This is a genomic window from Bacillus sp. 5RYD7K, from assembly GCF_059831465.1.
This window is the reverse complement of sequence record NZ_CP191200.1, coordinates 3,057,291-3,172,633: the sequence shown is the minus strand read 5'-3', so window position 1 is coordinate 3,172,633 and position 115,343 is coordinate 3,057,291. Positions and strand designations below refer to the sequence as shown.

Annotated in this window: 69 protein-coding genes and 1 pseudogene (2 of these 70 cut by a window edge); 69 read left to right on the top strand and 1 reads right to left on the bottom strand. The window is 47.4% G+C overall.

What is annotated here, in order from left to right; translation table 11 throughout:
- The 57 genes and pseudogenes from tsf to ACQE26_RS15235 form a co-directional block, all read left to right on the top strand.
- Positions 1-779 carry the 3' portion of a translation elongation factor Ts gene (gene tsf, locus ACQE26_RS15515; RefSeq protein WP_003154214.1) on the top strand. It extends 103 nt beyond the left edge of the window, so only the last 779 of its 882 coding nucleotides appear in the window; the start codon falls outside the window, past its left edge; it ends in the stop codon at positions 777-779.
- A gap of 145 nt (positions 780-924) precedes the next feature.
- Positions 925-1,647, top strand: coding sequence for a UMP kinase (gene pyrH / locus ACQE26_RS15510; protein ID WP_003154213.1), 723 nt, complete (start codon positions 925-927; stop codon positions 1,645-1,647).
- 2 nt (positions 1,648-1,649) lie between these two features.
- Positions 1,650-2,207 (top strand): ribosome recycling factor, encoded by a 558-nt coding sequence (gene frr, locus ACQE26_RS15505; protein ID WP_016936097.1) that lies wholly within the window; start codon positions 1,650-1,652, stop codon positions 2,205-2,207.
- Positions 2,208-2,332: 125 nt separating this feature from the next.
- The gene (gene uppS / locus ACQE26_RS15500) at positions 2,333-3,115 is read left to right on the top strand and encodes an undecaprenyl pyrophosphate synthase (protein WP_060962778.1); all 783 of its coding nucleotides are present in this window, start codon (positions 2,333-2,335) and stop codon (positions 3,113-3,115) included.
- A gap of 3 nt (positions 3,116-3,118) precedes the next feature.
- Positions 3,119-3,916 carry a phosphatidate cytidylyltransferase gene (locus tag ACQE26_RS15495; protein ID WP_016936095.1) on the top strand — a complete coding sequence of 266 codons (798 nt, stop codon included), beginning with the start codon at positions 3,119-3,121 and terminating at the stop codon, positions 3,914-3,916.
- Between the two features lie 54 nt (positions 3,917-3,970).
- A complete protein-coding gene (gene dxr / locus ACQE26_RS15490) occupies positions 3,971-5,122 on the top strand; it encodes a 1-deoxy-D-xylulose-5-phosphate reductoisomerase (RefSeq protein ID WP_438421938.1) in 1,152 nt (383 codons plus the stop codon).
- Positions 5,123-5,128: 6 nt separating this feature from the next.
- Positions 5,129-6,397, top strand: a complete 1,269-nt coding sequence (rseP, locus tag ACQE26_RS15485; RefSeq protein ID WP_500470011.1) for an RIP metalloprotease RseP — start codon at positions 5,129-5,131, stop codon at positions 6,395-6,397.
- Positions 6,398-6,428: 31 nt separating this feature from the next.
- Positions 6,429-8,123 carry a proline--tRNA ligase gene (locus tag ACQE26_RS15480; protein WP_366969387.1) on the top strand — a complete coding sequence of 565 codons (1,695 nt, stop codon included), beginning with the start codon at positions 6,429-6,431 and terminating at the stop codon, positions 8,121-8,123.
- Between the two features lie 111 nt (positions 8,124-8,234).
- Positions 8,235-12,548 (top strand): PolC-type DNA polymerase III, encoded by a 4,314-nt coding sequence (locus ACQE26_RS15475; RefSeq protein WP_500470010.1) that lies wholly within the window; start codon positions 8,235-8,237, stop codon positions 12,546-12,548.
- Positions 12,549-12,788: 240 nt separating this feature from the next.
- A complete protein-coding gene (gene rimP / locus ACQE26_RS15470; RefSeq protein ID WP_016936090.1) occupies positions 12,789-13,259 on the top strand; it encodes a ribosome maturation factor RimP in 471 nt (156 codons plus the stop codon).
- A gap of 39 nt (positions 13,260-13,298) precedes the next feature.
- A complete protein-coding gene (nusA, locus tag ACQE26_RS15465) occupies positions 13,299-14,420 on the top strand; it encodes a transcription termination factor NusA (RefSeq protein WP_047474959.1) in 1,122 nt (373 codons plus the stop codon).
- A 13-nt stretch (positions 14,421-14,433) separates the two neighbouring features.
- On the top strand, positions 14,434-14,709 hold the full coding sequence (rnpM, locus tag ACQE26_RS15460) for an RNase P modulator RnpM (RefSeq protein WP_003154193.1): 276 nt from the start codon (positions 14,434-14,436) through the stop codon (positions 14,707-14,709).
- Between the two features lies 1 nt (position 14,710).
- Complete coding sequence (locus ACQE26_RS15455; protein ID WP_003154192.1) at positions 14,711-15,013, top strand: YlxQ family RNA-binding protein; 303 nt, start codon at positions 14,711-14,713, stop codon at positions 15,011-15,013.
- 19 nt (positions 15,014-15,032) lie between these two features.
- Positions 15,033-17,186 carry a translation initiation factor IF-2 gene (infB, locus tag ACQE26_RS15450; RefSeq protein WP_047474957.1) on the top strand — a complete coding sequence of 718 codons (2,154 nt, stop codon included), beginning with the start codon at positions 15,033-15,035 and terminating at the stop codon, positions 17,184-17,186.
- The gene (locus ACQE26_RS15445) at positions 17,183-17,461 is read left to right on the top strand and encodes a DUF503 domain-containing protein (protein ID WP_016936087.1); all 279 of its coding nucleotides are present in this window, start codon (positions 17,183-17,185) and stop codon (positions 17,459-17,461) included. Before infB ends, ACQE26_RS15445 begins: the two co-directional genes overlap by 4 nt.
- Before the next feature lie 16 nt (positions 17,462-17,477).
- Complete coding sequence (rbfA, locus tag ACQE26_RS15440) at positions 17,478-17,831, top strand: 30S ribosome-binding factor RbfA (RefSeq protein ID WP_003154185.1); 354 nt, start codon at positions 17,478-17,480, stop codon at positions 17,829-17,831.
- 83 nt (positions 17,832-17,914) lie between these two features.
- Complete coding sequence (gene truB, locus ACQE26_RS15435; protein WP_438421942.1) at positions 17,915-18,844, top strand: tRNA pseudouridine(55) synthase TruB; 930 nt, start codon at positions 17,915-17,917, stop codon at positions 18,842-18,844.
- Between the two features lie 19 nt (positions 18,845-18,863).
- Positions 18,864-19,805 (top strand): bifunctional riboflavin kinase/FAD synthetase, encoded by a 942-nt coding sequence (gene ribF / locus ACQE26_RS15430; protein ID WP_500470009.1) that lies wholly within the window; start codon positions 18,864-18,866, stop codon positions 19,803-19,805.
- A 165-nt stretch (positions 19,806-19,970) separates the two neighbouring features.
- A complete protein-coding gene (gene rpsO, locus ACQE26_RS15425) occupies positions 19,971-20,240 on the top strand; it encodes a 30S ribosomal protein S15 (protein WP_003154182.1) in 270 nt (89 codons plus the stop codon).
- 174 nt (positions 20,241-20,414) lie between these two features.
- Positions 20,415-22,538, top strand: coding sequence for a polyribonucleotide nucleotidyltransferase (gene pnp / locus ACQE26_RS15420; protein WP_500470008.1), 2,124 nt, complete (start codon positions 20,415-20,417; stop codon positions 22,536-22,538).
- 111 nt (positions 22,539-22,649) lie between these two features.
- Positions 22,650-23,609 carry a polysaccharide deacetylase family protein gene (locus ACQE26_RS15415; RefSeq protein WP_500470007.1) on the top strand — a complete coding sequence of 320 codons (960 nt, stop codon included), beginning with the start codon at positions 22,650-22,652 and terminating at the stop codon, positions 23,607-23,609.
- 40 nt (positions 23,610-23,649) lie between these two features.
- Positions 23,650-24,885, top strand: coding sequence for a M16 family metallopeptidase (locus ACQE26_RS15410; protein ID WP_016936082.1), 1,236 nt, complete (start codon positions 23,650-23,652; stop codon positions 24,883-24,885).
- 74 nt (positions 24,886-24,959) lie between these two features.
- Positions 24,960-25,217 carry a YlmC/YmxH family sporulation protein gene (locus ACQE26_RS15405; protein WP_003154176.1) on the top strand — a complete coding sequence of 86 codons (258 nt, stop codon included), beginning with the start codon at positions 24,960-24,962 and terminating at the stop codon, positions 25,215-25,217.
- Between the two features lie 154 nt (positions 25,218-25,371).
- Entirely contained in the window at positions 25,372-26,262 is an 891-nt protein-coding gene (gene dpaA / locus ACQE26_RS15400) for a dipicolinic acid synthetase subunit A (RefSeq protein ID WP_016936081.1), read from the top strand.
- 2 nt (positions 26,263-26,264) lie between these two features.
- On the top strand, positions 26,265-26,852 hold the full coding sequence (gene dpaB, locus ACQE26_RS15395) for a dipicolinate synthase subunit B (RefSeq protein WP_060962771.1): 588 nt from the start codon (positions 26,265-26,267) through the stop codon (positions 26,850-26,852).
- Positions 26,853-26,988: 136 nt separating this feature from the next.
- On the top strand, positions 26,989-28,029 hold the full coding sequence (asd, locus tag ACQE26_RS15390) for an aspartate-semialdehyde dehydrogenase (RefSeq protein ID WP_207579515.1): 1,041 nt from the start codon (positions 26,989-26,991) through the stop codon (positions 28,027-28,029).
- Between the two features lie 88 nt (positions 28,030-28,117).
- The gene (dapG, locus tag ACQE26_RS15385) at positions 28,118-29,332 is read left to right on the top strand and encodes an aspartate kinase (RefSeq protein WP_060962769.1); all 1,215 of its coding nucleotides are present in this window, start codon (positions 28,118-28,120) and stop codon (positions 29,330-29,332) included.
- Between the two features lie 30 nt (positions 29,333-29,362).
- A complete protein-coding gene (gene dapA / locus ACQE26_RS15380) occupies positions 29,363-30,232 on the top strand; it encodes a 4-hydroxy-tetrahydrodipicolinate synthase (protein WP_500470006.1) in 870 nt (289 codons plus the stop codon).
- Positions 30,233-30,411: 179 nt separating this feature from the next.
- On the top strand, positions 30,412-32,079 hold the full coding sequence (gene rnjB / locus ACQE26_RS15375) for a ribonuclease J2 (RefSeq protein WP_016936077.1): 1,668 nt from the start codon (positions 30,412-30,414) through the stop codon (positions 32,077-32,079).
- Between the two features lie 115 nt (positions 32,080-32,194).
- Entirely contained in the window at positions 32,195-32,932 is a 738-nt protein-coding gene (locus ACQE26_RS15370; RefSeq protein WP_047474942.1) for a ClpP family protease, read from the top strand.
- Entirely contained in the window at positions 32,929-33,138 is a 210-nt protein-coding gene (locus ACQE26_RS15365) for a YlzJ-like family protein (protein WP_016936075.1), read from the top strand. Before ACQE26_RS15370 ends, ACQE26_RS15365 begins: the two co-directional genes overlap by 4 nt.
- A 134-nt stretch (positions 33,139-33,272) precedes the next feature.
- Positions 33,273-35,636 carry an FtsK/SpoIIIE family DNA translocase gene (locus ACQE26_RS15360; RefSeq protein ID WP_500470005.1) on the top strand — a complete coding sequence of 788 codons (2,364 nt, stop codon included), beginning with the start codon at positions 33,273-33,275 and terminating at the stop codon, positions 35,634-35,636.
- A gap of 124 nt (positions 35,637-35,760) precedes the next feature.
- Positions 35,761-36,486 carry a GntR family transcriptional regulator gene (locus ACQE26_RS15355; protein WP_060962767.1) on the top strand — a complete coding sequence of 242 codons (726 nt, stop codon included), beginning with the start codon at positions 35,761-35,763 and terminating at the stop codon, positions 36,484-36,486.
- Between the two features lie 111 nt (positions 36,487-36,597).
- The gene (gene bcbE / locus ACQE26_RS15350) at positions 36,598-37,827 is read left to right on the top strand and encodes a bacillibactin exporter BcbE (RefSeq protein ID WP_500470004.1); all 1,230 of its coding nucleotides are present in this window, start codon (positions 36,598-36,600) and stop codon (positions 37,825-37,827) included.
- Positions 37,828-37,933: 106 nt separating this feature from the next.
- A complete protein-coding gene (locus ACQE26_RS15345; RefSeq protein WP_500470003.1) occupies positions 37,934-38,389 on the top strand; it encodes a MarR family winged helix-turn-helix transcriptional regulator in 456 nt (151 codons plus the stop codon).
- A complete protein-coding gene (locus tag ACQE26_RS15340) occupies positions 38,389-41,508 on the top strand; it encodes an MMPL family transporter (RefSeq protein ID WP_500470002.1) in 3,120 nt (1,039 codons plus the stop codon). The genes ACQE26_RS15345 and ACQE26_RS15340 overlap by 1 nt, the downstream gene beginning before the upstream one ends.
- Before the next feature lie 151 nt (positions 41,509-41,659).
- Entirely contained in the window at positions 41,660-42,940 is a 1,281-nt protein-coding gene (gene yfmF / locus ACQE26_RS15335; protein ID WP_060962763.1) for an EF-P 5-aminopentanol modification-associated protein YfmF, read from the top strand.
- On the top strand, positions 42,937-44,223 hold the full coding sequence (yfmH, locus tag ACQE26_RS15330) for an EF-P 5-aminopentanol modification-associated protein YfmH (RefSeq protein WP_500470001.1): 1,287 nt from the start codon (positions 42,937-42,939) through the stop codon (positions 44,221-44,223). Before yfmF ends, yfmH begins: the two co-directional genes overlap by 4 nt.
- A 58-nt stretch (positions 44,224-44,281) precedes the next feature.
- Positions 44,282-45,010 carry an elongation factor P 5-aminopentanone reductase gene (gene ymfI / locus ACQE26_RS15325; RefSeq protein ID WP_438422127.1) on the top strand — a complete coding sequence of 243 codons (729 nt, stop codon included), beginning with the start codon at positions 44,282-44,284 and terminating at the stop codon, positions 45,008-45,010.
- A 75-nt stretch (positions 45,011-45,085) separates the two neighbouring features.
- Complete coding sequence (locus ACQE26_RS15320; protein ID WP_060962762.1) at positions 45,086-45,343, top strand: DUF3243 domain-containing protein; 258 nt, start codon at positions 45,086-45,088, stop codon at positions 45,341-45,343.
- A 129-nt stretch (positions 45,344-45,472) separates the two neighbouring features.
- Entirely contained in the window at positions 45,473-46,264 is a 792-nt protein-coding gene (locus ACQE26_RS15315; protein ID WP_007409819.1) for a DUF3388 domain-containing protein, read from the top strand.
- Between the two features lie 18 nt (positions 46,265-46,282).
- Entirely contained in the window at positions 46,283-47,170 is an 888-nt protein-coding gene (locus ACQE26_RS15310; RefSeq protein WP_500470000.1) for a helix-turn-helix domain-containing protein, read from the top strand.
- Between the two features lie 74 nt (positions 47,171-47,244).
- Positions 47,245-47,826: a CDP-diacylglycerol--glycerol-3-phosphate 3-phosphatidyltransferase gene (gene pgsA / locus ACQE26_RS15305; protein WP_016936065.1), complete on the top strand. Its 582-nt coding sequence runs from the start codon at positions 47,245-47,247 to the stop codon at positions 47,824-47,826.
- A 17-nt stretch (positions 47,827-47,843) separates the two neighbouring features.
- Positions 47,844-49,094, top strand: coding sequence for a competence/damage-inducible protein A (locus ACQE26_RS15300; protein ID WP_500469999.1), 1,251 nt, complete (start codon positions 47,844-47,846; stop codon positions 49,092-49,094).
- A 171-nt stretch (positions 49,095-49,265) separates the two neighbouring features.
- Positions 49,266-50,309: a recombinase RecA gene (gene recA / locus ACQE26_RS15295; RefSeq protein ID WP_015417498.1), complete on the top strand. Its 1,044-nt coding sequence runs from the start codon at positions 49,266-49,268 to the stop codon at positions 50,307-50,309.
- Between the two features lie 165 nt (positions 50,310-50,474).
- On the top strand, positions 50,475-51,656 hold the full coding sequence (locus tag ACQE26_RS15290; RefSeq protein ID WP_060962760.1) for a serine hydrolase domain-containing protein: 1,182 nt from the start codon (positions 50,475-50,477) through the stop codon (positions 51,654-51,656).
- Positions 51,657-51,948: 292 nt separating this feature from the next.
- Positions 51,949-53,508 (top strand): ribonuclease Y, encoded by a 1,560-nt coding sequence (gene rny, locus ACQE26_RS15285; protein ID WP_016936061.1) that lies wholly within the window; start codon positions 51,949-51,951, stop codon positions 53,506-53,508.
- Between the two features lie 60 nt (positions 53,509-53,568).
- Positions 53,569-54,363: a 2',3'-cyclic-nucleotide 2'-phosphodiesterase gene (ymdB, locus tag ACQE26_RS15280; protein ID WP_060962759.1), complete on the top strand. Its 795-nt coding sequence runs from the start codon at positions 53,569-53,571 to the stop codon at positions 54,361-54,363.
- A gap of 199 nt (positions 54,364-54,562) precedes the next feature.
- Positions 54,563-54,823, top strand: coding sequence for a stage V sporulation protein SpoVS (gene spoVS / locus ACQE26_RS15275; RefSeq protein ID WP_003154135.1), 261 nt, complete (start codon positions 54,563-54,565; stop codon positions 54,821-54,823).
- Positions 54,824-55,079: 256 nt separating this feature from the next.
- Complete coding sequence (gene tdh, locus ACQE26_RS15270; protein ID WP_500469998.1) at positions 55,080-56,126, top strand: L-threonine 3-dehydrogenase; 1,047 nt, start codon at positions 55,080-55,082, stop codon at positions 56,124-56,126.
- Positions 56,127-56,138: 12 nt separating this feature from the next.
- The gene (locus tag ACQE26_RS15265) at positions 56,139-57,317 is read left to right on the top strand and encodes a glycine C-acetyltransferase (RefSeq protein WP_500471496.1); all 1,179 of its coding nucleotides are present in this window, start codon (positions 56,139-56,141) and stop codon (positions 57,315-57,317) included.
- A 141-nt stretch (positions 57,318-57,458) separates the two neighbouring features.
- The gene (miaB, locus tag ACQE26_RS15260; protein WP_003154116.1) at positions 57,459-58,988 is read left to right on the top strand and encodes a tRNA (N6-isopentenyl adenosine(37)-C2)-methylthiotransferase MiaB; all 1,530 of its coding nucleotides are present in this window, start codon (positions 57,459-57,461) and stop codon (positions 58,986-58,988) included.
- 2 nt (positions 58,989-58,990) lie between these two features.
- Positions 58,991-59,422: a regulatory iron-sulfur-containing complex subunit RicA gene (ricA, locus tag ACQE26_RS15255; RefSeq protein WP_060962756.1), complete on the top strand. Its 432-nt coding sequence runs from the start codon at positions 58,991-58,993 to the stop codon at positions 59,420-59,422.
- A 254-nt stretch (positions 59,423-59,676) separates the two neighbouring features.
- Positions 59,677-60,222, top strand: a complete 546-nt coding sequence (gene cotE, locus ACQE26_RS15250) for an outer spore coat protein CotE (protein WP_016936056.1) — start codon at positions 59,677-59,679, stop codon at positions 60,220-60,222.
- Between the two features lie 117 nt (positions 60,223-60,339).
- Positions 60,340-62,925, top strand: a complete 2,586-nt coding sequence (gene mutS, locus ACQE26_RS15245; protein ID WP_500469997.1) for a DNA mismatch repair protein MutS — start codon at positions 60,340-60,342, stop codon at positions 62,923-62,925.
- Positions 62,926-62,940: 15 nt separating this feature from the next.
- Positions 62,941-64,818 (top strand): DNA mismatch repair endonuclease MutL, encoded by a 1,878-nt coding sequence (mutL, locus tag ACQE26_RS15240; RefSeq protein WP_500469996.1) that lies wholly within the window; start codon positions 62,941-62,943, stop codon positions 64,816-64,818.
- 88 nt (positions 64,819-64,906) lie between these two features.
- A pseudogene (locus ACQE26_RS15235) lies at positions 64,907-65,179 on the top strand (tyrosine-type recombinase/integrase); the annotation flags it as partial.
- 339 nt (positions 65,180-65,518) lie between these two features.
- Here ACQE26_RS15235 and ACQE26_RS15230 read toward each other — a convergent pair.
- Positions 65,519-65,728 carry a hypothetical protein gene (locus ACQE26_RS15230; RefSeq protein WP_500469995.1) on the bottom strand — a complete coding sequence of 70 codons (210 nt, stop codon included), beginning with the start codon at positions 65,726-65,728 and terminating at the stop codon, positions 65,519-65,521.
- 722 nt (positions 65,729-66,450) lie between these two features.
- Here ACQE26_RS15230 and ACQE26_RS15225 point away from each other — a divergent pair.
- The 12 genes from ACQE26_RS15225 to ACQE26_RS15170 form a co-directional block, all read left to right on the top strand.
- A complete protein-coding gene (locus tag ACQE26_RS15225; RefSeq protein WP_060962747.1) occupies positions 66,451-67,128 on the top strand; it encodes an MBL fold metallo-hydrolase in 678 nt (225 codons plus the stop codon).
- A 314-nt stretch (positions 67,129-67,442) separates the two neighbouring features.
- Positions 67,443-68,312, top strand: a complete 870-nt coding sequence (fabD, locus tag ACQE26_RS15220; protein WP_500469994.1) for an ACP S-malonyltransferase — start codon at positions 67,443-67,445, stop codon at positions 68,310-68,312.
- A gap of 134 nt (positions 68,313-68,446) precedes the next feature.
- Complete coding sequence (locus ACQE26_RS15215; protein WP_500469993.1) at positions 68,447-69,421, top strand: acyltransferase domain-containing protein; 975 nt, start codon at positions 68,447-68,449, stop codon at positions 69,419-69,421.
- 1 nt (position 69,422) lies between these two features.
- Positions 69,423-71,663, top strand: coding sequence for an ACP S-malonyltransferase (fabD, locus tag ACQE26_RS15210; RefSeq protein ID WP_500469992.1), 2,241 nt, complete (start codon positions 69,423-69,425; stop codon positions 71,661-71,663).
- Positions 71,664-71,730: 67 nt separating this feature from the next.
- The gene (locus tag ACQE26_RS15205; RefSeq protein ID WP_016936047.1) at positions 71,731-71,979 is read left to right on the top strand and encodes an acyl carrier protein; all 249 of its coding nucleotides are present in this window, start codon (positions 71,731-71,733) and stop codon (positions 71,977-71,979) included.
- A gap of 51 nt (positions 71,980-72,030) precedes the next feature.
- A complete protein-coding gene (locus ACQE26_RS15200) occupies positions 72,031-73,293 on the top strand; it encodes a hydroxymethylglutaryl-CoA synthase family protein (protein WP_500469991.1) in 1,263 nt (420 codons plus the stop codon).
- Positions 73,290-74,063: an enoyl-CoA hydratase/isomerase gene (locus ACQE26_RS15195; protein WP_438421971.1), complete on the top strand. Its 774-nt coding sequence runs from the start codon at positions 73,290-73,292 to the stop codon at positions 74,061-74,063. The genes ACQE26_RS15200 and ACQE26_RS15195 overlap by 4 nt, the downstream gene beginning before the upstream one ends.
- A 9-nt stretch (positions 74,064-74,072) precedes the next feature.
- Positions 74,073-74,822, top strand: a complete 750-nt coding sequence (locus tag ACQE26_RS15190) for a polyketide synthase (protein ID WP_500469990.1) — start codon at positions 74,073-74,075, stop codon at positions 74,820-74,822.
- 28 nt (positions 74,823-74,850) lie between these two features.
- On the top strand, positions 74,851-89,784 hold the full coding sequence (locus ACQE26_RS15185) for an amino acid adenylation domain-containing protein (RefSeq protein WP_500469989.1): 14,934 nt from the start codon (positions 74,851-74,853) through the stop codon (positions 89,782-89,784).
- 1 nt (position 89,785) lies between these two features.
- Entirely contained in the window at positions 89,786-103,183 is a 13,398-nt protein-coding gene (locus ACQE26_RS15180) for an SDR family NAD(P)-dependent oxidoreductase (RefSeq protein WP_500469988.1), read from the top strand.
- 16 nt (positions 103,184-103,199) lie between these two features.
- On the top strand, positions 103,200-113,705 hold the full coding sequence (locus tag ACQE26_RS15175) for a type I polyketide synthase (RefSeq protein WP_500469987.1): 10,506 nt from the start codon (positions 103,200-103,202) through the stop codon (positions 113,703-113,705).
- Positions 113,695-115,343 carry the 5' end (the start) of a non-ribosomal peptide synthetase gene (locus tag ACQE26_RS15170; protein WP_500469986.1) on the top strand. The gene runs 14,656 nt beyond the window's last position, so 1,649 of the gene's 16,305 nt are visible here — the first part of the coding sequence; the start codon lies at positions 113,695-113,697; its stop codon lies off the right edge, out of view. The genes ACQE26_RS15175 and ACQE26_RS15170 overlap by 11 nt, the downstream gene beginning before the upstream one ends.

Sequence of the window (115,343 nt, the reverse complement as noted above, 5' to 3'; positions counted from 1 at the left end):
AAGCAATCGACCTTCTGAGAGAAAAAGGAATTGCGAAAGCAGCTAAAAAAGCTGACCGTATCGCTGCTGAAGGTTCTACTCTTATTAAAACTGACGGCAACAAAGGCGTTATCTTAGAAGTAAACTCTGAAACTGACTTCGTTGCGAAAAACGAAGGCTTCAAAGAGCTTCTGAACACGCTTGCTGACCATCTTCTTGCGAACGCTCCTGCTGACCTTGAAGAAGCAATGGGACAAAAGATGGAAAACGGTTCTACTGTTGAAGAATACATCACAAGCAACGTTGCTAAAATCGGAGAGAAAATCACTCTTCGCCGTTTTGCTGTTCTTACAAAAGAAGACAGCGAAGCGTTCGGTGCTTACCTTCACATGGGTGGCCGCATCGGCGTATTATCTGTTCTTAGCGGAACAACTGACGAAGATCTTGCAAAAGACATCGCAATGCATGTTGCAGCGGTAAACCCTCGTTACATTTCACGCGACCAAGTGTCTGAAGAAGAAGCTAACCACGAGCGTCAGATCCTGACTCAGCAAGCTCTTCAAGAAGGCAAACCGGAAAACATCGTAGCTAAAATGGTTGAAGGCCGTCTGAACAAATTCTTCGAAGAAATTTGCTTATTAGACCAAGCTTTCGTTAAAAACCCAGACGAAAAAGTGAAACAAGTTGTCGCTGCGAAAAACGCATCTGTTAAAACTTACGTCCGCTACGAAGTTGGAGAAGGTATTGAAAAACGCCAAGAAAACTTTGCTGAAGAAGTTATGAACCAAGTGAAAAAATAATGGCGGAAAGCCTCGGCGAATCTTTCGCGGCTTTTCAGGCAGTATAGGGGACACTACTTGTGTTCCCTATTTTTAAAACTATATTTACAAACTTTTTTTTCTCTTGCATAATAGGAAACGGCAATGTTTACACTTGGAGGTTATTATGGAAAAACCAAAATACAATCGTATCGTTTTAAAGCTTAGCGGAGAAGCGTTGGCAGGAGAACAGGGAAACGGGATTAATCCGACTGTCATCCAATCCATCGCTAAACAGGTAAAAGAAATCGCTGAGCTTGACGTCGAAGTGGCCGTAGTCGTAGGCGGCGGCAACTTATGGCGCGGAAAAACAGGCAGTGACTTAGGAATGGACCGTGCGACTGCCGATTATATGGGTATGCTTGCCACTGTCATGAACTCACTTGCCCTGCAGGACAGTCTTGAAACTCTCGGAATCCAGTCCAGAGTGCAGACATCAATTGAAATGCGTCAGGTCGCTGAACCTTACATCAGAAGAAAAGCCATCCGCCACCTGGAGAAAAAACGCGTTGTGATTTTTGCGGCGGGAACAGGAAACCCTTATTTCTCTACGGACACAACCGCAGCGCTGCGTGCCGCTGAAATCGAAGCGGATGTGATCTTAATGGCGAAAAATAATGTCGATGGTGTGTATAATGCTGATCCGAGAAAAGATGAGTCAGCCGTTAAATACGAAAAATTATCTTATCTCGATGTGTTAAAAGACGGGCTGGAAGTCATGGATTCTACGGCTTCTTCACTATGTATGGATAATGATATTCCGCTGATCGTCTTTTCTATTATGGAAGAAGGAAATATTAAGCGTGCCGTAATCGGCGAATCAATCGGAACGATCGTAAGGGGGAAATAACGTTGTCAAACGAAGTATTAACACAAACAAAAGAACGCATGGAAAAAGCGGTTGCCGCTTATTCACGGGAGTTGGCGTCAGTCCGCGCGGGACGTGCCAATCCGTCTCTATTGGATAAAGTGACAGTAGAATACTATGGTGCCCAAACACCTTTAAACCAGCTGTCTTCCATCAATGTGCCTGAAGCGCGTATGCTTGTTGTCACACCGTATGACAAAACAGCAATCGGCGATATTGAAAAAGCGATCCTGAAAGCTGATCTTGGCGTAACTCCGACAAGTGACGGCACAATTATCCGCATCGCGATCCCGGCTCTGACGGAAGAAAGACGTAAAGAACTTGTCAAAGTCGTGAAAAAATACGCGGAAGAAGCGAAAGTAGCAGTCCGTAATGTCCGCCGTGACAGCAATGATGAACTCAAGAAGCTTGAGAAAAACGGAGACATTACAGAAGACGAGCTTCGTGCTTCCAGTGAAGACGTTCAAAAGCTGACAGATGAATATGTGTCAAAAATTGACAGCGTCACAAAGGACAAAGAAAAAGAAATCATGGAAGTTTAATGAAAAACTATGTACAATAGATAATGTGAAAAGACCCTCTCATGTTTACAGGGGGTTTTTTTGTTAATACTGTTGATTACATTGATCATCAGCAATGCAACCTTTTTGGGTGACGGAGGAATCTCATGCTCAACATACTCAAAAATTGGAAGAATCAGCAGAATGCGGCTTCCAACTTAGAACGGTATACAAAAGAAGACATACTGAAGGGTGAAATTCCCGCACACATCGCCATTATCATGGACGGAAACGGGCGCTGGGCTAAGAAACGCTCACTTCCGCGGATTGCCGGACATCATGAAGGAATGAAAGTGGTAAAAAGGGTGACAAAGCTCGCAAATCAGCTCGGCGTCAAAGTTCTGACGCTTTATGCGTTTTCCACGGAGAACTGGAAGCGCCCGAAGATGGAAGTCGACTTTTTAATGAAGCTTCCGGAAGAGTTTCTGAATACGTACCTTCCTGAATTGATAGAGGAAAATGTACAGGTGAAAATTATCGGAGACGAATCTGCGCTCCCTTCTCATACGTACAGGGCGATTGAGAAGGCCGTAAAAGATACAGAACAAAATGACGGGCTGATTCTCAATTTCGCTTTGAACTACGGCGGGCGCACGGAAATCGTCAATGCGGCAAAAGCATTGGCCGAACAGGTGAAAAGCGGCACGCTGAATATCGAAGACATTGATGAAACGCTCTTTTCCGGGCATTTAATGACAGAATCACTTCAGGACCCGGAGCTCCTTATCAGAACGAGCGGAGAAATCAGACTGAGCAATTTTATGCTTTGGCAGGTGGCTTACAGTGAATTTGTTTTTACAGATGTCCTGTGGCCCGATTTTAAAGAAGATCACTTTCTGCAGGCAGTGGGAGAATTTCAGCAGCGGGGCCGGAGGTTTGGCGGAATTTAGAGGATGGTGGAAATGAAACAAAGATTGTTAACGGGTGTTCTGGCAGCGGCACTATTTTTATTTTTGGTTATTTTCGGAGGATTGCCGTTCACCGTATTTGTTTACGTGATGGGAAGTATAGCGCTTTTTGAGCTTTTGCGGATGAAAAAGCTCAGATTTTTTTCTTTTCCGGGGCTGATCAGCCTCTTGCTGTTATGGCTGTATATGATGCCGGATGAGTATCATTTTTTTGACGCGAAAATGGAAGTGACGATTTTCGCCGTACTGATACTGCTCAGCTATACGGTGCTTGTGAAAAACACCTTTACGTTTGACGAAGTCGGGTTCATCGTCCTCGCGACGGTATATATCGGACTGTGTTTTCATTATTTTATTGAAATCAGAAACATTGAAACAAACGGGCTTTTGTATATCTTTTATGCCTGCGTTGTCATATGGTCAACAGACTCGGGCGCATACTTCGTCGGAAAGTCGCTCGGGAAGCGGAAGCTGTGGCCTGAAATCAGTCCCAACAAAACGGTGGAAGGGTTTCTTGGCGGTATTGCGATCGCTCTTATTTTTACGGCTGTTTTCCAGCTGTTTGCGCACCTTCCGATTTCATACCCGATTCTTTTGGTCATCACACTTGTTCTGTCTGTTTTCGGACAGATCGGGGATTTGGTTGAATCAGCGCTTAAGCGGCACTATGATGTGAAGGATTCGGGAAAAATCCTTCCCGGGCACGGCGGCATTTTAGATCGATTTGACAGCTTTTTGTTTGTCATGCCGTTCTTATACTTTCTGCTTGCGCTTTTTTCATGAGAAAGGCTAATATAAAACAAGACCGATCTGGACGCATAGAATGGGAGTGGCATTTTGAAGAATATTTGTCTTTTAGGAGCAACAGGATCAATAGGAGAGCAGACGTTAGACGTATTGCGCATGCATCAAGATCAATTCCGTCTCGTCTCGATGACTTTCGGTAAAAATGCCGAGAAAGCGATACCGTTGATCAGAACGTTTCAGCCGAAATATGTAGCAGTCGGCGACATGGATACATATCAAAAAGTGAAAGAAGCGTCTTTTTCTCATGAATGTCAAATCGGCATCGGAGAAGAAGGCCTGATTGAAGCGGCAGTCATGGATGAAGTGGATATCGTGGTCAATGCGCTGCTCGGAAGCGTCGGTTTAATTCCGACTTTGAAAGCAATTGAACAGAAAAAAACAATTGCGCTTGCAAATAAGGAAACTCTCGTCACTGCCGGGCATATAGTGAAAGGACACGCAAAACAATACGGCGTTCCTCTTCTTCCGGTCGACAGCGAACATTCCGCTATTTTTCAGGCGCTGCAAGGCGAACAGAGCAAAAATATCGAGCGTCTGATCATTACAGCATCCGGCGGCAGTTTCAGAGATAAAACGCGGCAGGAGCTTGAGTCTGTAACGATTGCCGACGCCCTTAATCACCCGAACTGGTCGATGGGCGCAAAGATTACGATTGACTCAGCTACAATGATGAATAAAGGGCTTGAAGTCATTGAAGCGCATTGGCTGTTTGACATTCCGTATGAACAGATTGACGTTGTTTTACATAAGGAGAGCATCATTCATTCGATGGTTGAATTTCACGACAGAAGCGTCATCGCCCAGCTCGGAAATCCGGACATGAGGGTGCCGATTCAATACGCGCTGACATATCCGGACCGGCTGCCTCTGCCTGAAACAAAAAGGCTTGAATTATGGGAGATCGGAAGCCTCCATTTTGCGAAAGCTGACTTTGAAAGGTTCCGCTGCTTACAATTTGCTTTTGAATCAGGTAAAATAGGGGGAACGATGCCGACGGTTTTAAATGCGGCCAATGAAGAAGCAGTTGCCGCTTTTCTTGACGGACGGATTTCGTTCTTAACGATTGAGGATCTGATTGAAAAAGCATTGAACCGCCACAGCGTAATTCAGGATCCGAGTCTTGCGGATATCCAAGAAGTGGACAAAGACACCCGGGGATACGTTAATTCAATACTCACATAAGGTGGTATGTTCGTGAATACAGTTATCGCGTTTATTATTATTTTCGGAACGCTCGTTTTCTTCCATGAGCTGGGGCATTTACTGCTCGCCCAAAGAGCGGGAATCCTTTGCCGTGAGTTTGCGATCGGCTTTGGGCCCAAAATCTTCTCATTTAAAAAGAATGAAACCGTGTATACGATCAGGCTTCTTCCGGTCGGCGGGTTCGTCCGCATGGCCGGTGAAGATCCGGAGATGATTGAAGTCAAACCGGGTTATACCGTCGGTCTTCTTTTTAATAAAGACGACGAAGTGGAAAAAGTCATCATTAATCAAAAGGAAAAATACCCCGACGCTTTAATTATCGAGGTAGAGACGGCTGATCTTGAGCACGAAATGAAGATTACCGGGTACGAGCAGGGGAGAGAAGATGAGCTGGCAGCCTTTACTGTCAGCCAGACCTCTTTTTTCATCGTAGACGGAGAAGAAGTGCAGATTGCGCCTTACAACCGTCAATTCGGGTCAAAACCCGTATGGCAGCGGATTAAGGCGATTGCTGCCGGTCCGATTATGAATTTCATCTTAGCGTATGTCATTCTTGTTATGCTTGGATTCATTCAGGGCGTGCCTTCGAATCAGCCTGAGCTCGGGAAGCTGACAGACAATGGACGTGCTGCGGCTGCCGGTTTACAAGAAGGCGACTATATCCAGAGCATTAACGGTGAAAAAATGCGGTCATGGACTGACATCGTGACAGCGGTAAAAGACAATCCCGGGAAAAAAATCGATGTCGCCGTCAAACGGGACGGCAAATCGTTTCATATCTCGGTTACCCCTGAAGCCGTAAAAGATGAAAACAAAAAAACAATCGGCCGCTTCGGCTCTTATGCGCCGACTGAAAAAGGCGCGTTCGCAGCGATCGCTTACGGCGCGACATCTACTGTTGATGTCACAAAGGCGATCCTGACCAATTTAAGCAAAATCGTGACAGGCCAGTTTAAGCTTGATATGCTTTCGGGTCCTGTGGGGATTTATGATATGACGGATCAGGTTGCAAAAACCGGCATCATCAATCTATTCCAATTTGCGGCGTTTTTAAGCATCAACCTTGGAATCGTCAACCTGCTGCCGATCCCGGCGCTTGACGGCGGAAGACTGCTGTTTTTATTCATTGAAGCAATCCGCGGTAAGCCGATTAACCGTGACAAGGAAGCATTTGTCGTATTTATCGGCGTAGCTTTCTTAATGCTTCTTATGCTGGTTGTCACATGGAACGATATCCAGCGTTTATTCTTATAATCGACTAGTAAAAAATCAGAGGTGCGAAGACATGAGACAAAGTTTGACGCTTATTCCGACCCTGAGAGAAGTGCCGGCTGATGCTGAAGCAAAAAGCCATAAGCTTCTGCTGAGAGCGGGATTTATCAGACAAAATACGAGCGGGGTTTACAGCTACATGCCCCTTGCTTACAGGGTCATTCAAAACATTCAGAAGATCGTGCGTGAAGAAATGGAAAAAATCAACGCGGTGGAAATGCTGATGCCGGCCCTTCAGCAGGCTGAAACATGGCAGGAATCAGGCAGATGGTATACGTACGGACCTGAATTGATGCGTCTGAAAGACCGTCACGGCCGCGAATTTGCTTTAGGCGCGACGCATGAAGAAGTCATTACTTCTCTCGTGCGCGATGAGGTGAAATCTTATAAGCGTCTGCCGCTCACTCTTTACCAGATCCAGTCTAAATTCAGAGATGAAAAACGCCCGCGTTTCGGGTTATTGCGGGGACGCGAATTTATCATGAAAGATGCGTATTCTTTCCATGCCTCTGAAGAAAGTCTGGAGGAAACATACCAAAACATGTACGGTGCATACAGCAGCATTTTCGCACGGTGCGAATTAAACGTCCGTCCCGTTATCGCTGACTCAGGCGCAATGGGCGGAAAAGACACGCATGAATTTATGGCTCTTTCCGAAATAGGGGAAGACACCATCGCTTATTCCGATGAATCCTCTTACGCAGCCAACACGGAAATGGCCGAAGTTGTCATGAAAAGCGAGCCTTCCAATGAGAAACCCGAGGCGCTGGAGAAAATTGATACACCGAATGTTAAAAGCATTGAAGAGCTGGCTTCTTTCCTTCAGATTGAACCGAGCGCCTGCATCAAATCCATGCTGTTTAAAGCAGATGACCGATTTGTTCTAGTGTTAGTAAGGGGCGATCATGAGGTCAATGACGTAAAAGTGAAAAACCTTCTGAACGCGGAAGCGGTTGAGCTTGCGTCTCATGAAGAGGTAGCGGAGAAGCTTGGCACGGAGCCGGGATTTGCGGGGCCGATCGGCGCTGCCGGCGACATTGAGATTTATGCCGACCAGGCTGTGAAAGTCATGGTAAACGCCGTAAGCGGCGCGAATGAAAAAGACCGCCATTACCGAAACGTAAACATCGAACGCGATGCGTCCGTAAAAGCATATGCCGATCTTCGAATCATTCAGGAAGGCGATCCGTCACCTGACGGAAAAGGCACGATCCGTTTCGCTGAAGGAATTGAGGTCGGACAAGTCTTTAAGCTCGGTACGCGTTACTCTGAAGCGATGAATGCGACATACCTTGATGAAAATGGGCGTGCGCAGCCGATGCTGATGGGATGTTACGGAATCGGCGTATCAAGAACGCTTTCAGCAATCGCCGAACAGCACCACGACGAAAAAGGCCTGATCTGGCCGAAAAGCGTTGCTCCGTATGATCTTCATATTTTGGCGCTGAATATGAAAAACGAAGCGCAAAAAGAGCTTGCCGAGCAGCTATACGGTAAACTCCAAGCCGAAGGTTATGAAGTGTTATACGATGACCGCGCTGAACGCGCAGGCGTGAAATTTGCTGACTCTGACCTGATTGGCCTTCCGATCCGCATCACTGTCGGTAAACGTGCAGATGAAGGCATCGTAGAAGTGAAAATCCGCAAAACCGGTGAATCTGCCGAAGTTTCAGTGGATGAGCTTTCTGAATTTATCAAGACGAAGTAATCACCATAACGAATCGTACAAAATCATGTTAAAATAGAGAAAAAAGAAGGTACCTCATCACCTGCGGAGGTACCTTCACTTATGATGTTTTAAGGGAGGGATACTGTCTGAATGGAACAGTTATCAGTAAACAGAAGACAGTTTCAGATTCTTCTTCAGCAGCTTAATATGACAGATGATACCTTCATGACATACTTTGAAGACGGAGAGATTGATAAACTGACAATCCATAAAGCAGAAAAGGCCTGGCATTTTCAATTTCGCTTTAAGGCTCTTTTGCCGTATCAAATATATGACTCATTCATGATGAGGTTAACACAATCGTTTGCTCACATTGCTCGGGTCACGTCGTCCATTCAAGTCATTGATCCTAGAGTGTCAGAGGAGCTTGTACAGGATTATTGGACACGCTGTATCGAAGAGCTTGAAGGAACCTCGCCGCCGATGGTGGCACTTTTGAATCAGCAGAAACCGAAGCTCAAGGGAAACAAGCTGATCGTGAAAACAAAAACAGATACAGAAGCATCGGCGCTCAAAAATAAATACAGCGCTCTGATTCAGCACAGCTATCGCCAATTCGGTTTTCCGGAACTGCAGCTGGATACCGAAACTTTCGTGTCTGACCAAGAAGTCCAGAAATTCCGCGAGCAAAAGCTTGCTGAAGATCAGGAACGGGCGATGCAGGCGCTTATCGAAATGGAGAAGAAGGAAAAAGAGGGCGATGAGGATCAAGCGCCGTCCGGCCCGCTTGTCATCGGCTATCAAATTAAAGAGAACGAAGAAATCCGGACGCTTGACAGCATCATGGATGAAGAAAGAAGAATTACGGTGCAGGGCTATGTGTTTGATGCTGAAACACGCGAGCTGAAAAGCGGACGCACGCTCTGCATTTTCAAAATCACGGACTATACAAACAGTATTTTAGTAAAAATGTTTGCAAGAGAAAAAGAAGACGCCGCCCTGATGAAAACACTGAAAAAGGGTATGTGGGTGAAAGCGCGGGGAAGCATCCAAAACGATACATTCGTCAGAGACCTCGTCATGATTGCAAATGACGTGAATGAAATAAAAGCCGAAACCCGTGAAGACACCGCTCGTGAAGGCGAAAAGCGGGTAGAGCTTCATCTGCATTCCCCGATGAGTCAAATGGATGCTGTAACGGGAATCGGAAAGCTTGTCGAACAGGCGAAAAAATGGGGGCATGAAGCGATTGCCTTAACTGATCATGCCGTTGTGCAGTCCTTCCCGGATGCCTATTCCGCCGCGAAAAAACACGGCATTAAAATGATTTACGGAATGGAAGCCAATATCGTAGATGACGGCGTTCCGATCGCATACAATCCCGCTCACCGTCTTCTTGAAGAGGACACATATGTCGTCTTTGACGTTGAAACGACAGGTCTGTCCGCGGTGTATGACACGATCATTGAGCTTGCCGCAGTCAAAATAAGAGGCGGAGAAATCATTGATAAATTCGAAGCGTTCGCCAATCCGCATCATCCGCTGTCAGCAACGACGATAGAGCTTACCGGGATTACGGATGACATGGTCCGCGACGCTCCCGATGTCGTTGACGTCGTCCGGGATTTTAAAGAATGGATCGGCGATGATGTGCTTGTGGCTCATAACGCCAGCTTTGATATGGGATTTTTAAATGTAGCGTACAAGCGCCTTCTGAAAACGGAAAAAGCGAAAAATCCGGTCATTGATACGCTGGAACTCGCGCGTTTCCTGTATCCTGAATTTAAAAATCACCGCTTAAATACGTTATGTAAAAAGTTTGATATTGAATTAACCCAGCATCACCGTGCGGTCTTTGACGCTGAAGCAACGGGATACCTGCTGTTGAAAATGCTCAAAGACGCGGCTGAAAAAGATATTTTTTATCATGATCAGCTGAATGAGAATATGGGACAATCCAATGCTTACCAAAGATCGAGACCTTATCACGCAACATTGCTTGCCGTAAATGAGACCGGCCTGAAAAATCTGTTTAAGCTCGTGTCGATTTCTCATATTCAATATTTCTACAGAGTGCCGCGCATTCCGAGGTCACAGCTTAATAAATACAGAGAAGGCCTGTTAATCGGCTCTGCCTGTGACAGGGGAGAGGTTTTTGAAGGCATGATGCAAAAATCACCTGAAGAGGTTGAAGATATCGCATCATTCTATGACTATCTTGAAGTGCAGCCGCCGGAAGTATACAGACACCTGCTGCAGCTTGAGCTCGTCCGGGATGAAAAAGCGCTGAAAGAAATCATCGCCAACATTACGAAGCTCGGGGAAAAATTGAATAAGCCGGTCGTTGCCACGGGAAATGTCCACTATTTAAACGATGAGGATAAAATTTACCGGAAAATATTAATTTCTTCCCAAGGCGGCGCCAACCCGTTGAACAGGCACGAACTGCCAAAAGTGCACTTCAGAACGACAGATGAAATGCTGGAGGCTTTCTCTTTTCTGGGTGCGGAAAAAGCGAAAGAAATCGTGGTTGACAATACGCAGAAAGTCGCTTCGATGATCGAAGAGATCAAGCCGATTAAAGACGATCTGTACACGCCGAAAATTGATGGTGCTGATGAAGAAATCCGTGAAATGAGCTATCAGCGCGCGAGAAGCATTTACGGTGAGGAGCTTCCCGAAATTGTTGAAGCGAGAATAGAAAAAGAATTAAAAAGCATCATCGGCCACGGATTCGCCGTTATTTATCTCATTTCACATAAGCTTGTCAAACGGTCTTTGGATGACGGCTATCTCGTCGGCTCCCGTGGGTCCGTCGGTTCATCACTTGTGGCGACCTTAACGGAAATTACTGAAGTGAACCCGCTCGCTCCGCATTATGTATGCCCGAGCTGCCGGTATTCCGAATTCTTTAATGACGGATCAGTCGGTTCCGGTTTTGACCTTCCGGATAAAAGCTGCCCGTCTTGCGGCACTCCTTTGAAAAAGGACGGACATGATATTCCGTTTGAAACGTTCTTAGGCTTTAAAGGTGACAAAGTACCCGATATCGATTTGAACTTCTCAGGTGAATATCAGCCGCATGCCCATAACTACACGAAAGTGCTGTTCGGGGAAGATAATGTTTATCGCGCGGGAACGATCGGCACCGTTGCGGAAAAGACGGCTTACGGATATGTGAAAGGCTATGCGGGTGACCACAACCTTCATATGCGCGGCGCGGAAATCGACCGCCTTGTACAGGGATGCACCGGCGTTAAGAGAACGACCGGCCAGCACCCTGGGGGCATTATCGTTGTGCCGGATTACATGGATATTTACGATTTTTCACCGATTCAATTCCCCGCTGATGCGACGGGGTCTGAATGGAAAACGACTCACTTTGACTTCCACTCCATTCATGACAACCTGCTGAAGCTTGATATATTGGGGCACGATGATCCGACAGTCATCCGGATGCTTCAGGATTTAAGCGGAATTGATCCGAAGACGATTCCGACAGATGATCCGGAAGTCATGAAGATTTTCCAAGGCACAGAATCGCTCGGCGTCACTGAAGAACAGATCGGCTGTAAAACGGGGACGCTCGGCATTCCTGAATTCGGGACGCGATTTGTGCGGCAGATGCTTGAGGATACAAAGCCGACGACGTTCTCTGAGCTTGTCCAGATTTCCGGGCTTTCCCACGGAACGGACGTATGGCTCGGCAATGCGCAGGAACTGATACACAACAATACGTGTGAACTGAGCGAAGTGATCGGCTGCCGTGATGACATTATGGTTTACTTGATTTATCAGGGCCTTGAGCCTTCACTGGCCTTTAAGATCATGGAATTTGTCCGTAAAGGCAAAGGCCTGACGCCGGAATGGGAAGAAGAAATGAAAAAGAACAATGTGCCGAACTGGTATATTGATTCATGCAAAAAAATCAAATACATGTTCCCGAAAGCCCACGCCGCCGCATACGTGTTAATGGCGGTCCGGATTGCATACTTTAAAGTGCATCACGCGCTTTTATATTATGCTGCGTATTTTACCGTGCGCGCAGATGACTTTGACATTGATACGATGATTAAAGGCTCGACCGCCATCAGAGCGGTGATGGATGATATCAGCTCTAAAGGGCTTGATGCTTCGCCGAAGGAAAAAAACCTCCTGACCGTATTAGAGCTTGCGCTTGAAATGTGTGAACGCGGCTATTCTTTCCAGAAGGTCGATCTATACCGTTCAAGCGCTTCGGAATTTATCATTGACGGCAACAGTCTGATTCCGCCGTTCAACTCGATTCCGGGGCTTGGAACCAATGCCGCTCTTAATATTGTAAAAGCGCGGGAAGAAGGAGAGTTCCTTTCAAAAGAGGACCTTCAAAAACGCGGAAAAGTGTCAAAAACCATTTTAGAGTATTTAGACCGCCACGGCTGTCTGGAGTCGCTCCCGGATCAAAATCAGCTGTCTCTGTTTTAAGCTTTGAGCACAGCCGTCTGAGCGGAGTTTGATTTGCATTAAATATATGGTTATGGTATAGTTTTATTGGAAATGCTAACGATTACCGAGGCAAAGAGTGGGGAAACCCGCTCTTTTGTATTGAACAGGCAATTTTGCCTCGACATGTCCATCGTTTTCTCAAAGCCCCTGCTCTTTAGAAGCAGGGTTTTTATGCAGAGGAACGGCTGATATGATATCGACAGCACAAGGAGGAAAAACATGAGCAAAAAAGTGACTGATACCGTTCAAGGAATGGCTCAGCCCATACTGGATGACCTTCAGCTTGAACTCGTAGACATTGAATTTGTCAAAGAGGGTCAAAACTGGTTCCTTCGCGTGTTTATTGATTCCGATAACGGTGTTGATATTGAGGAGTGCGCCAAAGTCAGCGAAGCGTTAAGCGAAAAGCTGGATGAGGCCGATCCGATCACTCAGAACTACTTTCTTGAAGTATCTTCTCCTGGAGCCGAGCGTCCATTAAAGAAAAAAGCCGACTTCGAAAAATCACTGGGTAAAAATGTGTACATGAAAACGTACGAACCGATTGACGGTTTAAAAGTGTTTGAAGGCAAATTGGCTGAATTTGATGGACAAACTGCTACAATAGAGATGACGATTAAAACAAGAAAGAAACGGGTCAATATTCCGTATGAAAAAATAGCTAACGCAAGATTAGCTGTAACATTTTAATGTATGAAGTATTAGTGTTTAAGGGGGGAGACCGCTAACATGAGCAGTGAACTATTAGATGCCCTCACGATTCTTGAAAAAGAAAAAGGCATCAGTAAAGACATTATCATCGAAGCAATTGAAGCTGCCTTAATTTCTGCGTATAAGCGAAATTTTAACCAGGCGCAAAACGTACGGGTTGATCTGAACCGTGAAACGGGCACCATCCGCGTGTTCGCAAGAAAAGATGTCGTAGACGAGGTATACGATTCAAGGCTTGAAATCTCGCTTGACGACGCCCAGCACATCCATCCGAACTATCTTGTCGGAGATGTCGTTGAAATAGAAGTAACGCCGAAAGACTTCGGCCGCATTGCCGCGCAGACGGCGAAACAAGTTGTGACGCAGCGTGTCCGTGAGGCTGAGCGCGGCGTGATTTACTCAGAATTTATCGATCGTGAAGAAGACATCATGACGGGAATTGTTCAGCGCTTAGACAGCAAATTTATTTACGTGTCTCTCGGCAAGATTGAAGCGCTGCTGCCCGTTAATGAACAAATGCCGAATGAGAGCTATAAACCTCACGATCGGATTAAAGTATTTATCACAAAAGTCGAAAAAACGACAAAAGGGCCGCAGATCTATGTATCAAGAACGCATCCCGGTCTGTTGAAGCGTCTTTTTGAAATCGAAGTTCCGGAAATTTATGACGGAACGGTCGAGCTGAAATCCGTTGCCAGAGAAGCGGGCGACCGATCTAAAATCTCTGTCCGCACTGATGATGCTGACGTTGATCCCGTCGGTTCATGCGTCGGTCCTAAAGGCCAGCGCGTGCAGGCGATCGTCAATGAACTGAAAGGCGAAAAAATTGATATCGTCAACTGGTCTGATGATCCGGTTGAATTTGTTGCCAATGCGCTCAGCCCATCTAAAGTGCTGGATGTCATCGTCAACGAAGAAGAAAAAGCCACGACTGTCGTTGTTCCTGATTACCAGCTTTCTCTGGCGATCGGAAAAAGAGGGCAAAACGCCCGCTTAGCTGCGAAACTGACAGGCTGGAAAATTGATATCAAAAGTGAAACGGATGCAAGAGAACTTGGCATCTATCCGAGAGAGCATGAAGAAGATGACGATTTAGAGCCGCTCTTTATGGAGCCTGAAACAGCCGAATCGGATGAATAAGAGGTGACTTTAGGTGAATAAACGAAAAAAAATTCCTCTGCGTAAATGTGTGGTAACGGGGGAAATGAAGCCTAAAAAGGAACTGATCCGAATTGTCCGTTCAAAAGAAGGAGAGATTTCAGTCGATCCGACAGGCAAGAAGAACGGGCGGGGTGCCTATATCACCCTTGAGAAAGAATGCATCTTAGCTGCGAAAAAGAAAAACACATTGCAAAATCAATTTCAATCACAAATCGATGACCAGATTTTCGAAGAATTGCTGGAACTGGCGGAAAAGGTGAAAAAATAACATGTCTGGAATGGAATGGTTTCCCTTGCTGGGTCTGGCCAATCGAGCTCGTAAGGTCGTGTCAGGCGAGGACTTGGTTATAAAAGAAATTAGAAATGCGCGTGCAAAACTTGTTCTGCTGACAGAAGATGCATCTGCGAATACTGCAAAAAAAGTATCCGATAAATGCAATTATTATAAAGTACCTTATAAAAAAGTCGAAAGCCGCGCGGATCTCGGCCGCTCTATCGGCAAGGAATCACGTGTCGTTGTCGCCGTCACTGACCAAGGTTTTGCGAATAAGCTGATCAGCTTGCTCGATTAATATTTTTGGGGGTGAACGAATGGCTAAAATGAGAGTATACGAATATGCAAAAGCCATCAATGTTTCAAGTAAGGAAATTTTGACTGCGCTGAAAAACATGGATATAGTAGTAAATAACCATATGGCAACGCTTGAAGAAAAGACCATTAAGCAGCTTGATGCGAAATTTAAAAAAGGCGGCGCCGGCGTTAAATCTCAAAAGCCTGCGGAAACGAACAAAAACAAGCAGCCGCAAGGGGTTAATCAGCAGCCTGCTGGGAATCAACCAAACAAAATTCGAGACGGAAAGAAGAATGACGTGCAGAATAATCAATTTAACAAAAACAAGAAGAATAACAACAACAACAAAAACAAAAACAAACGCAATCATAACAACAAAAATCAGTATCAGCAAAAACCGCTGAAGCCGAAAAAAGAGCTTCCTGAGAAAATTACGTTTTCCGGCTCTTTAACAGTCGGAGCTTTAGCCGAGGAACTTGGCAAAGAGCCGTCTGAACTCATTAAAAAACTGATGCTTCTGGGCGTAATGGCTACGATTAACCAGGAGCTTGACAAAGACACAATCGAACTGATCGCATCTGAATACGGTGTGGAAACAGAAGAAGTGATTGTGCTTGAAGAAACTGAGCTTGAAAAGTATGAAGAGGCTGACAAAGAAGAAGATCTTCAAATCCGTCCGCCTGTCGTGACGATCATGGGCCACGTTGACCACGGGAAAACGACCCTTCTTGACAGCATCAGAAAAACAAAGGTTGTTGAAGGAGAAGCGGGCGGAATCACCCAGCATATCGGGGCTTACCAGATCGAAGAAAACGGCAAAAAAATCACGTTCTTGGATACACCGGGACACGCGGCGTTCACAACGATGCGCGCGCGCGGAGCGGAAGTAACCGATATTACCATTTTAGTCGTAGCGGCTGATGACGGTGTTATGCCGCAAACAGTCGAAGCCATCAACCATGCGAAAGCGGCTGAGGTTCCGATTATCGTTGCCGTGAATAAAGTGGATAAAGAGAGCGCGAACCCTGACCGTGTCATGCAGGAGCTGACCGAATACGGACTCGTTCCTGAAGCATGGGGAGGAGAAACGATTTTCGTTCCTCTGTCCGCGCTTACAGGCAAGGGAATTGACGAGCTTGTCGAAATGATTCTGCTTGTCAGTGAAGTGGAAGAGCTGAAAGCCAATCCGAACCGTCAGGCAAAAGGAACGGTTATTGAAGCTGAGCTCGATAAAGGAAGAGGATCTGTCGCGACACTTCTCGTTCAAACGGGAACATTGCATGTCGGAGATCCGATCGTTGTTGGAAACACATTCGGCCGCGTGCGGGCCATGGTCAATGATCTCGGCCGCCGCGTGAAAACAGCCGGACCGTCCACACCTGTAGAGATCACGGGCTTAAACGACGTACCGCAGGCTGGCGATCAATTCCTCGTCTTTAAAGACGAAAAAACAGCCCGTTCTGTCGGTGAAGCGCGCGCTTCCAAACAATTGGACGAACAGCGCAGCGACAAAGCGAAGCTGAGCCTCGATGATCTGTTTGAACAAATTAAACAAGGCGATGTCAAAGACATCAACTTAATCGTAAAAGCGGACGTTCAAGGTTCTGCAGAAGCGTTAACGGCTGCTCTTCAAAAAATTGAAGTAGAAGGCGTAAAAGTGAAAATCATTCACACAGGCGTCGGTGCGATTACGGAATCAGACATCATTCTCGCATCTGCTTCAAATGCAATCGTTATCGGGTTTAATGTGCGTCCAGACGGAAATGCTAAGAGCACGGCTGAAGCAGAAAATGTAGATATCCGCCTTCACCGTATCATTTACAAAGTCATCGAAGAAATTGAAGCGGCGATGAAAGGAATGCTTGATCCTGAATACGAAGAAAAAGTCATCGGCCAGGTTGAAGTGCGCCAAACATTCAAAGTGTCGAAAATCGGCACGATTGCCGGCGGATATGTAACAGACGGCCACATTACACGTGACAGCGGACTCCGCTTGATCCGTGACGGCGTTGTCATCTTCGAAGGGGAAGTAGACGTTCTGAAACGCTTCAAAGATGATGTGAAAGAAGTTTCACAAGGATATGAATGTGGTATTACAATTAAGAAATACAATGACATTCGCGAAGGTGATATCCTTGAAGCGTATGTCATGCAGGAAATCGAAAGAAAGTGATCGGATTTGCGGAATGTGAATGCATCATTTACGATGCGGGATCATTAAAGGAGAAACGCGCCGTTCTGAAGCGGATTATAACGAGGGTCCGGAATAAGTTCAACGTGTCGGCCGCAGAAATCGGCTATCAGGACACTTGGCAGAGGACCAGCTTCGGAATCGCCGTCGTCTCTTCCTCTCACGTTCAGGCGGAAAAGGAGATTCAGCGCGTACTCGCGTTTATTGACTCCTTTCCCGAAATAGAACGGACGATCACTAGAACAGAGTGGTTTTAACTTAGAGGTGATTGAATTGAGTATGAGAGCAAACCGTGTCGGCGAACAGATGAAAAAAGAGCTCGGAGATATTATCAGCCGAAAGCTGAAAGATCCGAGAATCGGATTTCTGACTGTAACAGACGTACGTGTTTCAGGTGATTTGCAAATAGCGAAGGTGTATATCTCCGTTCTCGGCGGAGAGAAAAAGAAAGAGGAGGCGCTGAAAGGGCTTGAGAAAGCGAAGGGATTTATCCGTTCTGAAATCGGCAGCCGAATCAGACTCCGCAAAACGCCAGAGCTTGAATTTGAATTTGATGAATCAATTGAATACGGCAACCGTATTGAAACACTGATTCACGAACTGCATTCAGATAAACCGTCTGAATAACGGGAAAAGAGGATGGGCGTTGTCGTCTGTCCTCTTTTCTGCGTTTTACAGGGATACAATGATAACAAAGGAGCGAAAGACAGATGGTTAACGGAGTTCTCCTTTTACATAAACCGGTCGGCATGACTTCTCACGACTGTGTAATGAAAATAAGAAAACTGTTAAAAACAAAGAAAGTCGGGCATACGGGAACACTTGATCCGGAAGTGTCAGGCGTACTGCCGATCTGTGTCGGACGGGCCACAAAGATTGTTGAGTACGTCACCGACAAATCAAAAACGTACGATGCTGAGATCACTCTCGGCTTCTCCACATCGACTGAAGACCAGACGGGGGAAACCGTCAGCGTAAAACCTGTCAAGGAGCCGATAAAAGAAGCGGATATCAAAGCCATTTTAGACGAATTGAAGGGGCCGCAGGAACAAGTGCCTCCGATGTATTCCGCGGTCAAGATCAATGGGAAAAAGCTCTACGAATATGCCAGAGCCGGTATTGAAGTGGAGCGGCCGAAGCGGAATATCACAATTGAGGATATCGCGCTTACTTCACCTGTCACTTATAAGGATGATACAGCGTCATTCCGTTTCACAGTCACGTGCTCAAAAGGCACTTACGTCAGAACATTGGCGGTGACAATCGGTGAAAAGCTTGGCTATCCCGCTCATATGTCCCACCTCATCCGCACCGCTTCCGGCGATTTCAGCCTGGATGAGTGTTTTACATTTGAGGAGCTTGAGCAGCAGGTTTCAGCCGGCACGGTTGCAGAGCATGCGGTGCCTATCGAAAGAGCGCTCAATCATTTGCCGAAATGGGTCATAAGTGATACATTAGCTAAGAAAGCTGAAAACGGGTCAGTGTTTGACATACCGGCGGAATTTTCTGCAATGACAGCTGACGCCCGTATAGCTGTCTGTACTGAAGCCGGAGAATGTGTGGCCATTTATATGCCGCACCCTTCAAAACACGGACTGCTGAAACCGGCTAAAGTGCTGATGCAAAAAAGCGAACAATAAGAAAAAAGGTGACCGTTCTGTGAAGACGATACATATTTCTCATCCGCATCATTTACAAAAAGAAGAGCAGCCGGCGTCTGTCATGGCCCTCGGCTACTTTGACGGCGTTCATTTGGGACACCGGAAAGTAATCGGAACAGCCAGACAAATTGCCGAAGAAAAAAACCTGTCGCTTGCCGTCATGACGTTTCATCCGCACCCCTCCCATGTTCTGGGCAGGGATAAAGAGCCAAAGGATCTGATTACGCCGCTTGAAGATAAAATCAGCCAGATCAGCCGTTTAGGCGCTGATGTGCTGTATATCGTAAAGTTTGATGAATCGTTTGCGGCTCTTTCTCCAAAACAGTTTGCCGAGGAGTATATTTTAGGATTGAACGCCCGGCACGCGGTGGGAGGCTTTGATTTTACGTACGGAAAATACGGAAAAGGCACGATGGCTACGCTGCCGGACGATTTAGAAGGCAAGGCCGAATGCACGACTGTCGAAAAACAGACCGAGCAGGACAGAAAGATCAGCTCCACTTATATCCGGTCAGCGCTGCAGGATGGAGACGTTGAGCTGGCGCACACGCTCCTCGGCCAGCCGTATTTTATCAGGGGCACTGTGATCCACGGAGACAAAAGAGGCCGCACCATCGGCTTTCCGACGGCGAATATCGGTCTGCACAACAGTTATATCGTGCCGCCGACAGGCGTGTATGCCGTGAAGGCCGAAATAAAAGGCAGGGTGTATGAAGGTGTCTGCAATATCGGCTACAAACCGACCTTTTATGAAAAGCGTCCCGATCAGCCGTCAATTGAAGTTCATTTATTTGATTTTCAACAGGATGTATACGGAGAAGACGTTAAAATCGAGTGGTATAAACGCATCCGGAGCGAACGGAAGTTTAACGGCATCGACGAATTGACGGCTCAGATTGAGAAAGACAAACAAGAAGCGATCCGTTTTTTCAGCAAATAACGGAAAAAACATCAAAAGTACACAAATTTTATTCTAAAAGATTTGCATATGGGCGCGATTTTTAGTATCATATGTTTCGTAGTCTTAAAACCATTGCTTGGCAATCCGAAGTCACCGACGGTTGCTAGGTAACTGGGGCTAATTATGATATGGAGGTGAAACAGGATGGCAATTACTCAAGAGCGTAAAAATCAACTCATCAGTGAGTTCAAAACACACGAATCTGATACTGGATCTCCAGAAGTTCAGATCGCTATCCTAACAGACTCAATTAACAACTTGAACGAGCATTTACGTACTCACAAGAAAGATCACCACTCACGTCGCGGTCTTCTTAAAATGGTAGGTAAACGTCGTAATCTTCTTACGTATCTGCGTAATAAAGACGTAACTCGTTACCGTGAGTTAATTAACAAACTAGGCTTACGTCGATAATCGTAAAAAGCGGGAGGATTCCCGCTTTTTTATCGTATTAAAGCGAAAAAAATAATAATAAAAAAACAATGAAATCCTTTTACATACTACTTTGACATTGATATGTTCAATTCATTTCGTTCATAATAGGAGTAATTGATTATTTCACACATTAAGAGAGGAGCTCGTAATCGAATGGGACAAGAGAAACATGTCTTTACCATAGATTGGGCCGGCAGACAGCTTACAGTAGAAACCGGCCAGCTTGCCAAACAGGCAAACGGCGCTGTTATGGTCCGCTACGGCGATACCGCAGTGCTCAGCACAGCAACCGCATCAAAAGAACCGAAACCGCTAGATTTTTTCCCGCTTACCGTTAATTATGAAGAAAGATTATACGCAGTCGGTAAAATTCCGGGCGGCTTTATTAAAAGAGAAGGCCGTCCGAGTGAAAAGGCCGTTTTAGCCAGCCGTCTGATTGACCGCCCGATCCGCCCGCTTTTCGCAGACGGATTCCGTAACGAAGTACAGGTCATCAGCATTGTCATGAGTGTTGATCAAAACTGCTCATCTGAAATGGCTGCAATGTTCGGTTCATCACTCGCTCTTTGCGTTTCCGATATTCCGTTTGAAGGCCCGATTGCGGGTGTGACGGTAGGCCGCATTGACGGGGAGTTCATCATCAATCCGACGGTTGACCAGCTTGAAAAAAGTGATATTAACCTTATCGTCGCAGGTACAAAAGACGCCATCAACATGGTGGAAGCGGGAGCGGATGAAGTTCCTGAGGAAATCATGCTTGAAGCGATTATGTTCGGCCACGAAGAAATTAAGCGCCTGATCGCTTTCCAAGAAGAAATTGTTGCGGCAGTCGGCAAAGAAAAAACGGAAATCGCACTGTATGAAATTGACGCAGAGCTCAGCGAAAAAGTAAAAAGTCTTGCGGAGCCGGATCTGCTCAGCGCCATTCAAGTTCATGAAAAGCATGCACGCGAAGATGCGATCAGTAAAGTGAAAGATACAGTCGTCGCGAAATTTGAAGAAGAAGAGCACGATGAAGATACGATCAAAAAAGTGAAACAGACACTGTCTAAACTTGTGAAAAACGAAGTGCGCCGTTTGATCACAGAAGAAAAAGTCCGTCCTGACGGCCGCGGCGTCGATCAAATCCGCCCGCTTTCTTCAGAAGTCGGCCTTCTGCCGAGAACGCATGGCTCAGGGCTGTTTACGAGAGGACAGACCCAGGCGCTCAGCGTATGTACATTAGGCGCTCTTGGCGACGTTCAGATTCTTGACGGTTTAGGCGTGGAAGAGTCAAAACGGTTTATGCATCATTATAACTTCCCGCAATTCAGCGTAGGGGAGACAGGCCCGATGCGCGGACCGGGACGCCGTGAGATCGGTCACGGGGCTCTTGGAGAGCGTGCGCTTGAGCCGGTCATTCCGAATGAAAAAGACTTCCCGTATACGGTTCGCCTCGTATCCGAAGTGCTTGAATCAAACGGTTCCACTTCACAGGCCAGCATTTGCGCGAGCACGCTTGCCATGATGGACGCCGGTGTTCCGATTAAAGCGCCTGTTGCAGGTATCGCGATGGGACTTGTGAAATCAGGCGAGTACTACACAGTATTAACGGATATTCAAGGAATGGAAGATGCCCTCGGTGACATGGACTTTAAAGTAGCCGGTACGGAAAAAGGCGTAACAGCGCTGCAAATGGACATTAAAATCGAAGGCCTTTCAAGAGAAATCCTTGAAGAAGCGCTTCAGCAGGCGAAAAAAGGAAGAATGGAAATCCTGAACAGCATGCTCAGCACGCTTGGTGAATCAAGAAAAGAACTTTCTCAATATGCACCGAAAATTTTAACGATGACAATCAATCCGGATAAAATCCGTGACGTTATCGGGCCAAGCGGCAAACAAATCAACAAAATCATTGAAGATACCGGTGTTAAAATTGACATTGAACAAGACGGCACCATCTTTATTTCTTCTACTGATGAAAGCGGCAACCAAAAAGCAAAAAAAATCATCGAAGATCTTGTCAGAGAAGTCGAAGTCGGCCAGCTTTACCTCGGTAAAGTCAAACGGATTGAGAAATTCGGCGCTTTCGTTGAAATCTTCAGCGGAAAAGACGGTCTCGTTCACATCTCTGAACTTGCGCTCGAACGGGTCGGCAAGGTTGAGGATGTTGTGAAAATCGGTGACGAAATCCTTGTGAAGGTAACGGAAATTGACAAACAGGGACGTGTCAACCTGTCGCGTAAAGCAGTGCTGCGCGAAGAGAAAGAAAAAGAGCAGGAACAACAACAATCTTAAATGAAAACCTAACAAGGAGCCTGGGAGACCCGGCTTCTTTATTTTGAGAAAGACAACAGCGGGTTCTACCTTGTCCTCTTCATACATAATGTGTGATGAGGGGGGAAGGACATGTTGAAAAAATTCGTGCCGTTTGCCGTTTTTTTATTTCTTTTTTTTGTTTCGTTTGAAATGATAAAAAACCCGTATACAGTTGATTACATAGACGCAATGAAAAAAGACGCAGTGACTGTGTCAGCATCAAAAGATCCGCTTTATGAGGAATTGGTGCAAAAAGCGCCGGAGTATGAAGTGAAGCCGCAAGATGCGAGGATTGATAAAATATGGAAGAGTATACCGGGATATAACGGTTTAAAGGTCAATGTGGAAAAATCCTATAAACAAATGAAAAAGGACGGAGAATTTCATGAAGATGATCTTGTCTATGAGCAGGTAAAACCGAAAGTCCATCTCGATTCTCTTGCGCCCGAACCCATTTATAAAGGAAATCCCGATAAACCGATGGTCGCTTTCCTGATCAATGTAGCCTGGGGAAATGAATACGTGGAGCAAATGCTGCCTATTCTGAAACAGCATCAGGTCAAAGCAACTTTCTTTCTTGAAGGGAAATGGCTGAAAAACAATCAGGAACTTGGGAAAAAAATAGCGGCAGACGGACATGAAATCGGAAATCATTCATACAATCACCCTGATATGAGCAAACTGACTTCAGGAAGCATTTCCGAACAGCTTGACAAAACCAATGCACAAATCAGCGAGACGCTCGGCATGAAGCCGAAATGGTTTGCGCCGCCAAGCGGCAGCTTCAGAAAAGCTGTGGTCGACCTTGCGGCGGAAAAAGGAATGGGTACCATCATGTGGACCGTTGACACCATAGACTGGCAAAAACCGTCTCCGGCTGTTTTACAAACAAGGGTGTTGAGCAAAATACATAACGGAGCCATGATTTTAATGCATCCGACTGATCCGACTGCGAAAAGCCTGGAAACGCTGATTACAAAAATCAAAGAAAAAGGCTATGCGCTCGGCTCGGTGTCTGACTTAATGGATGAAAACAGGCTGATGAAGTAGCAGGCGGCAGTTTGCCTGTCTTTGAATAGGAGGAACAAACTTGATAAAACGCTATACATGCCAAAACGGTGTAAGAGTTGTGCTTGAAAATAATCCAACGGTGCGGTCTGTGGCAATCGGTGTCTGGATCGGAACGGGGTCACGCCATGAAACGCCGGACACAAACGGTATTTCGCACTTTCTCGAGCATATGTTTTTTAAAGGAACAAATACCAGATCAGCACGCGAAATCGCAGAATCCTTCGATCGGATAGGCGGCCAAGTGAATGCCTTCACTTCAAAAGAATATACGTGTTATTACGCCAAAGTGCTGGATGAGCATGCCAACTACGCACTTGATGTGCTGGCTGATATGTTCTTTCATTCTGCTTTTGACGAGGATGAACTCAAAAAAGAAAAGAACGTCGTATATGAAGAAATTAAAATGTACGAAGACGCGCCGGACGACATTGTCCACGATCTGCTGAGCAAAGCGACATACGGCAATCATTCGCTCGGCTACCCGATTCTCGGGACGGAGGAAACCCTTTCATCGTTTAACGGCGATTCTCTCAGACAGCATATGGATGACTTTTACACACCGGACCGCGTCGTCATTTCTGTCGCCGGAAATGTTACGGAACAATTCATTAAAGACGTGGAGAAATGGTTCGGTACATACGAAGCGAAGGGCAAAGCTAGCGGCATCAGCGAGCCTGAGTTTCATTATGAAAAGCTCACCAGAAAAAAAGACACGGAACAAGCGCACCTCTGCCTCGGTTTCAAAGGTCTGAAAGTCGGAGATCCGGATGTTTACGATTTAATCGTTTTAAACAACGTGCTGGGCGGGAGCATGAGCAGCCGTCTTTTCCAGGATGTGCGTGAAGATAAAGGACTGGCTTATTCTGTATACAGCTATCACAGTTCTTATGAAGACAGCGGTATGCTGACGATTTACGGAGGCACCGGCGCCAATCAGCTCGATCTTCTGTCTGAAACTATTCAAGAAACGTTATCGGTGTTAAAACGTGACGGCATTACCCCGAAAGAACTGGAAAACAGCAAAGAGCAAATGAAGGGAAGTTTAATGCTCAGCTTAGAAAGCACAAACAGCAAAATGAGCCGGAACGGGAAAAACGAACTTCTGCTCAGAAAGCATAAGACGATGGATGAAATTATCGCTGAATTAAATGCAGTCAGCCTGGAAAGCGTCAACGGTCTCAGCCGCCGGTTATTTACGGATGATTACGCATTATCGCTCATCAGTCCGACCGGAAATATGCCGGCTTCATCTTAAACGGGAAGTCTGCCTCTCTAAGGGGCAGGCATTTTTTTTTGCCCGGAATCATATAGTACAAGGGGGTGGCTATCATGAGGCTCAGTGAACTGTCAGGTAAAGAAATTGTAGACATTAAACGGGCGGAGCGGCTCGGCGTGCTCGGCCAGACTGATTTGGAAATTAATGAACAGGACGGGCAAATTACCGCGCTGTTGATCCCGACGGTAAAATGGTTCGGATTGCGAAAACAAGGCCACGACATACGTGTCCCCTGGAACCATATTCAAAAAATCGGGTCAGACATGATCATTTTAGACGTTCCCGGGGAGATCACTCCTCCTGAAGAGTAGACTATTCATTTTTTGCAAGCACCGGCTAAAACAGCCGGTGCTTTTTTTATGAAAAAGACGCTGTACATTCACCGCCCTTTCTCTTTGCACATACGATGAAGAGGAGGATGACACTTAAAAGATCCAGTAACTGTAAAGAAGGTGAACGTTTCAAATGTTAACCGGATTGACAATTGCGATTATTGGCGGTGACGCAAGACAGCTTGAGATTATAAGGAAGCTGACAGAACAGCATGCTGATATTTATCTTGCAGGATTTGACCAATTGGATGACGGTTTTACAGGAACCGTCAAATGTAAAATTGATGAGATTCCATTTCCGAAAATAGACAGTATCATCCTGCCTGTATCGGCAACGACCGGAGAAGGCATTGTCTCAACGGTTTTTTCAAATGAAGAAGTGGTATTAAAGCAGAGCTATCTTGAGCAGACACCGGAGCATTGCGTGATTTATTCAGGCATCTCTAATGCATACCTTGAGGGCATCGCCAGCGAAGCCGGCCGCAAGCTTGTTAAATTATTTGAGCGGGATGACATCGCGATATTCAACTCGATTCCCACAGTTGAAGGGACAATCATGATGGCGATTCAGCATACGGATTATACCATTCACGGGTCAAATGTCGCCGTTCTCGGCATGGGGCGCACCGGTATGACGATCGCCCGGACGTTTGCAGCGTTGGGAGCGAAGGTAAAAGTGGGCGCGCGGAGTTCGGCTCATTTGGCCCGTATATCGGAAATGGGGCTTTCTCCTTTTCAAATTGAAGAACTTACTGATCATGTAAATGATATTGATATTTGTATTAACACCGTACCGAGTCTGATTCTGAATCAAAGCGTTTTATCGCGCATGACGCCGAAGACCTTGATTTTAGATTTAGCATCCCGTCCGGGCGGAACGGATTTCAAATATGCTGAAAAACAGGGCATTAAAGCGCTGCTTGCTCCGGGGCTTCCGGGAATTGTGGCTCCGAAAACAGCCGGACAGATTATTGCGAACGTATTGAGCAAGCTTTTGGCAGACTTAAAGAAAGAGGGGAATTAGCCATGTCTCTGAATGGGAAAAGAATCGGATTCGGATTAACCGGCTCGCATTGCACATATGAGGAGGTTTTTCCGCAAATAGAAGCACTTGTCAGTCAAGGGGCTGAAGTCCGGCCGATTGTGACGTCGACCGTCCAATCGACCGATACGCGCTTTGGAGAGGGGGGAGATTGGATCAGAAAAATTGAAGAAGCAACAGGTTTTGAGGTAATTGATTCCATCGTAAAAGCGGAGCCTCTCGGGCCGAAACTTCCGCTCGACTGCATGGTCATCGCCCCCTTAACCGGGAACTCAATGAGCAAACTCGCAAATGCGATGACTGACAGCCCCGTCCTTATGGCTGCGAAAGCCACGATCCGCAACAGCCGCCCGGTCGTGCTCGGCATTTCGACAAATGACGGCCTCGGTTTAAACGGAACGAATTTAATGAGGCTGATGTCCGCAAAAAACATCTTTTTCATCCCGTTCGGCCAGGATGACCACGTGAGAAAACCGACATCTCTTGTCGCCAGAATGGATCTCCTTCCGATTACGGTAGAAAAAGCGCTTTTGCATCAGCAGGTTCAGCCTGTGCTTGTACAGCATCAGTAATAAAAAATCAAGACACATAAAATCATTCCGGAATAAAAAAATTCGGTCAATCCGTGACTATTCTATGGTAAAATAAAACGTAAAATGCAAAGTCAATTCAACAAATGATGCTTAATTGGCGGAAGGAGTTTTACAGATGGGAAGAGGATTACACGTAGCAGTTGTCGGAGCGACGGGAGCCGTAGGGCAGCAAATGCTGAAAACATTGGAAGACAGAAACTTTGAAATCGAAACACTCACACTACTATCCTCAAAGCGTTCTGCTGGTACGAAAGTAACGTTTAAAGGCGAAGAGTATACAGTGCAGGAAGCTGTTCCGGAAAGCTTCGAAGGCGTTCATATCGCGTTATTCAGCGCCGGCGGAAGCGTATCACAAAGCCTGGCGCCTGAGGCTGTAAAACGGGGAGCTATCGTAATTGACAATACCAGCGCATTCCGCATGGATGAAAATACACCGCTTGTAGTGCCTGAGGTGAACGAAGGTGATCTGCATAAACATAACGGCATTATCGCCAACCCTAACTGTTCAACGATTCAGATGGTGGCGGCACTTGAACCGATCCGCAAAGCATACGGCTTGAAAAAAGTCATTGTATCTACTTACCAAGCTGTGTCCGGAGCCGGCAATGAAGCGGCGAAAGAACTGTACAGCCAGACGAAGGCGATTTTAAACAATGAGCCTGCAGAACCGTCCATTATGCCGGTTAAAGGGGACAAAAAGCATTATCAAATCGCTTTTAACGCCATTCCGCAAATTGATAAATTCCAAGATAACGGCTACACGTTTGAGGAAATGAAAATGATTAATGAAACGAAAAAAATCATGCATATGCCGAAGCTGGAAGTGGCTGCGACATGTGTCAGACTGCCGATTGAAACAGGACACTCAGAATCTGTTTACATTGAGCTTGACCGTGATGACGCAACCGCAGAAGACATTAAACAGCTTTTAAAAGAGGCTCCGGGTGTTACGCTTCAGGATGATCCGGCGGAGCAGCTTTACCCGATGCCTGCTGATTGCGTCGGCAAACGGGATGTATTTGTAGGAAGAATCCGTAAAGATTTGGATAGAGCAAACGGTTTTCATTTGTGGGTTGTTTCTGATAACCTGTTAAAAGGCGCCGCTTGGAACTCAGTTCAAATTGCGGAAAGCCTGCAAAAACTGAACCTCGTATAAAACAAACGTATTTTCTATAGGCGAACAGAAGAGAGTATGGCTCTGCCTGCTCTCTTCTGTTACGTCAGACTAATTTGGAGTGAAAATAGTGAAAATCATTGTTCAAAAATTCGGCGGAACATCCGTAAAAGATGACAAAGGCCGCAAGCTTGCGTTAGCACACATTAAAGATGCCATCAGTGAAGGATATAAAGTTGTCGTTGTCGTATCGGCGATGGGAAGAAAAGGAGACCCGTACGCGACGGATTCTTTGATCGGGCTTCTTTACGGCAGCCAGTCCGACATTTCTCCGAGAGAGCAGGATATGCTTCTGTCTTGCGGAGAAACGATTTCGTCTGTTGTTTTTACCAGCATGCTGAAGGAAAACGGCATAAAAGCCGCAGCTTTAACAGGAGCCCAGGCCGGCTTTTTAACCAATGCCCAGCATACTGACGCCAAAATTATAGAAATGAAAACAGAGCGGCTGTTCGCGACACTCGCCAGCCATGAAGCCGTCGTTGTGGCAGGGTTTCAGGGAGCGACTGAAAAGGGCGACACGACGACGATCGGCAGAGGAGGAAGCGATACATCAGCAGCGGCGCTCGGCGCGGCGGTTGATGCTGAGTTTATCGACATTTTTACGGACGTCGAAGGCGTCATGACAGCTGATCCGAGAATCGTGGAAAATGCTAAGCCGCTTCCGAATGTCACATATACGGAAATCTGCAACCTTGCCTATCAGGGCGCGAAAGTCATTCATCCGCGCGCGGTGGAAATCGCCATGCAGGCAAAGGTGCCGATCCGCGTGCGCTCGACTTATTCAAAAGACAAAGGAACTCTGGTGACGTCCCATCATTCGTCTAACGTCGGCAGCGATGTGTTCGAACGGCTGATCACGGGAATTGCTCATGTAAAAGACGTAACGCAATTTAAAGTTCCCGCCAAAATGGGGCAATACAATGTTCAGACAGAAGTCTTTAAAGCAATGGCGAACGCCGGCATCAGCGTAGATTTCTTTAACATTACGCCGAGTGAAATCGTTTATACCGTATCAGGCAGTAAAACGGAAGCCGCGCGCAGCATTTTGGCCGAATTAGGCTATGAACCGACAGTGACGGAAAGCTGTGCGAAAGTGTCAGCGGTCGGTGCCGGAATAATGGGTGTGCCGGGTGTTACGTCAAAAATTGTCTCCGCACTTTCAGATAAAGGCATTCCGATTCTGCAATCAGCCGACAGCCATACGACGATCTGGGTGCTCGTTCATGAAAAAGATATGGTAACGGCGGTAAATGCGCTGCATGAAGTGTTTGAACTTTCAAAGTAAATGTGATTGAATCATGATGAGGTGAAAAAAATGAATGTCGGAAATATTTCTACAGCGATGATTACCCCTTTTGACAGTAAAGGGAATGTAGACTTTCAAAAACTGTCTACATTAATCGACTATTTGTTGAAAAACGGCACGGATTCTTTAGTCGTCGCAGGGACGACCGGCGAATCTCCGACACTTTCAACGGAAGAAAAAATTGCACTCTTTGAATTTACAGTCAAAGAAGTGAACGGACGCGTGCCTGTTATTGCGGGTACGGGAAGCAACAATACGAAAGACTCCATCAAACTGACAAAAAAAGCTGAAGAAGCCGGCGTCGATTGCGTTATGCTTGTCACGCCTTATTATAATAAGCCTTCCCAAGAGGGCATGTACCGTCATTTTAAAGCCATAGCTGAAGAAACGTCTCTTCCTGTTATGCTTTACAACGTGCCGGGCAGAACGGTCGCTTCGCTTGCGCCGGAAACGGCCATCAGACTTGCGGAGATTCCGAATATCTCTGCGATTAAAGAAGCGAGCGGTGATCTTGACGCGATTACGAAAATCATCGCCGAAACACCGGAAGATTTTTACGTCTATTCAGGTGATGACGGGTTAACCCTTCCTATTCTTGCAGTCGGCGGAAGAGGAGTCGTGTCAGTGGCCAGCCATATTGTAGGTTCTGACATGCAGCAAATGATTAAAAACTATACAAACGGGCAGACGGCAACCGCGGCACTGATTCATCAGAAGCTTCTCCCGATCATGAAGGAGCTCTTTAAAGCGCCTAATCCGGCTCCGGTCAAAACGGCGCTTCAGCTGAAGGGCCTTGATGTCGGATCTGTGCGTCTTCCTCTTATTCCGCTGGATGAAGATGAACGCCTGAGCCTGAGCAGCGTCATCAGCGAACTGTAAGAAAAAAATTTATACAGTTAAAATACGCGGTCATTCTCATTTTTATCGTGAGTTTGACCGTTTTGTCTACATATTGGTTTTCCCTAAACCTTCCGCTTCTTCTTGTTTTCTAAAATTGATATCAGTTATAATAGGAACAAGTGATGATGGACGGGTATGAGACTAGGAGGATACAGATTTTGAAAAAGAAAAATACAGAAAACGTCAGAATTATCGCCCTTGGCGGTGTCGGAGAAATTGGGAAGAACCTATATGTCATTGAAATTGACTCGGACATATTTGTAGTAGATGCGGGGCTCATGCACCCTGAAAATGAAATGCTCGGTATTGATGTCGTGATTCCGGATATTTCTTACTTGGTAGAACGGGCTGACCGCGTGAAGGCCATTTTTCTGACACACGGACACGATGAAAACATCGGAGGCGTCTTTTATTTATTGAACAAGCTGTCGGTGCCGGTATACGGAACGAAGCTAACGCTTGCTTTGCTGAGAGAAAAACTCAAGCAGTACGGGCATAATCGAAAAGCTGATTTACGTGAAGTTCACTCCAAATCAGTCATTACATTTGAATCAACAAAAGTATCGTTCTTTAAAACGATCCACAGCATTCCGGATTCAGTGGGAGTCAGCTTTAAAACATCACTTGGCTCTATTGTATGCACGGGAGACTTCAAATTTGACCAGACGCCTGCTTATCACCAATCATGTGATATCGGCGAAATCGCCAAAATCGGAAACGGCGGTGTGCTTGCCCTGCTTTCTGACAGCGCCAATGCGGAGCGCCCGGGATACACTCCGTCAGAAGCACATGTAAGCGGTGAAATTTCCGATGCGATGTACAATTCAGACAACCGCGTCATCGTTGCCGTATTCGCGTCTAATATCAACCGGATTCAGCAAGTGATTCAGGCTGCCGCCCAGAACGGCCGCAAACTCGCAATCGCCGGAAAAAATCTGCAAAACGTGCTTCAGCTTGCGCGCAAGCTCGGCTATATTGAAGCAGAAGATGAATTGTTCATTCCGGTGCAGGATGTGAAAAAATATCCGAAACGGGAAGTGGCAATTGTTACAGCCGGAAGCCATGGTGAGCCGTTAGCCGCTCTTACGCGGATGGCCAAGCAGGCGCACAAGCAGCTTAACATTGAAGAAGGAGATACCGTTGTCATTGCATCAACACCGATTCCGGGACATGAATTGGTATATTCCAAAACCGTCAACCAGCTTGTCCGCGCCGGGGCTCAAGTTATTTTCGCCCAAAAACGCGTGCATGTGTCCGGTCACGGTTCGCAAGAAGAATTAAAACTCATGCTTAATTTGTTAAAACCGAAATATTTAATTCCGGTTAACGGTGAATTCAGAATGCAAAAAGCGCATTCCAAAATCGCTGAAGAAATCGGCATGAAACGCAGCGACATTTTCTTAATTGAAAAAGGCGACGTCGTTGAATTTCGCGGCCAGAATGTGAAAATCGGGGATAAAGTCACGTACGGAAACGTTCTGATTGACGGCCTAGGTGTCGGTGACATCGGCAACATCGTGCTGCGAGACCGCCGCTTATTGTCACAAGACGGCATTCTCATTGTCGTGATTACGCTTGATAAGCAGAAAAAGAACCTCGTATCGGGTCCTGAAATCATTACGCGCGGTTTCGTATATGTCAGAGAATCAGAAGGCTTAATTGTACAAGCTACTGAGCTCGTCCGGTCAATCGTGACAGAAGCGACGGAAACATCCGCCGTAGAATGGTCCACGCTGAAACAAGCCATGCGCGATGCGCTGAACCAATTCCTTTATGAAAAAACAAAACGCAAACCGATGATCATTCCGATCATTATGGAAGTATAATGTACACAAAAGCCGGAGCGCATGATGCTCCGGCTTTGTTTTTGTTCATCTCCCGGATGGAAACCCGCTTCTTTGTTCATAATACAAAGAGACATTCGGAAAGGGTGAAGATAAAATGGATCATCGTATGGAAAACACCGAAGAACAGCAGCCCGAAAAATCAGATGCGAAAGACAGCATTATGAGCAAAATTCAGCAGCTGGGAGAGACATCTCTGCCGCAAATGTCGCAAGATACCAATATTCACTGTCTGACAATCATCGGCCAAATTGAGGGGCATGTCCAGCTGCCGCCGCAAAATAAAACAACCAAATATGAACACGTCATTCCGCAAATCGTCGCCATTGAACAAAATCCGAAAATTGAAGGACTTCTGATTATCTTAAACACCGTCGGCGGTGATGTGGAAGCGGGGCTTGCGATTGCAGAGATGCTCGCATCTTTGTCAAAACCGACCGTTTCAATCGTACTCGGCGGGGGACACTCGATAGGTGTTCCGATCGCCGTGTCATGTGATCATAGTTTTATCGCGGAAACAGCGACTATGACCATTCACCCCGTTCGGCTTACAGGTCTGGTTATCGGGGTTCCGCAAACATTTGAATACTTGGACAAAATGCAGGAGCGGGTCGTCAACTTTGTGACCCATCATTCAAATATTTCCGAAGAAAAATTCAAAGAACTGATGTTTTCAAAGGGAAACCTGACCAGGGACATCGGAACGAATGTAGTCGGAAAAGATGCGGCTGATTACGGATTAATTGATGCCGTCGGCGGCGTCGGACAGGCGATAAAAAAGCTGAATCAGCTGATTGAAGAACGAAAGGGCGAGGAAGGAATGATGATTCAATGATCCTTTATACCGTCATGCCTCAAGAAGTCGTTTACGGTCAGGAAAGAGAGCAAAGCGCGCATGAACAGGTAGACTATGCCGGTGTGCCGCTGTTAGTCGAAATGAAGGGAAATGAAGCTGAAGTCGTACAGATTTTAAGTACGAACCCGATGGATTTTCTGAATCCGGACATCGCCCCGGGGCAAAAAATCAAGTTGAAAATCTAACCGGCATTCAGTCCGTTTCTCGGGGGCAAAATATGCTATAATAGGGGAATCCTACAGAAAAACGCAGCCGGTAAAAGGCTGCTTTTCTTCATGATGTATGATTTTACATTTTTTAATGCAGTAAGGTGATGAGTGTGGCAAAGAAAAAACGGAAATCTAAAAAGAAACAAGAGAGTAAGCTCAATCTAAAATACGAACTAAGCGGACTGCTCTGCGTTGCAATCTCGATTATTGCTGTTTTGCAGCTCGGCGTTGTGGGACAGACATTTGTGTACTTGTTCCGTTTTTTTGCCGGAGAGTGGTTTATTTTATGCTTAATTGCGCTCTTCCTTCTGGGAATTTCGCTGTTTTGGAAAAAGAAGAGTCCAAGTCTTTTAACGAGAAGGAAAGCCGGATTGTACTGTATTATCGCCAGTATTTTGCTGCTGTCTCACGTACAGCTCTTTAAAAATCTGTCTCATCACGGGTCGATTCGGTCCGCAAGTGTCATCGGCAACACGTGGGAGCTGTTTATGATGGATATGAAACAGCAGGCCGCCTCGCCTGATTTGGGCGGCGGTATGATCGGTGCGGTACTGTTTGCAGCTTCCCACTTTTTATTTGCATCAACGGGTTCACAGATCATGGCGATCGTGCTGATCTTAATGGGGCTGATTCTTGTAACGGGGCGTTCACTGCAGGAAACGCTCAAAAAGTGGACGAGCCCCGTCGGCCGGTTTATCCGCGGTCAATGGCAGGCATTTCTTGAGGATATGAAAACGGTCAGAACGAACATGTCTTCGCCGAAAACAAAAACCAAATCGGGCAAAAAACAAAAACGGGTTCAAAAGAAAAAAGAAGTGCCTGAGCCGGAAGAAGAGGATGAGGAAATCATTTCGCCGCTCATCCATTCAGAGCCGATTATTTCAAGCTTCTCAGACCGTCAGGAGAAGCGTGACGAACCGGTGATTCCTGAAGAGACGCAGGAGACGGCTCAAATGGTAAAAGAAGGGCCCTCCGGCGGCGCTCAAGACAGTGACGAACCGGCGGCTGCGGCTCCGCCCATGACGTTTACAGAGCTTGAAAACAAGGATTATCAAATGCCTTCATTGGACATTCTGGCTGACCCGAAACATACAGGCCAGCAGACCGATAAGAAAAACATTTACGAGAATGCAAGAAAACTCGAACGGACTTTTCAAAGCTTCGGCGTAAAGGCAAAAGTAACACAGGTTCATCTCGGTCCGGCGGTCACAAAATATGAGGTCTATCCGGACGTTGGGGTCAAAGTCAGTAAAATCGTGAATCTGAGTGATGACCTCGCGCTCGCGCTTGCCGCGAAGGATATCCGGATAGAAGCGCCGATTCCGGGGAAATCAGCAATCGGCATTGAGGTGCCGAACGCTGAAGTCGCGATGGTTTCGTTAAAAGAAGTGCTCGAATCCAAGCTCAACGACAAGCCGGATGCGAAGCTTCTGATCGGATTGGGGCGAAACATTTCCGGGGAGGCTGTGCTTGCCGAACTGAACAAAATGCCCCATCTGCTCGTCGCTGGGGCCACGGGAAGCGGGAAAAGCGTCTGTGTCAACGGTATTATTACGAGCATCCTGATGCGAGCCAAACCGCATGAAGTGAAAATGATGATGATTGACCCGAAAATGGTTGAGCTGAATGTGTATAACGGCATTCCTCATCTGCTTGCGCCGGTCGTGACAGATCCGAAAAAGGCCTCACAGGCTTTGAAAAAGGTCGTCAATGAAATGGAGCGCCGCTATGAACTGTTCTCCCATACGGGCACGAGAAATATAGAAGGCTATAACGACCATATCAAGCGGTCAAATGCCGAAGAAGAAGTAAAGCAGCCCGAACTGCCGTACATCGTCGTCATCGTTGACGAGCTTGCCGATCTGATGATGGTCGCTTCTTCCGACGTGGAAGATTCGATTACGAGACTTTCACAGATGGCCCGGGCGGCAGGCATTCATTTGATTATCGCGACACAGCGGCCTTCAGTCGATGTCATTACCGGAGTGATTAAAGCCAACATTCCGTCGAGAATTGCCTTCAGCGTCTCATCTCAGACCGATTCACGGACGATTTTAGACATGGGCGGCGCTGAAAAGCTTCTGGGCCGCGGAGATATGCTGTTTCTGCCTGTAGGCGCGAATAAGCCGGTGCGTGTTCAGGGAGCATTTTTATCGGATGAAGAGGTTGAGCATGTCGTAGATCATGTCATCACACAGCAAAAAGCGCAGTACCAAGAAGAAATGATTCCGGAAGAAACCGCGGAAACACACAGTGAAGTGACGGATGATCTGTATGACGAAGCGGTCGATTTGATTATCGGTATGCAGACGGCATCTGTCTCCATGCTTCAAAGACGGTTCAGAATCGGATACACGAGGGCCGCGCGTCTGATCGACGCAATGGAGGAACGGGGCGTCGTCGGGCCGTATGAAGGAAGCAGACCGAGGGAAGTACTATTATCAAAAGAACAATATGATGAGCTCTCTTCTTAAAAAGGAGAGAGCTTTCGCTTAAAATGATACCGCCAAAATCATTCCTATTTATTTTTTTATCAAAACATGATATAGTTGTCCCAATTGTTCAATAATTTATGAAAGTGGTTTACGGAGGGGAAACATGTCTACAAAAGCTGACAATCGTCACTTGTATTTAAAAGTGATTGAGCGAATCAAAGAGGATATACAAAACGGAATTTACACCGAAAAGGAAAAGCTTCCTTCTGAATTTGAGCTTTCAAAATCGATGGGTGTCAGCCGGGCAACTCTGCGTGAAGCTTTACGTATCCTTGAAGAGGAGCATGTGATTATCAGAAGGCACGGTGTGGGCACTTTCGTCCATACAAAACCGCTGTTTCTTTCAGGTATTGAACAGCTCAACAGTGTGACGAAAATGATTCAGCAAGCGAACATGGTGCCGGGTACGATTTTTTTGTCGTCTCAGGTTATTACACCGTCTGATGAAGATATCGCAAGATTCCGGCTTGAGCCTGAGCAGGAGCTTTTTTATTTGGAGCGTGTGAGAACGGCAAGCGGCACTCCGGTCGTTTACTGTCTGGATACGATTCCGATGGACATTCTGCCGAATTCTTTCTGTCATGAACAGGAGTCCATTTTTGATCTCTTGGAAAAAAACTCCGGATCTGTGATCAGCTATGCCGTTGCTGATATTGAACCGATCGGATACCACGATACGATTTCACCGGTTTTGGAATGCGAACCGGAGACGGCGCTTTTATTGCTGAAACAAACCCACTATAATCAGCATGATGAGCCTGTGCTGTATTCATTAAATTATTTCCGGGCTGATAAGTTCAGCTTTCATGTTGTCAGAAAACGTTTTTAAGACAGACGCGTCATGTGTCTGTTTTTTTATTTGCGCCGTTCGTACATACTTTGTTTGCCGCAAGGCACAATAAAACAGGAAACAACCAAGTATAGTGAATGGGTGAATAAGTTGAGTAAGAAGAAAAATGGAACGAAAAATATCATTGCTTTGGCTTCTGTACCGCTCGTCATGACACTCGGGAATTCGATGCTGATTCCCGTCCTTCCGATGATTGAAAAGAAGCTGTCCATATCGTCTTTTCAAGTATCGTTAATTATAACGGTATATTCGATTGTGGCGATTATTTGTATTCCGATTGCCGGATATCTGTCCGATAAATTCGGAAGAAAAAAGGTCCTTCTGCCTTGTCTTCTCATAGCCGGTGCGGGCGGCGCGATTGCTGCGATAGCTTCGACCGCGTTCAAGCATCCATATCCCATTATCTTGGCGGGACGGGTGCTTCAGGGAATCGGTTCGGCAGGGGCGGCTCCTGTTGTGATGCCGTTTATCGGTGATTTGTTCAAGGGGGATGATGAGCGGATTACCGCGGGGCTCGGCGACATTGAAACGTCTAACACAGCCGGGAAAGTTCTAAGCCCGATTCTCGGGTCGCTCTTGGCTGCTTGGTTTTGGTTTATGCCGTTTTGGTTCATTCCGTTTTTTTCGCTCATCAGTTTTTTTCTCGTTTTGTTTTTGGTGGCAAAGCCGGAGAAACAAAAAGAAGTGCCTTCTATTTCCGAATTCGTGAAAAATGTAGGTCACATATTTAAGCGGGACGGCCGCTGGCTCTTTACGGTATTTATCATCGGCTGCGTGATTATGTTTTTGCTGTTCGGGGTTCTGTTTTATTTATCAGACTCGCTGGAGAAGAAGTACGGAATTGACGGTGTGGCTAAAGGAGCGCTGTTAGCAATCCCGCTTTTATTTCTATCCGTCAGTTCATATATAGCAGGCAGAAAAATCGGGAAAGACCAAGGCAGAATGAAGTTTTGCATTGTTTTTGGAATGAGTGCCGTGACACTGTCATTTATCGGCCTGTGGTGGAATCACAGTTTTTATTTATTATTTATCTTCCTCTGTGTAAGCGGTACCGGAATCGGAATGGCATTGCCGGCGTTAGACGCTGTCATCACAGAAGGCGTAGACAACGAGGAATCGGGAACCATCACCTCATTTTATAACAGCATGCGGTTTATCGGAGTAGCGGCAGGACCGCCGATATTTGCTGCGCTGATGTCAAATGCAGGCTGGCTGATTTTCATTTTATCCGCTTTTTGCGGCATTGTATCAGTATTTTTAGCGCTGTTAAATATCTCTTCACAAGCAAAAGAAAAAAAGGAATCATTAAAGACGGTGTAATCTGCACTGTCTTTTTTTATTTGATTCTGAATATTGACATGATACCGTCAGCTCGTTATTCTTTAATAGTTAAACATATTAACTACTATTAAAGGAGGGGGAAAAGGTGCATGAAGAAAAAGTAAAACAGCTCATTCAGCGTTATTCCGATGTATACCTGCACGTCTTAAAAAAAATTGACAGCATTATCGCCGAAAAAGTGAACAAAGAGCTGACATTGGATCAATATTACATACTCCGCTATATTATGCTCAATCCCGATTGCAAATCAATTGAACTGGCAGCGGTATGCCACGTCAACAAAAGCGCCATTACATCCATGACGAACCGCCTGTATGAAAAAGGATACATCAAAAGAGAACGGAGCGAAAGCGACCGCCGGAGCATTCTGTTAAATGTTACGGAAAAGGGGACGGAAGTATTTCACCGAGTGGAGCAGCGGATTGAGGATCTCGTCCGTTCATACATTATGCATTTTGATGAAGACGAGGCGGAAATGTTCGTTAATACATACGAAAAATTATATCGACTGATGATGACAGAGGAGGATCGGCAAACATAATGAAAAAGATTATCCAAGCCCGCTGGATCATCGCCGCGGCATGGATCGCCGCAACGGTGATATTTATGCTTACAGCGCCTGATATGGCTGAATTGACACGGGAGAAAGGCCAGATTTCCGTACCGGACGGATATTCCTCTTCTTACGCCCATAAACTGCTTGATGAAATGTCTGATTCAGACGCACCGTCTTCTTCAGCCGTCATCGTATTTCACGAGAAAGGCTTAATGACAGACAAAAAAGCTCGTTTGCAAGAGGCTGTGGACACTTTATCTGAACATAAAAAAGCGCTTCATATTAAAACGGTGACCTCATATTTCGGGGAAAAAAATGAAGACGTCAAAAAACAGCTGCTGTCAAAAGACAGACAAACGATGCTCGTTCAGCTGCAGCTTGATACATCAAAAAATGACATCATCAAAATAAAAGACAAAATTGATAAAGAACTGAAACCGTACGGCGTATCATACGGCATCACAGGCCAGTCCCTGATTGACGAAGATGTGCTGAAAAGCTCGCAGGACGGCTTAAAAAAGACCGAATATATTACGGTTGCCTTTATCCTGATCGTGCTGATTCTTGTATTCCGATCAGTGGTTGCTCCGTTTGTGCCGCTTTTATCTGTATTAATTTCTTATTTAGTCAGCCAGTCCATTGTCGCATTTTTAGTCGATCAGCTGGATTTCCCGCTCTCAACCTTTACGCAGATTTTTATGGTTGCGATTATGTTCGGAATCGGCACCGACTATTGCATCCTGCTTCTCAGCCGCTTTAAAGAAGAACTGTCTCACGGGGCTGATATAAAAGAAGCGATCGTTGTGACCTATAAAACATCCGGAAAGACGGTTTTATACAGCGGCGGAGCGGTATTGATCGGATTTGCCTGCATCGGATTTGCGACATTTAAACTGTATCAGTCGGCAGCTGCCGTTGCGGTCGGCGTCGCGGTGCTGCTGCTTGCACTCATGACGATTGTGCCGTTTTTTATGGCTGTTTTAGGAAAAAGACTGTTTTGGCCTGTTAAGGGCGATATTTCCCATCCGCAAAGCAAAGCATGGGAAACGGCAGGGCGGTTTTCATTTAAAAGGCCGCTCATCAGTCTGGCGATCGTGGCGGTATTTACCGTCCCGCCTATCCTTCTTTACAAAGGCGCTCTATCTTACAACAGCCTTGACGAAATCGGGGATAAATATGAATCTGTCCGCGCGTTTAATACAATTTCAAACGCATTCGGACCCGGAGAACTTCTGCCGGCGACAGTCGTCATCAAAAATGACGACAAATTAAATACTGAGAAACACCTGATTGATATCGAAAAAATCAGCAGAGAACTTGAAAAAACAGAGGGTGTGAAAACGGTCAGAAGCGCCACGCGCCCTGCGGGAAACGGATTGAATCAATTATTTGTCACAAATCAGGCAAAGCAGCTTCAAGAAGGGCTTGATAAAGGCAATACAGGACTTGAAAAAATCACGGACGGATTAGGGCATGCCGCAAAGTCGTTAGCTGATTCACAGCCGCAGATCGAAGAGTCGGGAAAAAGCGTCAATCAGCTTATTGACGGAACACTGTCTCTGAAATCCGGGCTTTCTGATATAGGAGAAAACCTGAATAAACTGCAGGCGGGCGTCAATAAGAATAAAGCCGGCGTTGCTCAAATGAGAAAGCAGATTGAAGAACAGAAACAAATGCTCTCTATGCAGCTCAGCCAAAACAGCGGTCTCGCTTCAGAAACGCAAAACGCTTTAAAGCTGGTCAAAACCGTTCTGCCGATGAAAAATGAAGCGAGCAGGCAGCTTGCTGATTTGAACAAACAGCTTAATCAGCTGCCGTTTGCAAAACTGGAAGCGTCGATACCGGCAGTGAAAGCCGATCCGTCCTATCAAGTGATCAAATCGGCATTTACGGATGTACAGTCAGCCGTTTCCAAAGCAAATAGAGACGCAGAAGCGTTTTCTAAAGAGGTTGACAGTCAAAAGGATCATCTGCAGCAAGCGGAAAAACAATTTTCCCGGCTGTCAGCCGCCCAGAAAAAGATTGACACCCAAATTAACGCAATGATTAACGGTCTGACCCAAATTGAAAACGGCCTTCAGCAAGTGTCAGACGGCCAGGGGGCTCTTGCCGGACAAATGCCGCGCCTTGAATCGGCGGCAGGGCAGCTCGCGGAGGGGCAGAAAAAAATGCAGAGCGGTCTCGGTGATTTTTCTTCCCAGCTCAGCAATCTTTCTTCCGGACTTAACGATAGTGTAAAAGGGCTTAAGAAAGTGTCGAGCGGCATGATGGGGGCGAATGATTATCTGGGTGAGCTTCATAAGGCGTCAGACAAAGAAATGGCCGGCTGGTTTGTGCCGAAAGAAGCCTTGGAAAACAGCGATTTCACAAGCGTGTTTAATACGTACATGTCAGATGACAGAAAAACGACAGAATTAACCGTCGTTCTTGATAACAACCCTTATTCAAATACGGCTATTCAAGATATTGAAGCGATCAAAGCGAGCGTTAAAAGAATCATTCCGAACACCGATCTGAAAAATGCCTCTTTCGGCGTCTCCGGGGTTTCCAGCATGAATGCCGATTTAAAAGAAGTATCGGATTCAGATTTCAAACGGACGGCAATGTTTATGCTGGCGGGTATTTTTCTGATTCTCATCGTGATGCTGCGCTCCCTCATTATGCCGGTTTATTTAGTGGCTTCGCTCGTCCTGACGTATTTCGCATCCATCGGGGTGACGGAATACATCTTTACTCACTTCTTCGGGTATCCGGGCGTAAACTGGGCCGTGCCGTTCTTCGGCTTTGTCATTCTGATGGCTCTTGGTGTGGATTATTCCATCTTTTTAATGGACCGCTTTAATGAGCTGAAAAAAGAAGGAACGGAAGCCGCGATGATCAGCAGTATGAAAAATATGGGCTCGGTCATCATTTCGGCAGCAATTATTTTAGCGGGAACCTTTGCGGCCATGCTGCCGTCAGGCGTTCTTTCCCTTTTGGAGATTGCAACCGTGGTATTAACCGGCCTCCTCATGTATGCAATTGTTGTCCTTCCGTTTTTTGTACCGGTCATGGTGAAAATCTTCGGAAGAGCCAACTGGTGGCCTTTCAATTTGAAAAAATAACGTACAATGCCTCTGCCTGTTTTCGGGCAGAGGTTTTTTGTTTCCTTATAAATCCTCCAGTTGATATAATTACATCTGCACACTCTTTTTTGCGAATGCTGAATTTTGGTCATAATACATACTATTAAAGAATGAACGAAGGAGGTTTCACATGACTTACGTAAATGAAATGAAGTCAAAGCACGGCGGAATCACCGCCCACATCGTAAAGACTGAGAAATTTAAAACCGTTTCACTGACGTTTAAAATGCTGGCTCCTTTAACGAAAGAGCTCGTAACAAAAAGGGCGCTGTTTCCTCATGTGCTTCTCCGCGGTACAGAAAGCCGGCCGAAAACCGCTGATTTGCGTTCTTACTTCGATGAGCTGTACGGGACATCCGTTTCCGCTGATCTGACAAAAAAGGGAGAACGTCATGTTATTACGTTCCGGCTTGAGATTCCCAATGAAAAATATCTGAAGGACCGCACACCATTATTGGAAAAAGGGCTTCAGCTTTTATCAGAGCTTGTCTTTTCGCCTGCTTTGGAAAACGGCGCCTTCCTGCCCCTTTATGTCACGCAGGAAAAACGGACGCTGAAACAGCGGATTCAAGCCGTATATGACGATAAAATGAGATATTCTAATCTCCGTCTCGTTCAGGAAATGTGCAAAAGCGAACCGTATGCCCTTCACGTCAACGGCGAGATCGATGATGTCGAACACATTACGCCGCAAGATCTGTATGAAGCCTATCAAAAAGCCATACGCGAAGATCAGCTGGACCTGTATGTCATCGGTGATGTTGACACAGATCAAGTGAAAACGGCTGTTGATACGTATTTTAAAACGGACGAACGGGCGCAGCAGCCTTTAGAAAGAAGCACGGCGAACGAACAGCCTGACCCGAAGGAAGTCATTGATGAAGAGGACGTTAAACAAGGCAAACTGAATATCGGATTCCGGACCAATACGACATACACAGACCCGGACTATCCGGCATTGCAAGTGTTTAACGGGCTGTTCGGAGGTTTCTCTCATTCGAAGCTGTTTATAAATGTCCGTGAAAAAGCGAGTCTCGCCTATTATGCAGCCTCAAGGGTGGAAAGCTTCAAGGGGCTCCTGATGGTCATGTCAGGCATTGAAGTGAAAAATTATAAGCAGGCCGTCACCATTATTGAAGAACAATTTCAAGCTATGCAAAACGGTGACTTTTCAGACGACGATATCGCCCAAACGAAAGCTGTTATTAAAAACCAAGTGTTAGAAACGATTGATACGGCATACGGCTTAGCGGAATTTCTGTATCAGCAGGCTTCAGCCCAAGTGGAGATACCGATCGAAACTTTCCTTGACAATATCGAGAAAGTGACGAAAGAGGACATTATCAATGTCGGAAAGAACATCAAGCTGGATACGACTTATTTCTTAAAAGGAACGGGGGGAGCATCTTGACTAAACCGATAAACTACGAACAGCTGCAAGAAACGCTGTATCATGAAAAAATGGCAAACGGCCTTGATGTCTATGTGCTGCCGAAACAGGGCTTTAATAAAACATACGCCGTGTTTACGACAAAGTACGGTTCCATTGACAATCAATTCGTTCCTTTAAATAAGGAAGAAATGGTTCACGTCCCTGACGGAATCGCGCATTTTCTTGAGCATAAACTGTTTGAAAAAGCGGACGGCGACGTGTTTCAGGACTTCAGTAAGCAGGGGGCGTCGGCAAATGCCTTTACTTCATTTACACGAACCGCTTATCTGTTCTCCAGCACTTCAAATGTAGAGAAAAACCTGGAAACACTCGTGGATTTTGTTCAGGATCCGTATTTCACGGAAAAATCAGTGGAAAAAGAAAAAGGCATCATCGGCCAAGAAATTAACATGTATGATGATAATCCGGATTGGCGGCTGTTTTTCGGCCTTATCGAAAATATGTATAAAGACCACCCCGTGAAAATTGACATTGCCGGAACGGTAGAAAGCATCTCACATATTACGAAAGATCTGCTGTATGAGTGCTATGAAACATTTTATCACCCGAGCAATATGCTGCTCTTTATCGTCGGTCCCGTAGATCCTGAAGCGATCATCAGCCAGGTGCGGAAAAACCAGGAGAAAAAGCCGTTTACAGATCAGCCTGAAATCAAACGTGAAGAAGTTCAGGAGCAGGAAGCGGTTTTCCGCCGGGAGCAGGAATTAAAAATGAACGTCCAAGGCTCAAAATGTCTTGTCGGCTTAAAGGCGAAAAACCCTTATAAAACGGGGCGGGAGCTGTTGAAGCACGAGCTCAGCATGAACCTCATGCTTGAATGTCTCTTCGGAAAAAGCTCACCGCATTACGGCGACTTGTACGACAAAGGCTACATTGATGAAACCTTCAGCTTTGATTATACGGCTGAATACGGATTCGGTTTTGCCTCAGTCGGAGGAGATACACCGGAGCCGGATAGGCTTGCTGACGAATTAAAACAGATGCTGCTTGATGCGGGATCAGCCGTGACTGCGGAAAAGCTTGACCTGGCGAGAAAAAAGAAAATCGGGTCATTTTTAAAAGCGCTCAATTCGCCTGAATACATCGCCAACCAATTCACGCGTTACGCCTTTTTAGATATGAGTCTGTTTGATGTCGTAACCGTACTGGAGCAGATCACCCTGGAAGACGTAGAGCGGGTCATTAAAGAAGAAGTGTCAGAAGACAGGCTGACAGTCTGCAAAGTCGTGCCAAAATCATAAAAAAACATCCCTCACGCCCTGAGGGATGTTTTTCTGGGGAAAGAAGGAATGTTGATTGATGAAACAGACAGCGCTCGTCACCGGAGCAAGCGGCGGAATCGGACAAAGTATAAGTGAAGTCCTCGCAAAAAACGGATATGACGTGCTTTTGCATTATCATTCTAATAAAGAAGCCGCACACAGGCTTGCGGAAAGATTGAGCGCATCATTCGGTGTAAAAGCCTCTATTATTCAGGCGGATCTGTCCTCACCGGAAGGCGCGGAGACACTCAGCCGCTCCGTTAAACAGCCTGTGGACGCTCTGATATTAAACAGCGGCAAAAGTCATTTCGGCCTGATTACGGACGTGACGGATGACACGGCGCGGGAGATGGTGCAGCTGCATGTGACGAGCCCGTTTTTGTTGGCGCGTAATCTGGTGCCCGGCATGATCCGGAAAAAAAGCGGAGGCATCGTCGCGATCGGTTCCGTATGGGGAGAAACAGGCGCATCGTGCGAAGTGTTATACAGCATGGTCAAAGGAGCGCAGCATTCGTTCGTCAAAGCGCTTGCCAAAGAGCTCGCTCCGAGCGGCGTCCGCGTGAACGCAGTCTCGCCGGGCGCCGTTGACACGAATATGCTTGATCAGTTTACGTCTGATGAAAAAGAAGCATTGGCAGAGGAAATACCCGCGGGCCGGCTGGCAAATCCCGAGGAAATCGCCGAAGCGGCAGCGTTTTTATTATCGGAGAAGGCTTCCTATATTACCGGACATATATTATCGGTAAACGGTGGCTGGCACTGCTGAAAAAAATGTGTGTATAGTTTGCATCTGCACGGACAAAATAATTTTGTAACAACAGATGAAATGGAGGAAGCCAACATGTCAGTATTAGAAAACTGGGATAATTGGAAGAATTTCCTTGGCGACAGATTGAACTATGCACAGGAAAAAGGGATGAGTGATGAAACGGTCACTGATCTCGCTACAGAAATCGGCGGTTACCTTGCGAACGAAGTCGACTCGAAAAACCATCAGGAAAAAGTGCTTGCTGATCTTTGGAGCGTTGCTTCTGAAGATGAACAGCGCGCCATTGCAAATATGATGGTGAAGCTTGTTGAAAATAACAGCACTCATTAAGAGGGGAGGATTTTCTCCTCTCTTTTTTTATGTTTTCCTCTATAGAGCAACATTCTTCTTTCTAATTAGAGAAAAATGTTTTATGATAAAGGAAGGTAAAAATTTGCCACAATGGAGGGGGTATATCATTTGGCAAAGCTCGAATGGTATTTTGAATATGAAATTCAAGTGAACCGCCCCGGCCTGCTCGGGGATATTTCATCTCTTCTCGGGATGCTGTCAATTAATATTGTCACAATTAACGGTGTCGACCTTTCCAGAAGGGGAATGCTGCTCAGATGCCGGCATATAGATCAAATTAAACGGTTGGAATCAATTTTAAAAACAATGGAGACCATTAAAGTAACGAAGCTGAGAGAACCGAGGCTTCGCGACCGTCTCGCAGTCCGTCACGGAAGATACATTCAGCGTGATGCCGATGATAAAAAAACCTTCCGCTTTGAAAGGGACGAGCTTGGCCTTTTGGTTGACTTTATGGCTGAGCTGTTTAAAAAAGAAGGACACAAACTGATCGGAATCCGGGGAATGCCGCGGGTCGGAAAAACGGAGTCCATCGTTGCCTCAAGCGTCTGCGCCAGCAAAAGATGGCTTTTCGTATCTTCAACGCTGTTAAAGCAAACGATCCGCAGCCAGCTGGTTGCCGATGAATACAGCACGGAAAACGTATTTATCCTTGATGGCATCGTTTCGACAAGACGGGGCTCTGAGCGCCATCTTCAGCTCGTCAGTGAAATTATGAGGCTCCCGGCGACAAAGGTCGTGGAGCACCCGGATATTTTTGTTCAAAATTCGGAGTATACGCTCGATGATTTCGATTATATTATCGAACTCAGAAATGATCCTGACGAAGTCATTACATATGAACATGCAGAAGAACCGCAAATATTTGATCAGACCGGTTTTTCAAGCTTTGATTTTTAATATTGGAAGGTGTTTGTTGTGACAGAATTAGCAATCCGGCTTAAAGAAGCCAGAGAGGAAAAAGGGATGTCATTGGATGAACTCCAGGCGGCGACGAAAATTCAGAAAAGATACTTAACCGCTCTGGAAGAAGGCTCCTATGATGTCATTCCCGGCAATTTTTATGTGCGGGCGTTTATCAAGCAATACGCTGAAGCTGTCGGGCTTGATTCAGACCAATTATTTGAAGAATATAAAAAAGACATCCCGAACACGTATCATGACGATGTGTCGGAGAAAATCTCCGGTCTCGCCATGCAAAGGGAGCTGCCTAAGTCCTCAAAGGCGGCGGAATGGCTTCCGACCGTTCTTATTGTCATCGGTGTGATTATCGTCATTGCGATCGTGTATGCGATTATTCAGTTTGGAATAAGCAAGTCCGGGCAGACTGACAGCAATAAGGCCGTCCCCCAAAGTGAGAGCAAGTATGAGATTCCTAAGGATTCTGCGCTGAAAAACGACGGCAATACAAATGACGGAGCGCAAACTGACAGCAAAAAAGACAAAAAAGCGCCAGAGGAGAAAAAGAAAGAAAAGAGCAGTGAAAAGACAGAGATCAAAGCGGCCGGAACAGAAGGCTCCGCTTCTTCATACAACGTTTCCGGAGCTGATAAGTACAACCTTGAACTGATTGCTTCCGACAACGCTTGGATCCGCGTCCGTGATGACAGCGGCGGTTCATTAAAAGAAGGAACGCTGCAAAAAGGCCAAACCTACAAAAAAGACATCACAGATCAAAAGCAGATTGAAATACGCACGGGCTATGCCCCTAACCTGAAAATTAAAATCAACGGAGAGGTTCTGTCCTATGAACTCAATCCGCATGATGTGATGGCGCAGACCATAACAATCAAGATGAAAAAATAAAAGGGGAAAAAGTCATCTGAACGATTAAGATGACTTTTTCTTCACGTCCGAGTACATATTATTGGAGGGGCTTTATGTTTAACTTACCGAATAAAATCACACTGGCAAGAATCGCTTTAATTCCTGTATTTATGATTATCATGCTTGTTCCTTTTCAGTGGGGCAGCCTTCATATAGGGGATGAATCGATTCCGGTCGCACATCTTACGGGAGCTGTTTTATTCATTATCGCATCAACGACTGACTGGGTGGATGGCTACTACGCCAGAAAGCTGAACCTCGTGACAAACTTCGGGAAATTTTTAGATCCGCTGGCTGACAAGCTGCTTGTGTCTGCGGCATTAATTACGCTTGTGCAGTTTGACCTGGCGCCGGCGTGGATGGTCATCGTCATCATCAGCCGCGAATTTGCCGTAACGGGACTAAGACTTGTGCTGGCGGGAACGGGGGAAGTCGTAGCCGCCAATATGCTGGGAAAAATTAAAACATGGGCTCAGATCATCGCTGTTGCAGCGCTTTTACTTCATAATCTCCCGTTTGAGCTCGTTTCTTTCCCGTTCGGCGATATCGCTTTATGGGTGGCTGTGCTCTTCACAGTCATTTCCGGCTGGGATTATTTTGCGAAGAACTGGGATGCGTTAAAAACATCTAACTAAGAAAGAAGGACTTGAACATGGAAATAGCAAAAAAAGCGGAAATCATTGCAGTCGGCTCAGAGCTTCTGCTCGGCCAGATCGCCAATACGAACGCTCAGTTTATCAGTAAAGAGCTGGCGGAAATCGGCGTAAACGTGTTTTACCACACCGCTGTCGGTGACAATCCGGAGCGGCTTAAGCAAGTCATCCGCATTGCCGAAGAGCGCTCGGACCTGATTATTTTTTCAGGCGGCCTCGGACCGACCAAGGACGATTTAACAAAAGAAACCATTGCAAACACAATGGGACGCCCGCTCGTTCTGAATGACGAAGCGTTCCGGTCGATTGAAGAGTATTTCGCGAAAACAAAACGGACCATGTCGCCGAATAACCGCAAACAGGCGCTCGTTATTGAGGGCTCGGACGTTTTGGCGAATCATTTCGGCATGGCGCCGGGAATGCTTGCAGAGCACGGATCAAGGCTTTATATGCTGCTTCCCGGACCGCCGAGCGAGCTGCGTCCGATGTTTGAAAATGAAGCGAAGCCGCTGCTTCTTAAAAAGCTCGGTTCAAATGAGAAAATCGTTTCAACCGTGCTGCGGTTTTTCGGAATCGGTGAATCTCAGCTTGAAGCTGATTTAGAAGATATCATTGACGCGCAGACGAATCCGACGATTGCGCCGCTTGCTGCTGACGGCGAGGTCACGCTGCGTTTAACGGCGAAACATGCCGATGAAAAAGAAACAGAACGGCTTTTAAAAGAAACGGAAGCCGCCATTTTAGAACGGGTCGGTGAATTTTTCTACGGATATGATGATACCTCCCTGGTGAAGGAGCTTTCAAAAGCATGCAGACAGAACGGAATCACGATTTCCTCTGCCGAAAGCTTTACAGGCGGACTGTTTTCAGAGTGGGTGACTGATTTGAGCGGCGCGTCTCAACTTTTTGCAGGAGGCGTTGTCTGCTATTCCGACAGCGTGAAACAGCAGGTGCTCGGCGTGAAAGCTGAGACGCTCGCAGATAGCGGAGCGGTCAGCAAAGAGTGCGCGAGAGAGCTTGCCGCCGGTGTCAGAAAGCTGACCGGAAGCGATATCGGTATCAGCTTTACCGGAGTTGCGGGCCCGGATCCGCAGGAAGGGCATGCCCCGGGCCGCGTCTTTATCGGCATTTCCGCGGAAGGAAAAGAAGAGGTGCAAGAATTTAACTTTGCCGGATCAAGAACCGGAATCAGAAAGCGCGCCGCTAAATACGGCTGCCATCTCATTTTAAAAATGCTGGATCAAAAATAAAGTTTTAAAAGGGCGTTTTCCCTGATTTTTAATTTTTACGAAGGGAATTATGTTCTTTTGAAGAAAAGCGAACGCGGAAAAAATCCGAATATGCGTTCGCTTTTTTCTTGGCAAATGTCAGTAAACAAGGTATAGTATATGTAGTGGCAAGATAAAGGAGGAAAAAAATAAATGAGTGATCGTCAGGCAGCCTTAGATATGGCTCTTAAGCAAATAGAAAAACAATTCGGCAAAGGTTCCATCATGAAGCTCGGGGAAAAAACGGATACAAGAATTTCAACGGTGCCGAGCGGCTCCCTTGCACTTGATACCGCTCTCGGAATAGGCGGATACCCGCGCGGACGGATTATTGAAGTGTACGGACCTGAAAGCTCAGGTAAAACGACCGTAGCGCTTCACGCCATCGCTGAGGTTCAGGAAAAAGGCGGACAGGCAGCATTTATTGATGCTGAGCATGCCCTTGATCCTGTTTATGCGCAAAAGCTCGGTGTCAATATCGAAGAGCTGCTTCTGTCTCAGCCGGATACGGGAGAGCAGGCGCTGGAGATTGCTGAAGCGCTGGTGCGAAGCGGAGCTGTTGATATCGTAGTCGTTGACTCTGTTGCGGCGCTTGTTCCAAAAGCTGAAATTGAAGGTGACATGGGTGACTCACACGTCGGTTTACAGGCGCGTCTCATGTCTCAGGCGCTCCGTAAGCTTTCCGGGGCCATCAATAAATCTAAAACAATCGCAATCTTTATTAACCAGATTCGTGAAAAAGTCGGCGTTATGTTCGGAAATCCGGAGACGACACCGGGCGGACGCGCGCTGAAATTCTATTCTTCCGTGCGTCTTGAAGTGCGCCGTGCTGAGCAATTAAAGCAGGGTAACGACGTGATGGGGAATAAAACGAGAATTAAAGTCGTAAAAAACAAAGTCGCTCCTCCGTTCCGTACGGCTGAAGTGGACATCATGTACGGTGAAGGAATCTCCAAAGAAGGGGAAATCATCGACCTTGGAACTGAACTTGATATCGTGCAAAAAAGCGGCTCGTGGTATTCTTATGAAGAAGAACGCCTCGGACAGGGCCGTGAAAATGCCAAGCAGTTCTTAAAAGAAAATAAAGACATCATGCTGATGATTCAAGAACAAATCCGTGAACATTACGGTTTGGACAATAACGGTGTTACGGAAAAATCGGAAGAAACTCAGGAAGAGCTTGAATTTGAAGAATAAAAGCACGATCAAAGGGCGGAATAAGCAATTTCCGCTCTTTTTTTGTGTGTTTAAAAAAACACTGGCTGTTTCGGAAAATTTTATCTGAAATGTTACAACTTTTTTCACCCTTCACTCGTCTAACATCATGGCGAAAGTTGAAATTATATCTGAGGAGGAAAAAAGATGACGAGCCCCCGCCGCACAAGAATTAACAAAAAAAGAAAGAAGAAATTGATGAAAACGGGAGGGCTGTTTCTTTTTCTGCTGCTTGTCACTGTTTTTATTATGATCTGGACCGTCACAGCGCATCACCGGGAGAAGGATTCTGTTAAAAGTGCTCCCGCCGCTCAATCTGATTCTTCAAATGACCAGACTCAACAAAAAAAAGAAAAGACGCAAAAAGAGAAAACACCTAAATCAATCGATCACAATAAACGGATCAGCAATTACTTGCAACAGATTGGGTTCAGCGGCACAGCAATGGTCGTAAAAGATGGAAAAGTTGTGCTGAAAAAAGGTTTTGGCTATGCGGACCGAAAACAAAAAATCAAAAACAATCCGGAAACATCATATTATATCGGTTCTTCACAAAAAGCGTTAATTGCGACGGCTGTCCTGCAGCTTGAAGAAAAAGGGCTGCTTCAGACGAGTGACCCCGTCAGTACATACTTGCCGAATTTTCCTAACGGCACGCGCATCAAACTGAAAAACCTGCTCAATCATACGTCCGGCATAAACGGACATATTGAGGGTCAGGGACCGATTTCTCCCATTGATTTAATTAAGGATATAGAATACCGCGGAATTAAACGGCAGCCTGGGGTTTGGGATTACAGAGATTCCAATTATTCAGTGCTCGCCTATATCGTATCTCAGGTCAGCGGGGAGTCATACGAACAATATATAAAAGACCACGTATTCAAACCGGCCGGAATGAAGCATGCCGGATTTTACAAAACATTTGCTGAAGCCAAATATCCTGCCGTCGGCTACAAAGTTGATGAGAGCGGACAGCTTGTAACGCCTCACATTTTGGACTTATCGCAGCTGTATGGGGCGGGCGACATGTATATGAGTGCTGAAGATCTTTATAAATTTGATAAAGCGGTCGTCAACGGCACGCTCCTTTCAAAACAAAGCTTTACAAAAATGTTCACAGCCGGAAGCAGTTCCGCTTACGGCATGGGATTTTACATTGATCCGGGAAGCTATTCCAATCACGGTGTGATGCCCGGTTACAACATTTTGAACAGCTTCAGCCATTCGGCAGGCAAATATGTCATTTTACTGTCAAATATTCAGAATAACGCCAAATTAGGACAGGTAAACAATAGAATTTACCAATTGCTTAACCAGCCGGACTAGACGAGCCGTCATTTGCGAAAAGCAGATGAAGATGTGGTATGATATATACATGGCGAAGATTCTAAGCCGAAGGCGAATCGTTAAGCTGGCAAGCTTGACAAGTATTTCCGACACAATTACAATGAAGTTGTAACATTTGTTTTTTTAACATGATTGTTAAACCATTTAAACTTGACAAGGGCATGAGAGATTCATTCCCTGTGAAGGTTCTGTATGTTGAGAAAATCTGACAATGTACATGCCGGCACTTATTTAAGCAACAACCAAGTTCATAGCAAGAGGAGGTGAAAGTATGACCCTAATGACGGTTCTCATCTCCATTTTGCTGACTCTGCTCGGTTTAGTTGTTGGCTACTATGTTCGTAAAACCATTGCCGAAGCAAAGATTGCGGGCGCACGCGGTGCTGCCGAGCAAATCCTTGAAGATGCAAAGCGTGATGCTGAAGCACTGAAAAAAGAAGCTCTGCTTGAAGCAAAGGACGAAATCCATACACTTCGAATAGATGCTGAACAGGAAGTTCGTGAAAGACGAAATGAGCTTCAAAAACAAGAAAACCGTTTACTTCAAAAAGAAGAAAATCTTGACCGTAAACATGAAGGAATTGATAAACGGGAAGCGATGTTGGAGAAGAAAGATCATTCTCTGAATGAACGACAACAACATATTGAAGAGATGGAAAGCAAAGTGGATGAGATGATTCGTATGCAGCAGTCAGAACTCGAACGCATTTCGAGCCTGACACGGGATGAAGCGAAACAAATCATTCTTGACCGGGTTGAAAATGAGCTTTCACATGATATCGCCATCATGACAAAAGAAACCGAAAACCGTGCGAAAGAAGAGGCGGATAAAAAGGCGAAAAACATTCTGTCGCTTGCTTTGCAGCGCTGTGCAGCAGATCATGTTGCCGAAACGACGGTATCGGTCGTCAATCTTCCGAATGATGAGATGAAAGGACGTATCATCGGCCGTGAAGGGCGTAACATCCGTACGCTTGAAACGCTTACAGGTATCGACCTGATTATTGATGACACCCCTGAAGCAGTCATTCTTTCCGGATTTGATCCGATCAGACGGGAGACGGCAAGAATCGCTCTTGATAAACTCGTGCAGGATGGCCGTATTCACCCGGCGCGCATTGAAGAAATGGTTGAAAAATCCCGCCGCGAGGTTGATGACTATATCCGGGAAATGGGTGAACAGACGACGTTTGAAGTCGGCGTTCACGGACTTCATCCGGACCTGATCAAGATTCTCGGCCGATTGAAATTCCGTACAAGCTACGGGCAAAACGTACTGAAACATTCCATGGAAGTGGCGTTTTTAGCCGGTTTAATGGCTTCCGAACTTGGAGAAGATGCAAAGCTTGCCAAGCGGGCCGGTCTTCTGCATGACATCGGAAAAGCAATTGACCATGAAGTGGAAGGAAGCCACGTGGAAATCGGAGTGGAGCTTGCGACCAAATATAAAGAGCATCCAGTCGTCATTAACAGTATTGCGTCACACCACGGAGACGAAGAGCCGACTTCCATTATCGCTGTTCTGGTCGCTGCCGCTGATGCACTGTCAGCCGCAAGACCGGGTGCGAGAAGTGAGACGCTCGAAAACTATATCCGCAGACTTGAAAAGCTTGAAGAAATCTCCGAGTCTTACGAAGGTGTTGAAAAATCATTTGCGATTCAGGCCGGCCGTGAAGTTCGCATCATGGTGAAACCGGACTCCATTAATGATTTAGAAGCCCATCGTTTGGCGCGTGATATCCGAAAACGAATTGAGGACGAGCTTGATTATCCGGGCCACATTAAAGTGACCGTGATCAGAGAAACTCGAGCCGTAGAGTATGCAAAATAAAGTGATGCTTAGCGCATCACTTTATTTTTTTGAGCCCCAGAAAAGAAAGGAATGGAATGTATGAGAATTTTATTTATCGGGGATGTTGTCGGTTCCCCGGGCCGCGACATGGTAAAAGAATATGTCCCGAAACTGAAAGCGAAACATAAACCGCATTTTACGATTATTAACGGAGAAAATGCAGCACACGGAAAAGGACTGACGGAAAAGATCTACCATAGCCTGATGGAAGCCGGAGCCGATGCCATTACAATGGGAAACCATACGTGGGATAAAAGAGAGATCTTCGACTTTATTGATGATGTGCCGCATCTTGTCCGGCCGGCGAACTTCCCGGAAGGTACGCCGGGAAAAGGCATTACCTATATTAAATCGAACGGAAAAGAGCTTGCCGTCATGAATTTACAGGGACGGACGTTTCTTCCGCCGCTTGATGATCCGTTTGCTAAAGCGGATGAGTTAATAGAAGAAGCGAAAAAGCGCACGCCGTACATTTTTATTGATTTTCACGCCGAAGCGACAAGCGAAAAAATTGCGATGGGCTGGTACACAGACGGAAGAGCCTCTGCCGTGGTTGGCACGCATACACACGTACAAACGGCAGATAACCGCATTTTGCCGAAAGGAACGGCATATATTACTGATGTAGGCATGACGGGTCCGTACGACGGAATCCTTGGTATGGACAGAGAAACGGTCATCAAGAGGTTTAAAACCAATCTTCCTGTCCGGTTTACCGTTGCGGAAGGGAAAACAACGCTGAGCGGAGTGCTCATCGACATCGACGAGCAAACGAAAAAAGCCGTAAATATCGAACGGATTTTAATCAATGATGACCATATGTTCTTTGAATAGGTGATCATGTGTTTATTTTATAAAAATATTAAAAGGAAAAGCAGGAATATAGCAACTTCTTAGTGAATATAGTAGAAATGGAAGGTAGCCCGCTATTTTTGAAAAGCATTGTGGGGATGGCTTTTTGGATAGCAACATCTAATAATGATTGTTCTAATGAACACTCACTTATCCATTGTAAAACTAAGGGGGAGCAGAAATGGAAATCTTAAAAGTTTCAGCAAAATCAAGTCCAAATTCAGTGGCAGGCGCGCTTGCGGGCGTATTGAGGGAACGCGGAGCCGCCGAAATTCAAGCAATTGGGGCGGGTGCCTTAAATCAGGCTGTTAAAGCGGTTGCGATTGCCAGAGGCTTTGTCGCGCCAAGCGGCGTAGATTTGATTTGTATTCCGGCTTTTACAGATATACAGATTGACGGAGAAGAAAGAACGGCGATTAAGTTAATCGTCGAACCCCGTTAAACCAAAACCTGTTCATTCTCAACCTGCTTGCATAAGGCGAGCAGGTTGTTTTTATTGCTGTCATATTTTCTCACAATATTATATTGATAGTACGAAGAGATGATAAACGGCTTTATTCATATAATATTCAAAAAAAATCCCGCCCATTTTTCCGGACGGAAGCAATTGTATTTACTGAATGGACACTGCTGTTTACCTCCTTCTTAAGCCATGTTACAATCCAGTTATTACAGTGTTTTTTTGAGGAGGAGTGTACATGTTGGAAGGAAAGATGAAAGCTGTCGTCAAAAATGAAAACGCTTTCGGAGCAACTTTGAAAGAAATTTCCATACCTTCCATTAATGAGAATGAAGTTCTCATTAAAGTACAGGCCGCATCTATATGCGGTACAGATGTGCATATTTATAATTGGGATCAATGGGCGCAGGAACGAATCAAAACACCTCAAGTATTCGGACATGAATTCAGCGGTATCGTAGCAGAAACAGGCAAGCACGTCACAAATGTCAAAACAGGCGACTATGTATCGGCGGAAACCCACTTCGTCTGCGGAACTTGTGTCCCCTGTTTAACAGGAAAACATCATGTGTGCACTCATACAAAGATCCTTGGCGTGGATACAGCCGGATCCTTCGCTGAATATGTCAAAGTGCCGGCTCAAAACATTTGGAAAAACCCTGCTGACATGGATCCTGCCGTCGCCTCAGTTCAAGAGCCGCTTGGCAACGCGGTGCACACGGTGCTGGAAAGCGGCCATCTGGCGGGCGGCACCGCTGCAATTATCGGCTGCGGGCCGATCGGACTCATGGCGGTGGCTGTGGCTAAAGCGGCCGGCGCATCCCGCATTGCGGCCATTGATAAAAATGATTACAGACTGGCTCTTGCAAAAAAATTAGGAGCCGAAATTACGATTTCAGCTGACAAGGAAGACCCGCTTAAGGTCATTGATGCCTTAACGGGCGGAGAAGGAATAGACCTTGTCTGCGAAATGTCAGGCAACCCTGCAGCGATAATACAAGGATTAAAGATGGCGGCCAATGGAGGAAGATTTCATATGCTGAGTCTGCCGGAACACCCGGTGACGATTGACCTGACAAATGACGTGGTGTTTAAAGGGCTGACCGTTCAGGGCATCACAGGCAGAAAAATGTTTGAAACATGGCGTCAGGTATCGCATCTGCTTGAATCCGGCCTTGTTGATCTGACTCCGGTGATTACCCATCAGTTTCCGCTTGAAGAATTTGGAAAAGGATTTGACCTGATGAGAAAGGGCCAGTGCGGCAAAGTCATTTTGATTCCATAAAGGGAGGGTTCTATAATGAAAGAATTTGAATATCTAAAAGCAGAGCTTGATAAAATGAAAGAAAATAACACATGGCAGCAAATGAAACAAATTGAAACGAAGCAGGGGCCGTCGGTGGCAGTCAAAGGGGAGAACGTGATTCAGCTTTCATCGAACAATTATCTCGGTCTGACGTCGCACCCAAGGCTTGTCGAAGCGGCCAAACGCGCTGTGGAGGAATTCGGAGCGGGTACGGGGTCCGTCCGGACAATCGCGGGAACATTTGCGATGCACAATGAGCTGGAGAAGAAACTGGCAAACTTTAAAAAAACAGAAGCGGCACTTGTTTTTCAATCAGGATTTACAACGAATCAAGGCGTTTTATCAAGCATTCTTACAAAAGAGGATATCGTGATATCTGACGAATTGAACCACGCTTCCATTATCGACGGGATCAGGCTGACGAAAGCAGATAAAAAGGTGTACCGCCATGTCGATATGGACGATTTGGAAAGGGTGCTGAAAAAGTCAATGAATTACCGCATGCGCCTCATCGTCACGGACGGCGTATTCTCAATGGACGGCAACATCGCTCCATTGCCTGACATTGTCAAACTTGCAGAGGCGTACGATGCTTTTGTCATGGTTGACGATGCACATGCTTCCGGCGTACTCGGAAAAAACGGAAGGGGAACGGTTAATCACTTCGGGCTTGACGGAAGAGTCCACATTCAGGTGGGCACATTAAGCAAAGCCATCGGGGTTCTTGGCGGATATGCTGCAGGGTCGCAGGTTCTGATCGATTACCTGCGCCATAAAGGCCGTCCTTTCTTATTCAGCACGTCTCATCCGCCTGCGGTAACGGCAGCATGCATAGAAGCCATTGACGTCCTGCTGGAAGAGCCGGAACATATGGAAAAGCTATGGGAGAACACGGCGTATTTCAAAGACAAACTGGTTCAAATGGGGCTGACTCTTACAAAAAGCGAAACACCGATCGTGCCGATATTAATAGGTGAGGAAGAAAAAGCCCAGGCATTATCAGACCTTTTATTGACCCGCGGCGTCTTTGCACAAAGCATCGTGTATCCGACCGTCGCTCAGGGAAAAGCGAGAATCCGCACCATTATTACAGCGGAGCATACAAAAGAGGAGCTTGACCGGGCGCTTGAAGTGATCCGTTCAGCGGCAAAAGAGCTTCAGCTTGTATAAGAGGGAAATGATTCCCTCTTTTTATTTCTTATTGATTCTTATTCTCAATAAGGTGTACAATAATAGGCTGGCGGTTGTGCCAAACGCTTTTAACCAGTATACTTGAGGGTGGAAGTTTCGGTTGAAAGGAGACATTCGAACATGAATGAAAAGCAAAAGCAGGAAAGCGGACAAGTAAATCCAGCGGACAAAAAATCCGAAAAGGATTACAGTAAGTATTTTGAAGCCGTATATATTCCGCCTTCTTTAAAAGATGCGAAAAAACGGGGCAAAGAATCCGTTCAATATCATAACGATTTTAAAATCTCAGAAGAATTTAAAGGTCTCGGCGAAGGCAGGAAGTTTTATATCCGCACGTACGGATGCCAAATGAACGAGCATGATACGGAAGTCATGGCGGGTATTTTTATGGCGCTCGGTTATGAAGCGACAAATTCGGTCGATGATGCGAATGTCATTTTATTAAACACCTGCGCCATCCGGGAAAATGCTGAAAACAAAGTGTTCGGTGAGCTCGGCCATTTAAAAGCGCTCAAAAAAAATAATCCGGATCTGATTCTGGGTGTATGCGGCTGTATGTCACAGGAAGAATCAGTCGTAAACCGCATCCTTAAAAAGCACCCATTTGTCGATATGATTTTCGGCACGCACAACATTCACCGCCTGCCGGAACTGTTATCAGAAGCCTACTTATCAAAAGAGATGGTTATTGAAGTGTGGTCGAAGGAAGGGGATGTCATTGAAAACCTTCCGAAGGTCCGCAACGGGAAAATTAAAGGCTGGGTCAACATTATGTACGGCTGTGATAAGTTCTGCACATACTGCATCGTGCCGTACACCCGCGGAAAAGAGCGGAGCCGCCGTCCTGAAGAAATCATCCAGGAAGTCAGAAGACTTGCAAGCGAAGGCTATAAAGAAATCACGCTGCTCGGTCAAAACGTTAATGCGTACGGAAAAGATTTTGAGGACATGACGTACGGACTCGGTGATTTAATGGACGAACTGCGTAAAATTGATATTCCGAGAATCCGGTTTACGACGAGCCACCCGCGTGACTTTGATGACCATCTGATCGAAGTGCTCGCCAAAGGCGGCAACCTGCTTGACCATATCCATCTTCCGGTTCAATCAGGAAGCTCGGCGATGTTAAAAATGATGGCGCGCAAATATGACAGAGAACGCTATTTGGAGCTTGTCGGAAAAATTAAAGCAGCGATGCCGAACGCTTCACTTACTACCGATATCATTGTCGGTTTCCCGAATGAAACGGATGAACAGTTTGAAGAAACGCTTTCGTTATATCGCGAAGTGGAATTTGACAGCGCATATACGTTTATCTACTCTCCTCGTGAAGGCACGCCTGCAGCGAAGATGAAAGACAACGTTCCGATGAGGGTCAAAAAAGAACGTCTTCAGCGCCTCAATGATTTGGTGAAAGAAATTTCAGCCAAAAAAATGAAGGAATATGAAGGCAGGACTGTCGAAGTATTAGTTGAGGGAGAAAGCAAAAATAACCCTGACATTCTTGCCGGCTATACGGAAAAAAGCAAGCTCGTCAACTTCAAAGGGCCGAAAGACGCCATCGGCAAGATTGTACGCGTCAAAATCGAACAGGCGAAAACATGGTCGCTTGACGGTGTGATGGCAGGAGAAGCAATCGAGGTGAAATAATAATGACGCTTTACTCTAAGAAAGACATTGTCCAGCAGGCAAGAAACCTTGCGAAAATGATTTCTGAAACAGAAGAAGTTGATTTTTTCAAACGCGCCGAGGCGCAGATTAATGGAAATGAAAAAGTCTCTGCGATTATTAATCAGATTAAAGCTCTGCAAAAGCAAGCCGTTAACCTGAAGCATTATGAAAAGCTTGAAGCTTTGAAACAAGTGGAAAGTAAAATTGACGCCCTGCAGGAAGAGCTTGAAGGAATTCCGATCATTCAGGAATTCAGAGATTCCCAGATTGAGGTCAATGATCTTCTTCAGCTTGTCGCCCATACGATTTCCAATCAGGTGACAAATGAAATCATTACGTCTACCGGCGGCAACCTGCTGACAGGAGAAACCGGTTCAAAAGTAAAACATTCGAACAACAGCTGTTCTCTTTAAACACGGGGCCATCATCGGCCCGTGTTTTTTTGTCCATTTAGAACTAATTATTATATGTACTAAATATTCATCGTGTTGCCGTTTCGGCCCATTTCCCCTCAAAAAGTTTAATCAGACTTAAAAGTAAAGTTTCTGGGCGGGGCTGCATACAATGAAACAGAAACTTTGTATTTTTATATTTTTATTATAAAAATGCACATGAGACAAATGCCCAGCATAAGATAACACGAAGAAGAACAAGGAGGCCTATCGGAATGTCTGAATACAGGGAAATTATTACGAAAGCGGTAGTTGCGAAAGGCAGAAAATTCACCCAGTGCACGAATACAATCTCACCTGATGAAAAACCGTCAAGTATATTGGGCGGCTGGATTATCAATCACAAATATGATGCCGAAAAGATCGGGAAGACTGTAGAAATTGAAGGGTATTATGATATAAACGTCTGGTACTCTTACGCTGATAATACAAAAACGGAAGTTGTAACCGAGAGAGTGAAATATGTTGATGTAATTAAACTCAGATACAGAGATACTAATTACTTAGATGACGAACACGAAGTCATTGCCAAAGTGCTGCAGCAGCCGAATTGCCTTGAAGTCACCATTTCTCCTAACGGAAATAAAATCGTCGTTCAGGCCGAGCGGGAGTTTTTAGCGGAAGTGGTCGGGGAAACGAAAGTAGTCGTAGAAGTAAATCCAGACTGGGAAGAAGACGATGATGATGATTGGGAAGACGATCTTGACGAAGAATTAGAGGACATTAACCCTGAATTTTTAGTCGGAGATCCTGAAGAATAAGCAGAGGCTGGGGGAGTCAGCACCCCAAGTCTCTTTTTTATATATGAAGATATCACTCTTTTGTTTATGTTATAATGGGATGCGGAAAACAGAAGATACATAGTGAGGGATTAAATGATGGCTAGTTACACGCCTATGATACAGCAATACTTGAAAATAAAGGCAGAGCACCAGGATGCCTTTTTATTTTTTCGGCTAGGTGACTTTTATGAAATGTTTTTTGAAGATGCAAAAAAAGCGTCACAAGAGCTTGAAATTACACTGACGAGCAGAGACGGAGGTTCAGCTGACAAAATTCCGATGTGCGGCGTGCCTTATCATTCTGCGGCGGCTTATATTGAACAGCTGATTAAAAAGGGCTATAAAGTTGCGATCTGTGAGCAGACGGAAGATCCGAAGGCGGCTAAAGGCGTTGTGAAACGGGAAGTCGTCCAGCTGATCACGCCGGGAACCGTGATGGACGGAAAAGGCATTCATGAGTCGGAAAACAACTTTATCGCTTCCGTTTCCGAATTTCGTGACGGATACGGCCTCGCTTTATCGGATTTAACGACCGGAGAAAACCTGGCCGTATTTATTGAGCGGATTGAAGATGTCATGTCAGAGATTTATTCAGTCGGCGCCAAGGAGATTGTCGTCTCAAGCAAGTTTAATGAAAAGACAGCAGCCCAGCTGAAAGAACGGTGCGGCGCAACGATTTCCATCGAAGACGGAGAAATGACAGAACAGATCGAAATTGCAAAGCACTTGCCGGGCGAAGAGCTGACAAAGACGTTTATGCGTTTATATACGTATTTGCAGAAAACGCAAAAACGGAGTCTGGATCATCTGCAGCCGGTTCAAGTGTATGAATTGGAAGAAGCGATGAAAATTGACCTGTATTCCAAGAGGAATCTTGAACTGACGGAAACGATCCGTTCAAAAAGCAAAAAAGGCTCGCTGCTCTGGCTTTTGGACGAAACGAAGACAGCAATGGGCGGCCGGCTTCTCAAACAATGGATTGACCGTCCGCTGATCAGAGCATCCCAAATCGAAGAACGCCAGGAAATGGTTGATACGCTGATCAATCATCTGTTTGAGCGTGAAGATCTGCGCGAGCGCCTTAAAGAAGTGTATGATTTAGAGCGTCTTGCGGGCCGGGTCGCATTCGGAAACGTCAATGCAAGGGATTTAATCCAGCTGAAAGAATCATTAAAACAGGTGCCGAGCATTAAAGAGCTTGTAGGGTCTCTTAACCATAAAAAAGCAAAAGAACGCGCCGGCTTGATTGATCCGTGCGGAGATCTGCTTGATTTGTTAGAGGATGCGCTTCATGAAAACCCGCCGTTATCTTTAAAAGAAGGCAACTTAATAAAAGACGGCTATCACCAGAAGCTCGATGAGTACCGTGACGCCAGCAAAAACGGCAAAGACTGGATCGCAAGACTGGAGCAGCAGGAACGCGCTTATACGGGCATCCGTTCATTAAAAGTCGGCTTTAATAAAGTGTTCGGCTATTATATTGAAGTCACAAAAGCAAACATTCATCTGCTTGAGGACGGGCGGTATGAGCGGAAGCAGACGCTCACAAACGCCGAACGGTACATTACGCCGGAATTAAAGGAAAAAGAAGCGCTTATTTTAGAGGCGGAAAACAACATTTGCGAGCTGGAATATGAGCTTTTTGCCGAACTGCGGGAAAAAGTTAAGAAATTTATTCCGCGTCTGCAGCGTCTTGCTAAGCAAATGAGTGAGCTGGACGCGCTGCAATGCTTTGCCACGATCAGTGAAAACAGGCATTACACAAAGCCCGTCTTTTCTGATAACGAGGTCAAAGTCATTGAGGGGAGACATCCTGTCGTTGAAAAAGTGATGGACAGTCAAGAATACGTGCCGAACAATTGCCTGATGGGCGATTCACGGGAAATGCTCCTGATTACGGGTCCGAATATGTCAGGTAAAAGCACGTATATGAGACAGATCGCACTCTTGTCCATCATGGCTCAGATCGGCTGTTTTGTGCCCGCAAAAGAAGCGGTTCTGCCGATTTTTGATCAAATCTTTACGAGAATCGGGGCTGCGGACGATTTGATTTCCGGACAAAGCACCTTTATGGTGGAAATGCTGGAAGCGAAAAACGCGATTGTAAACGCCACAAAAGACAGCCTGATCCTGTTTGATGAAATCGGACGCGGGACATCAACGTACGACGGAATGGCGCTGGCACAGGCAATTATTGAATATGTTCATGATCATATCGGCGCTAAAACACTGTTCAGCACGCATTATCATGAACTGACGGTGCTTGAAGATAAGCTCCCTCAGCTGAAAAACGTTCATGTGCGCGCCGAGGAATATAACGGCACGGTCGTGTTTCTCCATCAAATTAAAGAAGGAGCCGCAGATAAAAGTTACGGCATTCATGTCGCTCAGCTTGCCGAGCTCCCGGATGATCTGATCAGCCGCGCGCAGGAGATCTTAAAACAGCTTGAGCAGACAGGAGATAAACCGGAGCTTCCGGCGGCACCTGAGAAAAAGCCCGCCGTCAAAGAAGAACCGGCACAATTGTCCTTTTTTGCTGACAGTGATAAAAAACAGAAGGCACCGGCTGTTTCTCATAAAGAAAAACAAGTGCTTGAAGCCTTCAAGTCAATCAATATTCTTGATATGACGCCGCTTGAGGCGATGAATGAAATGTACAAGCTGCAAAAAAAATTAAAATAGAAAGAGGTGACGGACTTGGCAAAAGTCATCCAGCTGTCAGATGAACTTTCAAATAAAATAGCGGCCGGTGAGGTGGTGGAACGGCCTGCATCTGTCGTTAAAGAATTGGTGGAAAACGCCATCGACGCAAACAGCACAGTCATTGAAATTGATATAGAGGAAGCGGGACTTTCGTCGATTCGGGTGCTTGACAACGGCGAAGGTATGGAAACCGATGATTGCAAACGGGCTTTCCGCCGCCACGCGACCAGTAAAATCAAAGATGAAAACGACCTGTTCCGGGTGAGAACACTCGGTTTCCGCGGAGAAGCTTTGCCAAGTATCGCGTCTGTTTCTCATCTGGAAATTAAAACGAGCATCGGCGAGGGAGCGGGAACTCATCTCATTCTTCAAGGCGGGAATATCATTTCTGAACAGAAATCCTCCAGCAGAAAAGGAACGGAGATCATCGTTACCAACCTGTTTTTCAATACACCCGCCAGATTAAAATATATGAAAACCGTGCATACGGAACTCGGCAATATTACGGATGTCGTCAACCGGATCGCCCTTGCGCATCCGGAAGTATCCATCCGCCTCCGCCACCAGGGGAAAAATCTTCTGCAGACAAACGGCAATGGAGACGTGCGCCATGTGCTGGCCGCGATTTACGGGACGGCGGTTGCGAAAAAAATGATACCGCTCCATGTCAGCTCGCTTGATTTTGAAGTCAAGGGCTACATTGCGCTGCCGGAAATCACGCGTGCATCCAGAAACTACATGTCATCTGTCATTAACGGGAGATACATTAAGAATTTCCCGCTTGTTAAAGCGGTGCACGAGGGCTATCACACGCTTCTGCCGATCGGCCGCCATCCGATTACGTTTATCGAAATTACGATGGACCCGATTTTGGTCGATGTCAATGTCCATCCGTCGAAACTTGAAGTCCGCCTCAGCAAAGAGACGGAACTGCATGAGCTGATCCGTGACGGGATAAAGGAAGTATTTCAAAAGCAGCGGCTGATTCCGAGCGCCCAGCTTCCGAAAAAATCAGCGCCGGCGCCGGTCAAAAACGAACAGCAATTCATAACGTTCGAGGAAAATGCCCCTGAGCGGAAACTGCCGGAAAAAATGCCGGAACCGTCGTACTCGCCGATGAAGCTGAGTTCGGTCGTAAAAGAGCCGGCTTCGGTAATAGAAGAAGAGTTCCTCCCGAAGGAAGCGGATGATGACGTGCCGTCGGAGATCAGCATGCCGGAACCGGAAGCACCTGTTTCCGATATTCCGGAGCCTGAAGAGGAGGCTGTCTCTGAAGAGATACGGGAAGAAAGGGTCCCGGTGATGTATCCGATCGGCCAAATGCACGGGACCTATATTTTAGCCCAAAACGAAAACGGGTTATATATCATTGACCAGCATGCGGCTCAAGAGCGGATTAAGTACGAATATTTCCGGGAAAAAGTCGGGCAGGTTGAGCCTGAAGTGCAGGATATGATCGTGCCGCTCACCTTTCATTATGCGGCAAATGAAGCGCTGATTATTGAACAGCACCAGCAGGAGCTTGAAAGCGTCGGGGTATTTTTAGAAGCATTCGGCACGAACAGCTATATCGTCCGCTGTCATCCGGCCTGGTTTCCAAAAGGAGAAGAAGCTGAATTGATTGAAGAAATCATTCAGCAGGTGCTTGACGCCAAACGGATCGACATTAAAAAGCTGCGGGAGGAAGCGGCCATTATGATGAGCTGTAAAGGCTCGATCAAAGCGAACCGCCATTTGCGCAACGATGAAATCAAAGCGCTCTTGGACGATCTGCGCCGAACGACAGACCCGTTCACATGCCCGCACGGCCGGCCGATTATTATTCATCACAGCACGTATGAGATGGAGAAGATGTTTAAACGTGTGATGTAGCAGGGTTCTGTGTGGGATGCACCCCTCGTGCCCACATTTTGCCCACTGATTTTTAGCTGTTTAGGTATTCATCAAACCGATTAATGCTGAATATCTTTTCAAAAGCCGCGAAGGGATCAACAAGCCCATTTCCCGGTCGATGGCTTATAAGATTCTAAGGGCCGCCGCTGAGTATGTCGGTTTGGATGATATAGGCACGCACACGTTGAGAAAAACATTCGGGTGCCATTTTTACAAGCAAACAAAAGACGTTGCCATGCTGCAGGAGATTTTTAATCACTTAGATCAGCGGACAACCCTTCGATACATTGGAATCAATCAGGCTGCCATGAACAACGCTATGAAGAAATTTAAAATATAAGCAGACTCATCTCATAAACAAGATGAGTCTTTTTTTCTGCATATTTTTAATGATTCCCTTCAAAAAGTAAACGTGGAATTCATTTTAGGTGCATGGTTTGAAAACAGAGGGGAGAAAGGGCTGAAACATCAGAGGAACCAAGATTTAAACTTGTTTTAATGTTTAAAAGGTCAAATGATTATAAAAGTAATCGGAAAGCTACATGATTATCATGAGTTTTATGAGTACCTCCTTTTACAAATTCACAGGGAGATGGGGGAAGAATTGAAATAAAATTTGAATTTGGTGAGCTGACAATCTAAAAAAGTCAAAGGGGACTAGTAATTAGCCCCCCTAAATTTAGTTCTTTCTGCGTTTTTTTGTGTTTTTGATTAAACTGAAAACGACTAAGAGAACGACACCAACAGCAACGATATAAAATGAAATTTCTGCTGCTGGGGTGTTAATCTTCTTAAGAACAAGGATAAGCCCTATTAAAACTATAGGAATGATGTAAGTTAGAATTCTTATCGCTTTTGGGCTTGGTTCAGCGTTTCTTTTATTTTCCATAATTACCTCCCGTCTAAAGCTTAACACAGGTTAAATTTGATCATCACCAACAATAGTCCCGTTTAAAGAGAAAACATAAGAGTTTAAGTCATCCATCAAGCAGAGTACGTGCCGTTTGGATCAGAAGATGCTTTATCTTTCTGGCATAAAAGATTACTCAGGAGAGAATGCACCGGCTGTTCCAAGTTTTGGACTGTACTCTGGCAAAAGAAAGTAAAGAAACAACATCTTGTGTGTGAATTACGTCGTATTTTTTCTGATTCGAATTGTGCGTTAATGCCAGCTCATAAGCATAACATTGAAATTCGGTGTCAGGAACTAAGGTATTCTGATATATTTTGAGGAAGCCGAATGGGTTTAGTTTTAGCTTGAAGAAAAGGATTGAAATAAGAATCAAGATTGAGAGTCATTTAAAGACTGATTTTCCTCTCCGGCTATTTGAGCAATTCCTTGTTTTTATTCTTTTTATCCGAAAATTATACCATTCTTCATTTTCTGAATAAAATCTCCTAAAGTATTCATGTAAATGAATATTCTTATTTCCTTATATATTACGATAACAAATTTTAAAAACCGGCGGCTGGTTCTTTTGGTTGATTTGAACAGTTTTTTATCTTTACCGGAAAATCCATGGAAAAACGCGGTGTCATCTGGTAAAGTGGTTACAGCCGGCTGGGCGGCGGCAGCAGTCTGTCCGGATCTTTTGAATGGGAATGGTGACAATGGATCATACATATGAAGTGCATCAAATTAAAACCTATCACCAGATGTGGTCCAACTATTGTTATATTATCGCAGACCGATCAAAAAAATCTGCGATAGCGGTGGACCCGTCCTGGGAAATCGGCAAAATAACCGATAAACTGCATGAATTGGATGTTGATTTATCAGCTGTTTTATTAACACATTCACATTATGACCATGTAAACTTGGCGGAGCCGCTTCAGCAAATCTATCACTCTGATGTATACATGTCGTCAGCTGAAATCGATTACTATCAATTCCGGTGCAGAAACTTAATAGCGCTTGAAGACGGACAGACCTTTGCGGCGGGGGGATTTATCATCAAGAGCATACTGACTCCGGGACATACGGCCGGAGGGATGTGCTATTTGCTTTCTGATCACCTTTTTACCGGTGACACCGTGTTTACCGAAGGTTGCGGTATATGTGAGGACAGAGGCAGTTCTGCGGAAGATATGTTTAACAGTATACAGCGGATCAAAGCCTCCATTCCGCCGCATGTACGAGTATATCCTGGGCATTCTTTCGGGGAGAAACCGGGTCAAAAAATGGAGAGTCTTTTGAAAAACAATATTTACTTTCAAATTGACAAAAAAGAACATTTCGTGAATTTTCGCACCAGAAAAAATCAAAAAGGGCTGTTTCATTTTAAGTAGCGTATAATTTAGTTCTATTTAACTGCTTTTTCTTTCGGGATTAGAAATATCTGAAATAAAAAGATAGTAATTGCTTTCTTTTTGTTGATTTATGCCTGATTAACAGGGGTTTGCGGGAAGGAGCGCAGGGCAGGCTGGGTGGGACATTCTGCTTATAACTGTTCCGAAAGACCTAAACACGCCTTCTCCTAGGAAAAAATAGGCATTCTTCAGGAGTCCGCATAGGATAAATTAACTTGACATGGTATTTTTGTGAAGTTACTATCAACTTGAATATGCTTCTTATCTGAATCCGAGAAAGGATGGCTGAGAAAATGATTACATACTTATTCCCAGGACAAGGTTCTCAAAAACAGGGAATGGGAAGTTCATTGTTTGATGAATTTAAAGACTTAACTGAGCAGGCTGATGACACACTCGGATATTCTATGAAGCGGCTTTGCCTTGAGAATCCGTATTCCAATCTTCACAAGACCCAGTTCACTCAGCCCGCTTTATATGTAGTCAACGCGTTAAGCTATTTGAAAAAAATCCAAGACAATGACATAAAGCCGGATTATGTGGCCGGCCACAGTTTGGGAGAATATAATGCGCTGTTTGCCGCAGGCGCTTTTGATTTTATTACGGGCTTGCAGCTTGTCCGTAAAAGAGGCGAATTAATGAGTATGGCCACTGACGGAAAAATGGCCGCCGTCATGGGATTAACTGCACCTCAAGTGGCAGACGTCCTTCAAACGAACGGATTACATACGATTGATATTGCTAATATGAATTCTCCTCATCAAGTTGTCATATCCGGACGAAAAGAAGACATTGAAAGAGCCAAAAGCGTATTCGAAGAAATAAAAGATGTGACGATGTTTCATCCGTTAAACGTAAGCGGCGCTTTTCACTCGAGATATATGAGTGAAGCAAAACAAGAGTTCGAAAAATTTTTACAGTCATTTCATTTTTCTGCTATATCAATTCCTGTCATTTCTAACGTGCATGCCAGACCTTATGAACAAGACGAAATCCCCTCCGTTCTGGCTGATCAGATCGACCATTCAGTACGATGGCACGACAGCATCCGCTATCTCCTGAACATCGGGCGGATGGAATTTGAAGAAGTCGGCCCGGGCCATGTGCTGACAGGACTTATTCACCGCATCAAAAAAGAAACTGAAACTTTACCCGCGATGTAGCGGAACATAAGACAAAATTCTTTTCTCACACAACATTGCCCAGTCATACAACATCACGATCACTTCACTTCACGACATCACGAAACACTCACGAATCAATATTTCAAAAAAACATATAGCGAAAAGGAGAATAAATGAGCCAGTCAATTGTTTTCATGTTTTCCGGACAGGGTTCCCAATATTATCACATGGGAAAAGAGCTGTTTGCACATAACGCCGTTTTTCGGCAGAAAATGCTCGACTTGGACGATTTTGCCGCCAGTCGTTTCGGTGTTTCTGTCCTTAAAGAGTTTTATCATACAGCCAATCGTTTGTCCGATCCATTTGACCGCCTTCTTTTCAGCCATCCCGCCATTTTTATGGCTGAGTACGCACTCGCGTATGCTTTGGAACAAAAAGGCATACGTCCCGATTGTGTAATCGGAGCGAGCCTCGGTGAATATGCGGCGGCCGCTGTGTCGGGTGTGCTCAGCCCCGAAGACGCATTAGATTGCGTGCTGGAACAGGCCGAAATCATTACGGAAACATGCCGCAACGGCAGCATGCTTGCGGTACTGGGGAATCCGAAATTATACCAAGATGACCCGCTGCTCCATGAAAATAGTGAATTGGCCGCTGTTAACTATCAATCTCACTTTGTCATCTCCGGAGAGCGGGGACACATCAGAAAAATCATGGACGACCTGAGAGAAAAGCAGATTCCTCATCAGCTGCTGCCGGTATCATATGGGTTTCACTCAGCGATGGTTGATCAGGCGGAGCATCCGTACAAGCGCTTTTTGGCTCGGAAATCAATCCGGACTCCGTTTATTCCGTTCATTTCCAGTGCGACTGGAGAGGCTGAGACGGATATTCAAGCGGACTTTTTCTGGAATGTTGTCAGAAAGCCGATTCGATTCCGCGAAGCGCTTCAATTTGCTGAAAGCCGCGAAAAGGGATTGTATATTGATGCCGGGCCTTCCGGAACATTGGCCGCATTTGCCAAACAGATTCTTCCCGCAGGATCGGCTGAACGCATCCGTACTATTATGACGCCGTTCCATAAAGAACAAACCCATTTGCAGCAAATCGAAGACATCATTTTATCATCGTCCGGAAGGAGACTGTAAGATGATCAGCTTTGTTTTTCCCGGCCAAGGTTCACAAAGAATAGGGATGGGAGAGGAGCTGTTCGGCCGCTACCCTGAATTAACCGCAAAGGCCGATCATATTCTCGGATATTCCGTTCAGGATCTGTGCAGGGACGGAGAACGTCTCAATCAGACTCAATTCACTCAGCCGGCACTCTATGTCGTCAATGCCCTGAGTTATTTGAAAAAAACAGAAGATACCGGCTTGAAACCGGATTTTACCGCCGGACACAGTTTAGGAGAATATAACGCGTTATACGCCTCGGGAGCCTTTAATTTTGAAGAAGGCTTGCAGCTGGTCAAAAAGAGGGGCGAACTGATGAGCCGCGCAAAAGGAGGCGGCATGGCAGCGGTGATCGGCCTGACTCATGAGCAGGTGACGGACGTTTTAAGAGAATCTCAATTACATATGATTGATATCGCCAACATGAACACACCGCAGCAAATTGTCCTTTCCGGATATAAAGAAGATATTGAAAAAGCCGCAGCCGTATTTGAATCTGTAAATGGCGTGAAAATGGTTCACCGCTTAAATGTCAGCGGCGCTTTTCATTCCAGATACATGCTGGAGGCGAAGGAGGAGTTTTCACGGTTTATTGAATCTTTCCATTTTAAGCCGCTGTCTATTCCGGTCATTTCAAATGTGACGGCAAGGCCTTATGAGCAGAGTGAGCTGAAAGAGACACTCGCCGCGCAAATAACGGGATCTGTGAACTGGACAGACAGCATCCGTTTCTTAATGGGACGAAAAAACATGAGCTTTGAAGAAATCGGTCCGGGAAAAGTGCTGACCGGGCTGATTCAAAGAATTACAGCTGAAGCGAAGCCGATAACAGCTGAAATCAAAGCTCCGGCTGCCGCTGAAAAAAGCTCAATTACGGCGGCATCTTTAGGAAGTGAAGAGTTTAAACGTGATTATCGGCTGAAATACGCCTATCTGGCCGGCGGCATGTACCGCGGAATCGCTTCGAAGGAGATGGTCGTCGGGCTGGCCAAAAAAGGAATGATGGGCTTTTTCGGAACGGGCGGATTGAGCATCGGACAGACGGAGGACGCCATTTTGTCAATTCAGCATGAGCTTCGTGACGGCGGTTCCTTCGGCATAAATGTTGTACATAATATGAAGCATGCAGATTCTGAAGAAAAAATGGTTGATCTTTTACTGAAGCATGGGGTGCAGAATTTGGAAGCATCAGCATTTTTAACGGTTACTCCCGCTTTAGTCAGGTTTCGCGCTAAGGGGTTAAAGCGAGATGCAGACGGACAAGTGACAGCGCGTCAGCGGATTATCGCCAAACTGTCCCGTCCGGAAGTAGCGGAAGCATTTCTCAGCCCGGCGCCTGATCATATGTTGCAAAAGCTTGCAGCCGAAAACAAGATTACCGCTGAGGAAGCGAATCTGATGAGAGAAATACCCGTTGCGCATGACATCTGCGTGGAGGCCGATTCGGGCGGCCATACTGACGGCGGAGCTGCTTACAGCCTCATGCCGGCGATCGTCCGTTTAAGAGATGACATGATGAAAAAATATCGATACGGCAAAACTGTCCGTATCGGAGCCGCAGGGGGAATCGGAACGCCTGAGGCTGCCATGGCTGCATTTATGCTCGGCGCTGATTTTATTGTGACCGGGTCCATTAACCAATGCACTGTTGAAGCGGCGACAAGCATTCCCGTCAAGGATCTGCTTCAGCAGATGAATGTACAGGACACGGCTTATGCGCCGGCCGGCGATATGTTTGAATCAGGCAGCAAAGTGCAGGTATTAAAGAAAGGACTGTTCTTCCCGACCCGCGCTGCTAAACTGCATGAACTGTATCAGCGTCACGGCTCAATCGAAGAAATTGATGAAAAGACAATCAGACAAATAGAAGAGAAGTATTTTAAGGCAAGTGTAAGCAGTGTTTATGAAAAAGTGAAGGCGCACTATTCGAGAGAAGACATTTCAAAAGCCGAACGGAATCCGAAACAGAAAATGGCGCTTATATTCAAATGGTATTTCAGGCAAAGCTCCGCCTCGGCGATTAAAGGAGATCCCGATGCCAAGGTAGATTACCAGATTCATTGCGGGCCGGCATTGGGAGCCTTTAATCAATGGGTGAAAGGTACGGAGCTGGAATCCTGGAAAAACCGCCATGCCGATGGAATCGGCCTGCTGCTGATGGAAGAGACGGCCTCGCTTTTGAATCAGAAGTTAAGTTCATTTTTGCAAACGTGTTGACAAGACGAAATGATAGATTGAAAACATGGAATATTCATAAAAAGAATGAAACAGGGAGGAACTGACAATGAGTAAAGATAGAATCTTTGAATTGCTGCAGAACACAATTTACGAGGTTTTGCCTGATTTAGAAGGCGAACGGCTCTCACATGAAGACCGTTTAGTTGATTTGGGGGCGGATTCAGTGGATCGTGCAGAAATTATCACGATGATGCTGGAGGAATTATCTTTGCAGATCCCGCGTGTGGAGCTGACAGGAGTCTCAAACATCGGCGAATTGGCTGAAAAGCTTTATGAAAAGGTACAGGCCGTCTAATAAAACGGCGCAAAAATCGGAAGCTCAAAATTCATATTGGAGGCGAAGTTCATGACTGCTGCCGGAATAGAAGCGATAAATGTGTTTGGCGGGACGGCATACCTCGATGTCATGCAGCTGGCGGAGTACAGAAACTTAGACCCTGCCAGATTTGAGAATTTACTGATGAAAGAAAAAGCGGTGGCGCTTCCTTATGAAGACCCCGTTACATTCGGCGTTAACGCGGCAAAGCCGATTATCGACCGATTGACAGAGGCTGAAAAAGACAGAATCGAGCTGCTGATTACCTGCTCGGAGTCCGGCATCGACTTCGGAAAATCACTCAGTACATATATTCATGATTACTTAGCCCTCAATCGGAACTGCCGTTTATTTGAACTGAAGCAAGCCTGCTATTCAGGAACGGCGGGCCTGCAGATGGCGCTTAACTTTATTTTGTCACAGACGTCCCCAGGAGCGAAAGCGCTTGTCGTTGCGACGGATATTTCCCGGTTTTTAATTGCCGAAGGCGGCGATGCGTTAAGCGAAGATTGGTCTTACGCAGAACCGAGCGCCGGAGCGGGTGCCGTCGCCTTATTGATCGGTGAAAATCCGATCGTATTTCAGGCAGATGCAGGCGCAAACGGCTACTACGGCTATGAGGTGATGGATACATGCCGCCCGATCCCGGACAGTGAAGCCGGTGACGCCGACTTGTCATTGATGTCTTACCTTGATTGCTGTGAACAGACATTTCGCGAGTACAAAAAACGTGTGCCGGGCGCCGACTACAAAGAGACGTTTCACTACCTTGCCTTCCATACACCGTTTGGCGGCATGGTAAAAGGAGCCCACCGGACGATGATGCGCAAGCTTGCAAAAGCGAAAAACGCTGAGATCGAACAGGATTTTCAAACAAGGGTAGAGCCGGGGCTCCGCTACTGCCAACGAGTCGGAAACATTATGGGCGCAGCCTCTTTATTGGCTCTTGCCAGTACGATTGACCAAGGGGCATTCGGCACTTCTAAACGGATCGGCTGTTTCTCCTACGGGTCAGGATGCTGTTCGGAATTTTACAGCGGCGTTGTGACGCCTGAGGGACAGGCGCGGCAGCATTCTTTCAAGATAGAAGAGCATCTGAACGACAGATACAGGCTGTCCATGGAGGAGTATGAAGAATTGTTTAAAGGCAGCGGTTTGGTCAAATTCGGAACCCGGAATGTCAAATTGGACATAAATATGATTCCGAACATTTTAGACCATCATACCGGAAGCCCCCGTTTATATTTGGAAGAAATCACGGAATTTCACCGGAAATACAGGTGGATCCCGTGACCTATGAGACGATAAAGGTCCGTTTTCAGCAAAATGTCTGTTTCATCACCTTTTATCGGCCTGAAGCCAACAATACGATTAATGAGCGTTTAGTGGAGGAATGCCTGCATGTTCTTTCTGAATGTGAAGACTCCGTGACCTCCGTAGTGCTTGAAGGGCTGCCGGAGGTATTTTGTTTCGGGGCGGATTTCGATGAGATGTACGAGAAAATGAGACAAGGCATGCAGCATGCGGAATCACAGGAGCCGCTTTACCGTTTGTGGCTGGCATTAAAATCCGGGCCGTACATCACCATCGCCCGCGTGCGCGGAAAAGTAAATGCGGGAGGTGTCGGATTTGCCGCCGCGTGCGATATCGTCATCGCAGACGAGAGTGCTTCATTCAGTTTATCTGAACTGTTATTCGGGCTGTATCCCGCCTGCGTTCTGCCGTTTTTAATTCAAAGAATCGGATTTCAAAAGGCGCATTATATGACGATTATGACAAAGCCCGTGCCGGCAAGGCAAGCGCTTGAATGGGGACTTTGTGACGTATGCGTTTCGGACAGCGCAACAGAGCTGAGAAAGCATTTGCTGCGCCTTCGTCCGCTGTCGAAAAAAGCAGTCATCCGCTATAAACGATACATGGATTCCTTAAACGACCTTGTTCATCGTTCGAAATCCGCTGCTTTAGCCGAAAATCAAGCGATGTTTTCAGATCCGGATAACCAATCAGCCATCATCCGTTATGCAGAAACGGGGCGGCTTCCTTGGGAAACGGAGAACAGTTAGGAGGATATCATGCCGAACGCCGCAGTTGAACTGCTCGAAATTGAACCGGAAATTATCCAAGTGACAATGCAGGATAAAGCACACAAAAATGCCTTCTCCAAAGAGCTGACGGATGGATTGATGGAGGCTTTCGCCCGTGTTAAAAAATCGTCCGTCTATAAAGCTGTGATTTTAACAGGCTACGGCCATTACTTTGCTTCCGGAGGCACACAGGAAGGCTTACTGAGGATTCAGCAGGGCATCACGAAATTTACGGAAGACCGCATGTACTCTTTAGCGCTGGAATGTGATATCCCCGTCATTTCCGCCATGCAGGGCCACGGAATCGGAGGCGGTTTTGTCATGGGGCTTTTCAGTGATTTTGTCATTTTAAGCAAAGAAAGCGTGTATACCGCAAACTTTATGAAATACGGCTTCACCCCCGGAATGGGCGCTACCTTCATCGTTCCGCAGAAGCTTGGAGCAAGCCTCGGACATGAAATGCTGTTAAACGGAGGCCATTACCGCGGCGGTGATCTGGAGAAAAGAGGGGTGCCTTTTCCGGTGCTTCCGAGGCAGGAAGTATTGGGATACGCGCAGGAACTGGCCCGTGAGCTTGCGGAAAAACCGAGAAACTCGTTAATCACATTGAAAAGGCACTTGGTGACGCCGTTTCGCGAGCAGCTGCCGGCCGTCATTGAGAAGGAGTTAATCATGCATGACCAGACGTTTCATGATGATGAAGTGAAAAAACGAATCACGACGATGTACGGAGTATAAGACATACAGATGAAATGGAGGCAGCTCTATGAAAAGTGATATGAAGGCAAGCGGGTTACTCAAGCCATCTGTCAGCTATGGAAAATCATTGCGGCTTTCAGCGGATCAGCCGATGACGATTCCTGAAGTCCTGCATAAAACCGCCGCGGCAGCGAATGATCAAAAGGGCATCACATATATACAGCCTGACGGCACCGAAGTGTATCAGACTTACAGCGGTTTGAAAAAGATCGCTCTTTCGATTGTGAAAGGACTCCGCCAATCAGGCGTGAAAGCCCATGATGAAGTCATTTTACAGCTCAGTGACAATTCTCAGCTGATTCCTGCCTTTTGGGGCTGTGTTTTTTTAGGAGCGATCCCGGTTCCGCTTGCGGCCGCTCCGGCTTATACGGAAATGAACAGCGGGACGCAAAAACTGAAAGACGCTTGGACGCTTTTGAATCAGCCTTATGTCATCACAAGCCGTGAAGTGCTGACGGAGATGACTGAATGGGCGAAGGATCAGGAGCTATCCGGGTTCTGCGCTTTGGCGGCAGAAGATCTTTCGGCGCATGAAATGGATACAGACTGCCATTATCCCCGTCCGGAAGATCTGGCGATGCTGCTGTTGACCTCGGGAAGCACGGGCACGCCGAAAGCCGTGATGCTCAGTCATGAAAACATCGTCTGCATGGTCAAAGGAAATATTCAAATGCAAGGCTATACAAGTGAGGATGTCACGTTTAACTGGATGCCTTTTGACCATGTCGGCGGCATCGGAATGCTTCATCTGCGTGATGTTTATCTCGGGTGTGAAGAAATCAACATACCGAGTGAATCCATTTTGATGGACCCTTTAAAATGGCTCGATCTGATTGATCATTACCGTGCTTCGGTCACGTGGGCGCCCAATTTCGCCTTCGGACTCCTCGCCGATTTCGCAGAAGAGATTCAAACGCGGAAATGGGACTTATCCTCCATGCGTTATATGCTGAACGGAGGGGAGGCTGCGGTTGCGAAAGTCGGACGCAGAATTATGGAGCTTTTAGAGCCGCACGGTCTGCCGGCTAATGCCATCCGTCCCGCATGGGGAATGTCTGAAACGTCTTCAGGGGTTATTTTCTCAGATGAATTCACGCTGGAAAACACGAGTGATGACGACCGCTTCGTGGAGATCGGTCTGCCGATTCCGGGGTTTAATATGAGAATTGCGGATGACCGCAATCAGGTGGTGGAAGAAGGAGAAATCGGCCGCTTCCAAGTGTCGGGTCTGACTGTGACAAGCGGATATTATGAGCGGCCGGACTTAAATGAGACTGTCTTTACAGAAGACGGCTGGTTTGAAACGGGAGATCTCGGATTTCTGCGGGAAGGCCGTCTGACGATAACGGGCCGCACGAAAGATGCCATCATTATCAACGGTGTGAATTATTACAGCCACGCCATTGAATCAGCCGTTGAGGAATTGCCGGAAATCGAAACGTCATATACAGCGGCATGCGCCGTCCGGCCGAATCAAAGCACGACAGATGAGCTGGCGATTTTCTTTGTGACATCTGTTCCATTGGATGAGAGCCGCCGGACGAAGCTGCTTCATCACATTCACCAGCATGTGACACAGCGAATCGGCGTCACCCCTGACTATCTGCTTCCGGTTGCGAAAGAAGACATTCCTAAGACGGCGATCGGAAAAATTCAGCGCACCCAGCTGAAACATTCATTCGAACAAGGGCAATTTGCTTCATTACATAATAACGGGCAAGAAGACGGCACTTCGGAATCAGCTTCTATAGAGAAAGAAATTGAACGGGATTTTATCCGCTTTCTGAAAGAGGAACTTTCCATCGCGGATGAACTTGTTGATTCAAATACACCGCTTCAAAGTCTTGGCGTCAATTCGATTAAGATGATGAAACTCGCCAGATCAATCGAAAAAACGTATCATATCCGGCTGACGGCAAGAGAGCTGCACCAAAACCCGACGATTGGCGCTTTAGCCGCTTATACTGCTGAAAAAGCGGCAAGCATGTCAGCTGACCATCACCCGGCAAAAGCCGGGCCGCCGGCAGAACGGGAGAGCAAGCAAACGGCGCCAGCGCTTTCAGAAGTGCAAAAAGGGCTGTGGACATTGCAGAAAATGTCGCCTGAAACGGCTGCATACCATGTCCCGCTCTGTTTCCGATTCACATCAGAAATCGACAAAAAGAAACTGAAACAGGCGTTTCAGCTTGTATTAAAACAGCACCCGATACTCAAAAGCGCCGTAAAGGAAACAGACGGCGGGTTTTATTTCATAGAAGCGGCAGATCCTTTTGTATTTTCGGAAGAAGATATTTCTGACGTAAATGAATCACAAATACCCGCTCTGATACGAAAAAAAGTGAAAGAGCCGTTTGTCAAAGAAGGCGGGCCTTTGCTGCGTGTGCAGCTGCTTTCAAAATCCGTCTCGGAACATTATCTTTTGACGGTCATTCACCATATCGTGTTTGACGGCATTTCATCCATTACATTTATTCACAGTCTGCTGGATCACTATCAGGCGCTGCTGCAGGGAGAAGAATTTACAGCTGGTGCTTCCGTACATTCCGATTACGCGGTTTGGGAAAAGAGGTACTTAGCAAGTGAGGAAAGCAAGAAAGACCGCGCTTACTGGATGGAACAGCTCGGAGGCGACCTGCCCGATCTTCAGCTTCCGCCGATGCGCACGGACAGCGGTGCTCCGGCGTTTACAGAAGATACGCTGACACGCCGTCTTCCCGAACGGCTGCTGAAAAATGTCACGGCATTTGCCGCATCGCGTTCGATTCATTTGTCCACCGTCTTGCTGAGCTGCTACATAGTGCTTTTAAGCAAGTATACGGATAAGGAAGATATTGTGACAGGCATGCCTGCAATGGTCAGACCGGAAGAACGCTTTGACGGGGTGATCGGCCATTTCCTCAACATGCTTCCCATACGGAGCAGAGCCGGACGGAAAGAAACATTTGCTGACTTTGTTCAAAAGGTGCAGGATGCGGTTTTGGATGGACTTGATCACTCATTTTATCCGTTTCCGAAAATGGTGCGTGATGTTCATGCGACACCTCGGCAGAACGGTTCGCCTATTTTCACTAATGCTTTTTTCTATCAAAATTTTCTGCAGCATTCAAGCTACCAAGCGATGCTTGATGAATATAAGGAATTCTCCTGTGAGTTTGTAAAAGGCATTCATCAGGAAGGGGAATATGATCTTGTATTTGAAATGTGGGAAGAAGCATCAGGCATGGATCTTACGATTAAATACAGCACTGAATTATTTGATGAAGCAGGGGCAGTCAGACTTTTTAACCAATTTGTACAGGCAGCAGAATCTTTGACGGCAAACGCGGATATGCCGCTTGAGAATGTTTCTCTCATGACAAAAAGAGAGGAGCAAAAGATTTTTAAGACTTGGAATGAGACAAGCCGTGAGTATCCGGATGCCTGCTTCCATGAATTATTCGAACGTCAGGCGGCAGAAACGCCTGATGCCTGTGCGGTTGTATATGAACAGCAAAAACTGACGTACCGTGAACTTGATGAAAAAAGCACGAAACTGGCGCTCTATTTGCAGGCGCACGGCGCGGGGCCTGATGATCTCATCGGCATTTATACAGATCGTTCATTGCATATGGCTGTCGGCCTTCTCGGCATTTTAAAAGCCGGGGGAGCGTATGTGCCGCTTGATCCTTCTTACCCCGCTGACAGATTGGAATATATGATTGCTGACAGCAGGATCTCAATGTGTCTGACGACAGCTGATTTAGAGCACTCTTTGAACTGGGGAGGCGTGCAGACAGCAGCCATTGACCGTGATTGGTCTGATATTGAAGAGACCGCGGGGGAAAGAATGGCGCTGAAACGGCTGGTGACGCCTGAAGACCTGGCGTATGTCATTTACACATCGGGCAGCTCGGGCAAACCGAAAGGTGTCATGATTCCGCATCGGGCGCTGACCAATTTCTTGATCTCGATGGCGCATGAACCGGGGCTTTCGTCCGAAGATAAACTGCTTGCCGTCACGACATATTGCTTTGACATCGCGGCATTGGAGCTGTACCTTCCCTTAATCACAGGTGCGGAATGCCATATCTGTAAGACAGAAGTCACAAAAGATGCACGAAAGCTGAAAGAACTGATTAAAGAGTACAAACCGACGATCATGCAGGCGACGCCGTTTACGTGGAAAATGCTCTTTCATTCCGGATGGACAAATGAAGAAAAAGTGAAAATCCTTTGCGGCGGTGAGGCGCTTAGCGAGCAATTGAAACAGCAGTTTCTCGATACGAAAAGTGAGGCTTGGAACATGTTCGGGCCGACAGAGACGACAATCTGGTCCGCGGTGCAGCGTATAACGGAAAATGAGAGCGCGCTTACGATCGGGCGCCCGATCGCCAATACCCGTGTGTATATGATGGATTCCAACCTCAACCCTGTTTTAGAAGGGGTGCCGGGAGAGCTTTGTATTGCGGGAGACGGATTGGCAAGAGGGTATTTCAACAAGCCTGAGCTGACGGACAAAGCCTTCGTCAGCCACCGTCTGGAACAGGGATCAAAGCTTTATAAAACAGGCGATATGGCGCGGTTTCTTCCCGGCGGCCGCATTGAATACATGGGGCGGATGGACAGCCAAGTCAAAATCCGCGGCTACCGGATTGAACCCGGAGATATTGAGAGCCGGCTGAATGCCCATCCGGCCGTACAGGAAAGCGTCGTTGTTGTAAACAATCACTCCGGAAATGAAAAGCTTTGCGCATTTTATATCCTGAAAAACGGAGAGCCGCTTCCGTCTTCAAAGGAATTGCGCAGGCATTTGAAACAAGCGCTGCCGGCCTATATGGCGCCAGCTTCCTTTATCCGTCTTGAAGAGCTGCCGCTTACGCCGAACGGAAAAGTTGACCGCAAGCTTCTTGCAGGGCGCGATCTAACAGAGAAAAAGCCTGAAACAAAAACATACTCTTCATCTCATATTCAGCAGGCGGTGCTTGCGATTTGGCAGGACGTATTAAAAAGCAGTGACATAGCGCTTGATGACCGCTTTTTTGATGCGGGAGGGGATTCGCTCCTTGCCGTGACTGTCACTGACCGGATGACGCGGGAATTGGATTGTGATTTCAGTGTGACGGAGCTGTTTGAATACGCGACGGTAAAAGACATCAGCCGGTATATCGCTGAACAAAAACCGCCAGAAGACGTTTTTGCATCTGTATCAGAAAAGAAAGTGAATGCAGAAAACCGCAAAAACCTGCCGGGAAAATTTCCCGATTATTATGAAGAAAGCGTCGCGGTTATCGGTATATCCTGTGAGTTTCCGGGAGCGAAAGACCATTATGAGTTTTGGAATAACATCAAAGAAGGCAAAGAAAGCATCACCTTCTTTTCAAAAGAGGAGCTCCGCCGTTTCGGTGTTTCCGAAGAGCTGGCTGATCATCCCGCCTTTGTTCCGGCTAAAGCAGTTTTAGAAGGAAAAGAAATGTTTGATCCGGGTTTCTTCGGCTTTTCACCGAAAGATGCGGAATATATGGATCCTCAGCTGAGAATGCTTTTGCTCCATTCATGGAAGGCGATTGAGGATGCGGGATATGTCTCAACAGACATTCCGGAAACAAGCGTGTATATGTCTGCAAGCGCCAACTCTTACCGCAGCCTGCTGCCGGAGGAGACGACAGCACAGCTGGAAACGCCGGATGGCTACGTGTCATGGGTGCTTGCCCAAAGCGGGACGATTCCGACGATGATTTCTCATAAACTCGGATTGAAAGGGCCGAGCTATTTTGTCCATGCCAACTGCTCATCTTCTTTAATCGGCCTGCATTCGGCTTTTCAAAGCCTGCAGTCCGGCGAAGCCAAATACGCCCTTGTCGGCGGTGCGACCCTTCATACGGAATCAAGTGCCGGGTATGTTCATCAGCCTGGGCTGAATTTTTCAAGCGACGGGCATATTAAAGCGTTTGACGCGGCTGCTGACGGAATGATCGGCGGTGAAGGGGCCGGTGCCGTGCTTTTGAAAAAAGCGTCTGATGCCGTTAGGGACGGCGACCATATTTATGCGCTGCTGCGCGGAATCGGCGTCAATAACGACGGAGCGGATAAGGTCGGATTTTACGCGCCGAGCGTCAAAGGACAGGCTGAGGTCATTCAGAAGGTCATTGATCAGACGGGCATCCATCCTGAAACGATCGCGTACGTCGAAGCGCACGGCACGGGAACAAAACTCGGCGACCCGATTGAACTGTCCGCGCTTCAATCTGTGTACGGCCGGTACACAGATAAAAAACAATACTGCGGCATCGGTTCAGTCAAAACAAACCTTGGGCATTTAGATACAGCCGCCGGAATGGCGGGCTGCATCAAGGTCGTCATGAGCTTATATCATCAGGAAATCGCGCCGAGCATCAATTACAAAGAGCCGAATCCTCATCTTCATTTAGAAGACTCTCCGTTTTACGTTGCGGAAGGGAAAAAAGAGTTAACCCGCGAGAACACAGCGCACCGCATGGCTTTAAGCTCTTTCGGGCTTGGCGGAACAAATACACATGCGATTTTTGAAGAATATCCCGAGGTGTCTGAAGCAGCAGAATGGACAGGTCCGTACATTATTCCGTTGTCTGCCAGAAAACAAGACCGTCTGAAGGAGTACGCAAAACGGCTGCTGGCTTTTCTCGATGCAAAAACGGACGCCGATCTTGCGGATATTGCCTACACTTACCAAGTCGGAAGGGAAGCGATGGAGGAGCGTGCGGCCTTTATCACAAGCGGCGCTGCGGAGCTGAAGCGGCAGCTTGCCGATTTTATCAATGATAAGCCGGCTGTAACAGGCTGCTTCAGGGGAGAAAAACAGCAGGCAAAAGACATCGCCTGGCTTTCTGATGATGATGACAGCGCTGAACTCATTGAGAAATGGCTTGCGAAAGGAAAAGGTTCGAAGCTATGTGAAATGTGGAGTAAAGGTGTCGCCGTCAATTGGCACAAGCTTTACAAAGACAAGTATCCGAAGCGGATCAGTGTGCCGGTCTACCCGTTTGCAAAGGAACCGTACTGGCCGAAAAAAGCTGAAACGAAAACATCTGCCGCACATACCGGAATCTCAGTTTTACACCCGCTCGTGCAGCAAAATACGTCAGACTTGGCCGTTCAGCGGTTCAGCTCACGGTTTACAGGCTCTGAATTTTTCCTGAAGGATCATGTGGTCAGAGAAAAAGCGGTGCTGCCGGGAGCGGCATATTTGGAAATGTCTTATGAAGCGGTAAAACGGGCGCTTGGCGGCTTATTAAAGGATCAAGACAGAATAACGCTCCATCATACGGTCTGGATGAAACCGATCGTCGTTCACGAACAAGAGCGCCAAGTCCATATTGCGCTGTTTCCTGAAGAAGACGGCATCATCTCGTATGACATTTACAGCGTAAACGCTGACGATGAAGAAGTGCTGCACAGCCAAGGACGGGCTGAAATCATAAAGGCAGACCGAGAGCCTGAGGCAGACCTTTCTGCCATACAAAGCAGGTGCACAGCGGACATTCTTGATCCGGCGGCCTTTTATCGGGAAGGCAGGAGCAGGGGAATGTTCCACGGAAAAGCCTTCCAAGGCATTAAGTCCGCCTTTATCGGTGAAAGAGAAGTGCTTTCTGCCATACAGCTTCCGGATTCTGTTTTTCATACGAACGGACAATTTACGCTTCATCCGAGCATCATTGATTCGGCTATTCAGACGGCGACGATCTGCATTATGCAGGAGTTTTCCGGACAAAAGCTGATTCTGCCGTTTGCGCTGGAATATCTTGAAGTCATCAAAGCATGCACACCGACTATGCGGGCGCATGCACGCTTCAGCGAAGGATATCAAGCCGGCGATTCCGTGCAAAAAGCCGACATTGACCTGTATGACGAAACAGGAGCGCTTTGCGTGAAGGTGAGAGGCTTCTCTACGAGAGTGCTTGAAGGCGATGCAGAATCGGCTCAGCCATCGGGCTCGGAAAAGGTCTTGTTTACACCGGTGTGGAAAGAAGCTGCGGCATCCGAGAAAGCTTTTGTCCATGCTGATGAGCATTTGATTATTCTTTGTGAAGATGCAGTCCATCTAAAAAATGAAGCTGCATCCGGTCTGAAAGACGCTGAACTGCTGATTGCGGAAGGTGAGGGCGGAACAGCCGCTGAACGCTTCCAAACCTATGCGCAGATGATCGCTGAACACATCCGGCGGATCATAAGCGAAAAAAGGCAGGGCCGCATTCTGATTCAGACCGTTATTTCAGCAGACGGAAGCCAGCAATTGTTTGCGGGGTTAACCGGTTTGTTAAAAACAGCCGAGCTGGAATACGGAAAACTTGACTGTCAGCTCATCGAAATAGATTCAATCGGCGAAATGCCGGCTGTCGCTCAAAAACTGAAAAACGACAGTCATCGGCCGCATGATAAACACATCCGTTATAAAGGAGAAAAACGGTATGTGAAGGCCTGGGAGGAAATGCATCCTGCAGGTGGCGGCACCGTCTGGAAGGACGAAGGCGTATACCTGATTACCGGAGGCGCCGGAAGCTTAGGCTTGATGCTTGCAAAAGAAATCACTGATCGCGTAAAACACCCGAAGATCATTCTGGCCGGCCGCTCAAATGTGACGGAAGCTAAACAGCGTGAGCTCGACATGCTTCGGCATGCGGGCGCAAATGTTGTGTACAAAAAGCTGAATGCGGCAGACCGGCAGGAAAATGAGGCGCTGATAAAAGAGATTACGGCGGAATTCGGGGAGCTTAACGGAATTATTCACGCTGCGGGCGTGATACAAGACCGCTTCCTGCTGCAAAAAACGAAGGAAGAATTCCGGGAAGTGCTGGATCCGAAAGTGATCGGCACCGCTTATTTAGATGAAGCCAGCAAAGACTGCAGCCTTGACTTTTTCGTATTGTTCTCCAGTGTTTCCGGCGTTCTCGGCAATGTCGGGCAGGCTGATTATGCCGCCGGCAACGCGTTTATGGATGCGTACGCCGCTTACAGGCAGTCCCTTACGGAGAATGGCCTGCGGCACGGAAAAACGATCGCCTTTAACTGGACGCTGTGGAAAGATGGCGGCATGCAGGCGGGAGACGAGACGGAGAGAATGATGAAAAAAGCTTTCGGCATGGTTCCACTTCAAAAGGCGGCCGGCTTGGCTGCATTCTATGAAGGCCTGGCTCAGGAAAAGCCGCAAGTTTTAGCAGCTGAAGGCTACAAGGCAAAATTAAAACAGACGTTCCTATCCATTTCTGAAGCTGACAAGAAGCAGGAGAAGACGACAGAGCCTGTATCAGCCGTTACATCAGGCAAATGGCACGATTCACTTATCCGAATGGTCAGTTCGATTTTAAAAGTCAGCCAAGACGAGATTGATATCGATACGGAGCTGAGTGAATACGGCTTTGATTCTGTATCATTTACCGTTTTTACGAATCAATTAAATGAGGCGTATCAGCTGGAGCTGGCGCCGACGATCTTCTTCGAGCACGGTACGATCCGCAGTTTAGCGGAATATTTGACAGATGAGGCTGCCGGCCTTCCTTCTCAGCCGGAAGAAAAACAAGATGAAGAGGAAGCTCTTCCGATGCTTCATACCGCTTTGACAGACATGGTAAGCGGAATTTTAAAAGTCGGACGTGAGGATATTGAGATTGAAACGGAATTGAGTGAATACGGTTTTGATTCCGTAACGTTCACCGTCTTTACAAATCAATTAAATGAAGCGTATCAGCTGGAGCTGGCGCCGACGATTTTCTTTGAGCACGGGACGATCAGCGATCTGGCCGGATATTTGGCAAAAGAGCATCCGGGCCGTTTCGGCGAAAAGAAGAAAGAGACGCCGAAAAAAGAGCAGCCAAAAGCCCATAAGCCGAAAACGCAGAGAAGAAAGCGTTTCGCGACGGTAATGCACGCTGCGGCAGAGACAAAAGAACCGCGCCGCTTTGATCCGGTTGCGATTGTCGGAATCAGCGGCAGATTCCCTGGCGCAAAAGATATAGAGGAATTTTGGCGCAATCTGAAAGAAGGAAAAGATTCTATCACAACGATTCCGAAAGACCGCTGGGATTGGGAAGTGTTTGATGGCGACCCGAATCTTGAAGGGAATAAAACGAATATCAAGTGGGGCGGCTTTATCGACGGAATAGCTGAATTTGATCCGCTGTTCTTTGGAATTTCACCGCGGGAAGCCCAATATTTAGATCCGCAGCAGCGGCTGTTATTGACTTATGCTTGGCGGGCGATAGAAGATGCGGGCTGTAAGCCGGAGAGCCTTTCCGGCACAAATACAGGCGTCTTCATCGGAACCGGAAATACCGGTTATAAAGATTTGTTCACAAGAGCAGGTCTTGCGCCGGAAGGACATGCGGCGACAGGCAGCATGATTCCTTCCATAGGTCCGAACCGTCTGAGTTATCTGTTAAATCTTCACGGGCCGAGCGAGCCGATTGAAACAGCATGCTCAAGCTCGCTTGTGGCGATCCATCGGGCGGTATCCGCCATAGAAAACGGAGAATGCGACATGGCGATTGCCGGAGGGATCAACACGATTTTGACTGAAGAAGCGCATATCAGCTACAGCAAAGCAGGCATGCTCAGCAAAGACGGAAAATGCAAAACCTTTTCCAAAGACGCCAACGGGTATGTCAGAGGAGAAGGCGCGGGCATTCTGATGCTGAAGAAATTGACAGATGCCGAACGGGACGGAAATCCGATTTACGGCGTAATTCGCGGGACGGCTGAAAACCACGGCGGCCGGGCGAATACGTTAACCTCGCCGAATCCGAAACTGCAGGCTGACTTATTGGTGAAAGCATACCGGAAAGCGGGAGTGGACCCGAGCACCGTCACTTATATTGAAGCGCACGGTACAGGAACGGAATTGGGTGATCCGATTGAAATAAACGGTTTGAAAGCGGCGTTTCACGAGCTGGCGAAAGCAAATCAAGAGCCTGAAGTCTCCGGTCATCGCTGCGGCATCGGTTCGGTCAAAAGCAATATCGGCCATTTAGAGCTTGCCGCGGGAGTATCAGGCGTCATGAAAGTGCTTTTGCAGATGAAGCACAAAACGCTGGTGAAAAGCCTTCATTGCGAGACGATCAATCCTTACATTCAGCTGGATGACAGTCCTTTCTATATCGTGCGGGAAAATCAGGAGTGGACCGCTGCGGAAGATAGAAACGGAAATGCGATTCCGCGCCGGGCCGGGGTCAGCTCATTTGGCATCGGCGGGGTCAACGCCCACATTGTCATTGAAGAGTATGTCCCGAAAGAAACCGCTCAGCCTGAGCACGGTCCGGAAAACCCGGCGATCATCCTTCTGTCCGCCAAATCAAAAGAAAAATTGTTTGAACAGGCACAGCAGCTGCAAAAAGCGATCCGCCAAACGCAGTACACAGATCAAGACTTGGCGGCTGTCGCTTATACGCTGCAAACCGGAAGAGACGAAATGGAAGAGCGCCTTGCCATTCTTGCAGCGACGATGGCGGAATTGGAAACAAAGCTGGAAGCATTTACGGAAAATGAGAAAAACATCGCCGGACTGTATACCGGCCAGTCTCACCGCAACAAAGATACGTTTGCTCTGTTTACGGCGGATGAAGATATGGACATCGTCATTGATGCCTGGGTCAGAAAAGGAAAATTCGCCAAGCTGGCCGAGGTATGGGCGAAAGGCGGCGTGTTGAATTGGAACCGGCTGTATGAAAAAGGCACACCGCGTTTACTCAGTCTGCCGTCTTATCCGTTCGCAACAGACACGTATTGGGTGCCGGAGAATCGTGACAAAAATAATAAGGTCCATATAGAAGAACGGATCAAACGTATTCTGACGAAACAATGGGAGCTGAGCCCGCTCGAACTGCGTGAACCGTGTGCACGCCCCGTTGCGATTTTGACAGGCGGGGATACAATCAATCTCGCAGAAGAGGTCGCAGCGCATATCCCGAATCACCGTATCATCACCGCATCAGGCTTTAGCGGTGAATATGACTGGCAGGCGTTTGACGGAGTCATCGACCTCCTCGGCGCAGCGAAAGAAGATTCTGAAGACATGGCCGCTATCCAATGGCTTCAGCAATTGATTGAGCATGGACATAAAGAAGGGATGACACTGCTTTGTGTCACAAAAGACCTTGAGTCAATAGAAAAAGAGGCCAATCAAATAATGGGAGCAAAACGGGCCGGTCTGTACAGAATGCTGGCGTACGAATACAGCCATCTGTCATCAAGGCATCTCGATCTTGAAGGAGCGCTTTCGGACGACATATTGGCGAAGCAAATTGCCGATGAGTTTCATGCCCGTGCTGATGATGCGGAAGTTTGCCGAAGAGGCGGCGTGCGTTACCGTGCCGTATTGAGAGCCTCAGAAAACATAGAGATGAAAGGCGGGAGAATTGATTTTTCGCACAGCCATGCGCTGCTGATTACCGGGGGCACGAGGGGGATCGGTCTTTTATGCGCACGCCATTTTGCCGAACATTACGGAGTGAAAAAACTGGTGCTTACCGGCCGTGAGACCCTTCCGCCGCGAAATGAGTGGACGGGCGGCCTGAATGAGGTGCCGGATTCTATAAAAGCGAAAATTGAAGCTGTTCTCGACTTGGAATCCAAAGGTGTACAAGTGAAGGTATTGTCCGTCCCATTAGCGGATGAAGTCGGACTGAGACAAGAACTGGATCAGATCAAACAGACGCTCGGACCAATCGGCGGGGTTATCCACTGCGCGGGTGTGACTGATAAAGAGACGCTCGCATTCATCAGAAAAACCGATGAGGATATACAGCGTGTGCTTGAGCCGAAAGTAGACGGGCTACGGGCGCTATACAGTGTGCTCAGCGAAGAGCCGCTGAAGTTTTTCGTCCTGTTTTCTTCCGTGTCAGCTGCGATACCGGCGCTTTCAGCAGGACAGGCCGACTATGCCATGGCTAATGCGTATATGGACTATTTTGCAAACTCATACAAAGAGCAGCTGCCGATCGTAAGCATTCAGTGGCCGAACTGGAAAGAAACCGGAATGGGAGAAGTAACGAACAAAGCTTATAAAGAGAGCGGGTTATACAGCATCACGAATGCAGAAGGATTACAGCTTCTTGACGGCATACTTCTTACATCAGCAAGGGGCCCGGTGCTGCCGGCCGTTTTGAATCCTAAGCTGTGGAAACCGGAGCAGTTCATGCGGCAAAGCAGCCAGGATAAGCCGATAAGTCCGGCTGCGGTAAAACCGAAAAAAACAGCTGATTCGGCCGCGGACAACGAACAATTAACAAAGAAAACAGAAGAGTGGCTGACAGGATTATTTTCTGAAGAGCTGCGGATTGACCAGGATCAGCTTGAGACAGACGTATTATTCCAAGATTACGGAGTGGACTCCATTATCCTTGCCCAGCTTTTGCAGCGGATCAATCGGAATCTCGCAGCATCGCTTGACCCATCCATTCTGTATGAATATCCGACGATTCAATCTTTCGCAAATTGGCTTCTCGATGGATATACAGAAGAGTTGTCAGATCTGTTTGATATGGCGGCGGGGTCTGTTATGAAGGCACCGGCTGAGCCGGTCATTGAAACACAAGCCGTTAAGGCGGAAGAAGAGCCGGCCGGAAATCAGATTCACGGGGAAGATATCGCGGTCGTCGGCATGTCCTGCCGGTTTCCGGGAGCGGCTTCCTTAGAAGCATACTGGTCGCTTTTGGCTGAAGGCCGTTCGGCCGTCCGTCCTGTCCCGGATGAGCGTTGGGGTTTGAAGACGCCTTATTACGCAGGAATGCTTGATGGAATTCATCAATTTGACCCGGATTTCTTTCTGCTGGCTGAAGAGGATGTGAAGGCAATGGACCCTCAAGCTTTGGCCGCTCTGGAAGAATGCCTTAACCTGTGGTATCACGCCGGCTATACGCCGGATGAGATAAAGGGAGAGGCAATTGGTGTGTATCTCGGCGGACGGAGCCGGCACAGACCGGGTGAAGAGAAACTGCTGGACGCGAAAAATCCGATCGTCGCGCTGGGCCAGAACTATTTGGCCGCAAACCTCTCTCAATACTTTGATATGCGCGGCCCGAGTGTTGTCCTCGATACGGCTTGCTCTTCTGCTTTAGTCGGAATGAATATGGCCGTTCACGCCCTTGCAACAGGAGAAATAAAAGCGGCCGTTGTCGGCGGTGTAAGCCTGTTTGAATCTGAAGAAACCCATAAATTGTTTGAACAGCGCGGCATTTTAAGTAAAGCGCAGTCGTTCCATGTATTTGACGAACGCGCCGATGGAGTCGTACTGGGCGAGGGTGTCGGAATGGTTCTTTTAAAAACCGTGTCTCAGGCCGTGAAAGACGGAGATTCCATTTATGCCGTGGTGAAGGCGGCTTCTGTCAATAATGACGGAAGAACGGCGGGCCCGGCTACGCCGAGCCTTGAAGCGCAAAAGGCCGTCATGAAGACAGCTCTTGAAAAAAGCGGAAAACGGCCGGAAGACATCACTCATATTGAAGCGAACGGTTCAGGTACGGTCGTCACTGATCTGTTAGAACTGAAGGCCATTCAATCCGTCTACCGCACAACAGATGGCGGACCGCTCGGAATCGGATCTGTGAAACCGAACATCGGGCACCCGCTTTGTGCGGAAGGAATTGCAAGTTTCATAAAAGTTGTGCTCATGCTGAAAGAAAAGAGCTTTATCCCGTTTTTATCAGGTGAGCATGAACTTGCACATTTCGACAGAGAAAAGGCCAATTTCCAGTTCAGCCGCACTCTGACAGACTGGCCGTCATCGATACCGGCGGCAGGAATAAACTGCTTTGCCGACGGCGGAACAAACGCCCATGTCATTGTGGAAGCGTGGCAGGAAGATGAAGGACGACGAATCAAGCGCCATCCTTTAACACCGCCTGCACTAAATAAGCGGCTGATTTCGCAGGGCAAAGAAGAAACGAACGAAAAAGCTGCGGCAAACATCTGGGATACCTATGAAGTGGAGGTTTAACGTGAAGAACTTCAATAAGCAAATCACTTTATCGCTGAAAAATCCGTTTATTTTACATCATGACGTTTACGGAGAAAAAGTCCTTCCGGGATTGGCTTATATTGATATGTTTTATCAGATTTTCAAAGAGCGCGGCTATTCATATGACAGGCTTCAGCTGCGCCATTTATCCATATATCAGCCGCTTATTGCGAAAGAAAACAGCGCCGTCAAGCTTACGGTTGAATGTACAAAGGTAAAAGAAGGGCGCTGGAAACTGACCGCAAAAGGGACTGAGATGGGCGGCGGACGAGTCCAGCCGGACGAACGTATTTACGTCAAAGCGGAAATGCATGAAACGGCTCCCGCAGTATTCAGTGACACGCTTGATCTTGACTCTGTCAAACGCGAGGCGGAACGCACCATCGATTTAAATGAGCTGTATGCACAATGCAGAAGCCAGGAATTGGTTCACAGCGGATATATGAAAGCCGAAGGAGAAGTATTTGAGGAGCGGGACGGCGTCACCTTTGATTTATCACTCGGAAAAGACGCGATGGGACAGGCCGGAGGGTTTTTGTTCCATCCGACTCTTCTTGACGGAAGCGGCGTCGGCGCAAACCTATTGATTTCATCGCTGTTAAATGGGGAAAAGAGGCTGTTTCTGCCTCTTTTCTATGAATCTTTTACAGCTTCCGAACCTTTGCAGGGCGGATGCATCACGAGAATCAAACGTTCGTCGCTCCGGCAGGAAAAGGAGCTCATTTACATTACACTGGAGTTTTTTAACGCATCCGGCCGGAAAGTAGCCGAGCTGAAAGATTTCACAAGCAAGCTCGTGCGGGATGCCGAGCTGATCAATACAGACCGAAAGTCTGCTGAGAAACCTCCTGAAAAAGCCGGTTTACCGGAAGTTGCGGCATCGCTTGAAGGCGGACACCCACATGAGGAAGCAGAACGGTATGTCATGAATCTGATGGCGGAAAAAATCGGCAAGCCGCTTGAACAGATTGATTCTCAAGTCGGCTACTATGAAATGGGGCTGACATCGTCCGGCCTGCTTGACGTCGTCGAAACGATCAGCGAAAAAATCGGCGAAACCCTTTCACCGACTTTGCTGTTTGAATATACGACGGCAGCAGAGCTTGCGGTTTTCCTGACTGAGCAGCACGGGAGCCATTTCAGCGCACCTCCGGCAAAAATGGAGAAGCAGCCGCAAACAGAAAAAAGGCGGAAAAGCAGTGTGGCGCAAGATGAAGATATCGCCATTATCGGGATGGCCGGCCGCTATCCGCAGGCCGAAAATATTCACGAATTCTGGGAAAACCTGAAAGAAGGAAAAAACTGTGTCACCGAAATTCCGGAGTCTCGCTGGGACTGGCGCCGATTTGAAAATGTAAAGTCGCCTTCCGGAAAGAGCATTTCAAAATGGGGCGGATTTATTGATGATCCGGATTGCTTTGATCCTCAATTTTTCAGGATTACGCCGCGGGAAGCTGAAACAATGGACCCTCAGGAACGGCTGTTTTTACAAACATGCTGGGAAACGATTGAGGATGCCGGATATACGCCGAAGTCGCTCGCAGAGGCGCGTGGACAAAATAAGAGACAGCGCGTCGGCGTCTTTGCCGGGGTGATGCACAAGGACTATACGTTGGTCGGAGCTCAGGCTTCTTCTGAAGATCATGTATTCCCGCTATCTCTTAATTATGCGCAGATCGCAAACAGAGTTTCATATTTTTGCAATTTTCACGGGCCGAGCATGGCGGTTGATACGGTCTGTTCATCTTCGCTGACTGCGGTTCACCTTGCTGCGGAGAGCATTCGGCGCGGAGAATGTGAATCGGCGATTGCCGGAGGCGTCAACTTGTCGCTGCATCCGAATAAATATCTGACATACGGTTTATGGGACATGTTTTCAACAGACGGGGTTTGTCATACGTTCGGGAAAGACGGAGACGGCTATGTACCGGCTGAGGGAATCGGTGCCGTTTTATTAAAACCGCTGCAAGAAGCGATAAAAGACGGAGATCGGATTTACGCGGTAGTAAAGGGCAGTGCCGTCAACCACGTGGGAACAGTAAGCGGGATTTCCGTGCCGAGCCCGGTCGCGCAGGCCGATTTAATTGAGGAATGCCTGGATAAAGCGGGAATCGATCCGCGCACGGTCAGTTATATTGAGGCGCACGGGACCGGAACGTCTCTCGGCGATCCGATTGAAGTTCAAGGCCTTGTCAAGGCGTTCCGCCAGTACACACAGGACAAGCAGTTCTGCGCCATCGGATCAGTGAAATCCAATATCGGCCATGCTGAATCGGCGGCGGGCATCAGCGGCTTAAGCAAGGTCGCCCTGCAGCTTCACTATAAAACGCTGGTGCCGTCTCTGCATTCCGAGGAGCTGAATCCGTATTTAGATTTTGAACAATCACCGTTTTATGTCCAGCATCAAACCGAAGCATGGCAGCAGCCTTCAGTGACGGAAGACGGAAACGAAACCGTATATCCGCGGCGTGCCGGGATCAGTTCTTTCGGGGCGACAGGTTCAAACGTGCATCTCATCCTGGAAGAATTTATTCCGGAAGAATCACACAAAACAAATGCTGAACCTGCGGAAGGACAGACATTCATTTTCCCGGTTTCCGCCCGAAATGAAGAACGGCTTAAAGAGTATGTTGCGAAGCTGTCTGCATTTATTCATCCCGGCGTGCCGCTTGAGGATGCGGCATATACACTTCAGGTCGGCCGTGAGCAGATGGAGGAGCGGGTTGTTTTCACCGCACAGAATATAACACAGCTTAAAGAACGGCTGGGAGGTTTTCTGGCGGGTCAAACGGCCGGCGGATGCTGGCGGAACAGAGCTGATAAAACGAAACAGGCAGAGCTTGCTCCGGACTTGATACATAAATGGCTTTCTTCCGGAAGTCTGGAGATGATTGCTGAGAAGTGGGCCGGCGGAGGAACGATGGATTGGAATCTCTTATACGGTGAAAACAAACCGAATCGGATCAGCCTGCCGACTTATCCGTTTGAAAAAACACGGTATTGGGTGCCCGAGGCGGAGAAAAGAGATTCGTTGCCGCAAAAAAATGCAGGCATGCTGCACCCGCTCCTGCATGAAAATGTATCAAACATGTCAGGCGTCCGTTTTCGGTCCTCTTTTAGCGGCGGAGAGTTTTTCCTGAAAGATCACGTCGTCAAAAACGAGCAGACGTTACCGGGCGCGGCTTATCTGGAAATGGTCCGGGCAGCCGTTGAACACGCGGCAGAAACGAAGGAAGAAGGAACAGTCCGCCTGAAGCATGTCGTATGGATACGTCCGTTTACAGCGGAGGATGAGTCCGCAGAATTGTATCTTCGTCTTTATGACGAAGAAAATGGGGAGATGGGATTTACGGTTTATCGTGAATCGGTTTCATCAGAACAAGAGCCCGTTCTCTATGCGCAAGGAAGCGCGGCGTTTGTCCGGGCGGGCGAACCGGCGAAAATCGAGATTGACAAATTGAGAGAATCACGCCGTCTGATCACACCTGACGCTTGCTATCAAGCTTATAAACAGATGGGGATTGAATACGGGGATGCTCATAAAGCGGTCACGGAAATCTATGCAAAAGACAGCGAAGTGCTCGCAAAACTCTCCCTCCCGTCATCTGTTTCTTATACAAAAGATCAGTTTGTCCTCCATCCGAGCCTCTTAGATGCGGCATTCCACGCGACAATCGGTTTGATGCTTGATAGAGACGGGACTGACATAAGGCCGATGCTGCCGTTTGCTCTCGAACAGATTGATGTGCTGAAAAGCTGTAAAAGCAATATGTGGGTTTCCATTGCGTACAGCGGTGATAGCAAGCCTGAAGATGCCGTGCAGAAGCTGGACATTGATGTATGTGATGAACAAGGCAATGTATGTGTGAAAATGACTGGTTATTCCGCACGGGAAATTGAAACGGATAAAACAGATACACTATTTTTTGAACACGTATGGGAAGAGAAGGCCGCTGTACATGAAAAAGCGCCAATCCATTTCAAAGCCCGTCACGTGATGATATCTGACCGGTTTACAGATCAGATGAACAGCATACAGACAGACTTCAGCTGTCACGTGCTCCGTGATCAGCATAAGAGTGAAGACGAACGGTTTGAAGCCTGTGCGCTTCAGGCTTTTGAAGAAGTGAAAAAAATCCTCGCTTCAAAATCCGGCGGGCGCGAGCTTATTCAGATTGTCGTGCCTCAAGAAGCTGATACGCAGCTCCTATGCGGCTTAACGGGGCTTTTGAAAACAGCGGCGCTTGAAAATCCGAACCTGACCGGCCAGCTGATTGAAGCGGAGCCGGACGTCAAGGCAGACACGCTGTCACGATATGTAAAAGAATGCAGCGCTCATCCTGATGACAAGCATATTCGCTATGAAAACGGCAGGCGCTATACGGCGCAATGGCAGGAATCGGGTCTTGAACAGTTGGGCGCCGAAAAGCCGTGGAAGGATAAAGGTGTTTATCTGATCACAGGCGGTGCGGGCGGTCTCGGATTTTTGTTCGCCAAAGAAATCGCCCGGCATGCAAAAGGCGCCGTTCTTATTTTAACGGGGCGTTCTCTGTTGGATAACCGTAAAAAAGCCCAGCTGCAAGAGCTGTCCGACCTTGGCGCGCAAGCCGTGTACAAACAAACGGACATGACGGAAAAACAAGAAGTTCAATCGCTCACAGCGGACATCTGCCGGCAGTACGGCGGCTTAAACGGTATCATTCACAGCGCCGGAACGATAAAAGACAACTATATTCTGAAAAAGCACAAGGATGAAATCCGTGATGTGCTGGCACCGAAAGTCTCCGGGCTGGTTCATCTTGATGAAGCATGTAAGGACATAGAGCTTGATTTTCTGATTCTTTTCTCTTCCGGAGCGGGAAGCGCCGGAAGCGCGGGCCAAGCAGATTATGCGATGGCCAATGCGTTTATGAACGCTTTCAGTGAAAAAAGAAACCGGCAAAAGGCCCGAAATGAACGCCATGGACACACTCTTTCAATCTGCTGGCCGCTTTGGAAAGACGGCGGGATGACGGTTGACGCTGAAACGGAAGCCATATTGACAAAAGAAAGCGGCATGGTCCCTATGAAAACAGAAAACGGCATTCAAGCTTTGTACCGCGGGTGGGCGGCAAAGACATCCCAGATCATGGTGACCGAAGGCTACGCCGCAAAAATCAGGGCGTTTCTGAAAAAATCAGCGGAAGATCAAGAAGAAACGGAAAGCGAACCAGAAGCACCGGCAGGCTTTTCATCAGGCAGAGAGAACATGCTTGCGGAAAAAACGGAGCATTTCTTGAAACAGGTGCTTTCGGAAGTAACCAAACTTCCTGTCGGCAGCATTGACGCCAAGGCGCCTATGGAAGATTACGGAATTGATTCGATTATGATTATGCATTTGACGGGACGGCTGGAAAAGAGCTTCGGTTCATTGTCAAAAACATTGTTTTTCGAGTACCAAAATATCGAATCGCTGGCGCAATATTTTATGAAAGCTCACCGCGGCACGCTGCTGGAAGTGACCGGGATGAAAACAGAAGAACCCCCTGCAGCCAAACCGGATCTGCAGGAGAAAACAGAAGAAAAGCCTGTATCCTATCGCAGTGAAGGCAAAAAAGGCTTTGCGCAAGTCCGCACAGACACGCGGAAAAATCCAGTGCCGGAGCGTGAGGATATCGCGATTATCGGTATATCAGGACGATATCCGCAGGCCGAAAATCTCCAGGAATTTTGGAAGAACTTAAGTGAAGGCGTTGACTGCATAACCGAAATTCCAAGCGGCCGCTGGGATCACAGCCTTTATTACGACGCTGATAAAGATCAAGAAGGCAAGACGTACGGAAAATGGGGAGGATTTTTGAAAGACGTGGACAAATTTGATCCGCAATTCTTCTCTATTTCACCCCGGGATGCAAAATTGATGGACCCGCAGGAGCGGTTATTTCTGCAATGTGTCTACGAAACGATGGAGGATGCCGGTTATACGCGCAAAAAGCTGACCGGAAAATCGGGTGACCTGCAGGGCGCCAATGTCGGTGTTTACGTCGGCGTCATGTATGAGGAATACCAGCTTTACGGAGCCGAAGAACAGGCGCGCGGAAAATCGCTCGCTTTGACCGGAAATCCGTCATCCATCGCGAATCGGGCTTCCTATGTATTCGGCTTTAACGGTCCGAGCATGGCTCTTGATACGATGTGCTCTTCTTCTTTAACAGCCATTCACCTGGCGTGTCAAAGCTTGCGGAACGGGGAATGCGAGGCGGCATTTGCCGGGGGCGTCAATGTATCCATCCATCCGAATAAATATTTGATGCTCGGCCAGAACAGATTTTTATCAAGCAAAGGCAGATGTGAAAGTTTCGGAGAAGGCGGAGACGGTTATGTGCCCGGTGAAGGAGTGGGCGCCGTACTCCTTAAGCCGCTTTCTAAAGCGAAAGCGGACGGTGATCATATTTACGGCCTGATCAAAGGAACGGCCGTGAACCATGACGGAAAAACAAACGGGTATTCCGTCCCGAATCCGAACGCCCAAGCTGCGGTAATCAAACAGGCGTTAAAAGACGCGGGAACCGATCCGAGGGCGGTCAGCTACATCGAAGCCCACGGCACCGGAACTTCACTCGGCGATCCGATTGAAATCACGGGTCTGACAAAAGTCTTTTCAGAACAAACACAAGATAAACAGTTTTGCGCCATCGGCTCAGCAAAATCCAATATCGGGCACTGTGAAAGCGCAGCAGGCATCGCGGGGCTGACGAAGGTGCTGCTGCAAATGAAACACAAGAAGCTTGCGCCGTCACTGCATTCCCGGACGCTTAACCCGAATATTGATTTTCCGAGTACGCCGTTTAAAGTGCAGCAGACGCTTGAAGAGTGGAAAAGACCGGTCATAAATGATAAGGAACTGCCGAGAACCGCGGGGCTTTCCTCTTTCGGAGCCGGCGGCGTCAACGCTCACATCGTCATTGAAGAATATACCGCTGATGTGGATAAGGAGACGGCTTTTGCCGCACCTCATCCGTCGATGATCATTCTTTCCGCGAAAAATGAGAAACGGCTTCAAGAACGGGCGAAACGGCTTCTTGATGCACTGCGGAGCGGGCGTTACAGGGAAGCGGATCTTGGCCGGATCGCCTATACGCTTCAAACCGGCCGTGAAGCGATGGAAGAGCGTCTTGGTCTGATTGTCAGCAATTTGCGCGAGCTTGAAGAAAAGCTTGACGGATTTACGGGAGGCAAAGATTCAATTGATCAGCTCTACCGCGGACAAGTCAAACAGAATAAAGACACGATGGCGCTGTTTGCGGCTGATGAGGACATGGAAAAAACCATTGAGGCATGGCTTGAAAAAGGCAAAGCCGCAAAGGTATTAGAGCTTTGGGTAAAGGGCCTTCCGCTGAATTGGGATAAGCTGTATCAAATGGGCAGACCGCAAAAAATCAGTCTCCCGGCTTACCCGTTTGCAACGGACCGTTATTGGATCGACACATCAGCTGATGCAGCTGTCAAAAAACCGGCCGAGACAAAGCCTGCACCGATCGCACCGGCGGCCGTCCCGGAACCGGTCATTGAAGCAGCACCTCTTTCCGAGGAGACTGCGAAAGAAAAACCGTCAAATATTACATTGCAGCCTTTGAGCGGAGCGGGACCGAAAAGAATGGCACAGTCCGCTGACCGTCCGGCGGTTTCCGCTGAAAAAGTAAGTGCCGAATTAACGGAAAGTTTGGCGGACGTTTTATATATGGATCCCGGCGATATCGACGCAGACGACACTTTTATTGATATCGGTATGGATTCAATCACCGGTCTTGAATGGATAAAGGCCGTTAATAAAACGTACGGCACGTCCCTTACGGTGACGAAAGTATATGATTATCCGACAATCCGCCAGTTTGCGGTCTTCTTGCAAAAAGAGCTCGGGACAGAACCGATCCTTGAGGAAGTAACCGAACCGCAGAAAACGGAGGCCGTGAACAAACCGTCCAACATACTTCTGCAGCCTTTAAACGCTCATAAGCAGCCGGTGATACAAGCAGAAGCGGATATTTTGGAGGCGATGTCTGAAACGGCAGCTTCCGCTGAACCGGAAGAACCGATTGAAGCGGTGCATGACGAGTTATCAAAAGCACTTGCTGATGTATTGTACATGGAGCGGCATGAAGTAGATATTGATGAGGCCTTTATTGACCTGGGCATGGATTCGATTACCGGTCTTGAATGGATAAAAGCCGTCAATAAACGGTACAGCACGGACTGTAACGTAACGAAAGTGTATGACTATCCGACCATCCGTCAATTTGCCGATTTTCTGCGCACGCAGCCGTCCGTCCGCGGCAGAAAAAAACAGGCGGTTCCCGTACGTCCGAAGCCGCTTACGCAGCAACATGCCCCGCAGGAGAAAACACCTGCCGAGCCGGAGAGATTAACGGTTCAAAAGGAACTTGAACCGGTGCAGGCCAAACAGGAGCCTAATGACGAGATGGCGGACGCGATAGCTATCGTCGGCATGTCGGGCAAATACCCCGACGCACCGGATCTTAAGACGTATTGGGACAATTTAGTGCGTGCGAAAAACGCCATTCGCGACATCCCGCTTTCCCGCTGGGATGTAAACCAATACTATGATCCGGCCTTAAACAAGAAGGGCAAAGTATACTGCAAATCAATCGGTATGCTTGACGGCATTGAAGAATTTGATCCGCTGTTTTTTAATATTTCTCCATCTGAAGCGGAACTTATGGACCCGCAGCACCGGATATTTTTACAGGAAGGCTTTAAAGCCTTTGAAGATGCTGGCTACAGCTCCAAAGAATTAAGCGGGAAAAATTGCGGCGTTTATTTAGGGATTATGAACAATGAATACGGCATGATGTTAAATAAACATCAGACAGGAGGAAGCGCAACGGGCAACAGTTTCAGCATCGCGGCGGCCCGCCTGGCGTATTATCTCAACTTGAAAGGGCCGGCGATTCCGATCGATACGGCATGCTCATCGTCTCTTGTCGGGACTCATTTGGCGCGTCAGGCGCTGTTGAATCATGAAATTGACATGGCACTTGTCGGCGGCGTCACCTTGTATATAACGCCTGAATCATACATCAGCATGTGTGAAGCCGGAATGCTGTCTCCTGACGGCCAATGCAAAGCATTTGATAACAGCGCAAACGGATTTGTGCCTGGCGAAGGCGCGGGGGCGCTCGTTCTGAAAAGGCTGAAAGATGCGGAAGCCGATCAAGACCATATTTACGGAGTCATTATCGGATCCGGAATTAACCAGGACGGAAAAACAAACGGCATTACCGCGCCGAGCGCGAAAAGCCAAATGGATTTAGAGCGCCAAGTGTATGAAACGCACAACATCCACCCTGAGAGCATCACCTATGCGGAAATGCACGGCACCGGCACAAAGCAGGGGGATCCGATTGAATTAGAAGCTTTATCTTCTGTATTTAAGGAAAAAACGGACCGAAAACAATTTTGCGCCATCGGTTCGGTTAAATCGAATATCGGACATACGTCGGCGGCGGCGGGCGTAGCAAGCGTCCAGAAAGTCCTGCTGTCGATGAAGCATCAAAAGCTTGTGCCGAGTCTTCATTTCAGCACGCCGAATGAACATTTTGATTTCGATGACTCGCCTTTATTTGTCAATACCGAACTCAAACCTTGGGAAACAGGCGGAGCACCGCGGCGGGCCTGTGTCAGCTCATTCGGCTACAGCGGCACAAACGCTCATCTCGTCATTGAAGAGTACCAGCCGAAAGACCGGGGCAGCCGAAAACCTGATGAGACAAACATTTTTGTACTGTCGGCGAAAAAAGCGCCGCAGCTAAAAGCCTATGCCGAGTCGATGATCGATTTTGCAAAAGCCAATCAGGATATCAATCTTTCAGATATGGCGTACACGCTTCAAACCGGGCGTGACGCAATGGACTGCCGTCTTGCGGTTACAGCCGGTTCGAGAGAAGAGCTGATCAGCCGTTTAACCGATTTTGTATACGGCAATACGGGTGAAGGGATATATGAAGCCCACATCAAAACGGCAAAAAAAGAAATCAAAGCATTTGAAACGGACGATGATCTGAAGCAGCTTGTCAGGTCATGGTTCGATAAGAAAAAATACGGCAATATAGCGGAATTGTGGGCAAAAGGGCTTCACGTGGACTGGAACAGGCTCTATCAAGACGAAAAACCACGCAGAATCAGTCTGCCGGCTTACCCGTTTGCCAAGGAGCCGTACTGGCTGCCTCAAGTGAAATCCGCATCGGAGGAAACGGAAGACCGGCGCGAAGCTGTGCTTTTAGAAAAGCAGTGGGTTCCGTGTGAGATCGAGTCTGCCGGTGAAAAAAGCGTTCAGAAGGTCATGATTCTGGCTGATGCAAGGACAAGGGGACTTGCCGAAGAGACTGCAAAGCATTTCGATGACTCGTTCATTCTCCCGATCGATTCGGCTGACACGTCAGCTAGCGATTGGAATCACATAGATGGCGCAATCGATCTGACAGGCTGCGGAGACGAAGACCTTTCACTGGAAGGGATCAGCCGGCTCCAGACTCTGATTGATACAAGCCGCCGTCAAGCGCTGACGCTGCTGTATGTAACAAAAGGCTTGGAGCCGTTTCAGCAGAAAACGATTCATCTCGCAGGAGCGGCAAAAAGCGGCCTGTACAGAATGCTGCAAAGTGAGTATCAAAACGTGACATCAAGACACATGGATGCCGATACCGATACAAATCAGCAGACACTTGCCAAACAGATTGCGGATGAATTTTCAGCGGACAGCACAGAACCGGAAGTCTGCCTCCGAAACGGACAGAGATACCGCGCTGTATTCAGGGAGATTCCAAAATGGGAGCGATCAGAACAACAGCCCGCACCGTTCCCGGAAGATCATGTGCTTTTCATTACCGGAGGGACGAGAGGGCTCGGTCTTTTGTGCGCGCGCCATTTCACAGAAAAACACGGCGTGAAAAAAGTGGTGCTGACAGGCAGGGAGCCGATTCCTCCCCGTCATGAACGGTCAGCTGTGAATACACGGATGAAAGAGAAAATACGGGCGATTGAAGCGCTTGAGGCAAAAGGTGTGCAAGTAGCGGTCATCAGTCTGAAATTGTCTGACCGTGATGCGGCGGCTGCGGAAATTGAAACGATCCGGCGCACGATGGGACCGATCGGCGGGGTCATTCACTGTGCAGGCTCGGTTAATTCAGTAAATCCGGCGTTTATCAGAAAGACTGCTGACGACATAAAAGAAGTGCTGGAACCGAAAGTCGCCGGGCTTCAAACCTTAAGCAGCCTTTTTACAAATGATCCTTTGCGATTCTTCGTCTTATTTTCTTCCGTATCTGCTGTCATACCGGCGCTTGCCGCGGGGCAGTCGGATTATGCGATGGCAAATGCGTACATGGATTATTTCGCGGCTGCTCATCAGCATCAATATCCGATGGTCAGCATTCAATGGCCGAATTGGAAGGAAACCGGATTGGGTGAAGTCCGCACAGAAAGCCTGAAGCAGACCGGACTTTTAGGACTGACGAATGCGGAAGGGATTGACTTGCTGGACCGCATTTTGTCTGAAAACATCCGCCCGGCCGTTCTGCCGGCCATCGTTGATCGAAGCGGATGGCATCCTGACAGGCTGCTCAGTCAAAAGAAAAAACAAAAAGAGACAGAAGCAGAAATAAACGGCCAAATCGAGGAAAAACAATCAGACTCAGACCTTCTTCTTGATACGAAGGCGTGGCTTGTGAAACTGTTTTCTGATGAGCTGAAAATCGCTCCGGATGAACTGGAAACAGACGAACCGTTTCAGGATTACGGGGTTGATTCGATCATTTTAGCGCAGCTTTTACAGCAAATGAATCAAGCGCTCAAAAAGGACTTAGATCCGTCTGTTTTATATGAACATCCGACGATTGAGGCGTTTGCCGAATGGCTTGTATCCAACAGTCAGCCGTTGCTCACAAAGAAGGAATCTGATACAGAAACCGCGGTTCCCGCCAATGTGCAAACCGTTCAAGCTGAACAAAACCGATATGCCGAAAATGAAGACATTGCCGTCGTCGGAATGAGCTGCCGCTTTCCGGGAGCTGAATCGTTAGAACAATATTGGGATCTGCTGAGAAGCGGCAGGTCCGCGATCGGCTCCGTGCCGGCTGAACGATTCGGTTACGAAAATCAGTATGTTGCGGGCTTGATTGAACATATGGATCACTTTGATTCCGATTTCTTTTTCATACCGGAAAACGACGCGAAAGCGATGGATCCTCAGGCATTGGCGGTGCTGGAAGAAAGCGTAAGGCTTTGGTGCCATGCCGGCTATACCCGTGAAGAAATCAAGGGCATAGAAGCCGGTGTGTATATCGGAGGCCGCAGCCAGCATCAGCCTGATCCTGAAAGCCTTGCGAATGCACGCAATCCGATCGTTGCGGGCGGGCAGAACTATTTAGCTGCAAACGTTTCGCAATTTTTTGACCTGCGGGGGCCGAGCATCGTGCTTGATACGGCTTGTTCATCGGCTTTGACAGGAATGAATATGGCCGTACAGGCACTGAGAAGCGGCGATATCAAAATAGCGGTAGTCGGCGGTGTCAGTATGCTGAACACGGATGCGGCGCACCGGATGTTCCAAGAGCGCGGGCTGTTAAACGAAGAACCGGCATTTCATGTATTTGATAAGCGTTCAGGCGGCGTTGTCCTCGGAGAAGGCGTGGGCATGGTGCTGTTAAAAACGGTAAGCCAGGCGCAAAAAGACGGCGACACGATACACGCAGTCATTAAGGCCGCCGCCATGAATAATGACGGCAGAACGGCAGGACCGTCAGCCCCTAATGTTCAGGCGCAAAAAGACGTTATGAAAAGCGCGCTTTTAAAAAGCGGCAAAAAGCCGGAGGATATCACTTATATCGAAGCAAACGGATCGGGTTCCGCTGTGACTGATTTACTTGAGCTGAAGGCGATTCAATCTGTATACCGCTCAGGTCAGCATGTTCCGCTCGGCATCGGGTCAATCAAGCCGAACATCGGGCATCCGCTTTGCGCAGAAGGCATCGCAAGCTTCATTAAAGTCGTATTAATGCTGAAACACAGACAAACGGTTCCGTTTCTCTCAGGGGATGAACCGATGCCGCATTTTGATATAACAAAGACCGATTTGTATTTTGATAAAACAGCCGGCGAATGGGATGCAGCCAGACCGTCTGCGGCCATCAACTGCTTTGCCGACGGCGGAACGAACGCCCACGTCATTTTGGAAGCTTGGGAAGAAAAAGATACCCGACTGAAAAGAAAGCCGCTGCCGGCACCGTCATTAAGACGTAAGGCTCTCGCAAAAGAACCTGACGCACCGGTGAAGAAACAAGAGCTTCCTGCCAAGAAAATGTTCTGGAAAGCATTTAAATAGAGAGGAGTGGGAAGAAATGATATCGGAAAAAATCAATATTTCACTGGATCATCCTATCATGAAGGGCCATACGGTCTTTGGTGAAGCGGTATTGCCCGGTCTTAGTTATATCGATTTGATTTATCAGGTTTTTCAGGAGCACGGTTATTTATACAATGAGCTCGAACTGAAGCATGTCACGATTTATCAGCCTTTAACCGTCAGTGAAACGGCTGCAATCATTCTGACCATTCAATGTTCTGAAAGCGGAGATGGAAAGTGGCTCATCTCCCTTTCCGGACAGAAACAGCAAGATGACGAGCTGTCAGACAATATACAATATGCGACGGCTGAAATGGTAAAAAGAGACGCAGTCACATTTGACGAAACCATTGATTTCGGCAAGCTGAAGCAGTCAGTCCGATCTCTGGATCTTGATGACATGTATAACCGCTGCCTGGATCATGACCTGGTCCATTCCGGGATGATGAAATCGAGCGGACGATTGTACGAAACAGAAGACGGCATGCTGGCTGAGCTTTCTTGCGAAGAAGGAAAGGAGTTCTTTTTATTCCATCCCGCCCTTTTGGATGCGAGCGGCATCGGGGCGAGCGGTTTGCTTTCTGAAACAAACCGGCTTCACCTGCCTTTATATTATGAATCGTTCAAAGCCGCCGGCAGGCTTCAATCAGAGTGCACGGCGCGTATTGCCGCTTCTGGCGTCCGTCAGGAAAAAGAACTTACAACGATGACAATTGAGTACTTCAGCCGTTCCGGACAGAAGGTGGCTGAGCTTAAAAACATGACGGGAAAAGCGGTTCGGCTCGAAGGAGACGGGCACGCAGCAGGACAGAATAAACAGGATGCAAAAGAGCCGGACAGCGCAGATGAAAAAGACATCATTCTGTTTTTGAAGAAGCTTTTGGCTGATAAGCTTGGTCAGCCTTGGGAGACGCTGGACGTTCTTGCCGGCTACTACGAGCTCGGGCTGGATTCATCTTCTTTGCTTGAGGTTGTGCAGGATATCAGTAAAAAGGCGGGTGCGGAACTCGCGCCCACTCTTCTCTTTGAATATACGAATATAAAAGAACTGGCAGCCTATCTGAAAAAGACCGTTTCATTTGAATATGCGGAACGTGCAGCCGAATCACCGGGCGTGCCAGAACATCATGAAAACACCGGTGACATTGCGATTATCGGAATGGCCGGCCGCTATCCGAAAGCGAAAAATGTGGCGGAGTTTTGGGAAAACCTAAAGGCGGGCACGGATTGCATCACTGAAGTTCCGAAGTCCCGCTGGGATTGGAAAACATATAAAAACGTAACGTCCCCATCTGGAAAGACCGTATCAAAATGGGGCGGTTTCATCGACGATGCCGACTGCTTCGATCCGCAGTTTTTCAGAATCTCACCGCGTGAGGCGGAAATGATGGACCCGCAGGAACGCCTGTTTTTAGAAACCTGCTGGGAAACGATTGAAGACGCGGGGTATACGCCTGAAACGCTTGGAAATAAAGGGGCGAAACAGCATCCGATCGGCGTTTTTGCAGGAGTGATGCATAAAGATTATTCCTTAATCGGCGCAGAACAATTATCGGAAACGGATCCTTTTCCGGTTTCGCTGAATTATGCGCAGATCGCCAACAGAGTGTCCTATTATTGTGACTTCCACGGGCCGAGCATCGCGGTCGATACCGTTTGTTCCTCATCATTGACCGCCGTTCATCTGGCGATTGAAAGCATCCGCCGCGGCGAATGTGAAGCCGCGCTTGCGGGCGGTGTGAACTTGTCGCTCCACCCGGCGAAATATCTGAGCTACGGAAGCGTCGGCATGCACTCAAGCGACGGCCGCTGCCGCACGTTCGGCGAGGGCGGTGACGGCTATGTTTCCGGAGAAGGAGTCGGTGCGGTCTTACTCAAGCCGCTGGAAAAAGCCGAACAGGACGGCGACCGGATTTACGCGGTCATTAAAGGAAGCGCCGTTAATCACGTCGGGAAAGTAAGCGGGATTACCGTCCCGAGCCCTGCTGCACAGGCAGAAGTCATTAAGACATGTCTGAAAAAAGCAGGGATCAGCCCGCGGACCGTCAGTTATGTGGAAGCTCATGGAACGGGCACTTCGTTAGGCGACCCGATTGAAATTGAAGGTCTGTCAAAAGCGTTCAGCGAAGGGACACAGGATCAGCAATTTTGTTCCATCGGTTCGGTCAAATCAAATATCGGCCATGCAGAATCGGCGGCGGGCATCAGCGGATTAACAAAGGCAGCGCTACAGCTTCATCACAAAACGCTTGTCAAATCTCTGCATTCCGCGGAATTAAATCCATACGTGAAATTGGAGAAGTCTCCTTTTTACGTACAGCAGCAGACTGCTCCTTGGAAGCAGCCGGCAGCGGAAGAAAACGGAAAAGTCACGTATTATCCGCGCCGGGCCGGGCTCAGTTCCTTCGGGGCATCAGGTTCGAATGCCCATATCATTTTAGAAGAATACATTCAGCCGGAACACAAAGCGCCTGCACCTGAGAACGATGCAGCCAAAATCATCCCGCTGTCCGCAAGAAATAAAGACAGGCTTCTGGCCTATGCGGAAAAAATAGCCGGGTCGCTTTCCGAAAAGACGGTGCTGTCTGAACTGGCATACACGCTTCAGACAGGACGCGAAGCAATGGAGGAGAGAGCTGTCTTCCTTGCAAATGACACCAGCGAATTGAAGCAAAAGCTGAATGATTTCGTAAAAGGAAATGAAAACATCCCCGGATTTTGGCGCGGACAAGCCGAGATGCCGGAACTGAGCGAACCTGCTCCTGAAACAGATGATCCGGTACAGCTTGCAGGTTTATGGGCAGAAGGGAAAACAGTAGATTGGAATAAGCTGTACGATGCGGATAAACCGCGTAAAACAAGCGTTCCGACATATCCGTTTGCAAAAGAGCGCTATTGGATTCCGCAGCAGAAAAAACACGGGAAAAGCCTGTCAGGCACAGTGCTGCATCCGCTTTTACATGAAAATACGTCAGATTTTTCACAGCAGCGTTTTACTTCTCTTTTTACGGGAGATGAATTTTTCCTGTCTGACCATGTCGTCAACGGACAAAAAATTCTGCCCGGTGTCGCCTATTTAGAAATGGCCGCAGAGGCGGTGAAAAAGGCCGCGGCCGTGACGGACAAAGGCCATAGCGTCACACTCAGACAGGTCGTTTGGGTCCGGCCGGTCATGATTGAAAACAAACCGAAGGAAATACATATTGCCCTTTATCCAGAAGATAACGGTGAGATTACCTATGAAATATACAGTGAGGCAGAAGTAAACGGCGAAGATCCGGTTATTCACAGCCAAGGTGAAGCGGTCATTACTGCACAGGGCAGTGCTCAGTTAGATATTGAGTCTGTCAAGGATTCCTGCGATTTAGGGATCGTGACGGCGGAAGAATGTTACAGTGCTTTTGAAAAGATCGGCCTGGATTACGGAGAGGCATACAGGGGCGTACAGCAATTGCTGATCGGGGAAGACCGGTTACTGGCCCGTATTTCACTCCCGGCTTCCGTTCAAGACGATAAAGAGCTGTATACGCTTCACCCGAGTATAATGGACGCCGCTTTTCACGCCTCCGTCGGTCTGCTTGTCCGCTCGATTCATGACGATGCAGGCAGCCATAAGCTTTCTTTGCCGTTTGCGATGCAGGAAGTGGAAGTGTTCGGGCCGTGTCCTGAACAGATCTGGTCATATATCCGGTACACAGAAGGCAGCAAAGCAGATGACAACGTAAGAAAATTTGATATTGATATGTGCGATGATGCCGGTACGGTTTATGTTCGGATGAAAGGCGCATCCGTCCGGGCGCTTGAACCAAGCCAAACAGCAGTCGGTAAAACCCCAGAGGCTCCTGTCGGCCATACGATGATGATTCCGGCATGGGAGCCCGCTGCACTTATAAATACCGGGAAAGCGATAACGGCCGATAAGCAGACTGCGGTTTTCGGAGGAACTGACAGAAGCCATGCGCGCATCAAAGAGCATCTGCCGAATGCTTCTTACTATCCAATCAGAAGCACGGATGATATCACATCTCTTACGCACTTGCTTGAAGGACAAAAAGAACTGGAGCAAATCATTTGGCTCGCGCCACAGGCTGAGAGTGCTGACATCCTTAAGGAACAGGAGCGCAACGTTTTTCATGTATTCAAGCTGATGAAAGCTTTGCTTGCCTTAGGATACGGAGAGAAACATCTGGACTGGTGCTTCGTCACAGCAAATGCCCAGCCGTTTTCAGATCAGGACAGCGCCGATCCGTCACAAGCAGCAGTCAGCGGACTTGCCGGGACGATGGCGAAAGAATATCCGGATTGGAATATCCGCATGATTGACACAGAGACGGACGGCATCTGGCCGATCGGCGAGGCGCTTTCTCTTTCTGCCGGGAAAAACGGAAAAGTTTGGGCATACCGCAATGAAGAGCTGTATGAGCGGCAGCTGATACCGCTTGACAATATGCCGAAAAACGGCACCCTGTACCAAACAGGCGGGGTTTATGCCGTGATCGGAGGCGCTGGGTATCTCGGTGAGGCATGGAGTGAATATATGATCCGCCGCTACAAAGCACGCGTCATTTGGATCGGAAGAAGCACGCTGAATGATTCGATACAGGCGAAACTCGACCGGCTCAGCGCAATCGGGCCGGCACCTGAATATGTATCCGCCGATGCCGCTGACAGGGCTTCCTTAGAGCGGGCTTATCAGTTCATAAAAGAGCGTCATACAAAAATTAACGGCGTCATCCACTCGGCAATGGATCTGTCTGAGCAAAGCTTAAATAATATGAAGACAGAAGAGTTCAAATCGGTGCTGCGGGCAAAAGCCGATGTAAGTGTGTCCATGGCGGAGGTATTTGGACGGGAGCCGCTTGACTTTGCGCTCTTCTTCTCCTCGCTTGTGGCATTTATCCATAATGTGAAACAAAGCCATTATGCCGCAGGGTGCGCCTTCAGTGACGCATTTGCGAAGGAACTTGCTCAGAAATGGAACTGCCCGGTCAAAGTCATGAATTGGGGCTACTGGGGCAGCAGCGAGGCGGCTGAAGACGGCAATTTTATTCAGCTGATGGATCAGATCGGATTGGGATTGATCGAACCGGACGCAGCGATGGAGGCGCTTGAAACCCTTTTGACGCTTCGGGTTGAGCAGGCTGCTTTCATTCATACGACAAAACCGGTCGCAGTAGAGGGTATGAATGAACGAGAAAAGATGTCTGTTTATCCGCCTCAGCCGCTTGTATCCGGACAGCAGCTGAAGGTTGCTCCGCCGGGCGCACGTCTTGTAAGAGAAACTGGGCATCAGAAGCTTGATGATTTTCTGTATCAGCTATTGATCGCCCAGCTAAAAGAGGCGGACTTGCTGACGCCGCAAAGCCTTAAAGCGTATAAGCCTGAACACGGCTATTTTAAAAAATGGCTCAATCAAACGATCGCCTTTCTGCTGGAACACGGCTATCTGGAAGGGGATGCCGATTCATTTACACTGGCAGCCCGCGCTGAAAACACAACCGCCTCGTTATGGCGGAAGTGGGAGCAGGAAAAGGCGGAATGGCTCAATATCGCCGATACAAAAGCGATGACTGTTTTGGCCGAGACGATGCTTAAAGCACTGCCGGACATTCTTCGCGAAAACGTGCCGGCGACAGACATCATGTTCCCGCACTCTTCAATGGAACTCGTTGAAGGAATTTATAAACACAACCAAGTCGCGGATTACTTCAACGGCGCCCTGTCAGATACTTTAACGGCCTATGTGAAAGAAAACATCAGTAAAAATCCAAAAGCCGAGATCCGCATCCTGGAAATCGGAGCGGGCACTGGCGGCACAAGCGCAGGCATATTTGAAAAGCTTAAGCCGTATCAAAACCATATCAAAGAGTACTGTTACACCGATGTATCGAAAGCTTTTCTCGTGCATGCGGAGACAGAATACGGCAAACAGAATCCTTATCTGACTTATAAACTTTTTAATGCAGAAGAACCGCTTTCCGGTCAGGACATAAAGCCGGGCGCATACGACATCGCTGTTGCCGCCAATGTGCTCCACGCGACAAAAGACATACGCCAGACGCTGAGAAACGCCAAAGCCGTTTTAAAAGACAACGGTTTGCTGCTCTTAAATGAGATGGCGGGCAACAGCCTGTTCCCGCATATTACTTTCGGTCTGCTTGAAGGCTGGTGGCTGCATGAAGATTCCGGCCTTCGAATTCCGGGATGCCCGGGCTTGTATCCGGAAAGCTGGAAGCGCGTGTTAGAAAGTGAAGGCTGGCATTCTGTCTTCTTCCCGGCAGAAGCGGCACATGAATTAAGCCATCAGATTATAGCGGCAAAAAGCAATGGCATTGTGCGCCAAAAAACGCTTAAAGCTGAGGCCGGAAAACGGACCGCACCGCCAAAAGCGCCCGAACTTCAACCGCAAACAACGGCCGAAAAAAGCACAGCCTTAACAGAAAAAAGCACCGAGTACTTGAAAACGTTAATCGGAGAAACGTTAAAAATTCCGCCGGCTCAAATTGATCCGAAAGCGCCGCTTGAAAAATACGGAATTGATTCTATCGTCGTCGTACAGCTGACAAATGCGTTACGAAATGTGTTAGACCAAGTCAGCAGCACCTTATTTTTCGAATACCAGACGATTGAGGCTCTCGTCGGCCACTTAATCAAAACGAAAAAAGACGAGATGATCAAACTGACGGGACAAACGCCTGTTCAGGAAGAACCGGCGGCATCAAAACCGCAGGCTGTACAGCCGGCTAAGCCGCTTCGCACTGACTGGCGGCGGAAAGAAAAACAGACAGCCAAAGAGACCGTCCGGCAAAGTTCAGTTCGCGACGTGGCGATTATCGGCGTATCCGGCCGCTACCCGCAGGCCAAAACCGCGGCTGAGCTTTGGGCAAACATTAAAAAAGGAAAAAACTGCATAGAAGAAATCCCGCGGGAGCGCTGGAACTGGCAGGATTACTACGATGAAGAAAAAGGTAAAGAAGGCTCTATTTATACGAAATGGGGCGGCTTCATTGAGGATATGGACAAGTTCGACCCGCTATTCTTTCAGATTTCTCCTTTGGAAGCGGAGCGAATGGACCCGCAGGAGCGATTATTTTTAGAAACGGCGTATGCGAGTATCGAGGATGCCGGCTATACGCCTGACAACCTGTGCCAAAGCAGAAAAATCGGCGTTTTTGCCGGAGCCATGAACAAAAACTACCCGACAGGCTACGGCTACTGGTCCATTGCCAATAGAGTATCTTACCTTTTTGATTTCCAAGGGCCGAGCATTGCCGTTGATACAGCCTGCTCTTCTTCCTTGACGGCCATTCATCTGGCGCTTGAGAGCCTATACAGCGGTTCAAGCGAATGCGCGATTGCCGGCGGCGTAAACCTTGTAACCGACCCGGTCCATTATATGAATCTGTCAGTCATGAACATGCTTTCTGCAAGCGACACGTGCAAATCGTTCGGAGACCGCGCGGACGGTTTTGTCGACGGAGAAGGGGTTGGCGCGGTCGTATTAAAGCCGCTGGAGCAAGCGATCGCCGACAACGATCACATTTACGGTGTAATTAAAGGAAGCGCCATTAACAGCGGGGGCAAAACGAACGGCTACACCGTTCCGAATCCGAATGCGCAGGCCGCCTTAATAAAAGAAGCTTTCGAAAGGGCAAACGTCCCGGCGCGCACCGTCAGTTATATTGAAGCCCACGGCACGGGGACCGCATTAGGCGATCCGATTGAAATCGCCGGGTTAACGAAAGCATTTGAAGAGGATACAACAGACAAACAGTTTTGCGCCATCGGCTCTGCGAAATCAAATATCGGCCATTGTGAAAGCGCCGCAGGCATTGCGGGCCTGACAAAAATATTATTCCAGCTGAAAGACCGCCAAATTGCGCCGTCCCTGCACGCGAAAGAGCTGAATCCGAATATTGAGTTCGCGTATACGCCGTTTGCCGTTCAGCAGGAGCTCGGTGAGTGGAAGCGTCCCGTTATCGGCGGAAAAGAGCTTCCGAGAAGAGCCGGGTTAAGCAGCTTCGGCGCGGGGGGAGCAAACGCCCACCTCGTCATAGAAGAATATATGGCAGACAAAGAACCTGATGAGACGCCGGCAGATCAGCCCGCCATCATCGTCCTGTCTGCGAAAAACAGCGAACGGCTCACCGAAAAAGCAAAACAGCTTAGAGACACCATCCGTGAAAAAAGATACAGCGGCCGTGACCTTATGAGCATAGCCTATACTCTTCAGACGGGCCGTGTGCCGATGGAAGAGCGCCTGGGCTTTATCGTTCATTCACTGGCTGAACTTGAAGAAAAACTGAATGGATTTATCGCCGGACAAGACAGTGCCGGACTGCACCGCGACAGCACGGAAGAAAACAAACGGATGCTTGCCGTATTTGCGGCCGATGATGACATGGAAACCATCATAGACGCTTGGATCAGCAAACGGAAATATTCTAAGCTGCTTGAGCTTTGGGTAAAAGGATTGGACATCAATTGGGCGAAATTATACGGAGACCGTACTCCGGTTCGCATCAGCCTGCCTGCTTATCCGTTTGCGAAAGAACGCTTCTGGCATCAGCCGCCTGTACAAAGTAAAACAGCGCCCGTTAAGGCGCCGGCTGATGAAAGTGATCCGGCCGAGCAGTTTGAAGTGATGGCTTTTAGAGAAGTCCTTAAAGAACAGGCTCTGCCTGCTGCCGGAGAAAAGAAAATCAAAACGGTGATTTCTTTCTTAACGGATCAGAAGAAGCAGCAGGAAGCCGTCTCTGTGATCAAATCGTATGACAGTGAAGCTGACGTTATTTTTATCGCTCAGGGAAACCGGTACGAGGGCTTATCAGCCGGCCGCTGCCAAGTGGTGCGGGAAGATCCGCAATCATATGTAGACGCTTTTGCGGACATTCAAAAAGAGTACGGTGAAGCATCTGCCATTTTGTATTTATGGGCGCTTGAAGATAAAAGCTGCATCGAAGATTTTTCATGTATCGTCTATATTCTCAAGGCTATGGCCGAGACCGGTCTGCAGCCGGAAAGACTGTTACTGGCGGGTGAATATGCATCCGGTCTGGAAAAATGCTACTTGGAATCATGGATCGGCTTTGAGCGTTCGCTCGGCATGGTTCTCCCGAAAACGGACATTACCGGCCTCTTCAGAAAAGCCGGCGCAGCCATGACAGACTGGATGGGAACCATTTGGGACGAGCTGAAAGCTGAAACAGACCACACCGTTTTCTTGGAACAAGGGAAACGATATGTCTATCACACTGAACCGACCGGATTGACAAAAGAAAACAGCAGAATCAGAACCGGGGGCACATATCTCATTACGGGCGGATTAGGAGGGCTCGGCTACTTATTTGCCCGCCGCCTTGCCCAGAACTATCAGGCAAATGTCATTCTCACGGGGCGATCGCCGATCAATGAGGAAAAGAAAGAAAAAATGAAAGACTTGGAAAATCTCGGCGCAGGTGTTCTTTACGCCGAAGCCGATGTTTGTGATCCGATCGGAATGGGCGACTGCATCAAACGCGCGAAAGAACGATTCGGAGCCATTCACGGCGTCATTCATGCGGCTGGCATCGAAAGCAGAACATCCGTCTTTGAAAATGAAATCGGGAACTTCCGCAATACGCTTGAACCGAAAATAAACGGAAGCCTGCTTCTTGACGAGTGGCTGAAAAACGAAACCTTGGACTTCATCTGCTACTTTTCATCCACATCGGCTGTTTTAGGGGATTTCGGCTGCTGTGATTACGCAGTGGCGAACAGGTTCCAAATGGCGTATGCCCATTATAAAAATGAACAATCAGAAAGCGGAAACGCTTTTGTCATAAACTGGCCGGTCTGGAAAAACGGCGGAATGGCCGTCGGCGGTGAAGAGACGACGGGCATGTACCTGAAATCAAGCGGCCAGCGCCTGTTAGAAACAGATGAAGGCATTGAGCTGTTTGAGCGCATCATTTCTCAAGACAACACACAGTGCCTTGTCATTGCCGGCAAAAGAAGCCGTGCCGAGCGATTTTTAGGCATCCGGCGGGACGATTCATCAAAATCGCAAGTTCTTTTGGAAACTGTGAGCCGCCGCATACCGGAAGAAAGCACGGAAAAACGGCTCGAAGCGGATTTGAAAGAGCTGATACACAGTCTGCTGAAAATATCCAAAGATAAGCTCGTCCTGCATAAAAACTGGGCGGAATTCGGATTTGATTCTATCTATTTAGCCAAATTTGCCTCGCTTTTGTCGAGCTATTACGGCATTGAAGTCACTCCGGCGTTATTTTACAGCTATGCCACGCTCGGAGACGTCATGGGCTATTACCTGACAGAACACAAAGAAACGATCGAAACGTTTTACAGAACGGAAGAAACCGAAACAGAAGCCGCCGCTCCGGATAACAAGGAGTATACGGATCAGGAGATCATCGCCATGATGAGACAGGTCTCCGAGGGGACATTGGATTTTAAAAGAGTGCAAGACATCATAGAAGGGAGTAAGACCTATGAATCATAAAGAACTTCTCGATGCCTACAGATCAGGAACGCTCACCATCGCTGAGGTAGAACAAAAGCTTCAGGCTTTCAAGCGGACGACTGCAAAACGTCCGCTTTCCGAAGGCCAGAAAGGTTTGTGGATGCTTCAGAAAATGTTTCCGGAGATGAGCGCATACAACATTCCGTTATGCTTTCGTTTTCAAAAGCTGGATATCGAGACATTCAAAACGGCCCTTTTTTCCGTGCAGCGCCAGCACCCCATTTTGACGAGTGTGATAAAAGAGGATAACGGCCTTCCGTATCAGACAGAAGATACGGGATTGCATTTTCCGATTGAAGAAATAGATCTTTCCGAATTAAGCGGGCGTGACGCTCTTACGTTTATTAAAGAAAAAGCAAAAGAACCGTTCGCGCTTGAAACAGGTCCGCTTTTGCGCGTTCAAGTGTTCCGTCAGGCGGAGCCGGAGCCGGAGCCGATTGTGTTAATCACCATTCACCATATCATCTTTGACGGCGTCTCTCTTATGACGTTTATGTCGGCGCTGCTGGATGCTTATGTAAAAGCAAGCGAAGGCAAAGAACCCGAAATGCTTCAGCAGGCCGCAGATTATCACGACTTTGTGAAATGGGAAAAGGAGCTGCTGGAAAGCGAAAAGGGAAAAACGCATCTCTCTTATTGGAAAAAGCAGCTTGACGGACCGCTGCCGGTGCTTGAGCTTCCGGCGGATTACCCGCGATCATCGGTTCAAACGTGCAGGGGGCAGGCGTCTCAGCGCTTGCTTCCTGATGAACTGAACCGGCAGATTAAAGTTTGCGCCCGAAAACATAATGTCAATGAATCCGTTGTGTATCTCGCTATTTTCAAAGGCTTGCTCTATCAATATACGAATCAGGAAGATGTCATCGTCGGCATGCCGACGATGGGGCGTTCTGAGGCTCAATTTGAATCTGTCATCGGCTACTTTATTAATATGATCGCGGTCAGAAGCAGGGAGACGGGCGCCACATCCTTTAGCGCGTTTTTGAAGGAGCTCCAGCTGACCCTTGCAGAAGGGCTGGACCATGCCGCGTATCCGTTTCCGGCGCTTGTCAAAGAATTGAAGACGGAACGCTCGCCTGCGGTTTCGCCTGTTTTTCAAACCGCGTTTTTCTATCAAAACTTCTTCCAGACAGAAGGAGCGGAAAAGCTTTCGGAACGATATCAATCACTCGGCATTGAAATGATAGAAGACATTCATCAGGAAGGCGAATTTGAGCTTGCGCTTGAAGTCTATAAAAAAGAAACGGGAACCGTCCTGCAATTTCTGTATAACCCGGATGTCTACAGCCCTGCTTTCATCGAACGGATGGCGGAGCATTATATGAAACTGGCAGAAAAGGTGCTTTCTGATCCGGAGATCGCGTTTGATGCCTGTTCCGGCCTGCTCAATCAAAAACGGGAGGAAAGCCGTCCATCTCATCAGCCGAATGAGCGCTGCATTCATGACGTGTTTGCAGAAAAAGCCGGGCGATACCCTGACAGAGCAGCCGTCACATTCGGTGAGACAAGCCTTACATATCGCGAATTAGATGAACGAAGCACGGCGCTCGCTGTGCATCTGCAAGAAATGGGCGTCACACCGGAATGCCCGGTCGGTATCTGTACGGAGCGTTCTTT

Coding starts and splice junctions, on each gene's coding strand:
- pyrH (WP_003154213.1), top strand. CDS start 925: ATGGAAAAACCAAAATACAATCGTATCGTTTTAAAGCTTAGCGGAGAA.
- uppS (WP_060962778.1), top strand. CDS start 2,333: ATGCTCAACATACTCAAAAATTGGAAGAATCAGCAGAATGCGGCTTCC.
- ACQE26_RS15495 (WP_016936095.1), top strand. CDS start 3,119: ATGGTGGAAATGAAACAAAGATTGTTAACGGGTGTTCTGGCAGCGGCA.
- rseP (WP_500470011.1), top strand. CDS start 5,129: ATGTTCGTGAATACAGTTATCGCGTTTATTATTATTTTCGGAACGCTC.
- ACQE26_RS15480 (WP_366969387.1), top strand. CDS start 6,429: ATGAGACAAAGTTTGACGCTTATTCCGACCCTGAGAGAAGTGCCGGCT.
- ACQE26_RS15475 (WP_500470010.1), top strand. CDS start 8,235: ATGGAACAGTTATCAGTAAACAGAAGACAGTTTCAGATTCTTCTTCAG.
- rimP (WP_016936090.1), top strand. CDS start 12,789: ATGAGCAAAAAAGTGACTGATACCGTTCAAGGAATGGCTCAGCCCATA.
- nusA (WP_047474959.1), top strand. CDS start 13,299: ATGAGCAGTGAACTATTAGATGCCCTCACGATTCTTGAAAAAGAAAAA.
- ACQE26_RS15455 (WP_003154192.1), top strand. CDS start 14,711: ATGTCTGGAATGGAATGGTTTCCCTTGCTGGGTCTGGCCAATCGAGCT.
- infB (WP_047474957.1), top strand. CDS start 15,033: ATGGCTAAAATGAGAGTATACGAATATGCAAAAGCCATCAATGTTTCA.
- truB (WP_438421942.1), top strand. CDS start 17,915: ATGGTTAACGGAGTTCTCCTTTTACATAAACCGGTCGGCATGACTTCT.
- rpsO (WP_003154182.1), top strand. CDS start 19,971: ATGGCAATTACTCAAGAGCGTAAAAATCAACTCATCAGTGAGTTCAAA.
- pnp (WP_500470008.1), top strand. CDS start 20,415: ATGGGACAAGAGAAACATGTCTTTACCATAGATTGGGCCGGCAGACAG.
- ACQE26_RS15415 (WP_500470007.1), top strand. CDS start 22,650: ATGTTGAAAAAATTCGTGCCGTTTGCCGTTTTTTTATTTCTTTTTTTT.
- ACQE26_RS15405 (WP_003154176.1), top strand. CDS start 24,960: ATGAGGCTCAGTGAACTGTCAGGTAAAGAAATTGTAGACATTAAACGG.
- dpaA (WP_016936081.1), top strand. CDS start 25,372: ATGTTAACCGGATTGACAATTGCGATTATTGGCGGTGACGCAAGACAG.
- dpaB (WP_060962771.1), top strand. CDS start 26,265: ATGTCTCTGAATGGGAAAAGAATCGGATTCGGATTAACCGGCTCGCAT.
- asd (WP_207579515.1), top strand. CDS start 26,989: ATGGGAAGAGGATTACACGTAGCAGTTGTCGGAGCGACGGGAGCCGTA.
- dapA (WP_500470006.1), top strand. CDS start 29,363: ATGAATGTCGGAAATATTTCTACAGCGATGATTACCCCTTTTGACAGT.
- ACQE26_RS15370 (WP_047474942.1), top strand. CDS start 32,195: ATGGATCATCGTATGGAAAACACCGAAGAACAGCAGCCCGAAAAATCA.
- ACQE26_RS15365 (WP_016936075.1), top strand. CDS start 32,929: ATGATCCTTTATACCGTCATGCCTCAAGAAGTCGTTTACGGTCAGGAA.
- ACQE26_RS15355 (WP_060962767.1), top strand. CDS start 35,761: ATGTCTACAAAAGCTGACAATCGTCACTTGTATTTAAAAGTGATTGAG.
- ACQE26_RS15340 (WP_500470002.1), top strand. CDS start 38,389: ATGAAAAAGATTATCCAAGCCCGCTGGATCATCGCCGCGGCATGGATC.
- yfmF (WP_060962763.1), top strand. CDS start 41,660: ATGACTTACGTAAATGAAATGAAGTCAAAGCACGGCGGAATCACCGCC.
- ymfI (WP_438422127.1), top strand. CDS start 44,282: ATGAAACAGACAGCGCTCGTCACCGGAGCAAGCGGCGGAATCGGACAA.
- ACQE26_RS15320 (WP_060962762.1), top strand. CDS start 45,086: ATGTCAGTATTAGAAAACTGGGATAATTGGAAGAATTTCCTTGGCGAC.
- pgsA (WP_016936065.1), top strand. CDS start 47,245: ATGTTTAACTTACCGAATAAAATCACACTGGCAAGAATCGCTTTAATT.
- ACQE26_RS15300 (WP_500469999.1), top strand. CDS start 47,844: ATGGAAATAGCAAAAAAAGCGGAAATCATTGCAGTCGGCTCAGAGCTT.
- recA (WP_015417498.1), top strand. CDS start 49,266: ATGAGTGATCGTCAGGCAGCCTTAGATATGGCTCTTAAGCAAATAGAA.
- ACQE26_RS15290 (WP_060962760.1), top strand. CDS start 50,475: ATGACGAGCCCCCGCCGCACAAGAATTAACAAAAAAAGAAAGAAGAAA.
- rny (WP_016936061.1), top strand. CDS start 51,949: ATGACCCTAATGACGGTTCTCATCTCCATTTTGCTGACTCTGCTCGGT.
- ymdB (WP_060962759.1), top strand. CDS start 53,569: ATGAGAATTTTATTTATCGGGGATGTTGTCGGTTCCCCGGGCCGCGAC.
- spoVS (WP_003154135.1), top strand. CDS start 54,563: ATGGAAATCTTAAAAGTTTCAGCAAAATCAAGTCCAAATTCAGTGGCA.
- tdh (WP_500469998.1), top strand. CDS start 55,080: ATGTTGGAAGGAAAGATGAAAGCTGTCGTCAAAAATGAAAACGCTTTC.
- miaB (WP_003154116.1), top strand. CDS start 57,459: ATGAATGAAAAGCAAAAGCAGGAAAGCGGACAAGTAAATCCAGCGGAC.
- ricA (WP_060962756.1), top strand. CDS start 58,991: ATGACGCTTTACTCTAAGAAAGACATTGTCCAGCAGGCAAGAAACCTT.
- cotE (WP_016936056.1), top strand. CDS start 59,677: ATGTCTGAATACAGGGAAATTATTACGAAAGCGGTAGTTGCGAAAGGC.
- mutS (WP_500469997.1), top strand. CDS start 60,340: ATGGCTAGTTACACGCCTATGATACAGCAATACTTGAAAATAAAGGCA.
- ACQE26_RS15230 (WP_500469995.1), bottom strand. CDS start 65,728: ATGGAAAATAAAAGAAACGCTGAACCAAGCCCAAAAGCGATAAGAATT.
- ACQE26_RS15225 (WP_060962747.1), top strand. CDS start 66,451: ATGGATCATACATATGAAGTGCATCAAATTAAAACCTATCACCAGATG.
- fabD (WP_500469994.1), top strand. CDS start 67,443: ATGATTACATACTTATTCCCAGGACAAGGTTCTCAAAAACAGGGAATG.
- ACQE26_RS15215 (WP_500469993.1), top strand. CDS start 68,447: ATGAGCCAGTCAATTGTTTTCATGTTTTCCGGACAGGGTTCCCAATAT.
- fabD (WP_500469992.1), top strand. CDS start 69,423: ATGATCAGCTTTGTTTTTCCCGGCCAAGGTTCACAAAGAATAGGGATG.
- ACQE26_RS15205 (WP_016936047.1), top strand. CDS start 71,731: ATGAGTAAAGATAGAATCTTTGAATTGCTGCAGAACACAATTTACGAG.
- ACQE26_RS15200 (WP_500469991.1), top strand. CDS start 72,031: ATGACTGCTGCCGGAATAGAAGCGATAAATGTGTTTGGCGGGACGGCA.
- ACQE26_RS15190 (WP_500469990.1), top strand. CDS start 74,073: ATGCCGAACGCCGCAGTTGAACTGCTCGAAATTGAACCGGAAATTATC.
- ACQE26_RS15185 (WP_500469989.1), top strand. CDS start 74,851: ATGAAAAGTGATATGAAGGCAAGCGGGTTACTCAAGCCATCTGTCAGC.
- ACQE26_RS15175 (WP_500469987.1), top strand. CDS start 103,200: ATGATATCGGAAAAAATCAATATTTCACTGGATCATCCTATCATGAAG.